This is a genomic window from Achromobacter sp. JUb104 (assembly GCF_024806975.1).
Taxonomy (GTDB): Bacteria; Pseudomonadota; Gammaproteobacteria; order Burkholderiales; family Burkholderiaceae_B; genus Achromobacter; species Achromobacter spanius.
In genome coordinates, this window is sequence record NZ_JANUEY010000002.1 from 396,321 (window position 1) to 510,085 (window position 113,765).

The window sequence follows — 113,765 nt, forward strand, 5'->3', positions numbered from 1 at the left end:
CTTTCTGCAACGTTGCCACGACGCCGGGCAACGGCGGCCCACGCCCCTGATCCTGCAATACGGCCCCGGCGACTACAACTGCCTGCATCAAGACCTGTACGGTGAACACGTGTTTCCCCTGCAAGTGGCGGTGCTGCTGTCGCGCCCGGGCGTGGATTTCACGGGCGGTGAATTCGTCATGCTGGAAACCGGCAGCCGCGAGCAGCGCGCCGAGGTGCTGCCGCTGCAACAAGGCGACGCGCTGATCTTCACCGTGAACCAGCGGCCCGTGCCGGGTACGCGCAGTTGGCGCAAAGTGGCGATGCGCCACGGCGTGAGCACGCTGCGCAGCGGCCGGCGCCATACGCTGGGCCTGATCTTTCACGACGCGCAGTAGCCGCAAAGCCATGACGCTGGATCTGTTCAACGACGAAGACACCACCCAGCACGGCCGCGAGCAGATCGGCCCGCAGTCTTTCGTGCTGCGCGGGTTTGCGCTGCCCTACAGCGACGCGCTGCTGCAAGGGGTGGACGCGGTGGCCGCGCGGTCACCGTTTCGCCACATGCACACGCCGGGCGGCTACACCATGTCGGTCGCGCTGACCAATTGCGGAACGCTGGGTTGGACGTCGGACGCGCACGGCTACCGCTACACGCGCATCGACCCGCTGTCCGGCCAGCCCTGGCCCGACCTGCCCGACGCCTTTCTGCGCCTGGCCCAGGCCGCCGCGGCCGATGCGGGTTTTCCAGGTTTTACCCCCGATGCCTGCCTGGTGAACCGCTACGAACCCGGCTCGCGCCTGTCGCTGCACCAGGACAAGAACGAACGCGATTACGACGCGCCCATCGTGTCGGTGTCGCTGGGCATGCCCGCCCTGTTCCTGTTCGGCGGCCACGCGCGCACGGACAAGGCCGCGCGGGTGCCGCTGTTGCATGGCGACGTCGTCGTCTGGGGCGGGGTGGACCGGCTGCGCTATCACGGGGTGCTGCCGATGAAGGACGCGCCTCACCCACGGCTGGGCAGCCAACGGGTCAATTTCACGCTGCGCAAGGCGGGTTGACCCCTAAGGCCACGCGTCCCAGGGCCCCGCCCGCAAGGCCAATTGAGGGCAAAGCGGCGCGGCCGGGTTAGCATAGCCGCACGCTTAACCTCAAAGAGAGTCCTGACATGCATTCGCTGGGCCGTCTCGTCCTTCTCGTGAACGACTACGACACCGCCATTTCCTTCTATCAAGACAAGCTGGGCATGGAGGTGTTCGCAGATATGCCCGTGGGCCAGCAGCGCTACGTGCACCTGCGCCTGCCGTCCCAGCCTGCCGTGGGCGTCTGGCTGTTGCAAGCCCTGACCCAGGCGCAGCGCGACCGCGTCGGCGACCAGACCGGCGGCCAGCCGGTTGGGGTGTTCTACACCGACGACGTCATGCGCGACCACAGCAACTTCACCGCGCGCGGGGTGCGCTTCACCAAGGAGCCCATCCATGACGACACCACCATTTATGCCCACTTCATTGACCTGTACGGCAATGAATTCATACTGGTGCAAATGAAGCGCCCCTAGCGCTCCTGGCGCCACGCAAGACCGCCATGACCCTGGCCAACCCGAAACAGGACTGGATTCTCCGCGCGGCCACCTCCGGCCACGTCGAGCGCATCGAAGCCTATTTCGGTGGTCATGGCTACGACATGCACCGCCACGACACCTACGCCATCGGGCGCACCCTGTCGGGCGTGCAAAGCTTCCATTACCGTCGAGACTTCCGGCACAGCCTGCCCGGCGGCACCATCGTGCTGCATCCCGATGAGCCGCACGACGGTCAGGCCGGCACCGAAGCCGGCTTCCACTACCGCATGATCTACGTCGAACCCGCGCTGATCCAGCAGATTCTGGGCGGCCGGCCGCTGCCGTTCATCGCGGGCGGCCTCTCTGGCGACGCCCGGCTGCACGCCGCCAGCGGCGCCTTGTTGCTGAACACGCAGGAAGCGCTGGACCCGCTGCGGGAAGACGACGCGCTGTATGACCTGGCCCACGCGCTCTGCGCCGCGGCGGGAGGGCCTGGCGGGCGGAAAGCGGGGCCACGAACGGGGCAACAAACGGGGCAACAAACGGGGCAACAGAGAGGACGACAGACGGGTCGGCGGTCCGCCGACTACGTGGCCGCCGAGCGCGCCCGGCACTACATCCATGACTCGCTGGACACGACCATCACCTTGGACGCATTGGCGGCGGCGGCCGGAAAAGACCGCTGGAGCCTGTCGCGCGATTTCCGCGCGCTGTTCGGCACCAGCCCTTACCGCTATGTGATGTTGCGCCGGTTGGACCTGGCGCGCCGGCTGATCGCCACCGGCATGCCCTTGGCGGATGCGGCGGCCCATGCCGGTTTCACCGACCAAAGCCACCTGACTCGCCGACATGTCCAAACCTACGGCATGCCCCCGGACCGGTGGCGGCGCATGCTGCACGCCTAGCCCGCGCCAGCTGACCAAGCCCGCCTGGGCATGAAGCCGCCTGATCCCTCCCCACCCCCGCCCAAACCTGCAAGAACGTACAAGACGCGACGCCCCGGTGCGCCCTAATCTGTACCTCTCTCTTCTTGTCCAGGTTCCACCATGCCCCCCATTTCCGCCATCAATATCGCCGGCAAGCTTGCGTTGTTTTCCGAGCACTGGCGCCCCAAGGTCATCGCGCAGATGAACGACTACCAGTTCAAGGTGGTCAAGGTGCAAGGCGATTTCGTCTGGCACAGCCATGCCGACACCGACGAAACCTTTATCGTGGTCAGCGGCCGATTGCGCATCGACCTGCGCGACGGCCACATCGACCTGGGGCCCGGCGAAATGACCGTCATCCCCAAGGGCGTGGAACACAAACCCTGTGCCGTCGAGGAAACGCATCTGATGCTGGTGGAACCCTGCGGCGTGCCCAATACCGGCGACCAGGGCGGCGAGCGCAGCGCGCCCAACGACGTCTGGATTTGAGCCCCTTGATTCTGCTACCGTGAATTCCCCCCAGGAGGACACCATGCCCAAAGTCATGCTCGTTACCGGCGGCAGCCGTGGCATCGGCGCCGCCGTCGCCAAGCTGGCCGCGCGCCGCGGCTACGCGGTCGGCATCAACTACCGCACCCACTCTGACGCCGCCGACGCCGTCGTGGCCCAGATCCAGCAGGCGGGCGGCACCGCGCTGGCCATCCAGGCCGACGTGTCGCAAGAGGACGATGTGCTGCACATGTTCCGCACGCTGGACGAGCGACTGGGCCGCATCGATGCCCTGGTCAACAATGCCGGCATCCTCGAAACGCAGATGCGCCTGGACCAGATGGAAGCCGACCGCCTGCTGCGCGTGCTGTCCACCAACGTCATCGGCGCTTTCCTGTGCGCGCGCGAAGCCGTGCGCCGGATGTCGACGCGCCATGGCGGCGTGGGCGGCGCCATCGTCAACGTGTCGTCCGCAGCGGCGCGCCTGGGTTCGCCCAATGAGTACGTGGACTACGCGGCCTCCAAGGGTGCGCTGGACACGATGACCATCGGCCTGTCCAAAGAGGTGGCGCCCGAAGGCATCCGCGTGAACGGCGTGCGCCCCGGCACCATCTACACCGACATGCACGCAAGCGGCGGCGAGCCGGGCCGGGTGGACCGCCTGAAAAGCGTGATCCCGCTGCGGCGCGGCGGCTCGGTGGAAGAAGTGGCCGGCGCCGTCATGTGGCTGTTTTCCGAGGAAGCCGGCTATACCAGCGGCTCGTTCATCGACGTGTCCGGCGGCAGTTGAACGGATCGCTGGAGGGGTAGCAGGAGGGGCTACCTGCCTGCCGAGGCTCAGCCGTTGCCGCGGGGTTTGTCGTCGGTGGCGATGACGCCCTTGTTCTCCGGGCCGTCGGAAATGCGCGCCTCGACGCGGCGCAGCACCGCAAGCACGAACAACGCCAACAAGGTGCTGACCAGCGCCGTGGCTTCGCGGCCCATGCCTGCCGCCACACCGATGGCGGCGGTCATCCAGATGCTGGCGGAAGTGGTCAGCCCGTGGATCTCGCGTTCATCGCTGAGCTTGATGATGGCGCCCGCGCCCAGAAAACCGATGCCGGCGATCACCCCCTGCAACACCCGGCTAAGGTCACCGACTTCCATGCCGCCCTGCAAAGGCACCAAGACAAAAATGGCCGCGCCCAGCGCCACCAGCATATGGGTACGCAAGCCCGCCGCCTTGCCGCTGCGCTCGCGCTCGAACCCCAGCATGCCGCCCAGGATCACCGCCATGCCCAGGCGAAGGACAATGCGCGTGGCTTCGCCAACATCCGGAATGTCCGCGAATTCGCTACGCACGGTGGACCAGATTTCAAACCAGACTTCCGCCATCTGTTGCATCCTGAAAGGCACGGGTTGAAGGGAGTGGGGTGAAGGCAACGAGGTCAACGTGATGAGGTGGGTCGAGCATAGCAGGCGCGGCCGCGCCCGCGCCATGTCCGCGCTGGCACCGGCCGCGCAACTGGTTTACAACCAATGCGTGCCCCGCGCGTGCGGGCGTGAAACCACAGGAGCCATACATGGACTTGCAGCTTGACGGAAAGCGCGTGCTGATCACAGGGGCATCCAAGGGCATCGGCCTGGCCTGCGCCGCGGCCTTCGCGCGCGAGGGCGCCGACCCGATTCTGGTGGCGCGCGACGATGCGGCGCTGCATCACGCCACGGCATCCATCCTTGAACAAAGCGGCCGCGCGGCGCATGCCATCACGCTGGACCTGGCCCTGCCTGGCGCGGCGGAAAAGCTGGCCAAGGAAACCGGGCCCATCGACATCCTGGTCAACAACGCGGGCGCGGTGCCGGGCGGCGCGCTGGATCAGGTGCAAGACGAGCGCTGGCGCGCGGGGTGGGAACTGAAGGTACACGGCTACATCAGCCTGGCGCGCTGCTACTACCCGCACATGCGCGAGGCGGGCGCGGGCGTCATCGCCAACATCATCGGCATGGCGGGCGCGGCGCCGCGCGCGGACTACATCTGCGGCGCGGCGGCCAATGCCTCATTGATTGCGTTTACCCGCGCGCTGGGCGGCGAAGCGCCCCGCCACGGCGTGCGCGTCTTTGGCGTCAACCCCTCACGCACACGAACTGACCGCGTGCTGACGCTCGCCCGGCAACGCGCCCAAGCGCGCTGGGGCGACGAGACGCGGTGGCAGGAAACGCTGTCGGACCTGCCCTTCAACCGCCTGATGGAACCCGACGAAGTGGCCGACATGATTGTGTTCGGCGCGTCGCCGCGCGCGGGTTACCTGAGCGGCACGGTGATTGACCTGGACGGCGGCGAGCAGTACGCAAAATAGTGCGGCGGCCGGCGCTTGGGCCGGCCAGATAACTCAGCGCGCGCCGGCTTGCCAGCCCGCCAGCAGTGCGGGTAGTTGCGTCATGTCGGTGAACACATGGGCCACGCCCACATTGCGCAGTGCCTCGGCGCCGCTGTGGCCGTTGGCGTCGGGGCTGTAGCCGAACACCGTGGCGCCCGCGGCCACCCCGGCGGTGGCGCCGGTGACCGTGTCTTCAACAATGGCGCAACGCTTGGGGTCAACACCCAGCGCTTGCGCGGCGGCCAGGTACACGTCCGGAAACGGCTTGCTGCGCGGCATCTCGTGACCGCTGAAGACACGCCCGTCAAAACACTCGGCAATGCCGACCTTGGCCAATTGCAGTTCCACCTTGTGGCGGTCGGCGCCGGACGCCACGGCGATGCGGCCGTCCAGCGCTCGGTGCAAGGCGCGCACCGCATCGGGCGCGCCGGGAATTTCCAGCAGGTCGCGATCCAGCGCGGCGTTGCGGCGCTGGCGGAATTCACCGAACCAGTCCGGCCCCAGCTTGGCGCCGGTACGCGCTTCGATCATCGGCAGCTCGTCCTTGACGGCCTTGCCCGTGAAGATGCGCATGGTTTCTTCGTGGGTGATGTCCCAGCCCAGTTCATTCAGCATCTGGGCCAGCACGTGGCTGGTGATGGGTTCGGAATCAACCAGCACGCCGTCACAATCGAACAACACGGCGTCAAAGGGGAAATCAGTCATGGGGCGGGCAGCGGAAGTCAGGTTCATGAAGCGGGTAAGCATACTGCATGGCATGGGGCCAGCCTGACGGCCCGCCCTGGCCGCAAGCTTCGGAGTGACGCGCGCGGCAGTGCGCGATTAAGCTGGGTGACCACGTAACTGAACGCCCCCGTATGCCATGACTTCCCCCTTCCCTGAAGCGTCGCACCTGCCGCAGGACCACTACGACTGGGTCCTGATCGGCCAACAGCTGGACGCCGACGGCTGGGCGCTGCTGCCGGGATTCTTTTCGCCGGAGGCCGCGCGCCGCCTCGCCCAGGCGGACAGCACCGCCACGCTTGAAGCGCTGCGGGCATCGTTGTACCGCCGCCTGCTGCCCATCGCCCGCGCCTGGGCGGACGCGCTGCAACAAGACGCGCCATACCCCGATGACTTCACCACCTGGATGCAACACAACCGCAACGCGGGCCAGGCCCGCCCCTTGTCCGCCATCCAGCACTTAGGGCAAGACGACTATCAGCCACTGACGCAGCATGCGGACGGTGATGTCGCGTTTCCGTTGCAGCTTGTCGCCCTATTGTCTGATCCGGACACCGCATTCACCGGCGGCGAATTCGTCATGACCGAACAACGCCCCCGCATGCAGTCGCGCCCCATGGTGCTGCCCTTGCGCTACGGCGACGCGGCGGTCATTGCGGTGTCGCACCGTCCGGTGCGAGGCGTCAATAGCGTCTATCGGGTGACCGCGCGGCATGCGATCAGCCGAGTGCGCGCCGGCCAGCGCGTGGGGCTGGAACTGCTGCTGCACGACGGGCCTTGATGGGCCGATGGGACGGTCGTTGGGTGGGCCGTTGGGTGGGTCGTGATGCCAAAGCGGAAATTGCCGTACGGGCACCGGTGCTTGATGGGTTACGCGCGTTCGGCGTTGGGGTTCTTGCCCTGGGTTTTGCGCGCTTCACCCATCCTACGTGCATGGGTCTGGAGTGGGATCGTAGGATGGGTGAAGCGCGAGGTGAACGATAGAAGAAGACCAAGCTCGAACGCGCGCAACCCATCGGACGGTCGTGATCCCATAGCCGAAATTGCCGTGCGGGCACCGGCGTTTGATGGGTTACGCGCGTTCGGCGTTGGGGTTCTTGCCTTGGCGTTTGCGCGCTTCACCCATCCTACGTGCATGGGTCTGGAGTGGGATCGTAGGATGGGTGAAGCGCGAGGTGAACGATAGAAGAAGACCAACCTCGAACGCGCGCAACCCATCGGACGGTCGTGATGCCATAACGGAAATTGCCGTACGGGCACCGGTGCTTGATGGGTTACGCGCGTTCGGCGTTGGGGTTCTTGCCTTGGCGGTTGCGCGCTTCACCCATCCTACGTGCATGGGTCTGGAGTGGGATCGTAGGATGGGTGAAGCGCGAGGTGAACGATAGAAGAAGACCACGCTCGAACGCGCGCAACCCATCGGACGGTCGTGATGCCATGGCGGAAATTGCCACACGGTGACCGGTGCTTGATGGGTTGCGCGCGTTCGGCGTTGGGGTTCTTGCCTTGGGTTTTGCGCGCTTCACCCATCCTACGTGTGTGCCCAACCTCGCGTCCCGTCAAAAATCCATCGACGCTGACAGCATCAGTGTGCGCGGCACGCCTTGCGAGATCGTGCCGTAGGATGCCACGCCGGACCAGTACGCGCGGTTGGTTACGTTGACGAGGTTGGCCCGCAAGGTCACGTCCTTGCCCTGGACCCGCGTGGCGTATCGCGCGCCCAGGTCGAAGGTGGTCCATGACGGCACCGATTGTGTGTTGGCCTGATTGATATATTCGCGCCCGGTGTAGACCATGCCGCCCGTCAACGTCAGGCCCGCCACCCACGGCGTGTCCCATTCGGCGCTGAGATTGGCCGAGAACTTGGGCACGCCCACCGGCTGGTTGCCCAGCGTGGCGGCGCTGTTGGTGCGCGTAAGTTCGGCGTCCAGCCAGGTCACGCCCCCCAACAGGCGCAGGCCGCGCAGCGGTTCGCCGGACAGGTTCATTTCCAGGCCGCGGTTGCGTTGTTCGCTGTCCGCGCCGTACACGCCGTTGGTCAACTGGCCGCTGGGCTTGGTGATTTCGAAGGCGCTCAGGCTCAGCATCGCGCTGTCGAACTCCACCTTCACGCCCACTTCCTTCTGCCTGGCCTTGTAGGGCTTGAACACCTGGCCGGCGTTGGACGCCGTGGCGGGCGCCACATCGCCTTTGCTCAGGCCTTCGACGTAGTTGGCGTACAGCGAGACATTGCTCCACGGTTTGACGACCAGGCCGGCGAGCGGCGTGGTGGCGCTTTCGTCATAGCTGACCGTACGCACGCCCGTCACCGCATTGAAATTGCGCGACTCAATACGCTGCTGACGCAGGCCCAGCGTCAGTTGCGCGCGTTCGTCCAGGATGCTCATCGTGTCGGCCAGCGCCAGGCCGGACAGGTCCGACGACGAGACCTTGGGCACGTTGCGCGGCGCGGGAATGTGCTGCTCGGGGCGGGTGATGGGGTGGTAGATGTTGGACGTAAGCGGCGTACCCGACACGCTGGCCTGCAAGTTGCGATCGCTGTACAAGCTGCCCATGAAGCTGATCGCGTGACGCACGGGACCCGTATCCAGCTTGGCGCGCAGGCCGGCGTTATACGTGCTGCGTTCAACCTTGAAGCGGAAGTTGTTCGGCGTCACGAGCGTGTCGCCCGCGCCGTTCACGATGGTGGGCGTCTGGTCCGACAGGCGCGACACATCGGTGTCTGACCCGCCCGCATCGGCGAACACGGTCAGGCGGTCGCTGATGTCGTATTCCACGCGCAGCAGCGCCGATTGGCCGTCGGACTTCCACCAGCCCCAGGGCTGCGTGGCGTTGCGGCGGCCATCGGCCGCGCGCGGCACATCAATGCCCGCAGCCACCAGGAACGGGCGCGTCGGCGCGTCCACTTTTTCGTGCTGCGTCAGCAGGTCCAGCGACGCGCGCAGGCGCTCGCCCTGATAGTCCAGCGACAAGGCGCCGATGTCGGTGCGCGAATACAGGTTGTCCAGCGGCGTGTCGCCCTGACGATGCATGCCGTTCACGCGCACGCCCCATTCGCCGTCGTTGCCGAAGCGCCGACTTAGGTCCACCCGACCGCCAAACTGCGAACTGCCCACGTAGTCGGCGGACAGCCGCGTCAGGTCTTGCGGCAGCGAACGCTTGGGCACCATGTTGATCACGCCGCCCACGCCGCTGTTGGGCGACATGCCATACAGCAAGGCGGCGGGGCCTTTCAACACTTCCACCCGTTCGATGTAGTCGGTGAAGACGTGATAGTTGGGCGCCACGCCATACACGCCGTCGAACGCGATCTCGCCCAGGTTGCCTTCGCCGATGGGAAAGCCGCGAATGTAGAACGAGTCGGTCACGCCACCGATCTGCCCGGTAAAGCGCACGGACGGCTCGGCGTTCAGCGCGTCGGCCAAGGTCACCGCCTGGCGGTTGGCCAGCAATTCCGAGGTGTAGCTGGTGAGGTTGAACGGCGTGTCCATGACGTCGCGGTTACCCAGGAAGCCCATGCGGCCGCCGCGCGCCACCTGCCCGCCCGCGAATTCCGGCGGCAAGGTGGACGCGCTGATGCCCGAGCCCGCCACCGTGATGCTGGGCAGCAGCGTGGCCACGCCGCCGTCTGCCTGGGGCAGCTTCTGCAAGGAATACGCGCCCGCGCCCTGTTCCGCCACCGCGTAGCCGGAACCCCCAAGCAATTGCGCGAACCCTTCGCGCACGGTGTACGAACCCGAAAGCCCTGCACTGCGCTGGCCCGCCAGCAAGGCCGGGTCGAACGACAGCGGCACGCCCGCCGCCGCCGCGAATTGCGCCAGCACATCGCCCAGCGGACCCGCGCCAATTGCGTAGGACTTGCGCGCATCGGCGGCCGCCGCGACGCCAGCGGCTTCGGCGGCACTGACCGACGCGGGCGCGCCCGACACGGCCAACAGCATCAAGCCCATGCCTGCGGACTGCATCATGGCTGCCACGGGCGACAGGGCGGCCATGCCACGGGGCAGGCGCTGCGAATGGGAATTTCGGGAAACCATGAAACGATCCTTCGTAGGGGACGGGGTGGCTCGCGTGTCGCGACGATTCACCCGGTACACCGGACGAGGCGCAGAAAAGGCTCAAACAAATGGCGATTAATTTGTAACGTCCGCGCGCGGCGCGACCGTGGTCCAGAACGGCGTCACGCGGCTTATCCGCACCGGCAGGGTTTTTTCCAGCAGGCGCAGGCTGCCGTCGATATCGGCCAACGGGAACGCACCCGAGACGCGCAGCCCGGCCACGGCCGGATCGCAACGCAGCACGCCCCGGCGATAACGGCCCAGTTCATCCACCAGATCGGCCAAGCGCCAATTGCGCACCGCCAACATGCCCTGCTCCCATGACGCGGACACGGCGTCCACCGCCGACAGGGGCGCCACCTGGCGCGCGGTGAATACCGTGTGCTGGCCAGCGGGAAGGATGACCGCCGCAACGCCCGCCTCTTGCGGCTGGATCTGGACGGCGCCTTCAAACACCGCCACGCGGATGCTGCCGCCGTCGTCGCGCACCATGAAGCGTGTGCCCAGCGCGCGTATCGTCCCTTGTGAGGTATGCACGATAAAGGGGCGATACACGGGCGACGGATCGTGGCCGGTGGTCAGCAGGATTTCGCCCGCGCGCAGCCACAACACGCGCGCGTCGGCGGTGTATTGGATATCGACCGCGCTGGCCGTGTTCAACACCAACCGCGTGCCGTCGGCCAGATCCATCTGACGCCGTTCGCCCGTGGCGGTGCGCGCATCCGCCGCCCATTCGCGCCAAGGCAACATGCGCCAGCCGGCCAGCGCCGCCGGCCCCAGCACCAGCAGCGCACCCAGTGCGCGCAGGGCTTGCCGGCGGCCGGCGCGGCGGGAATGCTGATCGGCCCGGCGCAAGGTGTCACGCACGATGTCGGGCGGCACCTGCCCAAAGCCGCGCAGCATGTCTTCCACCCGCGCCCAGGCCGCGCCATGCGCCGCGCTGCGGGTGCGCCAACGGTCGAAGGCTGTGCGGTCGGCGGCGGACAAGGTTTCGGATTGGAAGCGCACCAGCCAGCCGGCCGCCTGTTCCAGAATGGCGGGGTCGATGGCGGGATTGGTTGCCGCGTTGGATGCGGGATTGGTTGCAGGGTTAGAGGCGCCTGTCATGCCGCATGCACCTGATAGGCGATCAGGCACGCCGTCAGCGCGCGCTGCATGTGGCGCTTGACGGTGGCCAGCGACACCCGTTCCCGCACCGCGATGTCGGCATACGCCATGCCATCGAACTGCGACAACAGGAAGATGTTGCGCGTCTTCGCGGGCAGGGTCCGCAAGGTGGCGTCGATGGCGTGCAGGGTTTCAAGAATTTGCGCGCGCACTTCGGGCGACGGCGCCTCGCGCGCGGGCAGACATGCAATGGCAGCCAGATAAGCCTCTTCCAGCGCGCGGCGGCGCCAGTGGTCAACGACCAGGCCCTTGGCGATATGGGTCAGCAAGGCGCGCGGCTCGGGGCCCGCGTCGTGGCGGCGCGCGCTGATCAGGCGGACAAAGGTGTCGTGCGCCAGGTCGGCGGCGTCGAACGAGTTGCCCAGCTTCTTGCGCAACCACATCGACAGCCAGCCATGATGGTCACGATAGAGCTTCGTGACGGAATCGGCGGCGTGGGATTCAGAGGCAGACAAGATGCACCTGGCGCAATATTGCAAATGGGAACGATTTCTATTTTATCTGCTTTTTTTCCGCCACCCACGACCTGTTAAAAAACCTGCCGCCGCCTTGATATATGGCATGCTGAATTGCTTAACTTCATAGGGGCGGTCGGATAGAATCAAGCACCTATTCAAGCCTCCATTCGACCGTAGACGCCGCCATGCAGAACCAGACTTTCGAGCCTTCTTTTCTTGCAGGCGGCGGCGAGATGGGCAAACGGGTCGCGGCCTACGATTGGTCCGCCACGCCGCTCGGCCCGATTGCCGACTGGCCCCCGGCGCTGTGCGTGGCCGTCGGCATGGTGCTGTCGTCCCGCTTTCCGTGCTGCCTGGTCTGGGGCCGCGAACTCATCACTATCTACAACGACGCCTTCCGCCCCATCCTGGGCGCCAAGCCCGAAGCGCTGGGCCGCCCGTTCAGCGATGTCTGGAGCGAGGTCTGGTCCATGATCGGCCCCATCGCCGACCGCGCGTTCGCGGGCGAGGCCACCTTCATCGAAGACTATCCGCTGGTGCTCCAGCGCTTTGGCCAAGCCGAAGAAGCCACGTTCACGTTCTGCTACAGCCCGGTGCGCGACGAGCACGGGAACGTGGTCGGCATGATGGATACCGTCATCGAAACCACATCGCGGGTGCAAGCCGAACGCGCGCAGGCCGAAGCCTTGCGGCAGGCCGAAGACACCCTGCGCCAAAGCCAGAAGATGGAAGCCGTGGGCCAACTGGCGGGCGGGCTGGCGCACGATTTCAACAACTTGCTGATGGGCATCGCGGGTAGCCTGGAACTGATCAGCCTGCGTATTGCGCAGCAGCGCATGGGCGAACTGGAACGCCACATCGACGTGGCGCGGCGCGGCACCGAAAGGGCTGCCGCCCTGACCCATCGCCTGCTGGTGTTCTCGCGCAATCAACCACTGTCGCCGCAAGCGGTGGACATCAACCAACTCGTGCGCGGCATGGAAGACCTGGTGCGCCGCAGCGTCGGGCCGGGCATTGCGCTGGACCTGGCGTGCGAACCCCGGCTCTGGCCTGCCTGGGTGGACCCGCACCAGTTCGAAAACGCCCTGCTCAACCTTTGCCTGAACGCGCGCGACGCCATGGAAGGACAGGGCCGTCTTGGCATCGAGACAGCCAAGGTCACGCTGAACGCCCAGACGGCGCGCGAACGCGATCTGCCCGCCGGCGACTACCTGCGCCTGACCGTGACGGACACCGGCTGCGGCATGACGCCACAAATCGTGCAACGCATTTTCGAACCGTTCTACACCACCAAATCACCCGGCGAGGGTACCGGCCTGGGCCTGTCGATGATGTATGGCTTTGTGCGGCAGTCCGGCGGGCAGGTGCAGGTCATGTCACGGCCGGGCGAAGGCACGGCGATGAGCCTGTACTTTCCGCGATTCGACGGGGCGCCGACGCCGGTGGAATTGGCCGCGCGGCTGGAACCGCCGCGCGCCGCCGCGGGCGCGACCGTGCTGATCGCCGAAGACGATACGGCGGTACGCGCCGTCATGGTGGAAACGCTGGCCGAACTGGGCTATGCCGTGATCCAGGCCACCGACGGCGCGAGCGCCCTGCGCGCTTTGTCTGCCCCGGGTCAGATCGATCTGCTGATCTGCGATCTGGGCCTGCCGGGCCGCATGGACGGCCGCCAGGTGGTCGACGCGGGCCGCCTGTTGCGGCCCACGCTGAAGGTTCTGTTCATCACCGGTTCGGGCTCGCAGGCGCTGGCCGAAGCCGGCGCCCCCACCCTGCCCAAGCCTTTCGCGTTGGACGAACTGGCGCGCAAGGTGCATATGCTGATGAGCGCCTGACCTAGAGCTTGGGCGCGTAGCGGAACGTCAGCATGAAGTTGCGCGGTTGACCGTAGTAGTTGTTGCCGCCCAGCGTGTTGTAGGACGGCACGTAGTACTTCTTGTCGAACACGTTGTTGACGTTCAGGCCGATGCTGAGTTCCGGCGTGGCCTGATAGCCCACGCGCGCGTTCCAGACGGTGAAGCCGGCCAACTTGAATTCGCGGTCCGAGCTGACCGTGGCGGTTTGTGTGTTGACGCCCGCGCCCACGCTCAGGCGGTTCATCATGCCCGGCAGCTTGTAGTTGGCCCACAGGCGCAGCATGTGCTTGGGCGTCCAGGTGTTGAAGACCTGGCCCTTGTTGTCGGGGTCTTCCAGGTACTTGGTGGTGTTGTAGGTGTAGCCCGCATACAGCTCCAGGCCCTTCACCACTTCGCCCGACACTTCCGCTTCCACCCCCTGGCTGCGCACCTTGCCCGATGCGCGCGAGCAATACCAGCCGTCGCACGCGAAGCCGGCGTCGTAGTCATTGACGGCGCGGTTCTTGTGATCGTAGCGGAACAGCGCCAGCAGGGTGTTGACGCGGCCGTCGGCCAGTTCGCCCTTGATGCCCACTTCGTAGTTGTTGCCCTCGATGGGCTTGAGCAGGCTGCCGTCCAAGCTGCGTTGGGTTTGCGGTTCGAACACCGTGGTGTAGCTGGTGTAGGCCGACCAGTTGTCCGTCAGCGAATACACGATGCCGGCGTAGGGAATGAACTTGCCCGAGGTGTTGGACGTGGAGGTGCTGCCGGAGCCGGTGTAGGAATAGTCGAACCAGCCGACCCGGCCGCCGCCGATCAGCGCCAGGGACTCGGTGGGCTTCACGCGCCAGGTGCCGTAGATGCCCTTCTGGCGGATGTCGTAGGCGCTGCGCGAATCGTAGCCGCTGGCCTCGGCGATGGAATCGATGTCCTGCCACGGGCGATGGTGGTCGATGTCGAAGATGTTGCCGCCCGTTTCCCAGGCGCGCGTGAAGCGGTCCTGCGTGGTCAGCTTGGAGTAGTTGGCGCCCAGCACCACTTCCTGCTCCATGCCCAGCGCCGTGAAGTTGCCGTTGACCGACATGTCCAGCCCGCGTTGCTTGCTGGCGAAGTCCACGCCAAAGTTGCCGTAGGACAAGTCGCTGCCATCGGGCTGCACTTCGCCCGCCACGCGTTGGTGCACCGTCGTGTTCTTTTCGTTCATGGCCACGCCGGCCAGGCGGAAGCGCCAGGCGTCGTTGAAGCGATGCGTTACGTCGGCGTTGAAGATGGTCTGGTCGTTCTTGGCGCGGTTCCAGGTGGAGCCGGTAAAGGTGGAACGCGGCAGGTCGATGTCGCCGCCGTCGGCATAGCGCGGGTAGCCCACGATCATCGGGCGCGAACGGCTGTAGCGGTTGCTGATGCCGATGCCCACCGTGGTGTCTTCGGTCACGTCGAAGTCCAGCGCGGCGTACAGGTTGCGCGTCTTGTCCCACACGTAGTCGATGTACGAATGGCTTTGGTCTTCATCGACCACCACCCGGCCGCGCAGCGTGCCCGCATCGTTCAGCGGGCCGCCCGCGTCCAGCGTCAGGCCGTAGTGGTCCCACGAGCCGGCCTTGCCCGACAGCACCACCGATGGCTCGGCGCCGCCGCGCTTGCGCACCAGGTTGATGGCGCCGCCGGGGCTGCCCGCGCCTTGCAGCAGGCCGGCCGCGCCGCGAAGGATTTCCACGCGGTCGTAGAACACCAACGAGTCCTGTTCCCAGTTGCCCAGGCTGTAGCTGTTGCGCAGCAGGGCCACGCCGTCGTATTGCAGCTGGTCCACCGGAAAGCCGCGTGCATTGATCGCCACGCCCGGTCCCACGCCTTGCACGCCCACCATGCCGGCCGTGTTGTTGACGGCGTCGGGCAGGCTGGTCATGAGCTGGTCGTCCATCCGCTGGCGCGTCAGCACGGTGACCGATTGCGGAATGTCCTTGAGCGCCTGCGGGGTCTTGCCGATGGTGACGGCGGGCGACGTGTACGAGCCGGTGCCGTCCGTGGTGGGGTTGTAGCTGCCCGTCACGGTCACGGGCGCCAGCGTCGCGGCCTGGCTGGCGGCTGGCGCCTGCTGCAAGCGGTAGCCACCTTCGGCGCGGGCAACGGCCTGCAAGCCGGTGCCGGCCAGCAACTGGGCCAGCGCCGCGTCCACCGGGTACGTGCCGGACACGCCGCCGGTGCGAGCGCCCGCCGCCAGCGCCGGGTCGGACGCCACCATGACGCCGGCCTGCATGCCGAACGCGCCGAGGGCCGCGCCAAGCGGGCCGGGCGGAATGTCGAAGCGAACCGATTGGCGTAGCGGCGTTGTGGCTTGGGCTTGGGCTTGGGCTTGGGCTTGGGCTTGGGCCTGCACTACCGACGGCCACGGGGCGGCCAGCACGACAGCAGGCAACGCGACACGCAGGGCGAGGCTCAGGCGGGTGCGCGACGACAGACGCCAATGCGGCGAGGAAAGGTGGGCAAGTGACACGAGGGCTGCACGCGGGCGGACAAGCGACGGCAGGGCGAGCGAGCGGGCAAGTGACGGCTGGGCAAGCAGACGGGCAAGCGACGGGCGGGCAAGCCACTCTGCGCGGGCAGGACGAAAAGACATGTAGAGAATTCCTGGCTCATGAAGGAAGGACGCAGACTCGGCGGGGGGAGGCTTCCGGGCTGCTTTCCTTACATGACGCGCTGATGCGGGACTTACGCCGTTCCGGTTACAAATCAATCACGGACGGGCGAGCGAACGGGCGGGCGGGTGGACGGGGCGGCCGACTCAGGCCAGCCCCACCGTGACCCAGTAGCGGGTGTATTGCCGCACGCGCACGGGCAGCACCTCTTGCAGCATGGTCAGCACCTTGTCGCTGTCGGCCAAGGGGAACGCCCCCACCACGCGCAACGCGCCGGCCTCGTCCGAACAGCTCAGCCGACCGGGGCGATAGCGTGCCAGTTCTTGCAGGAAAGCGGCCAGCGGCATCTCGTTGGCAATCAACATGCCGTTGACCCAGGCGGAGGTGGCCGGTTGCAGCTCCTGCAACGCAAAGACGCCCGCCGCCGACACCTCGGCCTGTTCCCCCGCATGCACGCGTCGGGGCGGATCGGCCGGGTCCAGGCCGCGCACATCCACCGCGCCTTCCAGCACGGCAACGCGCACAACCGCCCTGCCTCCGTGGCCGTCGTCCAGATCGCGCACCAGAAACCGCGTGCCCACCGGCGTCAGGATGCCGCCGCGCGTGCGCACCGTGAACGGTCGGCCTTGCGGGTCTTGCGCGGTCGTTACCAGGATTTCGCCTTCCAGCAGCACCACTTCGCGTTGGCTGACGGTGTAGCGCAGATCCACGGCGCTGGCGGTGTTCAGTTCCAGCCGCGTGCCGTCCGGCAAGGTCAGCGCGCGCCGTTCGCCGGTGCCGGTACGCAGGTCGGCGGCCAGGCGAACAATGGCGCCGCGCTCACTCACCGCCCACGCGCCCAAGCCTAAGGCCGTGGCCGACACCATCCAGCGGATGGCGTTGCGGCGCGACTGGATCAGCGGCGCCTGCCGCAGCGTGCGGGCGGCGACGTCGTGGCCCGCTTCGGCCAAGCCCAGGTCCACATCGCGCGTCAAGGCCACCAGCCGCATCCAGGTCAATTCATGCGCGGGCTGGGCCTGCCGCCAATGTTCGAAGCGCAGGCGGTCGTCATCGCTTGCCCCCTCGCGCAGCCGAGCCCACCAATCAGCGGCCTGACGCACGATTCTCGGATCGATACGGCCCGCTTCGGGCGCATGCGGCCGCAGCAGCTTGGGGGAGTCCGGGGAGGCGGAGTTCATGCAAGGATTCAGCCCTTGGGTCACGGTGGATTCATCACTCGTTCATTGTTTGTTCGCCGCTTGCTCTGGGCTTGCTTAGCGTGATTGGCGTGATGGCGTGATTGGCTTGCTTGGCGTGATGGCGTGATGGTATTGCTCTTCGCTTTCACCCGTACACCGCCGTGTAGCAATGCACCAACGCGCGCGCCAGCGACTTCTGCACCGCGTTGGCCGTCAGGCCCAACTGCTGGCCGATATCGGCGTAAGACATGCCCTCCAGCTGCGCCATCAGGAAAATGCGGCGGCTGGTCATGGGCAGCGTGTCCAGCAATTCGCAGATTTGCTCCAGCGCTTCCAGGATCAAGGCGCGCGATTCCACCGACGGCTCCACCGCCACCGGCTGCAACGCCAGCGATTCCATGTAGGCCGTCTCGATCGCCGCGCGACGGGCGCGGCCGACCAACAGGCGCGTGGCGATGGTGCGCAAGTAGGCGCGCGGTTCGCTTAGCGGTTCCCGCACATTGGCGCGTATCAGCCGTTCAAAAGTGTCGTGCGCCACATCGGCCGCATCGGACGCATTGCCCAGCTTGCGCAGCAGCACGCCGCGCAACCATTGGTGGTGCGCCTGATAGACGGATTGCACTTCGGCATGAGGAGCGAAGGATGAGGATGGCATGGCGGCGCCCCGGCGTCACCGCCAGAATCCCAAACAAAATGAAAATGATTCGCAATTATAAATATCTTTGAATCGTTTTCAAGACGGAGAAATCCGGGCGTTGCGCGGAATCGTCGGGATGCGTGCGGCGAAATGATCGTGACGGCGCGCGACGTGTGCCGGAATGATCGTGCCGGTTCCCGACGTATGCCGGAATCACCGTGCCCATTCGCGACGTGCCGGAATGATCGTGCCTATTCGCGGCGTGCGCCGGGATGATCGTGCCCATTCGCGGCGTATGCCGGGATGATCGTGCCCATTCGCGACGTGTGCCGGGATGATCGTGCCCATTCGCGGCGTGTGCCGGAATGTAGGATGGGTGCAGCGCGGGTTGGCCTGGGCAAGAAGATTACGCCGATCGCGCGGAACCCATCATGCGCCTTGCGGCTGAACCCGTTAAGAATTCGGCGTTGCTTGATGGGTTTGCGCGTTGTGCGATCTCTTTCTTCTTTGAACAATCTCGCGCTACACCCATCCTACGATCGTGTCGGCACGCGGAATGTAGGATGGGTGCAGCGCGGGTTGGCCTGGGCAAGAAGATTGCGCCGATCGCGCGGAACCCATCATCCCGCCCCATCCCCCCGCCGCCCCATCGCCCCGCCACATCATCCTGCCCCATCGCCCCATCACCCCATCCCCCCATCCCCGCCTTGTCAGAACTTCGCCGTCAGGTTCACGAACACGCTTCTGGGTTCGCCGTAATACACCTGGCTCGCCACGCCGCCCAGGTAGTACTTCTTGTCGAACAAATTATTCACGTTCAACTGCGCCGACAGGGCCGAGCTGAAGTCATACCGCGCCATCAGGTTGTAAATCGCATAGGCCTTTTGCTTGGCGGTGACCGTATCGCTGCCCGCGCTGACCTGGCTATACGTTGAAATCTGCCAGTTGACGCCGCCGCCCACTGTCAGTTTGCTCCAGTCGCCGGGCAAGCGGTAGGTGGTGAACAGCTTGGCCATTGCTCTCGGGCGCTCGGTGTTCACGGACACGCCCTGGGCATCGCGGCTGGTGTAATACGTGCCGCCCGCGTAGGCGTTCCAGCCCGGCGCCAGCATGCCGCTTACCTCCAATTCCACGCCCTTGGTCGTGACGCCGTCGGCGGTGGTGTAGGCCTGTTCGAACGAGCCTGGCACCAGCGCGTCGCCGTCCAGCACCGCGACCTTGCTCTGCTTGACCTTGAACAGCGCAATCGACGTGTTCAATCTGCCGTCCAGGTATTCGCCCTTGACGCCCACTTCGTAGTTCTGGCCTTGCACCGGGTCCAGGTAATTGCCGTTGCGGTCGCGGTTCTCCTGCGGTTGGAAGATATCCGTGTAGCTGACGTAGGTGGAATACGTGTCGTTGATGTCGTAGACCACGCCCGCGTAGGGTATGAACTGCGAATCTTTCTGGTCGCGGGTGTCGGACTTGGATTCCCAGGTGGCGTAGCGCCCGCCCGTGATGGCGGTAAGGCTGTCGGTCAGCGACCAGCGGACGGCGGCATACGCGCCCTCTTGGTGCGTGACCGTGCCGCGCAGGGTCGCGTCCGTCCACGTGGGTTGGGCAAACGAGCCGTCCCATTGGTAGAAGTTGCCGGTGCTGGCGAGCGACGCGCTGTCGAAGCCGTAGCGGTAGAAGTCTTCACCATACCGGCTGCGCATGGCGCCCACCACCGCCTCATGCTTGCGGCCAAGCAGCGTGAACGGGCCCTTCGCCTGCACATCCAGCGAGGTCTGTTGCGCGTAGGAATTCCAGTAGCCCGGCAGCGCCCGCAGGCCCGTGCCCGTCTCGCGGTCCAGCGCGCCGTACAGGTACAGCAGCTTGGCGTCGTACTTGCTCTTGCGCTGCGACCAGTCCGCGCGCACTTCCCAGTCGCTGTCAAAACGGTGCGACAGCGTGGCGAACATGGTCTGGTTGGTGGTGTGCCAATACGTCCAGTCCGCCGCCGTGGTCTTGGACCGCCGCCAATCGGTGGCGGTGCCGTCGCTGAACACCACGGGCAGGCTGCCCCAGGTTGAACCGCGCGGACGCTTGTCCTGGTAGTCCGCGCCCACGCTCAAGGTGGTGTTGGGCGTGAGGTCGGCGTCGATCACGCCGTAGAACACCTTCTTGTTGGCCTGGTAGAGGTCGATATAGGAATCGCGGCCCTGGTACAGCGCGACCATGCGGGCGCGCACCGTGCCTGCCTCGTTCAGCGGCGTGGACATGTCCAGCGTGCCGCGATACTGGTTCCACGAGCCGAAGCCCGCGCTGACCGAGCCCGTGAAGGTCTTACTGTTGGCGTGCTTGCGCACCAGGTTGATCGACGCGCCGGGGTTGCCCGCGCCGGTCATCAGGCCCGTTGCGCCGCGCACCACTTCAATGCGGTCGTAGATGAAGGAATCGTTATCGGATTCGCCATACATGGACAGGCCGATGGTCGTGGGCACGCCGTCGTATTGCAGGCTGTCGATGTAGAAGCCGCGCGACCAGAAGTCGGTGCGGTCAGTGTCTTCGCTGACCACTTGCACGCCGACCACGTTGCCCATCACCTCGTCCAGCGAACGCAGGTTCTGGTCATCGATGCGCTGGCGCGTCACCACGCTGACGGACTGCGGCGTCTCGCGCAGCGACAGCGTCAGGCCGGTGGCCGCCGACGAGGCCGGCGTGGTGTAGGAACCCGTGCCCTCGGTCACTGCCGGATCCGAATTGCCCAGCACCGTCACGGGCGCCAGGCTGGCCACGCCGGCGTCACGCGCCAGGATGATGCTGTCGCCTTGCCAGCGGTACGTCACGCCCGTGCCTTGCAGCAGGCCGCGCAAGGCTTCTTCGGGCGCCAGGCTGCCGCGCAGCCCACGGGTGTTCAGGCCGGCGACCACGTCGGGCGCGTAGAACACGCGCACCTTGGTCTGGGCCGCCCATTGCAGCAGCGCGTCGCCCAAGGGCTGCGCGCCGATATTGATCGACACCGGCGCGTTCTGCGCCTGCGCGGCATCCGGTATCACGCCCAACCCCACCCCCAGCGCCAGGCTCAACGCCACCACCAGGGAAGAATGCATGAAGCGCGGGGCTGAGCCGGCGCGGCGCGGCGCCGCATGGGAATACCTGTGTGCAAAGAGAGTCACGACTACCTGCTGTTTCGGTTCAACGTTGGACGGGGGTGGCGGGGGCCGGGCAAAGAAGCTCGGCGCCCGCGCCTTCCTTCGTAGAACGAATCAAACGCGGATAAACCTGAATCTCATTCCCATTTATTTTGTAACCGTGGCGGCGTCGCCAGGACTGGCATGGGTATTGACGTAAATATCGATCGGCCCGCCGGGGCGCGGGGTCAGCCGCACCGGCGCCACCGCGGGCAAGGCGTCGACCAGCGCCTCGGGCCGGTCCAGCGTGAACGAGGCCGACACGCGCAGGCGCCCCGCCTTGTCGTCCGCCAGCCGGAGCGGCGTCGCCAAATAGCGGTTCATTTCCTGCACCACGTCGACAAGCGGCGCGTTCTTGAACACCACGCGGCCTTCGCGCCAAGCCGTGGCGGTCGGTACATCGGCGGGCGCGGGCACGCCGATCGCGCCGCTGCCCGGCACGCGGATGCCATGGCCCGCCCGCAGCACCGCGTGGCCCAGGTTCCACCAATGGCCGCCCGACACCTGCACCGTGCCGGACTCCACCAGCACCCGCACCTGATCGGCGTCGCGGCGCACGTCGAACACCGTGCCCGTCACGCGCACCACGCCGCTGCCGGCATCCACGGTAAACGGACGCGCCGCATCGGCGACAACCGTGAAATTGATTTCGCCTTGCTCCAGCACCACGTCGCGGCGTTCGGCATACAGCTTGACCTGGGCGCGTGTGTCGCCGTTGACCTCCAGCACGGAGCCGTCGGGCAAGCTCAGTTGGCGGCGTTCACCGCGGTCGGTGCTGACCAGCGTGGTGAACGTGGGCGCCTGCACCGGCATGCTCCACCACACGCCCAAGGCCACCACGGCCACGGCCGCACAGGCCAGCGCAATGCGCAAGGAGAACAGGCGTTGGGATGGCGCTTTCCGCCGCACCACGCCCGGCCGCGCCGGCACCGGTCCGCCAAGCAGGGATTCCACCTGGCTGCGCGACAGGCCTGCCGCCGCGCTTCCCAACTGCTGCATGCGGTCGAACTCGCGCGCCCCCTCGGGATGCTCGCGCCGCCACCGGGCAAACGCGCGCCGGTCGCGGCGCGTCAGCTCGCCCGAATGCCAGCGCGCGAACCACCACGCGGCGGTGGCGGGTTCGCGCGGTTCATCGCGATTGTTCATGAAAGACATCGTCATGGGGTGTGGTCACGCAGCCGGTCGCGCACATGCTCGATGGCGCGCATGACGTAGCGCTCGATCATATTCTTGGACAGGCCCATGTGCTGCGCCACTTCGGCCTGCGTCCAGCCTTCGATGGGGTTCAACACGAAAGCCTGGCGGCACTTGGGCGGCAATTCCGCGAGCACATTGGCCAGGTCGTCGGCCAGCCGCGATGCGCGCAAGGACGCCTCGGGGTCATCCACCCTCAGCTGATCGGCTTCGTCCAGTTCGTCCCACGGCACGTGTTCGGCGCGGTCCTGGCGCCGCCAGCGATCAATCAGCCGATGCCCCGCCGCCTGAAACAGATAGCCGCGCGCCTTGAGGGCCACGCTGGCGTCGGCCTTCAGCAGGCGTTCAATGGCGTCGTGCGCGGCGTCTTCGGCGTCGTGTCGGTTGCCCGTGCGGCGGCTCCATACGCCCACCAGCTCGTCGTAATAGGCGAGCCAGCCGGTGCGAGGGGAGGAAGAGCGGGACATGAGCCGGGCGGGGGCAGTCAAAAAAACAGGGTGGCGAATTTTACAAATAATTCTCATTATCGCAACCACTGATTTCAAGCGCCCGACGGTCCGGCTAGTAATCCATCGGGATATGGGCTTGCGCCGCGCGTATTTCCTGAATGTGGCGTTCGGCCTCTTCCCGCTCGGCCGCTGGCGGCAACGGCCGCCAACTCACCATGTTGCCGGGCGTCTTCACCGGCATCCAGCCCAGCACGCTGTATAGCGTGATGGCGGTGCGTCCCGTATCAAAGCGTGTTTCGTAGTAGCCCTGCCGGTCCGGCGCGGTATCGCCGGACGTCCAATCCAACTGCGACATCCACGTCTCCTTTGCTGAAGCGGTTAGGCAAGCGCGCCGGCCCCTTCATGGCCCGACGCCGCTTCATCGTAAAGCGTGCTTCGTGTGCCCATGAAGCCACCTTGCGCCCGCTTTGCAATTCTTGACAGAGGGATATCCCTAGGATTACGCCAGGTACACCTTTATTTAATGCCAATGAACGGCAGGGCCGAGCCGGGCACCTGCGTGGCCGGCAGCACGCCGTCCCACTTCTCAACGGCGTTCAGGCTCACCAGATTGGTGTTGGCGGCCAAGGCTTCGGCCTTGGCGCGAATCGACGCCGCCTCGGCGTCGCCGCGCATGCGGATGCCGTCGGCCTCTGCCGTGAATTGCTGGCGACGCGCGTCGGCCTCGGCACGCGCTTTGACCACCTGGATCTCGGCGTTGATCATGGCCGTTTCTTTCTGCTGGCGCGTAGTTTCGATCTGCACCTGGGCCAGCATGCGTTGTTCGATGGAATGCTCGTAAGCCTGCGAGAAACCCACTTCCTCGATCTGCACGCCCACCACCTGCACCGGCGCGCCGTCCATTGTCTTGAGCACGGCGGTGTTCACATCCAGGCCCAGCTTCTGGCGTTCCTGGATGGCGCGCACGGCGGTGTACTGGCCGAACACGTTCTTCACAGCATCGGGCGTCTTGCGTTCCAGCACGCGCATCTGCAGATTCTCGATGGTGCCGTATTCCGAATAGAGCTCGGCCACGTGCTCGGGCGGCACGCGGTAGGTGACGGACACGCGCAGTTGCGCCGGCTGCTGGTCGTAGCTATAGGCTTCCAGCTTCTCGAACACGAACGTGTGGTCGCGCACCGACACCATCATCACGTTGTCGATGAACGGCGTCTTGAAATCCAGCCCGGGTTCCGACACGCGCACCAGCTTGCCGTTGCGCAGCACCACGCCGCGCTCGCCCTGGTCCACCTGGAACCATGAACCGAAAGCAATGAAAAGGATCAGCAGAAAAAGCAGGCCGGTAATGATGGCGACCTTGATGTTGCGCGGCTTGACCGCGCCAATCGTCTTGACCATCTGAATATCTGTCGGCTTCACTTCGAGTCCTTTTCTGATTTTGTACGTTTACGGTCCGAGAGCACGGCCGCGATGCCTCGCGCGAGCAAATAAGCGACCACGGCCGCCCCTACCAAGATCAGGAAATACCTCATCGCGCGTCCCCCCCGGAAAAGAAGCACCGGATTCTAGTCCCTGAAAGGGACGGATTAAGCATCCAATGCGCCCGCAATGTTGCCAGACATTTCTAGACGTTGCGAGCCATCGAATGACGGTAATCGCATGGGTTCGACAGCGCCGCGCGCGCCCCCTCGCACGCTTGCTCGCATCAGGCCGCAGACTGTTACGCCATCCGCTTTGGGCCATCTGCTACCGTGAAGTTTCGCCCCGCCGGCAAGCGTCCGGCGCCAAAGATGGAGACCGAATGCCTCGTCCTTCCGAGTCCACCCCCTTGATTGGCGTGATACCCCCCTACGTGCTGGACCGCCTGGCGCAACACAGCGACGCGCGCGTCAGCATGCCCGCCGTCAAGACCCTGATCATCGACCAGCAGCAGCGGGGCTTGCGCGAAATGTCGGCGCAACCCTCGCGCGCCACGCCATCACCGTCCGCCTCGCGCTCGCCTCCCGGCGTGCCGGAACGCGCGGTACACGACGCGCAAAACACCACCACATTGCCCGGCACGCTGGTGCGCGCCGAAGGCCGCCCGGCCAGCGGCGACGTGGCGGTGGACGAGGCCTATGCGCACCTGGGCGCCACCTACAAACTGTTTTGGGACATCTACAAGCGCCATTCCATCGACGGCCACGGGCTGCCGCTGGTGGGCACCGTGCATTACGGCGAGGACTACGAAAACGCCTTCTGGAATGGCGCGCAGATGGTCTTTGGTGATGGCGACGGCGAGATCTTCAACCGCTTCACCGTGGCCGTCGACATCATCGGCCATGAACTCACGCACGGCGTGATCGACTCCGAAGCCGCCCTGCTCTACCAAGGCCAGTCCGGCGCCCTGAACGAATCGCTGTGCGACGTGTTCGGCGCGCTGGTCAAGCAGTACGCGCTGGGCCAGAACGCGCGGCAAGCGGATTGGCTGGTCGGCGCCGGGCTGTTCACCGAGAAGGTCAATGCGCGCGCGCTGCGATCCATGTCGGAACCCGGCAGCGCCTACGACGACCCGGCGCTGGGCAAAGACCCGCAGCCCGCCCACATGCGCGACTACGTTGATACCCCGCGCGACAACGGCGGCGTGCACATCAATTCCGGCATTCCGAACCGCGCGTTTTTCCTGGCGGCGACCTCACTGGACGGGCCGGCGTGGAAAGGCGCCGGGCGCGTCTGGTACGACACGCTGTGCGACAAGCGCCTGCGCCACGATGCCGACTTCAAGGCCTTCGCTACCCTGACGTCGACCGTGGCCGCCGAACGCCACGACGCAGACGTGCAAACCGCGGTGGCACAAGCCTGGGCCGCCGTAGGAGTCCTGCCATGATCGAACTGCCCCCCCTGGATCTGGTGCTGCTGGTACGGCTGACCCGCGAAGGTGGCGTGGCGTACCTGCCCGCCCTTACGCAACCGCGCAGTATCAACCTGGCCACCTGCGCCCCCGAGGTGCGCCAGGAGGTTGGCGACGCGCTGCAACGCGCGGCCCCGCGTGCGGTGCCGGACTGCGCGCAAGCGGGCGGCGACCAACGCTACTTTCATATCGAAATCGTGCTGGACCGCGACGAGCAAAGCGCCATCAGTTTCGACGTGCCCGAGGCCGACGCGCCCGACACGCTGATGCGGCTATGGAAGGCGCACGCCGCGCCCCTAAGCTGAGGGTTTGGTCACCACCTGGCGCGTTGCCTGCGGCAGCATGGCCACCTGCAGCACCGCCCCGTAGCATCCGCCGCCTAACGCGCCGTGGTGGACACCGGCTGCGGCGCCGACGCGCGCGGCCCGCCGATCTGGATGGCGCGGCCCGCGTACAGGCCGACGACGGCCATCGCCACGCACAAGGCCGCGCACAGCCCCAGAGCCACGCTCCATCCGCCCAGACGGTCATGCAGCGCGCCCATCAAGGCGGGGCCGCTGGCGGCGAACAGATAGCCAACGCACTGCGCCATGCCCGACAAGGCCGCCGCCTGCTGCGCGTGGCGCGCACGCAGGCCCACGAAAGCCAAGCCCAAAATGATGCCGCCGCCCGTGCCCAGCCCCAGCAGCACGATCCACGCCGTTGCCCAACCCGGCACGGCGATCAGGCCCACGAACGCCACCAAGGACGACGCGGCCGCGCAGAACGCCGCGCCGCGCTGGTCTTTCAGACGGCGCACCACCGGCGCCAGGAACAAGGCGGGGCCGGCGGACATGAGTTGCAGCAGCCCATGCAGCGAGCCGGCGCGCTCGGCCGAATAGCCGGCATCGCGCAAAATGGCCGGCAGCCAACTGACGCCCACATAGAACACGAAAGAGTTGATGCCCAGGTACAAGGTCACCTGCCAGGCCAGCGGCGAATGCCACAGGCGGCCGCCGTGCGGCGCGTGCGCGGTGGTGGAAGCCGGCGGCGTGTGATGCGTCAACTGCGGCAGCCACAACAGCATGCTGGCCACCGGCAAGACCAACAGGCACAGCGTGGAAAAGCGCCAACCATCCACGGCCAGCCCCCAGGACAAGCCCGCCAGCGGAATCGCAACGGCCGACGCCACGCCCGCCGCGATGCTCATCGTCAACACATAGGCCGAGGTCAGCCCGGCAACGCGCTGCGGAAAGTCGCGCTTGAGCAGGCTGGGCAACAGCACATTGCCGATGGCAATGCCAGACCCGATGATGGCCGTGCCCACATACAGCCCCGCAGCCGTGCCCTGCGTGCGTACCACGATGCCGACCGCAATCAGCACCATGGCGCCGAACAGCGTGCGCTCCAAGCCATGGCGGCGCGCCAGGCCCGCGGCGAATAGCGACACCACCGCAAACGCCAGCAAGGGCAAGGTGATCAGCATGCCGGCCGCCGTGGACGTCAGGCCCAGTTGTTCACGGATCATGCCGATCAGCGGCGGCACGCCCGTAATGGGCGCACGCAACGCCATGGCGATGCAAAGAATGCCCAGGATGAGCCACACCGGACGGCTGCCGGAACGAAGAGATGAGGGAAGTCGATTCATGCCGCAAGCTTACGCAGGCGCGCCTTTACCGAATTTCGAGACAATGACAAACTATCCCGGAATTCAGCCAACCAAGTCCGGCGCCCCCCTTTTCCCCCGCGCATGCATCCGTTCCCGCCCACGCCCTTCGACCCTGACTCCACCTCGCAGCCCGCCTTCGCGATGCCGGTGGACGGAGCGGACCGCGACAACGAATCCCCCACGCATCGCCACCACATGGGCCAGCTTGTGCTGGCGCTGCGCGGCGGCGTCACCTGCTCGGTGCCGCAAGGGCTATGGATGGTGCCGCCCCAATGCGGCGTGTGGATTCCCGGCGGCGTGCCGCACAGCAACCGCGTTACCGCCAATGGCCGCGTCTACTTCCTGTTCGTTCCATCCGACGCCTCGGGCCTGCCCGACGAATGCTGCACGCTGGCGATCACGCCCTTGGTACGCGAACTGATCGTGCACCTGGCCGCGTTGCCGGCGGCCGAGGTGCCCGCCGGCGCCAACCGGCAACTGGCGGACGTGCTGATCGAACAACTGCGCCGCATGCCCACTGAACGCCTGCATCTGCCGCTGTCCGACCACCCCCGGCTGCGTGAGATCGCCACCGCGCTGAATGCGGACCCCGCCGACCGCAGCACGGTGGCGCAATGGGGCAAGCGCGTTGCCATGAGCGAACGCACGCTGGCGCGACTGGTGCAGCAAGAGGTCGGCATGAGCTTCGGCCGCTGGCGCCAGCAACTGCACATCATCGTGGCCTTGCAGCGCTTGTCGGCAGGCGTGTCCGTGCAGCGCACCGCCGAAGACCTGGGCTATGAATCCGTCAGCGCCTTCATCACCATGTTCAAGAAGACACTGGGCAAAACCCCCGCCCGCTATTTTGCCGACAAGTCGCAGGACCCGGCGTCGCCCAGCGCGCCTAGTCGTGCTTCGGCCCGGCCACGATGAACAAGCGCGGGAACGGCAGCAACACCGTGCCATCCGCCAGCGCGGGATAGGCCTCGGCGATCAGCGCCTGATAGCGCGCCAGAAAGCTCGCCTGCTCGGCGGCGTCCAGCTTGTCCAGATACGGCCGCAGCGCCGTGCCCTTGAACCATTCCACCACCGCCGCCGCGCCGGCCAGCGGATGGTGATAGGTGGTGCGCCACACATCCAGCACGCCGCAATGCGGCTTCAGCAATTCGTAGTACCACGACGCGCTGTGGCGCGGCGGGTGCTTCACACTTCCCGTCTTCGCGGCCCACGGCGCCTCGCCAGCCACCTGGCGCGCCAGGCGGTGCGCGGGCTCTTCTATGTTGTCGGGCGTTTGCACGGCCAAGCTGCCGCCGGGCGCCAGCTTGCCCACCAGGCGCGGATACAGCGTGGCATGGTCGGGCACCCATTGCAGCGCGGCATTCGCCAGAATCACGTCGTACTGCCGGGGCGGGTTCCAGGTGGCAATGTGGGCCAATTCGAACTGCACGCCCTGCAGGCGCTTGCGCGCGGCTTCGATCATGTCCTGCGAGCTGTCCATGCCGGTGACCACGGCGTCGGGATAGCGCGCGGCCAGCACTTCGGTGGAATTGCCCGGCCCGCAGCCCAGGTCCACCGCCAGCCCGACGGCTTGATTCGGCAAGGCGGCGACCAGGTCGCGCACGGGCCGGGTGCGTTCGTTTTCAAAGGCGGAATATTGCTTGGCGGACCAACTGTTGTTGCTCGTGGTGTGACTCATGGCGGCTCCTTGCTGAAGGACGGATACGCCGGGACTCTACGCCTGGCCGTGTCATATTACAAATACGTAGCCACGCCATTTTTCATATCGAACACCTATGGCACAGCGCAAAGAAAAACCGCCGGACAAAGCCGGCGGGTGGGAATGAAAAACCGCCGGACCAGCCGGCGACCGAGAATGAAAAACCGCCGGACCAGCCGGCGGTTTGGGGACTGCGTAGATATCGCTTACTGCGTCGTCAACGTATCCGAGCGGGTTTTCCACAAGGAGAACAACACACCACCCAAGATCAGGCTGAACGTCACGCCCAGCGACACCGCCGCGGGTACCTTGCCGATGAAGCCGACCAGGAAGATCTTCGTACCGATGAACACCAGGACCAGAGCCAGCGCGTACTTCAGGTAGTGGAAGCGGTGGATCATGGCGGCCAGCGCGAAGTACAGCGCACGCAGGCCCAGGATGGCGAAGATGTTGCTGGTGTAGACAATGAACGGGTCCGTCGTGATGGCGAAGATGGCAGGCACCGAATCCACCGCGAACACCAGGTCAACAAACTCGATCAGCACCAGGGCCAGCAGCAGCGGGGTCGCAAAGCGCACCTTCTTGTTAGAGGCCGGGTCCGTTTCGGTGACCACGAACGCGTTGCCGCGCAGGCCTTCCGTCACACGCATATGGCGCTTCAGGAACTTCAGGATCGGGTTGGTGGCGATGTCCGGCGTCTGGTCGGCAATCATCCACATCTTGATGCCCGTGAACACCAGGAACGCACCGAACAGATACAGCAGCCAACCAAAGTTACTGACCAACGCGGCGCCCAGGCCAATCATGATGGCGCGCAGCACGATCACGCCCAGAATGCCCCAGAACAACACGCGGTGCTGGTACTGGCGGGGAATCGCGAAGAAGCTGAAGATCAGCGCGATCACGAAGACGTTGTCCATGGACAGCGATTTCTCGATCATGAAGCCCGTGTAATAGGCCATGCCGCTAGTCGCGCCCAACTGCCACCACACCCAGCCGCCGAACAGCAGCGCGGCGGTAATGTAGCCACCCGACAGCAACAGGCTTTCACGCACACCGATCTCGCGGTCTTCCTTGTGCAGCACGCCCAGGTCAAAGGCCAGCAGGCTGACGACAATGCTCACGAACAGGAGCCAGGCCCAGGTCGGTGTCCCTAAAAAGTCGTTGTTGAAGAATGTGATCAAAGTGTCCATGATTGCCCCGCTGTGTTCGAAGGTGCCCATGATCCGGATTTGATGCCAACCGAGAAATCAGCCTGAAAGTGAGTTAAGGTTCGAAAAAACCGAAGTAAAGAAGAACACATGCTGAACTACCGACACCTGTATTACTTCTGGATGGTTGCCAAGGAAGGCGGCTTTTCCCGGGCCGCCGAACGGCTGGACATGGCCATCCAGACCATCAGCGCCCAAGTGCGCGATCTGGAAAAAAACCTGGGCCACCAGTTGCTGAAACCGGCCGGGCGCGGCGTCGCTCTGACCGACGCCGGCAAGGCCGCATTCGCGCGGGCCGAAGAGATCTTCCAGATTGGCCATGTGCTGCCGCAGGAAGTGCGCGCGGCCGCCACCAAGCCCGTCATCCGGCTGTCCGTGGGCCTGTCCGACGGCATCTCGAAGCTGGCGGCGCACGCCTTGCTGGGCCCCGTGCTAAACACGCCCGACCTGCGCCTGACCTGTCATGAAGGCGAAGTGGAAGAGCTGCTGGGTGAACTGGCGCAACACCATCTGGACCTGGTGCTGGCCGGCCAGGGCGCGCCCGCCAACCCCAACCTGCGCCTGACCAGCGACCGCCTGGTGTCGTCGGCGGTGGACTGGTACGGCCCGGCGCGGCTAGTTCGCAAGGCCGATACGCAGGATTTCCCGCGCTGCCTGGAGCGGCTGCCCGTGCTGCTGCCCACCGGCCATTCCGTGCTGCGCCAGACGCTGGACCGCTGGTTCGGCGAACAGGGCGTGCTGCCCAATGTGGTGGGCGAATTCGAAGACAGCGCGCTGATGTCGGTGTTTGCCGCGCGCGGGCTGGGCGTATTCCCGCTCAGCCGGCTGGGTGGCGACGATATCGGCCTGCTGCGCGGCCTGCGCCCGCTGGCCCGCTGCGACGACGTGCATGAAGAAATCCACGCCATCCGCAACCGCCGTGGCCAGCACCATCCCTTGGTCCAGGCGGTGCTGGCGCACGCCAAGACTTCGGTTTTTTCTTAATGTTTGTCACACGTACTCTGGTTTTTTAGAAATAGAATTCGCTTTATCGTGGCCCCTCTTTTGAATCGGAGTACCACTGCAATGAAGAAAATCATCTGGCTCACCTTCGCCGTGCTTGCCGCGCTCTGGACGGGGTTGGTGGCGCTGACCCTGCAACTGACCGACTGGGTGCTGGCCACCATCTCTACCGCGCAGGTGCCGGGCAGCGCGCTGGACACGTCCCAATGGGTTGCGCCCGCGTGGGCCGCGGGCTGGGTGGACCCGGCCTGGCTGGCGTCGCTGCAAGGCGGCCTGGTGTGGGCCGCGCAGGGCCTGAACCAGATCTTGCCGGTGGCGGGCAGCCTGGGCACCTTGATCGCGGTGCTTGGCTGGATCTTCTGGGGCTTCATCATGGTTGGCCTGCTGGCGCTGGCCATGGTCTTGCACTGGCTGGCGGGCAAGCGCGAGCAGGCCAACGCTGCGCCTGGCCGCCAGGTGGTGTAAGCCACGCTGACCCAGCGGGGTGACCAAGTGGTGTAATACCGGCAGGCACCGCGCCGCCCGGTACGCTGCCCCTACACAGGAGCGCGCCTTGCCCACTCGAACTGTCCCCGCCCCGACTTTTGCCGCCATGTTGGCCGTGGCTTGCCTGCTACCCCTGGGCGCCTCGGCAGCCACGCCGGTGTCGCCCAGCAATACCGGCGTGGACGTCTGCACCGTTGCCGGCACGTCAGGGCAGTACAGCGTGCGGGTGCGCAATACGGGGGCCGCGCCGCTGGCGCGTGTCGACGTCACCGGCGTGCATCTGAACGCCGCCGGCCAAGCTACCGAGCCGGTCAACGTCAACCTGACGGACATTCCGCCCAATAAATACAAAACGGCCATCCTGGCGCGGCGCGGCGAATCCGCCGCCCTGGATCGCATCGTCACCTATACCCTGGTCGACGGAAAACCCGTGCCCCAACAAGAGCTTTTCGCGGGCAAGGTGGCGCACGTGTCGCCCGGCTCAGCGCTGCAATACACGCTGGCGCCGCTGGCCGTGCGCGGCTGGACGGTGGCGTATGGTTCGCCCAATGCCGCCAGGCTGGAGGCCGGCAGCGCCGTCATCCTGAGCTACCCGGTGCGCAGCGGCAAACAGCCCGCCACGCGGCCCGAGGCCGGTCGTACGCCGACGGCGGTAGCGCCGCTGGCGCCGTGCAATCAAGACTGATCAGGTGCCGGCAAGCAGGTCGCGCTCGTTCAAGAGCGCATAGACGATTTCAGGCTTGTTCTCGAACCCCCGGCGTATGGCGGCGGGCAGCGCGGTGCGCGTCTTGCGGCACAAGCCCGGCGCGTCTTCCAACTGAATCGCAATGCCGCGCGACGTGCGCACTTCGTTATCGCTGGGCGTGATCACGATCACGATGCCCAACTGGGCCTGGATGCGGCCCTGCATGGCGCGCAGGTCGTCCAGGCTGCTGATGTTTTCCAAACGCGCAACCAGCCGTTTTTCTTCTTCCTTGGTCAGCCGCAGGATGCGGATATCCGCGGCAGGGTCCGCCAACAGGGTGTCGCGGTCGCACATACAGGCGCCCGGCGGACATTCTTGGCGGATGGGAAAGGGAAAGTTCATGGCGAAAAAACGCGCGACGACGCACAAGGCCTGGACAACACCAGACCGTCAATTCTACTCAAGATGCCAAGCCGCCCGCCGCCGCGCGCTGCTCGTTTTCCCGCACGGCGCTGCGGTATATTGCCCCCCTTGATCGACGCTGGGAGAGGCGCGTGAAACGGATTTTTCTGGTGGCCGCATTGGCCGCGTGCGCGGGGCAGGTGCAGGCGCAGGTGCAAGCCGCCCCGCGCAAGGTTCCGTTTTCCATCAAGGCGGGCCTGCCGGGCGTGGTCACCGTCAGCAGCGGCGATACGCAGCAAGCCACCGTGCGTGTGGGCGATGGCCCCGAGCAGCCGCTGGGCAGCTTCGATGCCGATGCGGTCGACCAGATCCAAGCCGTGGACATCAACCATGACGGCTACCGCGACCTGATACTGGGACAAAGCGGCGGCAGCACGCAGCTTTTTGCACGGCTCTTCCTGTACCGGCCCGACCATGGGACTTTCCAGGAAATCGTGCACCCCGACCCATCCAGCCCTTGCCGAGGCTTCGTCAACCCGGTCATCGACGAAAAACAAGCCGTGATTCATGTGGCATGCCGCTATGGCGCCGCCAGCAACGGCTTCGAAGACTACGCGCTGGGATCCGACGGCACGGCGCGTGCCACGTCCTGGGGGACGCAGGCGCTGTTCGGCCTGGAAAGCGAGGCCGCCGAACTCAGCTACCGCTTTCGTGAAGACGGGTCGATTGACCGCATCGACATCGAAGGCGAAGGCTCGCCACTGGAGGGCGGCGCCGTGCCGGTCAGCAAGCTGGATCTGACCGACACCCCAGACGTCAACGCTACCCCCACCATGGCCGCCACCGAAGGCGAACACCTGGACGTCGTGGCCCTGCGCCCGCCCGACTGGCTGCAAGTGCGCTACGCCAGCAAGACGGCGGGCGTTGTGCTGAAGTGGGTGCGCTATGCGGATCTGCGCGTGGACAAGCACCGGCTGGTAGCGCCGTCGTCGCCTCGCCCACTGACGCTGGATCTTGCCGACACGCTGGCCGACTGGAATGGCGAGGACGGCGGCCAGTTCATCGTCAGCGTGGCCAACACCAGTGACGCGCCTGTCGCCTTGAATGCGCCGCGTGTCTGGCTGCTGCTGACCAACGCACAGGGCCACCGCATCGTGCACCCGCTTTACCAGCGCGACGCCGACACCCTGCTCCCCGCCAACCCGCTGGGCCTAGCCCGCGACCCGATCGTCTGGGCCGCCGGCGAAGACGGCAAGCCGGCCTACCTGCTGAACGACAACGGCTACAGCAACGTGCCGTTCCTGCCCGCGCTGGCGCCGGGCAAGTACCGAGCGGCCGTCGTACTGACCGACCCGGGCAATCTTGCCCAGCCCATCGTGTCCAACGAAATCAGCTTTGATTACCCCTTGCCGCAACGACCGCCCGCCTCGCAATAGGCGCGTTGTGATGTGCATCCACTAGCGTGCCGCCCATGCCGCCCAAGCCTCTTCGACCTGATCGCACCCGCTCAAGCCGAGTTTCAGCCCTCCGAGTTTCAAGCCCCCGCCTCGCCCCGCTGCTGTCGGCCGTCCTGATCGCGCTGACCCTGGCCGCCGCCGCCCTGGCTGCCACCGGCCTGCTTACCCGCGCGCGCCCCGCCGACGTGGCCATCGTGTTGGGCAACACCGTGCTGCCCAGCGGCGAAGCCTCGCCCCGCTTGGCCGCGCGGCTTGACCGCGCCTACGACTGCTACGCGGCGCGGCAATGCCGCATTCTTTTTGTCAGCGGCGGCATCGACCCGGCCGGCGCCGATGAAGCCGCCGTGATGCGCAACTACCTGCTGGCGCGCGGCGTGCCCGCCGACCACATCGTGATGGACAGCGCGGGCAATAATTCCTGGGCCACCGCACGCCACGCCAGCGCCTATATGCGCGAACACGGCTACACCAGCGCGTTGGCCGTCACGCAATACTTCCACCTGCCGCGCACCATGCTGGCCTTGCGCCGCCATGGCGTGGCGGACGTCAGTGGCGGGTATCCCCGGTTTTTTGAATGGCGCGATCTCTATTCCGTTTTTCGCGAACTACCCGCTGTAGCCTGGTACGGGTGGCGGTCGCTATAGTGACGTCCGTCATTCCGTATTAGTGACGTCCGTCATTCCTTATTCGTCGTCCGCCGCCCCATATTGCCCGCCCCTTCAAGGACCCACGCCGTGCTGATTTTCCACAACCCCGTCCATGACAAACACGCAGGCCGCCAGGAAATGTTTCGCGGCAAGCTCGTGCCCTGCCACGAAACGCCGGCGCGACTGGAATATGTGCTGGACGCGCTGCGCCAGCGCGGCATCGGCGAACTGCGCGCGCCCTCGGCACCCGACATGGACCTGATCAAGCGCGTGCACACGCCGCGCTACGTGGACTTTCTGGCCAGCGCCTGGCAGGACTGGGTGGCGCTGGACCCGGCCAACGCAGACCTGGACATCCTGCCGTCCGTCTGGCCGGTGCGCGGCTTTCGCCATGACATCGAACCCACCAACTTCGCCGCGCGCGTCGGGTTGTTCTCGTTTGACAGCGGCTGCCCGCTAACGGCCGGCACCTGGGAAGCGGCCACTGCCGGCGCCGCCTGCGCCATCGACGCGGCACGCGCCGTGATGGCGCCGGGCGGTCCGCGCACCGCCATGGCCCTGACCCGCCCGCCCGGCCACCATGCGGGCGCCGACTTCTTCGGCGGCTATTGTTTCTTGAACAACGCGGCGCTGGCCGCGCAAGCGCTGCGCGATACGGGCGCCGCGCGCGTGGCGATTCTTGACGTGGACTACCACCACGGCAATGGCACGCAGAGCATTTTCTATGAACGTGGCGACGTGCTGACGGTGTCGGTACACGGCGACCCCACCACGGAATATCCCTTCTTTCTGGGCTATGCCGACGAGGAAGGCGAAGGAGCGGGCTTTGGCGCCAACCTGAACCTGCCGCTCGCGGCCGGCACCGACTTCGCCACCTGGACGCAAGCCTTGCAGCAAGGGCTGTCCGCCATCCAGGCATTCAAGGCCGACGCGGTGGTGGTGGCGCTGGGCGTGGACACCTACGAAGGCGATCCCATCTCAAAGTTCAAGCTGAAAAGCGCGGACTACCTTGAAGTGGGCCGCATGCTGGCCGGCCTGGGCCTGCCCACCGTGTTCACGATGGAAGGCGGCTATGCCGTGGCGGAGGTGGGGATCAATGTGGCCAACGTGCTGGAGGGCGCCCTCTATTAATCCCGAGTTTCCAGCACCTTGTTGATGCGCAGCGCCACCAAGGTGCACGCGGCGCCCGACAGCAGATAGATGCTGACGGCTACCAGCCCGAACCGGGCCGACAGCCCCAACGCCACCACCGGCGCGAACGCCGCGCCGATCAGCCAGGCCATGTCGGACGTCAACGCGGCGCCGGTATAACGGAAGCGGCGCGTGAAGTTCGCGGTCACGGTGCCGGACGCCTGCCCATACGACAGGCCCAGCAACACAAAGCCCACCAGGATGAAGGTGTCCTGCGCAACCGGACCGCCGCCCAGCAGCCACGGCGTGAACAGCGCAAAGATGGCGATCGCCACCGCCAGCATGCCCAAGGTGGTGCGCCGGCCGATGCGGTCCGCCAGCCAACCCGAGGCCACCGTACCCAGAATGCCCAGGATGGCGCCGAAGATCTGCACGATCAGCACGTCTGTAATCTGCTGCGTGGCGCTGATGGCAATCCAGGACAGCGGAAACACGGTGACCAGGTGGAACAGCGCGTAGCTGGCCAAGGCGGCGAACGCGCCAATGAACAGGTTGTAGCCTTGTGAGCGCACCATCTCGGCAATGCTGATGGGTTCAAGCTCGCCCTCTTCAAGCAGTTGCGTGTATTCCTCGGTGACCACCAGGCGCAGCCGCGCGAACAGCGCCACCACGTTGATGGCGAACGCCACGAAGAACGGATAGCGCCAACCCCATTCGATGAAGTCCGCCTGGGTCAGCGTCACGTGCAAATACAGGAACAGCGCGCTGGCCACCAGGAACCCCACCGGTGCACCCAACTGCCCCATCATCGAATACCAGCCGCGCCGATGCGGCGGCGCATTCAGTGCCAGCAACGACGGCAGGCCATCCCACGAGCCGCCAAACGCCAGCCCTTGCAAACAACGAAATACCGCCAGCAATGTAATCGCGTGCGCGCCGATGGTTTCGTAGCTGGGCAAAAACGCCATGCCTACGGTGGCGGTACCCAACACGAACAAGGCCACCGTCAGTTTTGTGGCGCGGCCCCAACGCCGCTGTATCGCCATCGACAGCGCGGTGCCGATGGGTCGCATGATGAACGCGAACGAGAAGATGACAAACGCCCAAAGCGTGCCTTCCAGCGGCGCTTCAAAGGGGAAGAAGACTTTGGGAAAGACCAGCACGCAGGCGATGCCGAATACGAAGAAGTCAAAGTATTCAGAGGCGCGCCCCACGACCACGCCGACGGCGATTTCACCTGGAGCCACCTTGGCATGGCTCGCCCCGCCGGACGTTGCCCCCGGGCCGGGAACGGAAGGGGCATGACCGGGATACCGCGTGGAGGTCGACATGGATTTGCTCACTGTTGGAAGTTCGAAAGGACGTTCGAAACCGCCTTGTCTACGATCTTGCAACCTGCTTCGCGCGCGACGACGCCACCGCGCGCCAAGCCGCATCCACACAGGGATAGCGCCCTGCCGCGCGCACAATGCCGTGCACACTTTTGTTCTTTTACCCTAGATTTTTCGCGGCTTCCAGCGTAGTGTTGCGTTTACTTCCCACGGTTACGTTTCGGGGTATGGCCATGTCGTCCCTCCCAAGGCTCCGCGGATTGATCTTGATTGCCGCCCTGCCATTGCTCGCTGGATGCAATGCGGTGCTGCTCTCGCCGTCAGGCGACATAGCAGTGCAGCAACGCAATCTGATCATCATCTCAACCGGCTTGATGCTGCTGATCATCGTGCCGGTGATCTTCTTGACGTTCCTGTTTGCATGGCGCTATCGGGCCAGCAACAAGGACGCGCACTACGACCCGGAATGGAACCACTCCACGATGCTGGAGCTGCTGATCTGGGCCGCGCCGCTCTTGATCATCATTGCGCTGGGCGCGCTGACCTGGGTCAGCACCCATCAGCTTGATCCCTACCGACCGCTGGCCCGCTTGTCCGAAGGCCGCGAGGTGCCCGCGGGCACCAAGCCACTGGTGGTAGAAGTGGTGGCGCTGGACTGGAAATGGCTGTTCCTGTACCCCGAACAAGGCGTGGCCGCCGTCAACGAAATGGCCGCGCCGGTCGACCGCCCCATCCAGTTCAAGATCACCTCTTCATCGGTGATGAACTCTTTCTTCGTACCGGCCCTGGCCGGGCAGATCTACGCCATGCCCGGCATGCAGACTACCTTGCACGCCGTCATCAACCACCCCGGCGAATACGAAGGCCTGTCCGCCAACTTCAGCGGCCCGGGCTTCTCGGCCATGCGCTTCAAGTTCCACGGCGTGGACCAGCAAGGCTTTGACAAATGGGTGGCCGACGCCCGCGCCTCCAGCGCCACGCTCAGCCGCGATGCCTACCTGAAGCTCGAACAGCCCAGCGAACGCAACCCCGTGCAACGCTACGCCTCGGTGGCGCCGGGCCTGTTCGACGCCATCGTGAACCGCTGCGTGGAAGGCAACCGCATGTGCATGAAAGACGCCATGGCCATCGACTCGCAAGGGGGCATGGGCATACCCGGCGCGCTCAACATCACCACCCTGGACCCGGCCACGCGCGAGCGCCTGGGCCTGACCGGCACGCCGCCGCGCATGTATGTGGGTTCCATGTGCACGTCCACCGAAGGGCTGGTGTTGTAGCGCCGCGCGTCTGCCGCGATCCGAATCGGATGACGCAGGGGTTTCATGAAATCGTGGTCTTTACGCTGGAATCAAGATGCCTGATCAACCAGACCTCACCAAGCTGATCTTCGGTCGATTGACCTGGGACGCCATCCCCCTACACGACCCCATCCTGCTTGCCACCTTTTTCATGGTGGCCATCGGCGGCATCGTGGTGCTGGGCTCCATCACTTACTACAAGAAATGGGGCTATCTGTGGCATGAATGGTTCACCAGCATCGACCACAAGAAAATCGGGATCATGTATGTGATTCTGGGCATTGTGATGCTGCTGCGCGGCTTTGCCGACGCCATCATGATGCGCATGCAGCAGGCCGTGGCCTTTGGCGATTCCACCGGCTACCTGCCCCCGCACCACTACGACCAGATCTTCACCGCGCATGGCGTGATCATGATCTTCTTCGTGGCCATGCCGCTGGTCACGGGGCTGATGAACTACATCGTGCCGCTACAGATCGGCGCGCGCGACGTGGCTTTTCCTTTCCTGAACAATTTCAGTTTCTGGATGACGACCGGCGGCGTGATCCTGGTGATGATGTCGCTGTTCGTGGGCGAATTCGCGCGCACCGGCTGGCTGGCGTATCCACCACTGTCAGGCATATTGCACAGCCCCGACGTCGGGGTCGATTACTACATATGGGCCTTGCAGATCGCCGGGGTGGGAACCCTGCTATCCGGCGTCAACCTGCTGGTCACCATTGTGAAAATGCGCGCGCCCGGCATGAAGATGATGCGCATGCCCATCTTCACCTGGACGGCGCTGTGCACCAACGTGCTGATCGTGGCGGCCTTCCCGGTGTTGACCGCCGTGCTGGCGCTGCTGTCCATGGACCGCTATGTGGGCACCAACTTCTTCACGGCGGACTTCGGCGGCAACGCCATGATGTACGTGAACCTGATCTGGATCTGGGGCCACCCCGAGGTCTACATCCTGATCCTGCCCGCCTTCGGCATCTTCTCGGAAGTGGTTGCCACGTTCTGCCGCAAGCGCCTGTTCGGCTATGCGTCCATGGTGTACGCCACCGTGGTGATTACGGTGCTGTCATACCTGGTCTGGCTGCACCACTTCTTCACCATGGGGTCGGGGGCCAGCGTGAATTCGTTCTTCGGGATCACGACAATGATCATCTCGATCCCGACCGGCGCCAAGATCTTCAACTGGCTGTTCACCATGTACCGTGGCCGCATCCAGTTCGAAGTCCCCATGCTGTGGACGATGGGCTTCATGGTCACTTTCGTGATCGGCGGTATGACAGGCGTGCTACTGGCGGTACCGCCCGCCGACTTCGTCCTGCACAATAGCCTGTTCCTGGTGGCGCACTTTCACAACGTCATCATCGGCGGCGTGCTGTTCGGGCTGATGGCCGGCATCACCTACTGGTTCCCCAAGGCCTTCGGCTACAAGCTCGACCCGTTCTGGGGCAAGTGCTCGTTCTGGTTCTGGCTGGTGGGCTTCTACGTGGCCTTCATGCCGCTGTACGTGCTGGGCATGATGGGCGTGACCCGCCGCGTCAGCCACTTTGAAGACATGTCGTTGCAGATCTGGTTTCAGGTCGCGGCGTTTGGCGCGCTGCTGATCGCCTGCGGCATCGCCAGCTTCATCATCCAGTTGGTGGTCAGCTACCGCCGCCGCGACCAACTGCGCGACGACACCGGCGACCCCTGGGATGGCCGCACGCTGGAATGGTCCACGTCGTCGCCCCCGCCCAACTACAACTTTGCCTTCACTCCGCGCGTGCATGACCTGGACGCCTGGTGGCAGATGAAGCAGCACGGCTACGAGCGGCCGCAGCAGGGCTTCATTCCCATCCACATGCCGAAGAACACCTGGGCCGGCATCGTGCTGGCGGCCATCAGCGTGGTGATGGGCTTTGCGTTGATCTGGCACATGTGGCCGCTGGCCGTGCTGTCTTTCGTGGCGCTGATCCTGGTGTCCATCATTCATACCTTCAACTACAAGCGCGACTACTACGTGCCGACCGCCGAGGTCGTGCGCGAAGAAGACGCCCGCACGAGGTTGTTAGCGAAACATGTCTGATACCTTGGCCCCCACCCTGCAAGGCGGCGCCGCGCCGCCCTCCGAGCCCGTGTTCTACGTCCCGGGCGAACACCACCCCAAGAACGGCACCCTGCTGGGCTTCTGGGTCTACCTGATGAGCGACTGCCTCATCTTTGCCTGTCTGTTCGCCGTCTATGGCGTCCTGGGCCGCAGCTACGCGGCGGGCCCGTCCGGCGCCGACCTGTTCGACCTGCCTCTGGTGGCGGTGAACACATCGCTGCTGCTGCTGTCGTCCATCACCTACGGCTTCGCCATGCTGGAGATGCGGCGCAACCGCATCGGCGCCACGCAACTGTGGCTGGGCATCACCGGCATTCTGGGCCTGGGCTTCCTGTCGCTGGAAATCTATGAATTCGCGCACCTGATCCACCTGGGCGCGGGGCCGCAGCGCAGCGCCTTCCTGTCGGCCTTCTTCACCCTGGTCGGCACGCACGGGCTGCACGTCACCTTCGGCATCGTCTGGCTGGTGACGATGATGATCCAGGTGCGCATGCACGGCCTGATCCCCGAGAACCGCCGCCGCCTGATGTGCCTGTCGCTGTTCTGGCACTTCCTGGACCTGATCTGGGTGGGCGTGTTCACCTTCGTGTATCTGATGGGAGTGCTGCCATGAGCTCGCACATGGATAACCTGGCTGACCGCGGCCACCATGGCCACGGCCATGACCACCATGACGACCATGACGATGACGGCGCCAGCCACGGCACCATGAAGAGCTACGTCACGGGGTTCATCCTGGCGGCCATCCTGACCGCGATCCCCTTCTGGCTGGTCATGGACCGCGTGTTCGAGAGTTCACGCACGACCGCGCTGGTCATCCTGGCGTTCGCCATGGTGCAGATCGTGGTCCATCTGGTGTACTTCCTGCACATGGACACCAAGTCCGAAAGCGGCTGGAACATGTTGGCGTTAATATTCACGCTGGTGCTGGTCGTAATCACGCTCAGCGGATCAATCTGGATCATGTATCACTTGAACTCCAATATGATGCCCATGTCCATACACGACATGCGGAAAATGCCCTGATGGCAGCAGTAAAAGACTCCACACGCAGCGACTCCCCCCGTAAACCGCGCAGCAAAACCACCCTGGTCATCCTGGGTGTGGTTGCTGCCGTGCTCTTCGCGGGCTTGTGCGCCCTGGGTACCTGGCAGGTGCATCGCCTGGCCTGGAAGCAAGAGCTGATCTCGCAGGTGAAGCAGCGCGCGCATGCGCCCACCTCGCCGGCGCCGGGCAAGCCGGACTGGCGCGGCCTGAGCGCCGGCAACGCCGAATACCGCCACGTGACGGCAACGGGCACCTACCAGTACGACCGCCAGACGCTGGTGCAGGCGGCCACCGAACTGGGCAGCGGCTACTGGGTCATGACCCCCCTGCAACTGGCCGATGGCGGCGGCACGGTGCTGGTCAACCGGGGTTTCGTGCTGCCGCAATGGCGCAAGAATCAGGCGGCTTCCCCCCCGCCGCCCGCAGCCGAGGCCCGCGTCACCGGGCTGCTGCGCATGGGCGAGCCGGGCAGCGGCTTTCTGCGCAACAACGATCCGGCCGCCAACCTCTGGTATTCGCGTGACTTGCCGGGCATCGCCGCGGCGCGCGGCTTGACGGACGTGGCGCCCTACTTCATTGATGCCGACGCCGCGTCCAGCCCCAGCCGCGACCCGGCCCAAGCCCCCGTCGGCGGGCTGACCGTATTGACCTTCCCGAACAACCACCTGGTCTATGCCATTACCTGGTATGCCCTGGCGCTGATGATCATTGTTGGCGTGGTGATCTTCGTGCGCGAAGAAAAGCGCGGGCGCGGCAAGGCCTGACGCCAAGCCGGTAGAAAAAAGCCGCGCTGCCCTTCGTGGGCAGCGCGGCTTTTTTCATGGACGCCGCAGCGGTTCAGCGTTGCGATTCAGCGTTGCGGCCAGGCAATGCTGCCCGGCTCGGGGCAGACCCAGGATCCATGCAGCCGTGCGCGGATCTGCGCCAGGTTCTGCTCAACCAGCAATTGGCCATCGCGAAACACCGGCACCAGTGCACCGCCCGCCGCTTGCTCGGGCGTTTGCTGGTCGTGCAGCACATACCCCGTGGCGGTTTCTTCCACCCGCAACAAGCCCTTGGCCGAACGCTTCACGCCGGAGTCCGTCACCGGGTCCTTCACCAGTTCTTCCGGCTCGCCATTCACTTCGGCATACGTCGCCTTCAAGGCCCAGCCGAAACTGTCGCGCGTCAGGTACTGATAGGTGTAGGAACCGATGCCCAGCACCACGTTGCCCGACGCAAAGCCCTTTCTTTCCAGCCGGACCAGAATGTCGCGGCCACGCGCCAAGGTGATGGAATCGCCGTAGATCAGGCCGACGTGCGGGTCCAGCAGCTTGTAGCCGCGTTCCGTCACCACCCCGCCGAAGAGGTCCCACAGGCACTGCACGGCGCCCTTGACCTCGGCTTCGCGCAGCGTTTGCGTGGCGTGGGCCTTGTCGTCCAGCAACCAATACTGGCCGGTGCCGGCATCGCGCACGGCCTCGGCGCCGTCGCGTCGGGCAGTGGCCAAGGCGTCGCCATCGTCCACGCTGGACACGTCGGTGCAGAAGTAGCCCGTCAGGATCTTCACGGGGTCGCCGGAATCCGGGCGGAACACCACCTTGGCGTTGCCGAAGGCATCAGGCCGGCGCGCCAGGATTTCCGGCTTGAGCGCAGCGGCAAAATCCGTCACCACCTGCCAGAAGTCCCAGGTGTCCGACACCACCGACACGATGCCTGCCGGGTAAACCTGCGTGACCAGGCGGCGGATGGTTTCGATCTCGCCTTCCTTGCTGCCCAGGCACATGACCGAGTGCTCGGTGGCCGGCACCGAGCCGCCAACCAGCTCGCGGTCGGAGTCGGCGCCGTAGATGTCTTCCAGATAATCGATGGCGGGAATCGTGTCGGTGCCGGTGAATGACAGCAAGTGGCCCGCGCCGCTCTTGCGGGCGTCGTACAGGCCCGACATGCCGCGCATGGAAAAGTCGTGGCCCTGCCAGTTCACGAAGTCCATCGGGCTGCCCGTCAGGCGGGCGAAATACGTCAACAACTTGCGGTATTCGAAGGCGATGGTGGCCACCGTGGACGGCTTCCACGATTCGCAACTGAACAGGGTTTCGATATACGTCACCAGCCACGCGAAGTCGGGGTGCGTGTTGATGAAGGTGACGGGCGGCACACGGATATCGATACGCGCGCCTTCCGGCACCGACCGGATTTCCAGCGGCAGATAGCCCAGCTCGTACAGGGCCTGCAAGTGGTCCACGGTGACCGCGCCCTTGCCCAACGCGTTATCCACACGGCGCTGATACTGGCGCACGGCGGCGCCTGCCGGCTTGCCGAAGAACTCGCGATTGAACAGATCAATCAGGATTTCCTTGATGAAGCCTTGCAGGCCGAACCAGACGATCTTGTCGTCGAACAATTCGGGCAGCACCGGGGCCAGGCGGGCCGAACGCGGCGTGAAGTTGGCCAGGATCTTGTTCGTGCCCTTGGGATACTGGAACGGGTGGCCCGTCTTGTAGAAGTCCGCTTGCAGGAAGGGGTTGATGCCGTTCTTGACGGTGAGGGATTCGGGAGCATTCATGGCGCGGGTTCCTTCTGGACGTTCAGTTTTCGACGTTTCGGTTTTCAGCATTTCAGTCTTCAACTTTTCATTTTTCATCATTCACGAGCACCGGCGCGTTCGCGCCTTCGGTGTCCGTCCAGTCATACGCCGTGAAGACGCCGGCGTAGCGGGCGTTCAGTTCGGCCAGGCCCTTGCTGAAGATGCCGTGCGTGACATACAGGTACAGCGGTTGCCGGGTCTTGTCGCCCAGGGCGGCGGCCAGTTCCAGGAAGGTGCGGCCGCCGTCGCAGATGTCGTCCACCACCAGCACGGGCTGATCCGGAATATCGTCAGGCACCCGCGTTTCAGTGATGCGGCCGGTCTGCGTGTCGCGCACCTTTTCGGCGTAACGGACGTCCGCCACGCCCAGCGTCTTGGCCAGGGCCTGCACGCGCTTGCGGGCGCCGGCGTCCGGGGCCATCAGCGTGACGCCCTGGGCGAAGGCGGGCGCGGCCAGCGCGTTCTTCAGGAATGCCGCGGCGTCCACCACGCGCAAGCGCTGCAACAGCGCAGGCGTCACGTCGCTGTGCGGTTCCACCACGGTCACGGTGGCGTATTGCTGATCATTGATCAGCTTGCAGAACACGGCGGCGCCCAAGGCTTCGCCGGGGTTGCAGACGCGATCCTGGCGCGCGTACGGCACGTAGGGCATGTCCAGGTGCACCGGCACCGCCGGGTTCAGGCGGCGCAATGCGTCCGTCAGCATCAGCAATTGCATGACGTCGTTGGCCGACTTCAGCAAGGCGTGGATACGGAACGCGCTGGCGGCATCGGCTTGGGCCCGCAAGTTGGCCGGCACCGTAACCTGGCTTTCGCCGCCGGGAAATACAAACGCGGCCGGCGTGCCGGTGAGGCGTTGTCCTTCTACTACCGCAGTGATGGTGAACATGATCAGCCCTTAGTGGCATTTCAAAACTAAGTGAGGCAAGTATAAATCTACTTATTGTTTATTTGCAACTAAGTAGTGGATGGCAGTCGCCCGGTGCTATCCGACGCTACGGTCGAACAGGGTGAAGTCCTTCAGGCGATACAGGCGCGCGGGCCGCTGCGCCCCGCCCATTTGTTCGCCGGTGGCTTCCAGCACGCCCCACGCTTCCATCTTGCGGCGGAAGTTCGACTTTTCCAGCCGCGTCTGCAAGATCGCTTCGTAGGTGTGCTGAAGCTCCGTCAGCGTGAAGCGTTCGGGCAGCAGGAAAAACGGCAAGGTGGAATAGCTGGATTTGCCGCGCAGGCGGGCGACCGCGGCCGCGACGATATCGGCATGATCAAACGCCAGCGGCGGCAGCGCGTCCACGCTGACGAAACGGAAGTCGGCTTGCGTGGCGGCTTCCAATTCCGCCGCCGGCACCAGCGCCACGTACGACACCGACAGCGACCATTGGCGCGGGTCGCGGTCTTTGCCGGAGAACACCTGCAACTGTTCCAGGTAGCGCGGTTCAAAGCCGGTCTTTTCCCGCAGGACGCGGCGGATGCTGGCTTCGGTGTCGCCGTCTTCGTCCACATGCACCACACCACCCGGCAAGGCCATGGCGTTCTTGAAGGGCGCGCGGTCGCGCTGATGCAGGGCAATTTCCAGCACGCCTGCCCGCAAGGTAAGCAGGACGGCGTCGACTGTGACTAGAGGCAGTGGATAGTCCACGGGCAGGTTCCAGGTTTGAAGCTTCGGGGCAAGATGCCACTATGGCGTATGGCCGTCAAATGCCGTAAGAATGGCGCAGCGTCGGCTGAAATTCAGACGCCATGAATTAAGCGAAATAGCCGGAACATCCCAGGCAATAAACAGCAAATGACGCAGAAAGTAACGGGTTTGTTTTATACTTCCCGCCGGGAACACCGCTTGGCTCATTGCCGAACGTGCTGTTCCTTTTGTTTTTTCCCACCCTTTTCCCACCCAGTCCCAAGGAGTTTCCCGGATGAAAAAGACGCTGCTCGCCGCCGCGATGCTGACCGCTTTTACAGGCATTGCGCAGGCAGAACCGTCAGTCACCCTCTATGGTGTCATCGACACCGGTATCGGCTACAACAAAATCAAGGGCGACGGCTACAGCGGTAGCAAGCTCGGCATGATCAACGGTATCCAGGCCGGCTCCCGCTGGGGCCTGCGCGGATCCGAAGATCTGGGCGACGGCCTGCGCGCCGTCTTCAAGCTGGAAAGCGGCTTTGACTCCGCCAACGGTCAACGCGGCCAATCGGGCCGCCTGTTCGGCCGCCAAGCCACCATCGGCCTGGCCAACGACGCCTGGGGCCAACTGGACTTCGGCCGCCAAGCCACGATCGGCTCGAACTACCTGGCCGACATCGACCCCTTCTACACCAGCTACACCCAGTCGAACCTGGGCCTGGGTTTCAGCGCGGCCAACACCATGCGCTGGGACAACATGGTCATGTACCGCACGCCGTCGGTGAATGGCTTTGAATTCGGCATCGGCTACTCGTTCAACGCGGACGACACGACCGCCGACCAGACGGGCTTCCGCACCGCTGACAGCACGCGCGGCATCACCGCCGGCCTGCGCTACGTGCAAGGCCCGCTGAACGTGGCGCTGACGTACGACCAATTGAACGGCGCCAACCGCAGCGGCATCGACAACGACGCCACGCCGCGCCAATACGCGCTGGGCGTGTCCTACGACCTGGAAGTGGTGAAACTTGCCGCCGCCTACGGCCGCACCACCGACGGCTGGTTCGTTGGCCAGGACCTGCCGGCCGGTACGCCCTTCAGCGACGAATTCGGCACCAACCGCTTCGTGAACGGTTTCAAGGCCAACGCCTACATGCTGGGCGCGACCCTGCCGACCGGCGCGGCCGGCAGCCTGTTCGCCTCGTGGCAGCACGTGGCCCCGTCCAATGACAAGTTGACGGGCGGCGACGCCAACATGAACGTCTACAGCGTGGGCTACACCTACGACCTGTCCAAGCGCACCAACCTGTACGCCTACGGTTCGTACGGTACGGACTACGCGTTCATCGACGGCCTGAAGAGCACCGCCGCGGGCGTGGGCATCCGCCACCAGTTCTAAGCGGTTTGGCAAGCGGGGCCCGTCGTGCAAGCCTGCACGGCGGGCCCCGCTTGCGCTCAGCGCGCCTGCGCGCGTTCCAGCAGTTGCACGATCTCTGCCTGCCCGCGCAGCCGGGCGTGTTGCAAGGGAGTCCGGCCTTCGCGGTCGGCCAGATTCACATCGGCCCCGGCCGCGATCAACAGCGCAACAATGGCCTGATGCCGGGTGCCGCCGTCGCTCAGGATGATGGCCTCAAGCAGCCCCGTCCATCCCAGCCGGTTCACATGATTCGGGTCCACGCCCGCTTGCAGCAGCGTCCTGACCACATCCACATGCCCGCGCTCGCAGGCCGGAATCAGCGCCGTGCCGCCGTACCGGTTGGTACTGCGTAAATCAGCGCCATGGCGCAAGGTCAATTCAAGAATCTCGCGATACCCCTGGGCGCCAGCCAGCAGGTAGGCGCTATCCTGCAAGCGGTTCTGCGCGTTCACGTCCGCGCCCGCCTCGATCAGCACACGCGCCGTTTCCACCTGGTTGGCTTGCGTCGCGCGCAACAGGGCCGTGTTGCCCTCCCCATCGCGCCCATCCAGCGGCACACCCTGCGCCAACAATTCGCGCACGCGCGTGGCGTCGCCTTGCGCGGCGGCCTCTCTTAACTGTGCGGCCGGGTTCACGGCGGCGCCGGCTTGTGAGCCCAGGGCGCCCAGCATCAAAACGAAAACTACCCGCCAGTGTCTGAGGGTTGCCATTGCCCGTATCCTCCCGTTTGAATCGAGGCCTGATTATGGACAAGCCCTTGATCGATGGGAAATATGTCTGTCATCTTGGTCAATGCAATATGGGAGAAACACGATCCAGTCATGATTGGATACTTTTCCATCGCAACGTCACCCCTGCCCCATGACATCTCAACCCGCCCGCTTCCTGCCCCAACACCCTGTCGCGCGCCTGCTGGCCGCGCTATTTCTGCCGCTGGCGCTAGCCGCGTGCAATGGCGGCGGCAGCGATGATGACAACGACGACGCCGCCGTGCCGCCCGTCGTCGTTGCGCCGCCGGTTGAGCAACCCGCGCCGGAACCCGAAGCGCCAACGCGCAACACGGCCTACCTGAACACCAAGGCCGGCGACGTCATCCAGGTGCGCATCGAGGAATTGCGGCCCACGCAGGCGGCCATCGGCTACGACCAGATCTACTACAAGCTGGGCCGCTGGCAAGGCGACTTCAACCGTTCCTGGGCCGGCGACACCGCCCGGCAGTTGGATTATCTGGACGACACCGTCGGCAAGAAATTTGACGACTACTGCGAAGACATGGGCGGCACCGAACGCGCGGCAGCCTTCGCCGACCTGGCGGCTGCCCAAGCGGCGCGCCTGGATGACCCCAGCACGTTCACCTGCCTGGACGCGCCCGGCACGCACGCCGAAAACTTGAAAACGGTGGTGGTCGGCTGGGACGGCAACCTGTACCTGACCGACGGTCATCACACGTTCTCGTCGCTGCGCGAGATTTTCGATGGCGGCCCCAAGCTGCCCGTGTGGGTCAAGGTGGACGCCAACTACAGTGACCTGACGACCGCTGCCGCGTTCTGGCAACGCATGGTCGATGAGCGCCGCGCCTGGCTGCGAGACGGCCAGAACCAGCCCATCACCGTTGACCAGTTGCCCACCCGCTTAGGCTTGGCCAGCGCCGACGAAGCAGGCGGCATGCAGGAAGACCGATACCGTTCGCTGGTGTACTTCACGCGCGACATCGCCTACGAAAATGGCAACCTGCCGGAGTTTGCGGAATTCCTGTGGGGCGACTGGCTGCGCCGGCAAGCCGCGGGCGGCCAACTGCCCACGCTGGACCAGTACCACATGGCGGCGCCCGCCACGCCCGCGCAGATCCTGGCGGTCAGCACGCTCAATGCGTCGCTGGTGCCCGGTGGCGCAAACGACAGCTACGCCGCCGCCGTGCGCGATGCCTCGCTGAAAATGGGTGCGCTGGCCGACACCGACATCGTGTTCGACGATCGCCAAGCCGCCACCCTGGGGCGCATTCCGTTGGCGGCCAACGTAGCGGCGGGCGTGTCCATCAAGGATCAGCGCGAAGAACTGGAAGACTTGCCGCGCATTGACGTCAAGGCCGATGGCTCGCCCCGCAACGCCGGCAAGCTGTGGTTCGCCGTGCATTACCGCGCTTGCGGCAAGCCGGCGGCGGGTACCTGCTGGGGTTGGTAGGTATTTTTCGCGCGATTCGAGTATCTTGTGCGTCTTCAATGACCTTTTCCAAGACACCGCCATGCCCAACGAAACTTCCAGCGCCACCGCAAACCCCGCCCCTAGCGCGGACGCCTTTCTTCAGTTTTTGGTCAACCTGGTGAACAACGGCAGCCAGCTTGAAAGCATCGGCGTCACGTTGCAGATGGGCGGCATGCTGGTGTCAGGGTCGATTGTGTCGGGCGCGGAATATTTCGACCGCTTCGCCGCCAGCTTCACGGGTTCGCTCGACACTTTAGACGCCGATACGCGCGACGGTGTGCGTCGTTCGCTAGCTGAACTGGGCGATGTTTTCCGCGTGCCTCAGCCGGCGGATCCGTTGCCCAACTACATTCACCTGGCCGACGCCTTGTTCTTCATGGCCGACGGCACGCCGGTTTCCGGACAGCCGACGCTGTGGCGCGGCCGTACCAGTTCGGTGGATGGTTTCATTCTGGGCCGCCTGCAATCCGAGGCCGGCAGCTAGGTGTCTTCAACGCCGGCAAAGCGCGTGGTGGATGCATTGAACGACCGCCACGCGTTGCTGTCGGCTTGAAGCCAGATACCCAGGCATTCAGAACTGAGCGGCGCCGACAAGGCAGCGCCGCGAAACAGAAGATCGCTGTGCAACCGCATCCAGGCGAAATCCCGGATGTCTTCCACGCCGCCCGCCACCACGTGCAAGTTGGCGCTCCAGGCACGTTCCATCAAGGTAAAGAAGCGGCCTTGCAACGCGCGGTTTTCGGATAAGCCAAGCGGGACCTGTACATGCAGGCCGTCCGCACGCAAGGTGCCATGGCCGGTTGACTTGCTTCGACTGGCGCTGGGCAGCAGGCGCGCGCGCAGACGGGCCTGGAATTCCGGATAGCGCGCCAGCACTTCGGCGTGGTCCGACAGCCGGTCCGTCAACGGCAAGGTGAATGTGATGCGCTTGGCGGGGATGAGCAGCGGCGGCGCATCGTCGTAGCGCGCGTGCTTGTTGACCCACACCGAACTGTCCAGCAGACCAATGCCCAGCTCGCCGCACAGGCGTTCGGCCAGGTCGCCAGTTCCGCGCACATCCAGCGCGTGCTCGTACGACAGTTCGATGGGGGTTTTGAAGTGCTTGAAGAAGGCCACGCCGGCCAGCAAGCCCGCGCCCTGCCCAACTGGGTTCAAGCCGCTCCAGGGAGATGGCCGGGAACGCCCAATGACGGCGTATTCATGGACTTGACCCTGCGCCGTGAACACGGGCTGAAAGCGCAGCGTGATGGACTCTTCGGCCAGAGCCCAGGAGCGGGCGTCGTCTTTCATGGCGTGACCCGTAGGTTGAGGTGCGCAGGGGGGCGAATCCGGGTCAATATCATGCTGTTCTCGATTAACGTCTGGCCGCCGTGGCGACGCAAGCCGCCCGGCGTGTGAACCCGCCGCGCTGCAGCATCTTGGCGAATCCGGTATCTCACGAATAGTGCCCAACGCCGTCGGCCAAAAGAACAAGAAATTTCTTAATTCCCTTGCTCGGCCGCGCATGCACGGCACGGGTTCCCACGGCGCTTGCACGCGACAATCGGGGACGGCATTCACTCGTTTTTGCGCTACGCCCCACTTTGAGATTCTTCTTATTCTCTGGGTAAGCAGGTGTTTCTACCATGCGTCAAATGCTGGTAGAAGACCATGGCGCTCCCGCCCTAGAACCCCAAGCCGCGCCGCGCGCCGCCTCGCTATTGCTGCACTTTCTTGCAGTGGCGCTGCTCGTCTGCATCGCGGCGGGCGCTACCCTTTACCTGTATTGGGCGTTCAGCAACGTGGTGTCCAACTACCGGCGCCACATGAATGCCGCGGCCTACGAAGCGCAGCACTTCTTCGACCAGCGCGAATCCCTCTTGCGCTCCATCTCCGCCTCCGCGGTACGCAACACCAACCAAGATCCCATCAGCAAAACCCCCACCCATTTCGGCAAGACGGGCCAGGTGGAAGTGTTGCCGCTGCAAGAAGGCCCGGACGCCTACGACTGGGCGCTGGTGCTGACCCCGCGCGACTTGCGCCGCGTTGCTCAAGCAAACACCCGCATCGTCTACAGCGCGCTGCGCCACGCCAGTACCGTGCCGGTGGGCTCGCATGACCAGCCCGCCTCGCCGGGCATTCCCCCTTCCATTCAACAATGGCTCGCCCTGACCCTGGCCGACGTGCAGACCCGCGCGCCCACCAAGGGCCTGCCCCCCATCGTCTGGCTGCATCCGCCTAACGACAGCGTCAAGCGCCTGTTCCTGTTCACGCCCCTGGATGCCGTCCACCCGGAGGCTGCCTGGATCGGCCTGGAAGTCCATGGGGTGGAATCCGCCATCAGCGCACCGCGCTCGGGCGCGGGCGACTACGTGCTGTTCGACGAGATGAGCCGGCCGGTGCTGCGCAGCGCCGGCGCGGATACGGCCAACCAGGCCTTGCCGCACACCACCCGGGAAGATGCATTCGGCTTGCAGGGCCAGGGCTGGCTGCCCGACTACCTGGTACTGAGCAAGTCCGTCGGCGAAGACGGCTGGCGGCTGGTCTACTACGCGCCGATGGCGCACGTGTTACGCGACAACGCGCTGGCCTTCCAGACCGCCGCCATTGCGTCCTTGCTGCTGATCATCACGGTCATCTTGCGGGTGCGCTATATCCGCCGGCGCCTGGTATTGCCCGCGCTGCGCCAATACGAGGCGCTGGCCGACAGCGTGTCGCTGAACCGCAAGTTGATTGAAGTGGCGCCCGTGGGCCTGTGCCTGCTGCGGCGCTCGGACCGCGCGGTGGTGCTGTCCAACGACATGGCGCGCCGCTGGTTCCAGGGCACGCCGGGCTGGCGCACCGACATCCTGTCATCGCATGGCGACGAGGCCGGCCGCGAACACCGGCTCAACGATGGCCGCACCGCTTACCTGAGCTTCGCCCCCACCACTTACCGTGGCGAAGCCGTGGTGCTGTGCGGCATCAGCGACATTTCCGCGTTGAAACGGATCGAGCAATCCTTGTTGCAGGCCAAGCGCGACGCCGAAGCCGCCAACCAGGCCAAAACGGTATTTCTCACCACCATGAGCCACGAGATCCGCACGCCGCTCTACGGCATTCTCGGCACGCTTGAACTGTTCTCACTGACCCGCGTGAGCGGCCAGCAGGCGCAGTACCTTGAAACCATCCAGCAGTCGTCGGCGACGCTTTTGCGCACCATTAACGACACGCTGGACTTGTCCCGGATCGAGGCCGGTCACACCGTGCTCGAACGCGCGCCCTTTTCCCCCGTTGAACTCTTGAACAATGTCGTGGCCAGTTTCGCGGCGCGTGCACACGCCAAGGGCGTGCGCAGTTATGCCGTGGCCGACCCCGACACGCCTCCGGCCGTGATCGGCGACGCCACGCGCATCCGCCAGATCCTCGACAACCTGGCCAATAACGCCATCAAGTTCACCGATTCCGGGCAGATCGTATTGCGCCTGAAGGTCAACAGCCGCAACCGCGACAGCGTCGATCTGTGCTTCCAGATTGCCGACACCGGCGCGGGCATTGCGCCGGAGCATCAGGCCCGCCTGTTCGAGCCCTACTACCAGGTGGACGCCGACAACTGCGTGACGCTGCCCGGCACCGGCCTGGGCTTGTCGATCTGCCGAAGCCTGTCCGACATGATGAACGGCAGGCTCAATGCCGTCAGCGAACCCGGCCTGGGCACCAGCATTACCTTCGAAGTCCGCTTGCCGCTTGCGCCCGAAGCCCTGGACACCGCCCCCCCCGAGCTGGACGACACGGTTGTCTACGTTCAGGGCGCGGTGCCCGAAATCGTCCACAACCTGTGCGACTGGTTGCGGCGCTGGGGCGCGGTGGGGCTGCCCTACCCCGCCAACGGCGTCACGCCCTCCGAACCCGCGGTGCTGTTGCAGGCGTGGCCGCATGCGCAGAAGATCGCCAACTGGATCGGCCCGCAAGTCATCGTGCACCCGCCTGGCCTGCGCCCCCGGGTAGAAGATAGCCATCGCAACTGGTTCGCAAGCGCCTACAACCTGGCCGGCATCCACCATGCGGTGCGCCTGGCCCAGGGCGGCGCGGCGCGCAGCACGTCGTTCGATCCCAAGGCGGCGCCGGAAGTCCTGGGCCTGAAGATATTGGTCACGGAAGACAATCCCATCAGCCAATTGATCCTGCGTGAACAACTTGAGCACATGGGCTGCACCGTGGTCTTGGCCGGTAACGGCCAGGAAGCGTTGAACCTGCCCGACCTGATGCATTTCGACGCCGTGCTGACAGACCTGAACATGCCCTTGGTCGACGGCTACGAGCTCACGCGCATTCTGCGAAAGCGCGGCTACGATCGGCCCGTACTCGGGGTCACGGCCAACGCGTTTCCCGACGAGCAGCGGCGCGGCATGAGCGCCGGCATGACCAGCCTGCTGGTCAAGCCGCTGCCGCTGACCATCCTGCGTCAAACGCTGCAAACGGTTAAAGAACTCCGGAGTTGAAGATGCTTTCCGTGTACAAGGTCCTGGTCCTGGACGACCATGCGTTTCAATGCGCGCAAATGCACAGCCTGTTCCTGGAGGCCGGCTTCGAGCACGTCGACATGGCGCATTCGGCGCATGAGGCTCTGGAGATGGTTCGCCTGCATTCCTACCAGTTGGTGTTGATGGACCTCAACATGCCCGGCATGGACGGCGTGCAGTTCATCCATGAATTGGCGCGCTTGCAATGCAACCCGATGCTGGCCATCACCACGGCATGCTCGCGCCGCATCATGAACAGCGTCAGCCTGATGGCCAAGGAAAAGGGCCTGTCCGTGATCGCGACCTATACCAAGCCCGTCACGCGCGAACAGGCGCTGGCGCTGGCCCGACGGCTACGCAACGAAAAGCTGGATGGCGCCTTGCCGCAAACGCTGCCGTTGCCGTCCACGCCCCTGTTTGACCGCCACACGCTTGAAAAAGCCCTGGCCACCGGCCGCATCCAGGCGTGGTTCCAACCCAAGAAGGCGTTGGCGACGGGCCATATCGTTGGCGCGGAAGCGCTTGCCCGCTGGCATCACCTTGAATTCGGCTTCATGTTGCCGGCCTCGTTCCTGGGTGCGGTACGGCATCACGGGCTGGACCACGCCCTGCTCATCCGGATGCTGGGCGACGCCCTGGCCGCCTACCTTGATTGGCGCCGCCTGGGGTTCAGGATGCCCGTGTCGGTCAATCTGCCCACCCGCCTGCTGGATCAACCTGACTTGCCCGACCAGCTTTACAATCTGGTCGCGCAGCGCGGTGTTCCCTTCGAAGATGTCACTTTCGAACTGCTGGAAGACGACACCACGTCAGTGCCCGGGCACTACTATATGGGCGCAAGCCGGTTGCGCTTGAAAGGCTTCGGGTTGGCGCAGGACGATTTCGGCAAAGGATACAACTCGATGTACACCCTGATCTCCACGCCGTTCACCGAGTTGAAGATCGACCGCGCCTTTGTCAGCGGCGCCGCGGAAGACGGCGTACGCGCCGCCGCCTTGCTCTCTTCCGTGCAATTGGGCCGCCAGTTGGGGCTGCAAGTCACCGCCGAAGGGGTGGAAAACACAAAAGACCTGGAGTTTTTGCGCGAAATCGGCTGTGATTTCGCCCAAGGCTTCCTGATATCCGCTGCGGTCAATGCCCATGACTTCACCGATTTGCTGGCTGACGAACCCCGCCCGTACGCCACCCACCCGCTATAGGATCCTTACCCGCGTATGCAGGAAACGCCGTTTAGCAGGATTGCACGTACCTCGCGCCGGCTGAATATCGCGCTGTTCGGCATTCTGCCCGTCGCGCTCATCATGATCGGCGCCCTGCTCTGGGGCGCCCAGCGCATCATCAAGCAGGAAGAAGACCGCCTGTTGATGGACTTCGCCGTTCTTGTTGGATACATCCGCGAGCAAGAAGGCTTTCTGCTTCAGTTCCGCAAGGAAAACCAGCGCCTGGACGGGCGCGCGCCCATTGAGCACATCACGCTGTCCACGCCGCTGGATTCGACCCGGCCGGGCCTGCGCATCTATCGCGGGCAGCACGCGCTGGTGGCCATGCCGTTTTCGCTGTTCTGCAATTACCCGTCGGAATGCCCCGTGGCCAATAGCCCCGTGTCGGCCGCGGCGGGCTACTTCGCGGATTTCTACAGCACGTACTGGGCGAATTCGTACTTTCCGGCTGCCGCCGCTTTTCTGGTGAACCGCACGGACAGCCTGGGCATTGCGGTGCCGGCCATCAACGTCAAGCCGGGCTATGGCGAGCCGCTCAGTGAAGACACCCTGCTGCTGGTCAATGACGCCGTGCGCACGCAACTGGCCCCGGCAACGGCCGACGACGCCTCGACGATGCCCTCGTCGGGCATACCCGGCGTCGCCGCGGCCGGCGGGCAGATCCTGTGGGTTTCTCCGCCCGGGCTGCCCGATCGCATGATGGGGCTGCTACACGCCGGCTTTTCCGACGCGGCATGGACCAACCGCGGTGGCGGCGCACCGGATGTCTACGTTGCCACGCTGCTCAGCCGCGCGCGGATCAACATCTATGACCGCGCGCTGCCCTCGATCCAGTTCGACGGCTTCTGGCTGACCCATCGCGACATCGGCCTGATGCTTGGCGACGGCCCCCTGCCCACCACTGGCGAAAGCGGCCTGAGCGCCACGCGCGACGGCTTGATCCTGAAAGTATCGGACCCGTCCAGCATCTGGACCGCGTACTACCGCGTCAGCTATCGCAATTTTTTCGAAGACAACCTCTGGCTGCCGATCACGGCCGCGCTGCTGTTGCTGCTTGGCCTTGCCGGCGGCATCGGCTACCAGCGCTGGTACACCCGGCGCGTGATCGAGCCGGCGCAAAACGCGCACCGCGACATCGCCGAAAGCGAAGAATTCAACCGCACACTGATCCAGACCGCGCCCATCGCGCTGTGCGTGCTGGCGCGCGCAAATGGCGACGTGCTGTTCGCCAACAGCCTGGCGCTGGAATGGCTGGGCGCCGCCACGGGCCAGGGCTTGCGCGATTCCCCCGCCGCCCGGCCGCTGCTGGACCAGGTGCTGACGGCATCCGCGCCCGGCACCATTGAAACCTTCCACGCCGACGACGGCCGCCCCTTGTACGTGGCCTACTCGCCCACGCGCTACAAAAAGCAGGATGTGGTGCTGTGCGCGTTCGCGGACATCAGCGCACGGGCCGAAATCGAACGCGCACTGGCGCAGGCCAAGCGCGACGCCGACAAGGCCAGCGAAGCAAAGTCCACCTTCCTGGCCACCATGAGCCACGAGATCCGCACGCCGCTGTATGGCGTATTGGGCACGCTGGAGCTCATGGGCATGACCGAACTGAATGCCGAGCAGCGCCAGCACCTTGAGCGCATCCAGAATTCGTCGGTGATCCTGCTGCAATTGATCAGCGACATCCTCGACATCACCAAGATCGAATCCGGACAGCTGGCGCTGGAATCCAGCCAGTTCCGGCCGCGTGAACTGGTGGAAAGCTGCGCGCGTTCATTCGCCGCGCTGGCCCGGCAGAAAGGCCTGCTGCTGTTTGCCTGCGTGGACGGCTCGGTGGCGCCGTGGGTCACGGGGGACGCCGTGCGCATCCGGCAGATTCTCAGCAACCTGCTCAGCAACGCCATCAAGTTCACCGAGTCCGGCCATGTCATCGTGCGCCTGCATGGCGCGGACCGGCCCGATGGCACGCAGGTGCTGGCCTTGCAGGTGGTGGACACGGGCATCGGCATCGACAAGGAAGACCAGGCCCAGCTTTTCAGCCCCTTCTATCAGATCGACAGCGCCAGCCATACCGTGCGCGGCGCGGGCATCGGCCTGTCCATCTGCGCCCGGCTAGCCAAGCTGATGGACAGCCATATCCGCGTCACCAGCGAACTGGGGCTAGGCAGCAGCTTTTCACTGGAGCTGGCCTTGCAGCCGGCCGACGGCGCGCCCGTGGACGAGCCCGATCTGCACGGCATCCGCATCTACGTGCGCAGCCCGCACCGCGAACTGACCGACAACGTTTGTCAGTGGCTGACCCGCTGGGGCGCCGACGCCCAGCGCGCGCCCGAACCCCTGGGCCGGGGTGAACCCGACGACGTGTTGCTCGACATCCTGGGCCCCACCGATGCGGCGCCCGCCAACTGGACGGGCCACTTCCTGTCGGCGGGCGATCCGCGTGAAGCTGCCGTCGGCGCGCCGGAGCGAGTCGACGGGCATGACCTGGACAGCATCGGGTTCGGTATTTCGCGCCTGCTGCGCGGCGATCCGCCCGTGCCTGCCACGTCCGCCGCCAACGCCCCGATGGATCCGCTGGACTTGCGCGTGCTGGTGGCTGAGGACAACCCCATCAACCAGGCCACGCTGCGCCACCAACTGGAACAACTGGGCTGCACCGTCACAGTGGCCGGTAACGGCGCGGATGCGCTGTCGATGTGGAACATGGCCACTTACGACGTGCTGCTGACCGACGTCAACATGCCCAAGATGAACGGCTACGAACTCACGGGCGAACTGCGCTCGCGCGGCTACGCCCAACCCATCATCGGCGTGACCGCCAACGCCATGCGCGACGAGGAAGCACGCTGCATGGCCGCGGGCATGAACTCCTGGCTGGTCAAACCGATTGAACTGAGCGCCCTGCGCCACCACCTGGGCGGCATCACGCGCGTGCGCGCCGAGGCGTCCGAGGTGTCCGACGAGTCACCCCACATGGACGCGGCGCCCGCGCCCGTCGACGCCGCGCCCGAGCCGCTGGTGCCCGAAAAATACCGCCAACTGTTCCTGGACACCATGGATACCGACCTGGCGAATCTTGACCAGGCGGTCACCCGCCGCGACGTGCTGGTTGCGCTGCAAACCATGCATCGGATGCGGGGCGCCTTGGTCATGGTAAAGATGACAACCTTGTCATCGGACTTCCAGGCCGTTGAGGCCAAACTCAGGCGCGACGGCGGGGACGACGAGGGTTTTGAAGACGTGGTCAGGCTGACGCACGAGCTCAGGAACCTGCTGGCTCAAGTTTGAGTCTTGGTACAGAATGACCCCGACAACCACCACGATCACCCTCCGGCGCCCCCGAATGGAAAGACTCCGAATAGTCCTCGCCGACGACCACCCGCTGGTCCTCGCAGGCATGCGCGATTTGCTGGAAAAAGATCTCAGCGTTGAAGTCACGGCGCTGCTGGCCAGTCCCACGGCCTTGGTTGAACACTTGACCCACGACTTGCCGCACGTGGTCATCACCGACTACTCCATGCCCGGCGACGAAACCTATGGCGACGGCATCCGGCTGGTCAAGTTCCTGACGCGACGCTTCCCGAAGACGCAGGTGGTGGTGCTGACCATGGTGTCCAACCCCATGATCATTTCCGCCCTGTATGACGCGGGCGTGGCCGCCGTGGTGCTCAAGCGCGACAACCTGGCTGAAATCGTCACGGCCCTGCACACGCTGCAAGCCGGTCGCAAGTACTATCCTCCGGGATTCCAGCGCGATGGCACGGTGGATTCGCGCAGCAAGTTCATCGGCGAACGCATCAACAGCCTGTCGCCCAAGGAATTCGAGGTGCTGCGCCACTTCATCCGTGGCGAATCCATGATGCAGGTGGCCGAGACGCTCAAGCGCAGCGTCAAGACGGTCAGCGGTCAGAAGATATCCGCAATGCGCAAGCTGAACGTGCAGACCGACCAGGAACTGGTGGCGTTCTGTGTGGAAAGCGAAATTTTTCAATAGGTTTTCAGTAGGCAACCCCGAGACACCCGCATGACGCAAGACGTATTTGAAGCCATCACCGGCCAGGAAGTAGACCGCCAGGCCATGCTGGCCCTGATTGACAACGCGGCAGGCCAGGCGCTGTCGTTCCAGGACTGCGAGTTCCAGCACGCCGATTTTTCCCGCCTTGATCTGCGCGGCGCGCGCTTCACGGCCTGCGCCATTGCCGGCGCCTCGTTCCAGGGCGCCACGCTGGCCGACACCACCTGGCTGCGCTGCCGGGGCGGGCAGGCCAACTTCGCGTCGGCGGATGCCAGCGACGCCACCTTCCAGAACTGCGATTTGAACAACGCCAAGTGGCACCGCGCGCGGCTGGCCGGCGCCCGCCTTCAAGGCTGCAAACTGACCGGCTCTGATTTTGACGGCATCGCCTGCCTGGGCTGGACGGTTGAAGAATGCCTGCTGGTCGGCGCATTGCTGCGCGGCGTGTCCTTTCGCAAAACCAACATCATGCAGTTGGACTTTTCAGACGCCGACCTGGCCGGCAGCGATTTTCGCGATGCCGTCTTCCACGGCGGCAGCTTGCGCAACGCCAATCTGAAAAACGTGCGCTTTGAAGGCGCCGATCTGCGCGAAGTGGACTTGAGCGGCCTCGACTTGACCGCCGCCGCGCGCCTGGCCGGCGCCACCATTTCCAAGACCCAGGCGGCAACCTTGCTGGCCGAACTGCGCATCAGCGTGCTCTGACGCGCATTCGAATTCCGGATTCCGAGTTCCGGATTCCGAACTACGGATTCCGAACTACGGCCGGCGGCGCAGGAAGCGCTGCTCCACCACCACGCTGCCCCACTGCCGGCCTTCCGATTCGTCCGTCAGGACAAAGCCCGCGTCTTCGTACAGATGGCGCGCGGCGTCCAGCCCCTTGAAGGTCCACAGGTACGTCTCGCGGTAATGCGCATCGGCAAACGCCAGCGCGCGCGCCAGCAAGTGGCGGCCCACGCCCAGGCCACGCAAGGACTCGTCCACGATGAACCAGCGCAGATGCGCCTGGCCGATGGCGGGATCACCATCGATCACGATGGATGCCAGCGTGCGCCCATTCTCCGCATAAAGCCACATGCCCTTGCCGTGTTCCGGCAGCGCTTCGGCAAAGGCCGCCAGTTCCGTGGCGACCTTGCGTTCAAAGTACACGCCAAAGCCCGAGGCCTGCGCGTAGTAACGCGCGTGCAGGCCGGCAATATCGCCGATGCAGCCGGGTACATAGCCTTCGATGATCTGCTCGCTGATGGCGGCGGTGGAAGGCGTCAGGTTGGGGTTCTCGCGCGAGAGCGCGTCGGCGTACAACGACATGAAGCGGATCAGCGATTGCTGGTCGTCCGGCGTCATCCGGCGCAAGGCATGCGACACCTGATCGGTGGCGAACTGGTCGATGCGGTCGCGCAATGCCAGCCCGGCGTCGGTCAGGGTCAGGCGCGAAGACCGCGCGTCCTCGGGATCCACCTCGCGGGCCACCAGGCCGGCGGATTCCAGCTTGGCCAACTGGCGGCTGGTGTTGGATTTGTCCAGCCGCAGGATCACGGCCAGGTCGCGTGCCTGGATGCCCGGCTGCAGGCCCACTTCAATAATGGCGTGGACGGCGGACGGCGCCAGTTCACTGCCGGCCAACGAGGTCCGCATGAAGCCCAGTTCGCGCACCAGCTTGCGAGAAAACTCCCGCAGGTCGCGGATGGTCTGTTCACGGGATTGGGAGGGAAAGTCGATCAGGTCCATGGGCGCGCCTATCAGTTGCGGATCGCAACCAATGTAATTGCGAGTCGCAACTAAAGCAAGCGCCGCGACGTCCACGCCCTCAATCGGCTTTCTTGGACCGCTGAAACGTCACCTCGCCAGCCGGCGCCGGCGGTTTGCGGTGAAACGGCACCTTGCGCAAATACAGGCGCAGCGCCTGCCAGTGGATACGGAACACCACACCCAGCGTCATGAACGGCATGGCCGCCAACGCGCGCAAGAGCGCACCGGTGGCAAGCGGCACGCTCGCGCCGCGAATCTCGGTGTGCAGCAGCGGCTGCGCCTGTTCCGGGTCGTCAAAATAATCAATGCTGGCCACATGCGCACCGCCCACGCTTTTGACGCGAAACCGGTAGCGGCCCGTCACCAGGCAAAACGGCGACACGTGAAACGACTTGTCGCTATGCAGCGCCTGGCCGTCATGGATGACCCCACCGTCCGGCGCGCGCAGCACGTACTGATGGCGTTCGCCGAAAGTGTTGTTGACCTCGGCCACCAGCACGCGCAGATGGCCATCGGTGTCATGTACCTGCCAGAAGCTGACAGGGTTGAACACATGGCCGAACACGCGCGGAAAGCACTGCAACCACACCGCGCCCACGTCGATGTCCGCGCCCGCCATCTCCAGCCGCGACCGCAACCACGCCATGGGGTCGCCGCCGTCGCGCGCGCCATGATCCGAAAAATGAAACGCGACCGGGCGGCGGCGGTTGACCCCGAACAACCAGGACGCGCGGCCGTCGTAGCGTTCGGCCTGATCGATGCGCAGCCGCAGGCAGAACACCGGATACGTAAAGCGGTGCACCACCGGGCGGGTGCGCACATGCAGCACCCGCGCGCGCATCAGTTCGATCAGGCCGGCGTGGTGCAGTGGGCTATTCATGTCGCATCGCCCCACGGCGGGCTGACGCCGAAATCCGCCGCCACGCGAATGGCCGACGCCAGCCCATCCTCATGAAAGCCATACCCCGCCCACGCGCCGCAAAACCACACCCGCGCGCGGCCCTGGATATCGGGCAGTTGGCGCTGCGCCTCGACGGCGTCGGCATCCAGGATGGGGTGCTCGTACTCGTAGCGGCCCAGCACTTGATCCGGCGCGGGCGCGCGCTGCGGGTTCAGCGTCACGATCACGGGCTGCTTGAAGGGCAGCGGCTGCAACACATTGAGCAGGTAGCTGACCGACATGGGCGCATCCGCCGTGGGGCCGGCCAGGTAATTCCAGGCCGACCACACCGAGCGGCGGCGCGGCAGCAGCGCGGTGTCGGTATGCAGCACGGCCACGTTGGGCTGGTAGCGCACGCGCGACAGCACCTCGCGTTCGGCTTCGGTGGCATCAAGCATCGCCAACGACGTCGGCGCATGGCAGGCCAGCACCACGGCATCAAACCGATCAACGTGGCCGCTGGTGCGCACTTCCACGCCATCGGCCAGACGCTTGACGCTATGCACCGGGCTGGACACCCGCACCTGCGCGATGCGCGGCAACATCGCGTCGACATAACGGCGCGCGCCGCCCTGGACGGTTTTCCATTGCGGCCGCCCCGCCACCTGCAACAAGCGGTGGTTCAGGCAGAACGACAGAAAGCTGCGAGCCGGTTGCGCCAGCACCATGCTGGGCGGCGTGGACCAGATGGCGCCGGCCATGGGCAGCAGATACCAGTCGCGCATGGCCTGGCCATAGCCTTCGGCGTCCAGCAGATCGCCCAGCAACGCGTGCGGGCCGCTGCGCGCCAGGTAAGCGGCGGCGTTGCGGTTAAAGCGCAGGATGTCGCGCAGCATGCCCAGGAAGGCGGGGCGCAGCAGGTTGCGGCGTTGCGCGAACACCGTGCCCAAATTGGTGCCGGCCCACTCCAGGTCGGGCTGCGTCAGCGATACGCTGAACGTCATGTCGCTGGCGTGCACCGGAATCGCCAGATGCTTGAACAGTTGCACCAGGTGCGGATACGTCAGGTCGTTGTGCACCAAAAAGCCGGTGTCGACCGGGTGGCTGACGCCGCCCACCGTGGCGTCCACCGTATTGGTATGGCCGCCGACGCGCTTGTCCGCTTCGAACAAGGTGACCGAGAATTTTTCAGACAGCAGCCAAGCCGCGCCCAGGCCGGCGATGCCGCCGCCGATGACGGCGATGCGGCTGCCGGGGGGAACAGGGACAAAAGCGGGACGCGGCGGGACCGGCGCAAAAGCCGGCGTTGCATCGGAGGCGTTCGACATCGGGGTCATCACGGCCGCTGGAAGTTCGTGCGCGCGGCGTCGATCTTTGCGTGGCAGACGCAGCCGCTCATGTGGTCGTTGACCATGCCCACCGCCTGCATGAAAGCGTACATTGTCGTCGGCCCCACAAACGTCCAGCCGCGCGTCTTCAGGGCGCGCGACAGGCCGGCCGATGCCGCCGACGCCGGGTGGCCGTTCCAGTAAGCCAGGTCCACGGTGTGGGGCCGCTCGGTAGCGGCAGGCTCGTGCCGCCATAGCCACGCCGCCAGCGAACCCGTCTCGTCCGCCAACGCCACGGCGCGCCGCGCATTGTTGATGGTGGATACGATCTTGGCGCGGTTGCGCACGATGCCGGCATTGCCCATCAGTCGCTCCACGTCGTGCTCGGTATAACGCGCCACGCGCTCGAAATCGAAATCGTCGAAGGCTTCGCGAAAGGCCTCGCGCTTGCGCAGAATGGTGATCCACGCCATGCCCGCCTGGAAACCTTCCAGGCAGATCTTTTCGTACAGGCGGCGGTCGCTGCCCACGGGCCGGCCCCATTCGTGGTCGTGGTAGTCCGGCATGGACGGCTGCCAGAAGCAGCGCGGGTTGCCCTGCGCGTCCAGGATCAGGCCGGCGGATTCAAGGGCCGCTGCTTCCAGTGCCCCGGCATCTTGCCCCCTGGCTTGCACGCTCCCCTGAAGCGCCATCATTTTTCGCCGGGAACCGGGCAGCTCATGTCGCCTTCCTCGCACTTCAGGTAGGCGCGCAGTTCTTTGGTGCGCGCCTGCGTCAGGGTGTCCAGGCATTGGCTCAGCACCATGGGGTAAACGCTGCCGCCCGTGGTGCCGCTGGACGAGAAGGCACATTCCGCATCGCGAAAAAACAGCCAGGCTTTTTGTGCGCTTTGCAATTGCGTGGTCTTGGTGGCGTCGTCTTTCAGACGCTTCATGACCGTCCGGTAGGCCTGGTTCAGGTCAGCGTCCGACTTGCGGTAGGCCTGATCGGCGCACAGGTTCATGTCGGTCTGCGTGGCGGCGTTGCCGCAATTGATCGGCTGCAGCCGCGGCTGAGGCTGCGACTGCGCCTGCACGCTGGCCGCGAGCAGCACCGCGGTGGCGGCGGCCGTGGCGATCACGATACGCATGGGCGTTTCTCCTGGTGTCTGTGATGAGTTCGATGGGAAAGTGTCGCACGGATGGGGCCTTGCGCGCATGCCGCCCGAGCACGGGTGACCTAAGATAGCGTCCATGAAGATTCAATTGCTCTCCGACCTGCACCTGGAAACCGACCCGACCTTCCTGGCGCGCCCCACGCCCGGCGCCGACCTGTTGGTGCTGGCCGGCGATATCGGTTCGTACCGCCAGGGTTCCAAGCTGACCAGCAACGATTTCGGCCTGGGCAACTACGCCCCCCGCAACGGCTGGCCCACGCCCGTGGTGTTCGTACCCGGCAACCACGAATACGACAATCTGGATTTCGACGAAGCCCACGACCGCCTGCGCGAGCTTTGCCAGGCGCTGGATATCCAATGGCTGGAACGCGAAACCTGTGTCATCAACGGCGTGCGCCTGGTGGGCACCACGCTGTGGACGGATTTCGACGCGCTGGCCAGCAACAGTGACCCCATCGGCGTGGCCTTGGCCAAGCGCGCCAAGGCTTTTCGCGCCGCCGACTTCTATCTGGAAAAGGCGCAGATGCGCCGCCATGGCTCGCCCTTCATGGCCGAACAAATGCGCGAACAGGGTCTGGCCTGCCAGCAATGGCTACGCGACGCCCTGCGTATGCCGTTCGACGGCGCCACCCTTGCCATCACCCACTTTGCCCCCACGCTGGCCAGCGCCGACCCGCGCTACGGCGTCACACCGGGCACGGCGGGGTTCTGCAATGCGCTGGACGACCTGCTGCCGTTGGCCGACTGCTGGATGCACGGCCACCTGCATTGCGCGCACGACTACGTCAAGGACGGCTGCCGGGTGGTCGCCAACCCGCTGGGCTATGCCAAGAAAGGCGAACAGGCCGACTTCGAGCCTGATCGCCTGTGGGAAGTGCCCGTCAGAACTTAAGGCTGGCGCTTAAGCCGTAGGTGCGCGGGTCGCCCGCCTTGACGTAGTCCGACGACTGGAACAGCCAATAGCGCTTGTCCGCCAGGTTGTTGATGCCGGCGCGGAACGTGGTGTCGTAGCCATAGATGCGGGTGTCGTAGGTGGCGCCGATATTGACGATGGCGTAGTCATCCACCTTCACGTTGTTGGACGCGCCCAGCATCGTGTTGCCCGTGTATTTGACGTCGGCGCGCAGCTTCAGGCCCGGCACTTGCGGCACGGAGTACGACAATTGCGCCGCCGCCACCAGCTTGGGCGCGCCCGCCACGCGGTTGCCCGTGTAGGCGTTGCCTTTCTTGTATTCCGAATCCAGGAACATCAGGCTGCCGCCCACGTTCCAGTTCGTGGCCACGCGCGCCGACGCGCCGAGTTCCAAGCCTTGGTAGATGGACTTGCCGTCCTGCGTGAATTCGTTGTTCGCGTTCGCGTATTCCGCCTTTTTCTCGATGCGGAACAGCGCGGCGGTGGCGGCCCAATCATCTTGATTGGTCTTCACGCCCAACTCGTACTGCTTGCTCTTGAGCGGGTCGAGCAAGGCGCCGAAGTTGGCATAGGTGTTGCCCACCGATGAGCCCGGCTCCAGCGATTCGATATAGCTGGCGTAGGCCATGGTCTGCGGCGTGATCTGGTACATGAGCGCCACGGTTGGGGTCAGCACGCCGTTCTTGTCGTAGCTGGACGACTTGGCGCCCGTGGCGTCAAAGCCCGTCTGCTCGTAGTTGGTATAGCGCAGGCCACCCAGCAGCGACCAGCCGCCCGTCAGGTCGATCGTGTCGCTGGCGAACAGGGCCTTTTGCGTAATCTCGGCGGCGCGATACAGGTCCAGGCTGCCTTGGCTGTAATAGGTGTTGGTGTTCTGCGAGCGCAGGTTGCCCGTGCCCTGCAACTGATACACGCCGTTGACGCTGTAGTCGTTCTTCTGCTTCTGCCAGGACGCGCCGGCGACCACGTGGTGCTTGAGCGGGCCGGTAGCGAACTTGCCTTCGATCATGCCCTGCCACTGGTTGTAGGCGTAGGCTTCGCCGTAGTCCGAGCGATAGTCGTCGTAGTCGCCCGCCTGGTTTTGCAGGAACAGCACCGATTCGTTGCGGCGCGTGCGGGTCGAGCTGTAGCTGTAGTCGGTGCGGGCGCTCCAGTTGGACGACAACTGGTATTTCAGGCCGGTGGAGTAGTAGCGGAAATCATTGTCGGCATAGGGGCCTTCGCCCACCATCTTGCCGTTGTCATTGCGCACCGGCGACGGCAACCGGCTGCCCGCCAATTGACCCGCGTAAATGGTGGGTTCCTGCCCGATGGCCTTGCGGTCCTGGTAGATGGATTGGAAGTCCCAGGTCAGCTTGTCGGTCAGCCGCGCATCCAGCGCCAAGGACACCGAATCGCGATACAGCGAACCGCCGTTGTAGGTGTTGCCCTCTTCGTGCGTGGCGTTCAGGCGGTAGCCGAATGTGCCGCTTTCGCCGACGCGTCCGCCCAGATCCACGTGCTGGCGCAGCAGTCCCTTGGACACATAACCCAGTTCAATGCTGCGCACCGGTTCGTCGGTCGGCCTCTTGGTCACGTAGTTGACAATTCCGCCCGGCGAACCAAAGCCATACATGAAGCCCGACGCGCCCTTCAATAGGTCGATCTGTTCAAAATGCTCATACGGCAGCGTCGTCACATAGCTCAGGAAGGGCCTGCCGTCGATGCGGTAGGAATTCTGCCAATCCAGCGGCAGACCGCGCACGGTCAGGTAACTGGCCCAGGCGCCGTACGAGGCGCTGTTGTCGCTGACGGACGCATCCAGGGCGAACACGTCGCCCAGCTTGTTGACCTGCCGTTCCGCCATGTCGGCCGCCGTGACCACGGTGGTTGAAAACGGCGTTTCAAGCTGGCTGCGGTTACCCAGCGCGCCCGTGTTCACCGGTGCCGACAAATGTTCCAGCGTGTCGTCCACCGCCGTGGCCTGCACGGTCACCGTTGGCAGTTGCGCCACATTGGGCGCGTCGGCGGCGGATTGGGCGGATGCCGTCAGGGGGTAGGCCATGGCAATTGCCAAGGCCAGGGCGGCGGGCGGAACCACAGCAGGGTGAAAGGCAGCAGGACGGAAGGCAGCAGAACGGAAGGCAGCGCGCATGACGGCAGGCCGGGCAAGCGTGCGGGCACGGCTCTTCCGGGGGGAAGCAGAACGGACCAAAGCAGATTCTCCAGAGCGGGAGGTCAGAAAGACTGCTTTTTTATTACTAATGGGACTGATTCGCAATCATATTTACGAAATGCCCAGTTCGCCTCGCCCATGAAAAAACCCGCGTTGCGACAACGCGCAACGCGGGCGGGATATTGCTAGTGGCGCGATCAGGGCGCCGGATTCGGATAGCGCGTGTGGATCGCGTCGATCGCTTTCAACACGTCCGGCGACAGCGTCACGTCCACGCTGTCGATGTTTTCCTTCAACTGTTCCAGCGTCGTCGCGCCGATCAAATTGCTGGTGACAAACGGGCGCTGGTTCACCCAGGCCAGCGCCAGGTGCGTGGGCGACACGCCGTGCTCGCGCGCTAGCGCCACGTAGTCGGCGGTGGCGGCTTCGGCCTGCGGATTGCTGTAGCGCGTGAACCGCGTGTAGCGCGTCAGGCGGGCGCCTTCGGGGCGGGCGCCGTTCAGATACTTGCCGCAAAGCATGCCCATCGCCAGCGGCGAATACGCCAGCAGGCCCACCTGTTCGTGGTGGGTAAATTCAGACAGCCCAATTTCAAACACGCGGTTCAACAGGCTGTAGGCGTTCTGGATCGACACGACGCGCGGCAGATCCTGGGTGTCCGCATGACGCAGGAACTGCGACAGGCCCCACGGCGTTTCGTTGGACACGCCCACGTGGCGGACCTTGCCCGCGCGCACGAAATCCTGCAACACCGACAGGGTTTCTTCGATCGGCACGGTGTGCTCGTCTTCCACCCAGGGGTAGTTCAACTGGCCGAAGGTGGCGGTGGTGCGGTCGGGCCAGTGCAGCTGATACAGGTCCAGGTAATCCGTCTGCAAGCGCTTCAGGCTGGCGTCCAGCGCTTCGGTCAGGTTCTTGCGGTCCAGGAAGGTCTTGCCGTCGCGGATGTGGCCGGGGCGCTTGGGGTCGCGCACCGGGCCGGCCACCTTGCTGGCCAGCACGATGTCCTGGCGGCGCTTGCTGCGCGCCAGCCAGGTGCCGATATAGGTTTCGGTCAGCCCTTGCGTTTCGGGCTTGGGCGGCACGGGGTACATCTCGGCCACGTCGACCAGGTTGACGCCGCGCGACAGCGCGTAGTCCAGTTGCTGATGGGCTTCGGCCTCGGAATTCTGCTCACCCCAGGTCATGGTGCCCAATCCAATCAGGCTGACATCCAGGTCGGTACGGCCGAGTTTGCGGGTTTTCAAGTTCTGCTCCGTGCGGGTCTTCAGAGGGGAAAGCCGACACCTTACTCCAAGATGTTGGCGTTTCGCTGACAGCCATCGGGCATGTCAGATCTTGCCGCCGCCAGGCAATCCGCATACGCTGGCGACTGTCCGACGGGGAGCGCCATGCTCAGGAACTTCAACGAGTCTTATCTCTTCTTCATCGGCGTCATCGTTCTCCTGGGCGTCATCGAGCTCTGCTTCCGGCTGGGCCGCAAGCAGCGCAAGCCGGCCGACGAAGCGCACAAGACCCACATCACCGCACTGCAAACCGCCCTGCTCGGCCTGCTGGCCTTGCTGCTGGGCTTCACCTTCGCCATGTCCGTCACGCGGTTCGAGGCGCGCAAGAACCTGGTGCTGGAAGAGGCCAACGCCATCGGCAACGCTTACTGGCGGTCCCAGTTGATTGCCCCCGCCGCCCGCGAACAGGTGCCGCGCCTGCTGCTTGAATACATCAACGCCGCCCTGGAACTGCACGACGCCGAAAACGACACCGCGCGCTTCGACGCCGCCAACGTCACCACGCGCCGCATCGAACGCCAGATCCGCACCATCACGGCCGCCAACGCCGACAACCCGCCGGCCATCGCCACCATCATGTTCATCCAGGCCATCAACGAGATGGCGCAAGTCAACGAAAAGCGCCGCGTGGCGCTGGAAAACCACGTGCCCGAACCGGTGTTCTACCTGCTCTTCATCGTCAGCATCGGCTCGGTGGGTTTCATCGCCTACGGCACCGGCCTGCACGCCCGCAGGCGGCTGACATCAACCGGCCTGTTCGCCGCGTTGATCGCGCTGGTGCTGACCTTCATCGTCGACATCGACCAACCCGGAACGGGCGTCATCCAAGTCAGCCAGGAAAGCATGGAGCGCATGCAGAAGACGTTGGAAAGCGAGTTGTAGCGGGCGCGGCGAGCGAGGACGAATCGCTCAAAAAGAAAAAGGCCCCTGACGGGGGCCTAGTTCAACCTGCTAATCGGACCTCTTGATTATCGTCACGCTTGGGTGACAACCCAATGGGCGGGGGCAACGCACGGCTTTCGCCGCTCCGTTTACACGTTACCAGCGGCGATCATACCGGTGATCCCGCCCGCCATCAACCGCCCGCCAGCACCCGTTTCAGAAATGGCGCCGTGGCGCCCTTGCCGCTGCGGCTGACGTCCGCTGGCGCGCCTTCGGCCACGATGTGGCCGCCTTCTTCGCCCGCGCCGGGGCCGACGTCGATCATCCAGTCGCTGTTGGCGACCACGCGCAGGTCGTGTTCCACGACCACGACCGTGTTGCCCGCGTCGACCAGCCCATGCAATTGGGCCATCAGCTTATCCACATCGGCCGCGTGCAGGCCGGTGGTGGGTTCGTCCAGCACGTACAGGGTGTTGCCGCGCTGGCTGCGTTGCAGTTCGGTGGCCAGCTTGATGCGCTGGGCTTCGCCACCGGACAGTTCCGTGGCGGGTTGGCCCAGCCGCAGGTAGCCCAGGCCGATCTCATGCAACAGGGACAGCGGGCGTTGCACCACGGGTTCTTCGTTGAAGAACGCCAGCGCCTCGTCCACCGTCATCGCCAGCACCTGGGCGATGTTGCGGCCGTTCCATTCGATTTCCAGCGTCTTGGCGTTGTAGCGGCTGCCGTGGCACACCGGGCACGGCGCGTACACGCTGGGCATGAACAACAGTTCCACGTGCACGAAGCCTTCGCCTTCGCAGGTGTCGCAACGGCCTTGCGCCACGTTGAACGAAAAGCGGCCCGCGCCATAGCGCCGCGACTTGGCGGCGCGGGTGGCCGCGAACAGTTTGCGCACGTGGTCGAACAGCCCGGTGTAGGTGGCCAGGTTGGACCGGGGCGTGCGGCCAATGGGCTTCTGGTCCACGTTCACCAGGCGCTTGATGGCGTCGGCGCCCGAGTCGATACGACCGGTCGTGCGCGGCGGGCCATCGGCCTGCGGCAGATCTCCATCGGCTTCTTCCGCGACCGGTTCCTGCCCCAGATGTTCGCCGATCAGTTCAACCAGCGCCTGGCTGACCAGGCTGGACTTGCCCGAGCCCGACACGCCCGTCACCGCCGTGAACGCGCCCAACGGAAAGCGCGCGTCTATGCCGTGCAGGTTGTTGCGATGGATGCCGCGCAGCGACAGCCAGCCCGAGGGCTCGCGCACGGCTGCCCTGCCGGCCGGCGCCGGGTTGAACAGATAGCGCGCGGTCAGCGACGCCGGCACCTTCTTCAAGCCTTCCGGCGGGCCGCTGTACAGCACCTGCCCGCCATGCTGGCCCGCGCCCGGCCCCACGTCCACCAGCCAATCGGCGCGGCGCAGCGTGTCCAGGTCATGTTCGACCACGAACAGGGTATTGCCCGCGTCCTTCAGTTGGTCCAGCGCGCGGTGCAGCGCCTGTCCGTCGGCCGGGTGCAGGCCGGCCGAGGGCTCGTCCAGCACATACACGACGCCGAACAGATTGGATCGGATCTGCGTGGCCAGGCGCAGCCGTTGCAGCTCGCCCGGAGACAGCGTGGGCGTGGCGCGGTCCATCGCCAGATAGCCCAGGCCCAGCGCCTGCAAGGTACCAATGCGCTCGACCAGATCGTGCGCGATGCGTTGCGCAGCGATGCGTTTTTCCGGCGACAGGTCGGGCGTGCGGCGCACATCGGTGCTGCCCGTGTGCGCCAAGCCGCCGGCCGCCACGCGGCGCGCGTTGTCCTTGCGGGTGGTGGCGCGGCTGCGCGCGGCGTCCGTGGCGGGCGCATCGAACTGGCCGCGCGCGGCCGGGGTCAGCACCTCGGCGATCCGCGCCAAGGGCAGGCGCGACAGGCTGCCGATGTCCAGGCCGGCGAACGTCACCGACAAGGCCTCGGGCTTCAAGCGGCGGCCGTCGCATACTGGGCACGCCGTGCCCGTCATGAACCGCGCCACGCGCTTTTTCATCATCGCGCTTTGGGTCGTGGCGAAGGTGTGCATCACGTAGCGGCGCGCGCCGGTGTAGGTGCCCATGTAGCTGGGTTCCTGCTTGGCGCGCAAGGCGGCGCGCGTTTCGGCCGGCGTGAAACCCGCGTAGACGGGCACCGTGGGCTGCTCATCGGTGTACAGGATCCAGTCGCGGTCTTTCTTTTTCAGGTCGCGCCACGGAATGTCGACGTTGTAGCCCAGCGTGACCAGGATGTCGCGCAGGTTCTGGCCGTGCCAGGCGGGCGGCCAGGACGCAATGGCGCGCTCGCGGATGGTCTTCGATGGGTCGGGCACCATCGACGCCTCGGTCACGTCGTAGACGTAGCCCAGGCCGTGGCAATTGGGGCAGGCGCCCTGCGGGGTGTTGGGCGAGAAGTCTTCGGCGTACAGCATGGGCTGGTTGGCCGGATAGGTGCCGGCACGCGAATACAGCATGCGCAACATGCTGGACAAGGTGGTGACGCTACCCACCGTAGAGCGCACGTTGGGCGTGCCGCGCTGCTGTTGCAGCGCCACCGCCGGCGGCAGCCCTTCGATGGCGTCGACATCCGGCACGCCTACCTGATCGATCAGGCGTCGTGCATAGGGCGACAGCGATTCCAGATAGCGCCGCTGCGCTTCCGCGTACAACGTGCCGAACGCCAGCGATGATTTGCCCGATCCGGACACCCCCGAAAACACGACGAGCGCGTCTCTTGGAATATCCACATCGACGTTCTTCAGATTGTGTTCACGCGCGCCGCGAACGCGGATGCAGGCATCGGCGCGGGGTTTGGCGGGGCGTTTGGCGCGGGGCTTGGCGGGAGGCTGTCGTGGGCTCATCGAGCCATAGTAAAGGACACCCCCTGCCCCGATCCAGACCCGGGATCACCCCATCCGCAGGTCTGCGACCTGGCGCGCCAGGTCCAGGTATTTGCGACGCAGGATCTCTTCCGCCTGGTCTCGCGGGGCCATCGGGTCGTTCTCGGTTTCGTCCAGCTTCGCGGCCTGCACCAAAGACAGCAGGTTGCGCGAATTCGATTCGGACGACGGCGTGAAGGACTGGTCGACCTGCTTGCCCTTGATGAACCTGGACACCTGCGTGCTTTGCGTGCGCGATTCGTTCAGCGTTGCCGTCGCCAGCACGCCTTCCTGATAGCCCACGTCCGTCTTGCTGCTTGTGGTGTCATGAATCTGGAAGTACAGATAGTTCTGCGACTTCTCGTCCTGGGTCAGCGCCAACTGCACGTCCGGCGACAGCGACCGGTGATAGCTGGCGGTCAGCGCGGACTGCTGCGTTTGCGAGACCGCCAGATCCCAACCCGCCTTGCCCGACACCTGGCTGCTTTGCGAAGCCTGGAACGAAAAGCCGTCGAGCTCCTTGGGGCGCGCCGGGTTGCTGGCGTCTCGCACCTGCTCGATCGACGCCGAGAAATCCGCCAGGCCGGACAACAGGCTGCGATGCGCATCCGCGGCGGGCAAGCGGCGCATGCTGGTGTCCGCCGCCGGAACCTGCGCCGCGCCGTAGCTGGTGTGCATGGCCGCGAACACGTCCTTGAACGTGCCCATCAGCGCCTCGTCGCCCGAGCCCCGGCGCTGCGCGCGGTCAAACTGCTGCAAATATTTGGAGACGGCGGCCGACTGTTGCTCGGCCGAGCCCAGCGTAACCGGGCGGGTCAGGTCCAAATCCACCTTGACCACGCCCATGACGCTGGACACGGTCAGGCTCTTTTGCTTGGCGTCCGCCTGAAATTCGACGGTCTGCTCGGCGCCGTCCACCATGCGGGTTTGGTGCAGACTGATCGAGGACAGCAAGGGCGAACTGCCGTTGGCCAACTTCGTCAGCGACCAGCGCGGCGGCACTTCCGCCAGGCCGTCCAGCGCATCCTGGAACGCGCCCGACAACGCGGCGATGGCGCGGCGTTCGTCTTCGTTCAATTCCCCTTCGGCCACGTCGATCTGCACGGCCATGCCTTCCTTGCCGCTTTGCAGGGTGACTTGCACCTTGACGCCGCTGGCCGTGGCGATGCGCAGCGACACCGCGTTGTCCGGCTGAAGCTCGGCTTCCGACAGGGGGCCGGCGTCGGCGGCGGCTGACGCCGCGATGCGAGTGGCGGGCATCCACTGGGAATGGCTGCCGCCGTCGGTACGCAAACGGTTCAGCACCGCTGCGCCCACGTCGGCGAACGGGCTGACGCGGGTGCGCGCGTCCACGCTCTTGGACATCGCAATGGCCAGGGCATCCGGCACGGTCCCCGTTTCGTCGTACACCGAGCCGGCGGTGGTGGAAACGCCTTGGCCCAGCATCACGACCGACGATTTCGCGGAACCGGCCGCCTGGGCCGGATCGACAGCGGGGTTGACGATTTGCCCCGCGCGAATGACGGTAACGGGCGTGCTAAGCGGGGCGGCGCCGGTCGCGCCTGCCAACGAGCTGATGACGGTCATTGAGCATCCACATGGGGCAGCGTCTGCCCGGGTTTTGTCTGAATTCTTGTTAGAGCTTCTAACGTGTTAACGGCAGGCCCGAACAAAAATTAACCACGCCCGTGCATTGCCCGTGCATTGCCCTCCCGGCGTTGCCCCCGTATTGCTCACGAATCAGATCCGGCCCGGCGTCAGACCGCGTGGCGCGCCAAAAACTCCCGCACCGCCTCCAGCACCACCGCCTCGGTTTCCCGATGCGGTACATGGCCGCAGCCCGCCAGCGCCAGCATGCGCGTCGGCCCGGCCGCCAGCGCAGTCAGCTTTTCCGGATGGCGCATGGAGCCGTACTCGTCGTTTTCACCATGGATGGCCAGTAGCGGCTGGCTCACGCGCGGCAGCGTCGCGTCAAGGTTCCAGTCGGCGAATTCAGCCGACTGCCAGGTGTGCACCCAGGCATCCAGCACCCACTGCGCCTTGTCGCCGTGATAGCGCTTCAGGCGTTCAAGTTGGGCGGGATCCTGGAATTGTTCACCGGCTTCGCGGATGCCCGCCAGCGTGCGGTCTTCCACGAATTCCTGGGCGGATTCGGTGATGACGCCCACGCAGCGTTGCGGGAACGCCGCGGCAATCGCCACCGCCATGCCACCGCCCACGCTATGGCCGAATGCGATGAAGCGCGACAGTGAATAGTGGTCGGCCAGGGCGGCGAAGGCGTCTTCGGCCTCGGCGAAGACGAAGTCAGCGCTCAGCGTGCCGGGGTGAGGGTCCGACTGGCCAAAGCCCAGGCGGTCGTAGGCGATGACGGCGCGGCCCGTGGCCTGGGCCAGATGGGCCGGGAAGTCGCGCCACAGGCCGACGCTGCCCAGTGAATCATGCAAGAGCACGATGGGGGTGTCCGCGCCCGGCCAGCGGCGGGCGTAGATGCGGCCGTGGCGGGAGGGGATCATTGCGTCCTGGGGCGTTGCGGCGGCGGCGTCGGCCATCTTCATCCATCCTTGGTTCGATCTCGGTAGACGGATTCTGCTGCCAAGCGCGCCGCCGGGCAACTCCCCGGGGTGAGCCGAGCCGGCCCCGGGGGGCCGCTCTGGGGGTTGCTCTGGGGTTGCTCTGGGGTTGCTCTGGGGTTGCGCTGGGGTTGCTCCGAACGGCCGTGCTTATGCCGCGTGCCCTAACGCCAGCCGCTGGTTCCCCAGGCTTTGGTTGCCCATGCCTTGATTGCCCTGCCCCTGCACATCGCCACGCAGCTTGAACAGCCCCACCGTATCCGCCAGCACGCGCGCCTGGTCGCTCAGCATGGCCGAGGCCGCGGCGGATTCCTCCACCAGGGCCGCGTTCTGTTGCGTGGCCTGGTCCATGTCGGCCACACTGCGGTCGATCTGGCTGATGCCCACGCTTTGCTCCGTCATGGCCCCGTGGATTTCATTCACCAGGCGCTGCACACGGGCAATGCCGTCCACGATTTCGCTCATGGTCGAACCCGCCGCCTGCACCCGCTCGGTGCCGCTCTTCACGTTTTCCACCGAGGCCTGGATCAGCGTGCGGATCTCTTGCGCGGACGCCGCGCTGCGCTGCGCCAGCGTGCGCACTTCGCCCGCCACCACGGCAAAGCCACGGCCTTGTTCGCCCGCGCGCGCGGCTTCCACGGCGGCGTTGAGCGCCAGGATGTTGGTCTGGAACGCAATGCTGTCGATCACGCTGATGATCTCGGTGATGCGTTGCGACGACTGCGAAATCGCGCTCATTGTCGTCACCGCATCCGTCACCACCTTGCCGCCGCGCTCGGCCGCCACGCTGGCCTCCGAGGCCAGGCGCTTGGCGTGTTCAGCGGCTTCTTCCGTCTGGCGCACGCTGGAGGTCATCTGCGTCAGCGCCGACGAGGTCTCCTGCAAGGAGCCCGCCGACGTTTCCGTACGCTGGGACAGATCGCGGTTGCCCATGTCGATCTCGCGCGTGGCGGCCGACATCGAATGCACGCCCGCGCGCACGTCCAGCATCACCTTGCTGATTTTGTCGACAAAGGCGTTGAACGACGCCGAAATCTGCGCCACTTCGTCGTGGCCCACCACCGCCAGGCGGTGCGTCATGTCGCCGTCGCCCGAACCGATGGTGTCCATGGCGTCGCGCACGGCCGACAGGCGCTTGAAGGCGCGCGACGTCACCACGCTGGCGATGCCCACGGCCACCAGGGTCAGCACCACCAGCGAAATCAGCGTGGCGTTCAGCACTTGCGTCAGGCCGGCCGTGGCTTCGGCCTGGTCCAGCGCAATCACCAGCGACCAGTCGGTGCCGGGAATGTGGCGCGCCTTGATCAGCTTGGGTTCGCCGTCCAGGTTGACGGTGATGGGTTCGGCGCCGTCGCGCGCCATGGCCGTCAGCGCGGCGGCGGTCAATGCCGGGGCCACGTCGGTGGACGGCTTCAACGCCAGCTTGTCGTTCACGTGCGAGATGACCTGGCCGTCGGCCGCCACCACGAACGCCAGGCTGGACGGCGTGGGGCGAATGGCGCGGATGATGCTCTGGATGCCGTCCAGCGGCACGGCGCCGCTCAGCACGCCCGTCGTCTGCCCGCCACGGATCATCGGGGCGGTGAAGGCCACGTAGAGCTTGCCGGTGCCCGAGTCGCCATACGGCTTGGTGACGGTGAGCTTGCCCGCCGCCACCGCGCTCTTGTACCAGGGCCGCGCGGTGGGGTCGTAGTCAGCCGCGGTTTGCGTGGTTGAAAAAAATGTCTTGTCCGACCAGCCAATGGTCGAAATGGGAAAGCCGTTGGTCTCGCCCATCAGTTTGGTCAGGCCGCGCGGGTCGCCCTTTTCAACGACGGCGGCGGTGGCGGTCACGGCCTGGGCCTTGTCGTGCGACCAGCGCTCGATGGCGCTGGCGTTACCGGCCGCGATGGCGTCCAGGTTGCCCGAGATGGTCGCCATCATGTTGCTGCGCACGATCTGGTAGGTGGTGACGCCCGACAGCACCAGGGCGCCGACGACGGTAAAGCAGGTGATCAATAAGATGCGGTTGCGCAACGAGGTGATTTTCATTCTTGCCTTCTGACTGCCACGACCCATGCCGGACGGCACGGGGATGCGGCGCGCCAGGGAATGCGGGAAAGCGGCGGCCACGAAGGGCTTACGGCAGGGGCAGCCGAACCTTTAGCCAGGCGCGACGCAATCGGTCTTTGGTCGTGGATGGCGGGCGCCGCTTATTGATAAGCCGACGCGCCCGCAGAGGCGCCTATTCGCAGAGGCTCTTATTGTTGAGCCGGCACTTCCGCCGTCGCCGGCGCCGCATCGTCCTGCGCCACGGCCGCCACGGCGGGGCGCGACGCCAGTTCCTCCAGCAGATCCGCCGACGGCACGAAGAACAGCCCGCCCGTCACGGCGCGGCTGTAGTCCAGCAAGCGGTCGTAGTTGCCCGCCGGACGGCCCACGAACATGTTTTCCAGCATCTGCTCGATCGGCGCGGGCGAACGCGCGTAGCCGATGAAATACGTGCCGAATTCGCCCATGCCTGCCCGGCCGAATGGCATGTTGTCGCGCAGGATCTTGATTTCTTCGCCGTTTTCTTCCAGCGTGGTCAAGGCGCTGTGGGAAGACGCCGGCTTGATGTCGTCGTCCAGTTCCACGTTGGACAGCTTGTGCCGCCCGATGACGCCTTCCTGGCTTTCCACGGTCAACGCATTCCACGCGGCCATGTCGTGCAGGTACTTCTGCACCAGCACGTAGCTGCCGCCCGCGAACTCGGAGTCTTCATCGCCGATGACGGTGAAATGCACGGCTTCGCGCCCCTCGGGGTTTTCGGTGCCGTCGACAAAACCGATGATGGCGCGGCGATCGAAGTAGCGAAAGCCGTGCACTTCATCCACCACCGTCACCGCGTCGCCCAGGCCGTCCATCAACAAGGTTGCGACTTCAAAGCACAGGTCCATGGCGTCGGCGCGGATATGCAGCAGGATGTCGCCCGGGGTCGACACGGCCACGCGCTCGCCGTCGCCGAAGACGCGGAACGGGTGCAGGTTGGCCGGGCGCGGCTGCCCGAACAAGGCATCCCAGGCGTTGGAGCCGAACGCACACACACAGGACAGGTTTTCCAAGGGCGAGCGCGTGTTGACCGTACGCACACGGGCCGCCACGTCTTCGCACCAGGCCCGCACGGTGGCGGCGGCGTCGGCGCCGGGGTTGATCGTGGCCACGATAAAGATGGCGTGGCGCGTCGTGGGGCTGTGGACGGCTTGGGATTCGGGCGGAAAGTCGGGCATGGGAGGACTCAAGAAGGCGAGGGGAACACCGCCGAAATTGTATCCGGCTGCCCCTACGCCTTCTTGAATGATTGAACGCGCCGTTGAACGATGTATCGCTGCGCGGCCCGCTGTTTGCTTGCCCTTCGGCGCCCGCCCTAGAAGCGGTACATCACCCCCACCGAGCCGAACACGTTGGTCTTGCGCTCGGTCAGCGGGCTGTCGCGCGCGTCGCCCAGCAGCGTGTTGACGCCGATGGTGGACACCGTGCTCCAGCTTGGGTTGATGCGATAAGACCAGGTGGTGTACAGCGCCGCCGACTTGAAGCCGGACGACGGCGAGTACGTCGACAGGCCTTCGCGGCTGCGGGCGGCTTGCGACGAGGTCACGCCGAACCAGGTCTGCATGGCGTCATGGTTGGCCCATTCCGTGCTGACGCCCACCTGCACCGTATGCTGTTCGGTCTTGAGCGCCGCGTAGGACGCGCGCAGTTCCATCGTGCCGCCATAGCCGCTGCGCGCTGCCTGCTTGTAGCCCGCGCCCAGCGAGTAGCGGCCGGGCCGCCATTCTACATAGGCCCCGTAGGCGCCGTGGAACTTGATGTCGTCCAGGCCCTTGGTGCGATCGGCGTCGTCGGCCTTGCGCCCCAGGCTCAAGCCCACGAACACGCCGGCGTCAAGATCAGGCGCCAACGACGTCTTCAAGCCCATGGCGGGCAGGCCCATGCGGGGCGTGATGAAAAAATTGCCGGAATGGTAGTTGATGAGCGGCACGGGCAGCGCGCGATATTCGCTGGACCCTTCATAGACCGGAATGGCTCCGACCCCTAATCCTATGCCGTTCGTGGCCTGCGCCTGCGCGGCGCCGGCGCCGCCAAACACCGCGCCGGCCATCAGGCCTCTTGCTACTATACCCATCCGCATCAGGGCTTCCTTTCGTTCATGACAGTGGCCGTGGGCAAGCGCCCCGGGATTGGCCTGCATTGTCCTGATCAACTTTTAATATTTCTTTAAGACCCCGCCGCGCCGTGCCTGGCGGCGCTCTGGAGTGTGCGTGCGTATCCTGCTTGTCGAAGACGATCCCATGCTGGGCGATGCCTTGCGTGCGGGCCTGGCCGAAGACGGGGCCGACGTGAACTGGGCACGCACCTTGCCCGAGGCGCAACTGGCGTTGGTGGACCACGGCTATCACGCCGTGCTGCTGGACCTGGGCTTGCCCGCCGGCAGCGGGCTGACGCTGTTGAAGACGCTGCGCGGCCGGTTCGACACTACCCCCGTATTGATCATCACCGCGCGCGACCGACTCAGCGAACGCATTCAGGGGCTGGACGCGGGCGCCGACGATTACCTGGTCAAGCCCTTTCAACTGGACGAATTGCTGGCGCGCCTGCGCGCCGTGCTTCGGCGCAGCAGCAACAGCGTGGTGTCGGCGCTGCGTTGCCGCGACGTGGTGCTGGAACCCGCGGGGCGCGTCGTCAAGCGAGGTGGCCAGGAAGTCAGCCTGAGCGCGCATGAATATCACACGCTGTTGGCGCTGATGCAGCGCATGGGCCACACCGTCAGCCGCGACCAATTGGAATTGGCGGTCTATGGCAGCAGCGGCACCATCGAAAGCAACACCGTGGCGGTGTACATCCATCAATTGCGGCGCAAGCTGGGCGACGGGCTGATCGAAACGCAGCACGGCCTGGGCTACCGCATGGTGGCGGGCGCGACGCCATGACGACGCTGCGCCGACGGCTTGCCATCACCCTGCTGCTGGCCGTGCTGGCCACGTGGCTGATTGCGGTCTTGCTGGTCTATGTGCAGCAGACGCGCGCCGAAACCGGCATGCTGGACCAAAGCGTGCGCTACGGCGCGCAAAAGGTGCTGCTGTCCTTGCCCACCAGCCTGCTGCAAGCCGAGCCCTTGCACGAAGAAGACCGTTTTGAGTTGCCGGCGTCGTCCCGTTTCGACGGGGAAACCTCGAACTTCCAGGTCTGGTCCTTGGCCGACAAGCGGCTTATCGTGCGCTCGCCGACCGCGCCCGATGCCCCCATGGTGCCAAGCTTTCAAGACAGTTTCCAGGACGTCACGGTGCGCGGCGAATCCTGGCGCGTCTATGCCTTGTCGGATGCAGACGGGCTGGTGCAGGTGCAGTTCGCCAAGTCGATCGATCAAGTGCAGCACGACACCGTGACGCGCATGTGGAACGGGCTGTGGTTCTTCAGCGCGCTTTTCCTCACGCTGACGGGTCTGACGTGGCTGGTGATACGCCGCGCCTTCCGCCCCGTGGACCGTGCGCGAGACGCCATCGTGAACCGCACCGGCATGGACCTGACCCCGGTGCCCACCTCGGGCATGCCGGGCGAACTGCGGCCATTCATCGGCGCCATCAACGGCTTGCTGGAACGCCTGTCGGCATCGTTGGACCGGGAACGGCGCTTTCTGGCCGATGCGGCGCACGAACTGCGCACGCCGCTGGCGGCGCTAAGCGCCTATGCCGACCTGGCCTTGCGCAGCGACAGCGAGCAGGCGCGCGGCCAGGCGGTGGAACAACTGCGCAATGTGGCGTTGCGCACGTCGCGGCTGGCTGAACAGTTGCTGGAACAGGCGCGCATGCAAGCGCAGGGCGAAGGCGAGATCGAGCCCGTGCCGCTGGACCACCTGGTGGAAATGATTGCGCGCGACAGCGAAGTGCTGGCCACCACCAAGCAGCAACGCATCATCCTGGACACCCACGCCACCACTCTGCCCGGCAATGTCGACGCGCTGGGGGTGCTGGTGCGCAACCTGCTGGACAACGCCCTGCGCTACACACCCGAAGGCGGCTGCGTGAAAGTCGGCTGCGGCCCCCTGCCGCAAGGCGGCGCCCACCTGACCGTGGCGGACAACGGACCCGGCATTGCCGTCGCCGAACGCGAGCGCGTGTTCGACCGTTTCTACCGCATGCCCGGCGCCACCGAGCGTGGCAGCGGCATCGGGTTGTCGTTGGTGGCGCAGATTGCGGCGTGCCATGGCGCACGGGTGGAATGGGGCCCGGGACTGGACGGCCGCGGCGTCGGAATCACCATTCATTTCGCCCAGATTCACGCGCCCCTTCGGGTATAGTCTGGAACTCTTTGCCGCCCCCCAGGAAACCCGCGCCACCATGACCAGCGCCCGCGATCTTGTCTATGCGGAACTTCGCCGCCGGCTGATGTCGGGCGTGTTCCTGCCCGGCGAACGGCTGCGCGAAGAACACATCGCGGCCGAGCTTGCCGTCAGCCGCACACCGGTGCGCAGCGCCATCGAACGGCTGGTTGCCGATGGCCTGGTCAAGCGCGAAGGCCGGCGCGGCGCCGAAGTTTTAGGCTGGGTGGATCGCGACATCAACGAAGCGTTCGAACTGCGCTTGCTGCTGGAGCCCTACGCCGCGCGCAGCGCCGCCGAACGCGCCACGCCCGAACAGATCGACCAGCTTGAAGAGATCAACCAGCGCATGCTGGACGCGGTGCTGTCGGACGACGCCGACAAGGTGGCGCGGGTGCAGCACTGCAACAACCTTTTCCACCATGCGTTGCTGGACGCGGCGCAGTCCGCGCGCGTGCGCAACATGGTGGAGAACCTGCTGGACATGCCGATCATCATCGGCTCGTTCTACTTCTACACGCAGGACGATATGCTGCGCAGCGTGGAACACCACCGGCAGATCATCGCGGCCTTGCGCGCGCGGGACGCGGCTTGCGCCGAGATTGCCATGCGGTTTCACCTGACGGCCACGCACCTGCTGTTTCGCAGCCAGCGCAAGCCGCCGACGGACACTTAGTCGTGTCCACGTATTTCTCGTAGTTCACGTCTTCGTCTTCGTCTTCGTATTCCGCGCATTAAGCCAATTGCTTTGCGCCGACTCCTTTCCTGAAGTCCTCTATGTATTCGCCCCAGATTCTTGTTGCCCTGTTCGTGCTGCTGCTTGCCGTGGCCATTCCGCTTGTGACCATCGTGGTGCAGTTGTTCCGGCTGGCGCAGTGGGCGTCACAAGGCGACCCGACCACGCGCGGCGAGCCTCCGCGCTTCACGGGGCCGGTGCTAGCGCTGTTGTTCAGCGCGCTGGCCGCCAGCGATTTCACGGGGATTGAACCGCTGCGCAGCATTGCCGAACACAACCCGGTGCCGCTGGCCGCGCGCGCCTACTTCACGGTGGCCATGCTGGTGCTGGCGGTACTGTCGTGGGCTTACGGCGGCGCGGTGATGGACCGGCTGCTGCGCAGGTTGGGGCTGAAGCGGGACTGAAGCCCAGGCCTTCACCCGCTTATTGATCAGAGCCCAGCGCTTACGGCTTCCAGCCCTGCGCCTTCATCCGCGCGTCGATCCACGAGGTGTCCAACGTGCCGGCGGCAATCTGCGCCATCATCCGCGCCTCCACTTCCATCTTGGCCGTCGCCGCTGCATAGATCGCGTCCACCTGCTCATACGGCACGCACAGCAGGCCGTCTTCATCGCCCAGGATCAAGTCGCCCGGCGTGATCGTCATGCCGTCCAGCGCAATCACCGTATTGATCTCGCCCGGGCCGTCCTTGTAGGGGCCGCGATGCGTGACGCCCGCCGCGTACACCGGCAACGAACCCCGGCGAATGGCGCCGCAATCGCGGATGGCGCCGTTGATCACAATGCCTGCCAGGCCGCGCGTTTGCGCGTAGGTCGTCATGATTTCACCGATGATGGCGTTGGTGAGGTCACCGCCCGCATCCACCACCACCACGTCGCCCGGCTGGGCCAGTTCCAGCGCCTTGTGCACCAGCAGGTTGTCGCCGGGACGCGTGCGCACCGTCAGCGCGGGGCCGGCCAGCACAGTGCCGTCGTGCATGGGACGCAGACGCGCCCCGCCCGCCGTCATGCGCCACATGCAATCGCTGATATTGGCGACGGGAATGGGGCGGAATTCCTCTACCACTTCGCTGCTGACCGCACGCGCGCGCGGGTGGATGTCAAAGCCGATCATGGGGTGCTCCTGTTGCTGTCGATGTGGGGGGTCATTGCTTCGGAATGCCGGCTTCCTGCACGACCTTGCCGAACACGTCGTGGTCGGCGCGATGGCGCTTGGCCAGGTCGGCGGGCGTGCCGGCCATGACGCTGTAGCCGGCGTCTTCCAGCTTCTTCACCAGTTCCGGCTTGGCCTGCGATGCGTTCAGCGCCTTGTTCAGCGTGGCCACCACATCGTCGGGCGTCTTGCCCGGCGCCATCAGCCCCCACCAGATGGTCTGGTTGATGGACTTGAAGCCGCTTTCAGCAAAGGTGGGCACGTCGGGCAAGGCGGGCGAACGGGCGTCCGCCACCACGGCCAGCGCGCGCACCTTGCCGCCACGGATCTGCGGCAACAGCGACGCGACGGATCCCGTGTAGAGGTCGATGCGGCCGCTGGCCAGATCGGGAAACGCTTGCGACCAGCCGCGATACGGCACGTGCATCAGTTCCATGCCGGCCGCCTTGCGCCACAGATGGCCGATCAAATCACCGCTGCCGCCGATGCCGGGAATGCCCAGCGACACCTGGCCGGGGCGCGCCTTGGCGGCCTTCACCACGTCATCCAGCGTCTTGTACGGCGAATCGGGCACCACCACGAACACGCTGGGTGACGAGGCCACCAAGCCCACCGGCTTGAAGTCCTTGAAGGTGTCGTAGCTGAGCTTGTTGTAGAGCCACGGGTTCAGCACGATGTTGTCCGTCTGCGCCATGACCAGCGTGTGGCCGTCCGGCTTGGCGCGCGCGGTGGCGTCCAGCGCCAGGTTGCCACCCGCGCCCGGCTTGTTTTCCACCACGATGTTCCAGCCGGTGTCCTCTGCGATGGCCGTGCCGATCATGCGGGTCAGCGTGTCGGTGCCGCCGCCTGGGGGAAAGGGCGAGATCAGCGTGATCGGGGCCGAGCCCATGTCGGCGGCGCCGGCCGCGGCCGACGAAACGAGCAGCGTGGTGGCCACCAGCAGTTTTTTCAGGGACGTCATTGTCTTCCTCACTATTTTGTATGGATGGTTCGGGCGGCCCTCTTTGGGGCCGGTCCTTGAATCTTGGATCGATCGCGCCGCGTGGGCGGCGCGGGTTAAAAGCGCGGGTCAGGAGCGCGGGTCAAAAGCGCGAGTCAGAAGCGCGGGTCAGAAGCCCGGAACAGCAGCCCCGATCAGGACGTCCGCGCAAGCGGCGTCAGCCAGGCCAGCCGCGCTTCGACGGAATCCGGCACGTTGAACGTGCCGGCCTCGCGCGCCGCTTCGATGCCCTGGGTGGTGCGCGCGAAAAGGCGTTCCACGCCGTCCAGCACCAAGGGCTGCAAGCCCGCTTCCACCAGTTGTTCACGAGCCTCGCGCACCTCGGCCAGGCGGCGCGGCGCGTGCAGCACGTGCGAACGCACGAAGGAATCCACAAAGGTGGTGAGCGGCGTGCGGTCCATGTCGGACAACACCTCGTACAAGGAAGCCCGCAGGCCCATGCTTTCAGCGGCCACCATGCATTCAACGGCCAGGCTTTCCATGCCCTTGGTCATGATGCTGCGCAACAGCTTCAGCCGAACCGCGTCGCCCGCCTGCCCGGCGATGGCCTGGGCCGGCGCGCCGCATCCGGCGGTGAACGCCACGACCGCTTCGGCGCCCGTTCCGGCGCAGAGCAAGGGCGTGCGTGCGCCCAGCAGCGCGATGGCGCCCATGATGGCCACGTCGGTGAAAGGAATACCCGCCGACGCGGCAACGTCGGCCGCCGCGCGCATGTCCGCCGCGCTGGCGGTGGTGAAGTCGGCATAGGCTGCGTCCTGGCGCAGATGCGGCAGAGCCTGCCTGGCGACCTCAAGCGCGGCGTGCCCGAACACGGCCGAGACCACCATGTCCGCCTCTTGCAGCCAGGCGCCCGGTTCCGCGTACAGCGCGCTGCCGAACGACTGCGCGCGCGCCTGCATATGGGCGTCTTGCCGCAATTCGCAGATGCCCACGATCCGATGTCCGCCCGCCAGCCAGGCCTCGGCATAGCAACTGCCCACTTCCCCACAACCAATCAGCGCAATTTTCATCATCGTAAATACATTAAAAATACATAAAGCGTTATAGCGCAGGGAAAAGGCGGGAATATACCCCGGGCAAACCCTTGGTTTTGCCGCGAGTAGATACATTAAAAGTACAAAACGGGCGCCAGCACGGGGGTAGGCAATTGCTGGTAGTCTTGCCCCAGCCGCGCGGCTCCCTGCCGCGCCCGCCTTCCCTTATTCAAGCGAGACAATCCCCATGACCCACCCCCTGTACGACGCCTCCGTTCCCGTCATCAAGCAGATGCTGTCCGCCCTGTCCGACGTGCTGAAGAAGGCCGAAGCGCACGCCACCGCCAAGAACATCGACGCGGCCGCCTACCTGGGCGCGCGTCTGTACCCGGACATGTTCCCGCTGTCGCGCCAGGTGCAGATCGCCACCGACTTCGCCCGTGGCATCACGTCGCGCCTGACCAGCACCGAGGTGCCGTCCTGGCCCGAGGGCGAGGCCACGTTTGCCGACCTGCAAGCCTTGATCGCCAAGACGCTGGCGCACGTCGGCGCGTTCACGCCGGAACAATTCGCGCAAAGCGCCTCGCTGGAAATCGTGCTGCGTCCGGGCACGCCCAAGGAAAAGAAGCTGTCAGGCAGCGCCTACCTGCTGCACTACGGCCTGCCGCAGTTCTTCTTCCACGTCACCACGTCCTACGCGATCCTGCGCCACAACGGCATCGAAGTCGGCAAGCGCGACTACATGGGTACGTACTAAGTTGGTTTAACCGGTAAGCCCGCCCTCGCCCGTCAGGCGGGGGCCGACATCGTTGACGCTTTCCCTTGGCCTGCACTAATTTCGCGTGACGCAACGTTGCGTGATGCAGGCAGGCCCCGACAGGAGAGCCCGGATGATGGCGACAACCGTTCTGATAGTGGGTGCAGGCCCCGCCGGCCTGCTCACGGCCGCCGAGCTGCAACGGCGCGGCGTTGACTGCCTGCTGATCGACGCGCACGAACGCCCGCTGGATTGGGACCGCGCCACCGTGGTCCACCCTCGCTCTATCGAAATCCTGGACGCGCTCGGCCTCGCCGCGCCGCTGCTGGCGGCTGGCGTCAAGCAACGGCGCGCGCGCATCCATGCCGCCGGCCAAGTGTTGGGCGACATCGACCTGGCGCTTTGCGGCAGCCGCTACCCCTTCAATATCGGCATCTCGGAAGAAGTCACCGAGTCCCTCCTGACCGAGCATCTGCAGGCGCTGGGCGGCAGCGTCACGCGCGCCACCACGCTGGTCGGCTTGCAAGAGCGCCCCGACGGCGTGCTGGCCACGCTGGAACACGCCGGCATCCAGTCCGAGGTCGTCGCGCAGTGGGTGGTGGGCTGCGACGGGCATCACAGCACCGTGCGCGGCTTGATGGGAATTGGGCAAGACGGCCACGACATCCATCAGCCCTGGGCCGTGTTCGACGCCGCCATCAGCGGCTGGCCGGATTCGTTCGAGGCCAACTACGCCTATCTGGATCCCACGCCCGTGATACTTACCGCCCTGCCGGGGCGCCGCTGGCGGGTGTACCTGCGGCCCAGCTCGCCGCAATCGGACCTGGTGGCCGACGCGCTGGCCACCTTGCAGGGCTACCTGCCCGACGCACGCTTTGAAGACGTGACGCATCCCACGCGCTTTGACTGCCACACCAAGGTGGCGCAGCGCTTTCGCCATGGCCGCATCCTGCTGGCGGGCGACGCCGCGCACACGTGCAGCCCCGCGCAGGGCCACGGCATGAACAGCGGCCTGCAAGACGCCTACAACCTGGGCTGGAAGCTGGCGCTGGTCTGCCAGGGGCATTGCCCGGACGCCTTGCTCGACAGCTATCACGCCGAGCGGCGGCCGGTGGCGGACCACGTCATGGCCTCCGGCGATGCCGCCGAAAGCGCCCAGATGATGTCGGACCCCGCCGCCCGGCAGGAACGCGACGCCGCCATCCGCGGCGCCTTGGCCGACCCTGCCACGCGCCATCACGAAGCCGTGGCCGAAGCCGAGCTGGACATCGATTACGCCGATTCCCCCATCGTCATGGGCGAGCCCCGGCACGCCGTATGGCCCGGGCAGCGCCTACCCGACCATCTCTCCATCGAATACGCGACGGGCGGCGCGGGCAAGCTGCATGACTACGCCAAGCGCCTGGGCCACACCGCGCTGCTGATCGGGGGCAGCGCCACCCCGCAGGAAGAATTGGCGCAAACGCGGCGCGACATGGCGCCGCTGTCGGACGGCGCCATCATCGAAATCGTGGTTGCCTTGACGGCCAACGCCGAGGTGTCCGGCGTGGACGCCTACCTGGCGCCTGAAGCCGCCGAGCTGCTGGACGTGAACCGCATGGTGCTGCTGGTGGTGCGCGCGGACGGCCACGTCGGGCTGCGCGCCGACCACGCCCATGCAGAAGCCTTGTCGGCTTACGTGGACCGCTTGCGCAGCCCGGGTTTTCCCTGATCGAATCGATGTCGATTCTGGTGTCGTCTGTTCGTCGTATCAGTACGACCCACTCACTTCAAAGGCGAACACACCATGACTACCGGCACCGTAACTTTCCACCGCGTTCTGCGCGCCACCCCCGACCGCGTGTACCGCGCCTTCCTTGAGGCCGACGCCGTCGCCAAATGGCTGCCCCCCTACGGCTTTGTCTGCCAGGTCCATCAACTGGACGCCAAGGTGGGCGGCATCTACAAGATGTCATTCCGCAATTTCGGGTCGAACCAGATCCACGCCTTCGGCGGCGAATACCTGGAGCTGGTTCCCTCGGAAAAGCTGCGCTATTCCGACCGCTTCGACGACCCCAACATGCCCGGCGAAATGATCACCACGGTGACCTTGCGCAAGGTCAGTTGCGGCACCGAAATCGCCATCGAGCAAAGCGGCATCCCCGCCGCTATTCCCACCGAAATGTGCTACCTGGGCTGGCAGGAATCGCTGATGCAGTTGGCGACACTGGTGGAACCGGACGTGTCGGAGTAAGCCCCAAGACCCCGGAAGGGGAACCGCAACGCGCTATGACCCGCGGCCGCCCTGGAACACCATGGCCGGCCGTACCGCATCGCAGCCCCCTTCCCACTCTTTGCGCATCCGACCCAGGAAGTCGCCGTCGATACGATGTTTTTCGTCGTGCAGCACCTCTTGCATGGCGGTGGCGATTCGGTCGATGACGGCTTCCGGCTGCGCGACGCCGCACACCGTGCGGCCAAACTGCAGCAGCGCCTTACGGGTCGGATACTCCCGTTTCTTGTTCAGCTTCAGCGCCAAGGTGCGATCCGACAGGATGCGTCCGGATTGCGGGTCTTCAAAGTCGTACACGCTTGTGGTCACGACGTCGAACAACGGCGCCAAGGCAGCGGGCGCAGCGCCCGGGTGGCGATACAGCAGGCCGAAATTCTTCAAGTGCGCATCCCCATTGCGCACCAGGACCGATAGCGTCACGTAGTCGAAAAAGCGGGCAAGACTTTCGTTGCGGTTCGCGCCGCACAACAAGCCGATCAGTTGCGCAATCGTCTCGTAAGAGCTCAGGTACTTTTCGCGGGCGGTCTTGCGCAACAGTACCGCCATGTCTTCAAACCCCAGTTGCTGGCCGCCATCCAGGTCAAAGCGGCGCATCACAAATAGCGACCCGTCATCCGACAGCCAGAAGTCCGGCACCCGGATGCCCGCTTTTTTCGCGGCGCTCATACACAGGAACTCGTTCTGCGCCAGAAAGGCATAGTCTTCACCGGCGGCTTTCACGATGAGATCAGGCGTGAACGTGGTCGACTTGTCGATGATGGCCTGTCCCGCCACGCCCTCCGCATCCGGCATCAGGACTTTGGGCTGGAAGCCGGAGATTCCGGACGTGAGATAAGCGCTGACCAAATGGTCGAAGAGTTCAACGCTGGCCCCGCTGGCCAATAGCGTCGACAACCCGACCTCGGGGCGCAGCGGCGGCATCTCGCGCCCGGGTTCGCGGTATCGCAATCTGCCGATCTGGTTGCTGCCCGTCAGCGCCAGCAAGCGCATATCGTCCAGCGTGACCGCTTTGCCAAAGCGCTCCCAGAGCTTTTCGTACAGATAGCCCTCGGGGCGATTCATCGCAAAAATGGGCGGCAATGCGGTGTCGGCATAGCTTTCGGCGCGATGCGGCATGATCAACGACACCTCGCGGTCCTGCTCGGGGTGGGTGTAGTTGAAGACGAATCTGGATTCTTTTTCCAGCAAGCCCGACTCGCCTTGCGGGGTGCTGATCTCCAAACGCTTGATCTTGTCGGCCTTACTCATCGTCCAGGCGCTCCACGTCGTCGTAGTTGATGCCCGCAGTGTCGATGCGTAGCCCCATGTTCAGGGCAGCAAGCGCTCGCATGATGGCATGCAGGCCGACGTTTTCGCCTTTCTCGATCTGAATGATGAGTTGGCGCGGCACACCCGCGCGCTCGGCTAGCGCAGCCTGGCTGAGCTTGCGCTGCTTGCGTTCACGCTGAAAATTCGCGCCGAACTGCGCGGGGAAAACGGCGGTGGAAAAGTACGGCATAAGCGACATTCCTGGGCCGTAGCGGCCGGATGATGGCTATACCGTACACCTAGTGAGGGTAAAAATGTACGATAAAACAGACTTTTTGATGTTTTTTTAATTAAATGTCTGATATTTCGTACATATTTACCCGTTATGGCGGGCGACTACCCGCCCCTACTTCCGCCGCCCCGCCTCAACCTGGATCTTCAATTCCACTTCCGGCTTGAAGCCCATGTCCAGCCCGAAGTCCAGGCCGAAGTCCTTGCGGTTGAATTCCGTGGACACGTCCGCGCCGCAGACCTCGCGCTTTTCCATGGGGTGGTTGATGCACTTGAAGTCGTCGATGTCCAGCTTCACCCGGCGCGTGACGCCGCGCAGCGTCAGGTCACCGGTGGCTTCTTCGGGGCGGTCGCCGTCGAACTTGGTGAAGGTGCCCTTGAACGTGGCGGTGGGGTAGCGGGCGGCGTCGAAGATGTCGGGCGCGACCGCGTGCTTGTTCATTTCATCGTGGCCGAAGTCCACTGAATTAATGTCCACGGTGACTTCCACGGTGCCGGTGCGGGCCTGGCGGTCCAGCACCACCACGCCCTGCGACTTATTGAATTTGCCGCGCCACGTGGACACGCCGCCGAAGTGATCGGCTTCGAAGCTGGGATAGGTGTGCGAGGGGTCGATGTCGTAGGTGACCGGCGCGGCCGCGGCGGACAGCGACAGGGCCAGCGCGCTTGCGCCCAGCAGGGTCGGGATCAGCTTCATCAAGTCTCCTTGTGGTGAATACACCGGTGAACAAGCCCGTGCGCGGGTGGGGCCTTTGCACGGACTGCGAATCAGACAGACTATTCCGCGTAGCCAGGGTTCCGGCGGTCCAGCCGGCGCAGCAGGCCCGGCCAGGCCAGCGACGCCTTGTAGGCGCGGTCGGCGGGGGATTCGACGGCGGCGCGCGCCAGCACCTCGGGCGGAATGAAGACCAATTCGCCGCCCCCCGCCTGCGCCCGCACTTGCGCCATGCAGGCGGCTTCCAGGCGGTGCATGGCCTGGAACGCTTCGGCCATGGTCTGGCCGACGGTCAACAGGCCGTGGTTACGCAGGATCAGGTAGTTGTTGCTGCCCAGGTCGTGCACCAGGCGCGGTTGCTCTTCGGGGTTCAGCGCCAGGCCTTCGTAGTCGTGATAGCTCAGCGAACGCAGCGCAATGAAGGCGAACTGCGACAAGGGCAACAAGCCCGCCTTCTGCGCGGACACGGCCACGCCGTTTATGGAATGCGTGTGCAGCACGCACATCGCGTCCTTGCGGGCTGCATGGATACAGCTATGGATGGTGAAGCCGGCGGGGTTGATGTCGTATTCCGAATCCATCACCTTGTTGCCGTGCAGGTCGATCTTGACCAAGCTCGACGCGGTGATCTCGTCGAACATCATGCCGTAGGGGTTGATCAGGAAATGCTCGGTGCCGGGCACCTTGGCGGTGATGTGCGTGAAGATCAGGTCGTCCCACCCGAATAGCGCCACCAGCCGGTACAAGGCCGCCAGGTCGGTGCGCACCTGCCATTCCGTTGCGCTGACCTGTTCGCGCACGCTGGCGCCCACGCTGTTGCCTTGCTTGCTTACCGTATCCATCCCGTCTCCTGTTTTCATTGTGAGTCTTCGTGGCGATGTCGCCACGGGTCCGCTGAACACTGTATTAGTTTTGAATCGATTCGGCATCGGGGCCGAGGCGGCGTCGTCCGTCTGATGCAAACAATTTTCCTGGCTAGTGCCCACCATCCGCCCTGCCGCCGGGCTTTTCGCTTGCATAATAAAGGCCGCCCCCTCGCCCGGAGACCCGCCATGCCCCAAGGCCCCCACCGCCGCCTGCCGGCATTTTTCCAGTCGCACCTGGAATCGCTGTCTGGCGTAGGCCTGCTGCTGGGCACCCTGTTCTTCGCGGCCTCGCTCACCCCCACGCTGGTTCCCCGCACCCACCTGACTCAGGGCGTGCTGGCGGGCGCCTGCCTTGCGGCGGGTTATGGGCTGGGCGTGTTGTGGCATTGGCTGTGGGCGTATCTGGAACTGCCCGAACCCCGGGGCCGCGCGGCGCGCATCATCAACGCGGCGATCACGGTGGCTTGCCTGGCCGTGCTGGTGCTGTTCCTGTGGCGCGCGGCCCATTGGCAGAACACCATTCGCGCGCTGATGGACATGGAGCCCGTGACCAGCGCGCACCCCTTCAAAGTCAGCGCGATCGCCTTGCTGACCTTTGCCGTGCTGCTGGGGCTGGGCCGGCTATTCAAGCTGGTGACGCGCGCGCTGGCCGCGCAGGTGCGCCGCGTGGTGCCCCGGCGCGTGGCCAACGTGGCGGGCGCGGTCATTGCCATCGTGATCTTCTGGTCGCTGGCCAATAACGTGCTGTTTCGCGCGGCGCTGCACGTGCTGGATGCGTCGTTTCGTGAGTTTGACGCGCTGCTGGAACCCGATCGCCCCCAGCCCACCGCACCGGGCAAGACAGGCGGACCCGAGTCTCTGATCAGTTGGCAGCAACTGGGCCGGGCCGGCCGGGAATTCATCGCCTCGGGCCCCAGCGCTGACGAGATCCGCGCCCAGACCGGGCGTGACGCCCTGGAACCGATTCGCGTCTACGTGGGCCTGCCCGGCGCCGACTCGCCCGCGGCCCGCGCCAAGCTGGCGCTGGCGGAAATGAAACGGGTGGGCGCTTTCGAGCGATCCACGCTGGTGGTGGTGACGCCCACCGGCACGGGCTGGATCGACCCCGCCGCGATGGACTCGCTGGAATACCTGCTGCATGGCGACGTGGCCAGCGTGGCCTTGCAGTATTCCTACCTGTCCAGCCCGCTGTCGCTATTGGCCCAGCCCGAATACGGGTCGGAGGCGGCGCGCGCGCTGTTCGCCGAGGTCTACGGCTACTGGACCACCCTGCCCAAGGCCAGCCGGCCCAAGCTGTACCTGCATGGCTTGAGCCTGGGCGCCATGAATTCCGCGCGCTCGGCCGAGCTTTTCGAGATGATCGGCGACCCCATCCAGGGCGCGCTCTGGAGCGGTCCGCCCTTTGAAAGCCGCGTGTGGCGCCACATTACCGACGCCCGCAACCCCGGGTCGCCCGCCTGGCTGCCGGAATTTCGTGACGGCGCGTTCGTGCGCTTCATGAACCAGCACGGCTCGCCCGTACCGGCCGACACGCCTTGGGGACCGATGCGCATCGTGTTCCTGCAATACGCCAGCGACGCCATTACCTTCTTCGACTTCCGCGACCTGTACCGCCGCCCCGCCTGGATGTACCCGCCCTACGGCCCCGACGTGTCGCCTGAACTACGCTGGGTGCCGGTGGTGACCATGCTGCAACTGGCGCTGGACATGTCCGTCAGCACCGAGACGCCCATCGGCTTTGGCCACGTCTACGCGCCGCAGCACTATGTGGACGCCTGGCTGGCCGTGACGGGCGCGCCGGACTGGGCCCCGGACGCGCTGGCCAGCCTGAAGCGCCACCTGATTGCGCGCGCCCAAGCCGCCATGGACGACAGCGACGGCGGGCAAGCGGCGTACGAAAATCGCGGGGGATAAGGCAACCCGACATGCCCGACTTGTTGACTTCAATATTCCGCAGCGGCGCCGCGCTGCGCAGCCGCAGCGTCAGCGCGCGTGTGCTGACCGCCACCCTGGATGTGCCTGTTCCACCGCCACGGCTCGTGGCAGATTGGCAACGCGAGATCACGACCCGCCTGATGCTGGACGCGGGCGATGTCGAGCAGATGCCCCTGGCGCGCACGCAGGCGCGCTGGCCCGAGGCTGCCCGCTGCGTCCAGGCCATGCAGGACTGGACGCGCGCGCAGGGCTGGCAGGACGTGCTGGCGCACAGCGACATGGCCTTGATGGCCTGCCGGGGCGCGCGCTACCACCACGACGGCGGGCAATATGGCGGCGCGGCCTTCTGCAATCTTTTCCTGAGCGAAGACAAGGGGCTGGACGTGCATTTCCCTGGCACCGGCCATCGCATCCCTCTGGTGCGCGGCACCGCGCTGGTCTTCGACACCTGCCAGCCCCACGCCGTGGTCCCGCGCAATGGCAGCCGCTTTGATGAAGCCGATTTTCCGGCGGACCAGGACTTGTCGCTGTTGTTCCTGAGCTGGGAACTGCCCATCGACACCCCCGCCGTGGCGCAAACGCTGGGCATCACCTTCGACATCGCCCCGCAGGCCGCCGCGCGCTGCGATGACGAGCAGGTCTGGGTGAATGGCGCGCGCGCCGAGCTTGATCCGGCATGTGGGCAGTGGCGGGGGTAAGGGTCGTATTCGGTGACGCATGTGCGTGCCGGCAACGTCCCCTGTTTCCATTTCATGGTGATGCCACCGCCGTGGGCTACGTGTCAGCCGCCGCCGCTATACTTTTCCCCACCCGGTGTTTCCGCCCGGCTTTTCAAACCCCAAGTTATTTGCCGCGCAGCGCCCTCGCTGCGCCTTTTTATGCCCGCCTTGATGGACATGCTGCGCCCGCTATGCCGGGCGTTTTGCCGCACTGCCTCCCTCCGCACTGCCGCCCCCGCCGCCGCTCTTCTTGCCGCCTTGGCCATGGCCTTGGCGGGCGCCCCGGCACGGGCCGCCCCACCCACGCTGGCCCAATGCAACGGCATCAAGGACCTGGCTTTCGTCGCCCACCTGGACGATGACCTGCTGTTCATGAACCCCGACATTGCCTCCAACGTCGAGGCGGGCGGCTGCGTGCGCGTCATCTACCTGACCGCCAGCGACGCCGGCGAAGGCGAGCCCTACATGCTGGGCCGGGAACGCGGCGTGCGCGCGGCCTACGCCTACATGGCGCACAAGCCCGACGTCTGGAAAGCGGACACGGGCATTGCCGCCGGCCGCCAGATTGCGCGCTTTACCTTGCAGGACAATCCGCGCGTGCAGTTGTGGCACATGCGCCTGAAGGACCCGTGGCTGGGCAAGGGCTGGGGCAGCCTGACGCCGCTTAGCCGCACGGAATCCGAGCCCGGCCAGAACGTCGATACGCTGGGCCCCTATTCCGAGACTTACACGCGCGAACAGTTGGTCGACACCCTGGCCGAATTGATCCGCCAATATGCGCCCACCACCGTGCGCCACCTGGACGACACCATCGTCGTGCCCTATACCCAGTTGTGCTGGCGCTGCGCGGGCCATGGCCACCCGGACCACATCGCCAGCGCAAGGCTGGCGCGCGAGGCCATGCTGCGCGTGCCCGGCAACTACGCCGAAACCGGCTATATCGACTACCCCAGCCAGGAACGCGCCACCAACCTGACCGACTCCGAAATCGCCAGCAAGTCGGTGATCTTTCAGCACTACGCCTGGAACGACTACCACTATTGCGCCGGCCCCAGCGGCTGCAAGGAACCCGCCGGCCCGGCCGCCGCCTGGGTGCAACGCGCCTATTACGTGTCGCGCCAGGACATCGCGCCGCAGTTGTACCCGGATGGGCGCGGCGGGCTGGTGGTGTTTGCCGCGGGTGAAACCAATGCCGCCGTCAACCGCTGGGACTCCGGCCAACGCCGCTGGCAAAGCCTGGGCGGGCGCACCACCGGCCCGGTGGTCTCGTTCGCGCACGCCGACGGCACGGCCGGCCTGATGGCGCGCGACCCGCTGGGCGGCGTGTGGGCCAACAAGCAACGCCACGACGGCACCTGGCAGGGCTGGCAAGCGCTGGGCGGCCTGCGCGTGACGCAGATTCCGGCCGTTGCGCCGCGTGGCGAAGCCGCCGCCGTGGCGCTGGGCTATGACGGGCTGCTGCACTGGATTGCGCCGTCCGGCATCGACGGCAGTTGGGGCACCTGGCAGGCCCTGCCGGCGCTGGACGGCGCCACCGGGGCACCGGCCGCCGCGCGTGGGGCGGATGGCCGCTACGTGGTCTTCGCCAACACCGCCGAGGGCAAGCTTTTCTACACCCGCCAACTGCCGGCCGACCCCGGCAAGCAACCCGCCTGGCAGCCCTGGCGCCCCGTCACCGCGCCGGTCGCGGCAGGCGGCCTGGCCGCCATCCGCAACCAGGAAGACCGCGTTGAACTCTATTTCCGCGAGCGTGGCAGCAACCATCTGACCAAGCTGGTGGAAACCGGTGACACCACCGACCTGAACATGGACTGGAACGCCCCCACCGACCTGGGCCTGCCCTTCATCGGACGCCCCGCCATCCAGGCCGACGCGCGCGGCAACGTGATGCTGGCGCTCTTGGAACGCTCGGGCGGCCCGCTCTGGCTGGTCGAACGCGGCATCCCCATCAAGCTGGACGCCGACGCCGCCTCGCCCCCCGCGCTCAACATCATCGACGGCACGGTCTACGTCGTGGCCCGCAGCGCGGGCGGTCCGCAACGTTATCAAGTGCTGTCACGCCGCAACGGCGCCTGGGCGGAACGCCTGACGCTGGACGGTGTGCCGGGCAGCGGCGGCGGCCCCTTCGCCACGATGGCGGCCCGCCCGGCCGACCTGCCTAATCTGGGTGCGAATGCGGCAAACCAAACCGTCGTGGTCCGCCCATCGGGCAGCGACACCGGCACGCTGACGGTGGAACGCATGCCGACCCAGGCATCACGACCCGCCACGCCGACGGCGGGCGGCGCCATGTCGAAGGGCATGGCGGCAAGCGCCACCAAGCAGGGCGCCACTACCTCGGGCGCCCCTAAGCCGGGCGCCCCTCTGCCGGGCGCTTCAGCACGCACCGCCACGGTCACGCAGTAGTCACATACCGGTCACGCAGGGGTCTCGTCCCCTTGCGGCCCGCCCCCTGTACCGTCTTCCAACAGGTAACTGGCCAGCCCCTCCACTTCCCTGGCCACTTCCTGCCAAACCCAGCGGATCACGCCGATGGCCTGTTTCTCGGCCGGGTCGCACTCCGCGCAGCGCAAGGCGTCTTCAATGGCCTCGTCCAGCGCCTGTAGCGCCGTGTCCGGCAGCGGGCAGGGCCGCGCGTAGGCTTCGCTGCGCAGCGCGCTTGCCATGCAGCCGATGCGCTGGCGCAGGGCGTCAGCCACGTCGTGCAGCGCCGGCCCCAGTCGGTGGCAGGTGTGGGTGGACAAGGTAAAACTTCCCGCCCGTTCCATAAGCGGCGCCGTGCCCCACAGCCCCTCTACGTACTCATGCAGCCGGAAAACCGAGGCGCGCGAGATCACCAAGTCCAACGGAAACGAGCAGGCTTGCAAGGCCATGTCGCGGGCGCGCGAATGCGAGCGCGCCATGCCGGGCCATTCGTGCAACCGTGGACGCTGGCGCGCCTCGTTGAACGCCGCCGCCCAATCCATCAGCATGTCGCCATAGGCCTCGATGGACGCCGCCTGATTCAGGCGGGCGCTGCGCCGGGCCGACAGCGGCAGCACGGCCACCGCCGCCAGAATGCCCGAGGCCGAACCCACGCCGATGGCCAGCCCCTTGTCGATGGCTCCGCCCAGGATGTCGCCGTTGGGCGTGACGGTCAGTATGGTGACGGTAACCAAGCTGTAGCTCAGCATGGGCCAGCGAATCGACAGCACCGCGGCGGCGCCGACACCGGCCACGATGCTCCAGGTTTCGCTCACCCCCCATACGTCCGCCAGCAGCACCAGCGAGACGCCCAGCACCACGCCAAGCAGCGCCCCAAGCATGCGCGCCGATGCCTCGCCCACGGTGCCTTCCACGCTGGCGCGCACGACGAACAACGCAGAGAAAGCGCCCCACGAGATCTCCGGCATGCCGCGCCATCGCATCCATAAACAAGCGAGCAGCACGGCCGCCACGGTCTGCATGGGCAGCCGGAATGCGTCCTCTCCCATAAGGGCGCGGCAGCGGGCGGTAGTGGTCAGTAGTCGGGAAACCAGGGAGGGACGGTCGGCGTTGATCTGGGTGGGAACAGGGTGAGTCGGCACGGGAAAAATACAGGTCAGCGGATGCAGTTTTCATGTCTCAGCAAGCGCCGTGCCTTACGCGATCACATTGACATCCATCCCAAGTCCGTGAAATATCGACCACTCAATGGCACACGCCTTCTGCTGCTGTCGTTGATCTGCTTCATGTAGGCCCATTTGATCCGCCGGGTTAGGCAACACCGCAACACCCCGCGGTTGCTTCAACGATCTATCCACGGAGTGTTGAACATGGCGACACAGCAAGCTCTCTCATCCAGCCTGGCCGCGTTGCTCGTGGCGGCGGCGGCAGCGGTAAGCACTACCCCGGTCGCGGCGCAGGAAGCGCGTAAACCCAACATCATTCTTATCGTGTCCGACGACACCGGCTACGGCGACCTTGGCCCTTACGGCGGCGGCGCGGGCCGTGGCATGCCCACGCCCAACATCGACCGGCTGGCCAAGGAAGGCATGACCTTCTTTTCGTTTTACGCACAACCCAGTTGCACGCCGGGGCGCGCGGCCATGCAGACCGGCCGCATTCCCAACCGCAGCGGCATGACGACCGTTGCGTTCCAGGGCCAGGGCGGCGGCCTGCCGGCTGAGGAATGGACACTGGCCTCGGTGCTGAAAACCGGTGGCTACAAGACCTTCTTCACCGGCAAATGGCACTTGGGCGAAGCGGACTATTCGCTGCCCAACGCCCAGGGCTATGACGAAATGAAGTACGCGGGCCTGTATCACCTTAACGCCTACACCTATGCGGATCCCACCTGGTTCCCCGACATGGATCCAGAGCTGCGCGCCATGTTCCAGAAGGTCACGCGCGGCGCGCTGTCGGGCAACGCCGGCGAAAAGCCGCGCGAAGAATTCAAGGTCAATGGGCAGTATGTGGACACGCCCGTCATGAACGGCAAGGAAGGCGTGGTCGGCATTCCGTTCTTTGACCGCTACGTGGAAAAGGCCTCGCTGGACTACCTGGATCGCAACGCCAAGTCCGAACAGCCCTTCTTCATGAACATCAACTTCATGAAGGTCCACCAACCCAACATGCCGGACCCCGACTACATCGGCAAGTCGCTGTCGAAAAGCAAGTATGCCGATTCGGTCGTGGAACTGGATGCGCGCATCGGGCGCATCATGGACAAGGTGCGGGCGCTGGGCCTGGACAAGAACACGTTGGTCTTCTACACCACCGACAACGGTGCCTGGCAGGACGTATACCCCGACGCGGGCTACACCCCGTTTCGCGGTACCAAGGGCACCGTGCGCGAAGGCGGCAACCGCGTGCCGGCCATCGCGTGGATGCCCGGCAAGATTGAACCGGGCGCCAAAGATCACAGCATTGTGGGCGGGCTGGACCTGATGGCCACCTTCGCGGCCATGGCCGGCATCAAGCTGCCCGTCAACGACCGGGCCGACAAGCCCATCGTGTTCGACAGCTATGACATGTCGCCGGTGCTGTTCGGCACGGGCAAGTCAGCGCGCAAGGAGTGGTTCTATTTCACCGAAAACGAACTGTCGCCGGGCGCCATCCGGGTGCGCAACTACAAGGCCGTCTTCAATCTGCGGGGCGACAACGGCGTGAAAACGGGCGGCCTGGCGGTCGACACGAATCTGGGTTGGAAGGGGCCGGAGTCCTATGTGGCCGCCGTGCCGCAGGTGTTCGACTTGTGGGCCGACCCGCAGGAACGCTACGACATCTTCATGAGCAACGTCACCGAAAGAACGTGGACGCTGCCCACGATGAACGCGGCCGCGGCCGAACTCATGAAGACCTACGTGAAGTACCCGCCCCGCAAGGCGCAAAGCGAGGTCTATAACGGGCCGATCACGCTGTCGCAGTACGAGCGGTTCCAGTACATACGCGAGAGCCTGGCGCGCGACGGCTTTACCTTGCCGATGCCCTCGGGGAACTGATCGCACGCCGCGCAGCGGCGCCCGCGTTACGCCACGTGCGGCGCGGGCGCCAGGCGGCGCACGACTTGCAGCACATCGGCGGGCTCGGCCGGTTTGCGCAGGTAGGCCGCATGGCCTTCGCAAGCCGCGCACACCTCGTGTTCGGGCCGGCCGCTCAGCACCAGCACGGGCGTTTCGCTCAGGTAGGCGTTTTCGCGCATGGCGGTCAAGAGCGCGCCACCGTGCATGCCCGGCATGGAAAAGTCGGTGATCACCAAGTCCGGGCGCACCGCCAGCATTTGTTGCAACGCGGTCAGGCCGTCGGTGTGCGTCGTGACCTCGTAACCTTCGTCGCCAAGGAACTCGCTCAACAGCTCGATCAGCACGGGCTGATCGTCGACAACAAGAATTTTCGTCATGGTGTTCAATGCCACATGGCGCGGCGTTGGTATGTTTGGTCGCCCGGGGCCAGGTCGCCAGCGCCATCGTGGGGCGGCAGAACGGCAAGGGGCGGGAAAAGGCCTGCGTCGCTTCATGGGTTTCCGGCGCTTGCAAGCGTACGCGGAAAGCGCAGGACGGCGGGCGGTATAAGGCGGAATCCTAGGGCATGCGCGTCGTTCATGTAGGAAGGAATTGTATCGGGACGAAACGGCCTAGCCGACGCGCTGAAATCCCGTACCGGCTCATCAGGACACATCTATGGTTGGATCGCAGGTTCGAGTCACCCTGTCGTTGATCGCCCCGACGCTGGTGCTGATCTTCGGCATTACATTTGTTGGCATTTGGTGCGTCTACCGGCGTCGCACCTATCTCTTGCATCTGGCCACGGGCTGCGCGCTGTTCGCCGCGGGCGCGGTGAGCCAGATTCTGTATGTGCCGCGTGACTCGGGCGCCAATGCGCTGGTGTCCGGCATGCTGTACACGGTGGCCGTGTGCGCGGCCACACAAGGCATCTTGAACCGGGTAGGCCGGGGGTTGCCGTGGCGCGCCTATGCCGTGTTCTGCGCCGCCATCATGGTGGCGCTTTGGTACTTCTTCTACGTAGACCGCAACTTGCTGGTGCGCGTCTATGTGCTCAATATCGGCTTTGGCGGTTTGCTCTGCGTGGCCGCCTTGCGCATGCGGTCGGCGGCCACGGGCCGGCGGATCGACACCGCGCTGTTTGTCGTGCTACTGGCGTTCGGGCTGCATTTTTTTCCCCGCACCTTGTTGAGCATCGGCGCGCACGCGCCCAGCGGGCCGCTTGCTTTCGCCGATTCCCCGTTCTGGCAGTGGTTGCAGCTATCGCTTGCCGTGTTCAGCGTGGGGCTGGCGATTACGCTGTTGCTGGCGATTGCCGCAGACACCATCGAAGAGGTGCGGCATGAAGGCGAAAAAGACTGGTTGACCGGCTTGCTCAACCGCCGGGGCTTCGAAGCGCGCATGCGCCCCTACCAAAACGGCGGCCCAGACCCCGCCGCGCTGATCGTCTGCGACGTAGACCATTTCAAGCGCATCAATGATGTGTACGGGCATGACGGCGGCGACGCGGTGCTCAAGAACGTGGCGCGCGTGCTGGCGTTGTCCGTCCGCAAACGTGACCTGCTTGGCCGCATAGGCGGCGAGGAGTTCGCCGTTTATCTACCCGCCACCGACTTCCAGGAAGCCTTGCATTGCGCCGAACGATTGCGCGCCGCCGTGGCCGACACGGTGCGCGCCCCCGACCAGGCCACGCCGGTCACCATGAGCCTGGGCGTGGCCGCCGCCATCGGCACCGAAAACTGGGAATCCTTGTTCCGGCGCGCGGATGAAAACCTCTACGCCGCCAAGCGCGCGGGCCGCAACCAGGTCGCGGCTTGAGCCGCTACCCCCACGTGCGGATGGCGGCCCACGCCTAGCTCTGCGGCGCATCGCGGAACGAACGCTGGTGCGCCGTGCCGCCCGCCGCGCTCAGGTTGTAGGCGGTATTGACCAGGCCGATATGCGAAAACCCCTGCGGGAAATTACCCACCAGCCGTTTGCGCGCCACGTCGTACTCTTCGGCCAGCAGCCCCAGGTCATTGCGCAGCGACAGCAGGTGGTCGAAGAGGCGGTGCGCGTCGTCCAGCCGACCCTGCATGATGTAGGCATCGGCCAGCCAGAAGCTGCACGCCAGGAACGCGCCCTCATCGCCCGGCAGCCCGTCGTCGCTGTGTTGCGTGGAATAGCGCAGCAACAAGCCGTCGCGCAGCAGCTCACGTTCGATGGCCTGCACGGTGCCCGTCACGCGCGGGTCGTCCGCCGGCAAGAACCCCACTTGCGGAATCAGCAGCAGGCTGGCGTCCAGCGCCGTACCACCGTAGTACTGCACAAAGGTATTGCGTTCCGCGTCATAGCCGTTGGTGCAGATGTCGTGGCGGATCTCGTCGGCAAGGGCGCGCCAGCGGTCCACCGGCCCTTCCAGGCCAAAGCGCTCGCAGGACTTCACGGTACGGTCCAGCGCCACCCAGCACATTAGCCGGGAATGCGTGAAGGCGCGGGTCGGCCCCCGCATTTCCCAGATGCCGTGATCGGGCTGCCGCCATAGTTCTTCCAGCGGCGTCAGCAACACCTTCTGCATGCGCCACGCTTCGGCCAGCGGCGCCAGTTCCGCCACGCGGGCCGCGTGCAGCGTTTCGATCAGTTCGCCATAAACATCCAGCTGCATCTGCCCCGCCGCGGCGTTGCCCAGGCGTACCGGCTTGCTGTCTTCGTAGCCCGGCAACCACGGAATCTCGTGTTCCGGCAGCCAGCGCTCCCCCGCGATGCCATACATGATCTGCAATTGGTTAGGGTGCCCCGCCGCCGCGCGCAACAGCCACTGCCGCCAGGCCTCGGCCTCTTCGCGGTAGCCTGCGTTAAGCAACGCGTATAGCGTCAGCGCGGAGTCGCGCAGCCAGCAATGCCGATAGTCCCAATTGCGGCTGCCGCCCAGTTGCTCGGGCAGCGACGTGGTGGGTGCCGCCACGATGCCACCCGTGGGTTGAAACGTCAGCAGCTTCAGCGTGATCAGCGAGCGGACGACCGCGTCGCGCCGCTGCCCCGGCCCGTTTTTCCAATGGCAGCGCTTGGCCCATTCGTGCCACCAGGCCACCGTGCGGTCCATGCTTTCCTGCCGGTCCGGCACAAAGTGCGGCGTCTTGTGCGAGCGGTGATAAGACAAGGTGAACGGCACGCTTTCGCCTTGGCGCACCGTGAAGGCCGACTCTGTCTTCATGTCGTGCCCTGCCAGCGGAACACCCGTGTGCAGCTCGACGGCATCGGGCCCCGCGATGGCGCTAAGCCCGTAATCGCGGCGCCGCACCCAGGGCACCGCCTGCCCGTAGTTGAAGCGCAGGGTCAGCGCCATGCGCATGTCCACCTGGCCCGACTCGCCCTGCACGATACGCACCACGTCCACACGCTCTTCGTCGTCGCTAAGCGGCATGAAGTCGTAGACTCGCACCACCCCACCGGGCGTTTCATGGCGGGTTTCCAGCACGGCGGTATCGGGCAGATAGCGACGCGTGGTGGTGTGGCCCGCGCCGTCGGGCGCCAGCCGCCAGCAGCCGTGGCTGTCGTCGCCCAACAAGGCGGCAAAGCAGGCGGGGGAATCAAAGTGCGGCAGGCACAGCCAGTCGATCGAGCCGTCGCGCGCCACCAGCGCGGCCGACAACATATTGCCGATCAAGCCATAGTCTTCGATGGGTTTGGACATGGCTTAGCCCGCCCCACGAAATTCGGGGTACAGCGTCATGCCGCCATCAACGAACAAGGTGGACCCGGTGACGTAATCGGAATCGTCGCTGGCCAGCCATGCCACCGCGCGCGCCACGTCCTCGGGTTCGCCGATGCGTCCATACGGAATCAGCTTGAGCAATTCCTTCATGCTTTCCGGCGTGTTCCAGGCCGGCGCATTGATGGGCGTGCGAATGGCGCCCGGCGCCACGGAGTTAACGCGGATCTTCATCGGCGCCAGCTCTTGCGCCAGCGACTGCATCAACAATGACACGCCGCCCTTGGACGCCGCGTAGTTCGACTGAAACGCCCACGGAATGACTTCATGGACCGAGCTGATGAAGATGATTTTGCCGGCGGCCTCACCTGCCGACGGCGGTGGCGTCCGATTCAAGAACATCCGGGCCGCCGCGCGGGCGCACAAAAACTGACCGGTCAGGTTGGTGTCGATCACCTTCTGCCACTGCGCCAGCGTCATGTCCTGAATGGCAGCGGGCTGTTCGATGCCGGCGTTATTGACCAGGATGTCCAGCCCCTGAAAGTGATCGGACGCCGCGCGGAACAAGTGCTCGACATCGTCCTCGCGGCTGATGTCGGCCGGGGCCGCGACGGCCTCGCCGCCCGCGCTGACAATCTCTTGCACCACCTCGGCCCCGCGCCGCGCGGAGTCCTCATTGGGGCGATGGTTGACCACCACCTTCGCCCCCGCCGCCGCCAGCACCAGGGCAATGCCACGCCCAATGCCGGAATTCGCGCCCGTGACGATCGCCACGCGCCCAGACAGATCCACTGCATGCCGCATGTTGCTCTCCACTGTCGAAGACCAGGGGCCAGCTTAGTCCCGGAGCGGCATGCGTTTCAACCCACTTGCGTACGGTGCACGGCCGGATGCTAGGTTTCCATCTGGGGATAGGCATCGAACGTTTCCTTCACCAATTCCCGCAACCACACAATGGCCGGGTCCTGATGAAAACGCGGGTGCCAATGCTGGCGTAGCGCGAAAGACGGCAGCGGCATCGGCGGCTCCAGCACCCTGACGGACCCATAGCCGGCAAAGACATTGCCCAATTCCTGCGGCACGGTCGCGATCAAATCGGGATGCTGGTCTATCAGCAAGGGCACCACCAGAAAATGCGGCGTCGACAGGAAAATGTGGCGCGTGATGCCCTGCTCTTCAATCGCGCTGTCATAGGCCTCCGACGAGCGGCCTGCCAGCGTCACCACGATCTGCGGCATGCGCTGAAATTGCTCCAGCGTCATCACATCACCCACTTCGGTGTTTTTCACGCTGACCAGCGTCACAAATTTGTGCATGAACAACTGTTGCTGAAACAGCCCTGACGGCGCGGCGCGCAGCGACCCCAACACCAGATCCACCTCGCCGGACGCAAGCAGGGGTTCGATCTGCGGCAACGGAACCTGGCGCGATCGCAGCGTGCAATGCGGCGCCAGCTTGCGCAGCCGTTTGATCAGCGGCGGCAGGAACACCAGCTCGCCCATGTCCGTCATGCACAGCGTGAAGGCGCGCCGCGCAACGGCCGGGTCAAACTGTGCCTGGGATAACACCTGCGCCCGTATCGTGGCCATCAGGTCCAGCACCGCGGGCGCCAGACTTTCGGCCTTGGGCGTGGGCAACATGCCCTGGCCCGTCTTCACAAAAAGCGGATCGTCGAAGAACACACGCAGACGATTCACCGCATGGCTCATCGCGCTTTGCGACAGGTCCAGTTGCTCCGCCGCGCGCGTCACGCTGCGCTCGCGCAGCAAGCTGTCAAAAACAGCCAGCAGATTCAAGTCGAGCTTGGTGTTATGCATGACGTGCATTTCCAGTATTCGAGCAATGACATTGACGCATATTCCGCGCCTGCCTATCTTGATGTCAAGCGCCGCGCAGATCGGCGTTCCCCAACGAGGAGACAAACCTTGATATCCCATTCACGCCTCATATCCGGGGCGCTGTTGTCTTGCGCCTTGCTTGCCTGTCAACCCGCCATCGCCGAGATCAGCGTGGGCGTCGTACTGTCGCTGACCGGGCCGGCCGCGTCGTTGGGCGGTCCCGCCAAGAACGCCATCGACCTGCTGCCGCGCGAACTGGACGGCGAGCCCATCCGCTACACCATCCTGGACGATGCGTCCGACACGACCCAGGCGGCGCGCGCGTTCCGGCGGCTGGTCGATGAACACAAGGTTGACGTCATCCTGGGCACCTCTGTCACCCCGTCAACCTTGGCGCTGGTGCCCATCGCGCTGGAAAAGCAGGTGCCCCTGCTGAGCCTGGCCGCCAGCGTCAAAATCATCGAACCGATGGATGCGCAAAGGCGCTGGGTTTTCAAGGTGATCCAGAACGAAAACCTGATGGTTGCCACCACCCTTGCCCACATGCAGAAAAACGGTGTCAAGACGCTGGGCTACATCGGCTTTGCCGACGCCTATGGCGATAGCTGGCTGGCCGAGACGCGCAAGCAGGCCGAACAGGCCGGCATCAAATTGGTCGCCACCGAACGCTATGTGAAGACCGACACCAGCGTGACCGCACAAACATTGAAACTGCTGGGTGCGCGGCCGGATGCCGTTCTGGTGGCCGCGTCGGGCACGCCTGGCGCACTGCCGCAAAAAACCCTGCGTGAACGGGGCTATCAGGGCGGCATCTACCAAACCTACGGCATCGCCAACCGCGAATTCCTGCGCATCGCCGGCAAGGACGCCGAAGGCGCCCTGTTCGCCGTAGGGCCGGTGGTTGTGGCCAGCCAGTTGGATGCCGCCAATCCCATACGAGCCGTCGCCATGGACCTGACGCAACGCTACGAATCCACCTATGGCAAGGACTCCATGTCGGTATTCGCCGCCAACGCCTGGGACGCCAGCCTGGTGCTGCAACGCGCGTTGAAGACTGCGCTAGGCAACGCAAAGCCCGGCACCGCCGAATTTCGGTTGGCGTTGCGCGACGCGCTGGAGGGCACGCGCGACACCGTCACGTCGCAAGGCGTTTCCACGATGTCGCCCACCGATCACGTGGGGTACGACGCGCGCGCCGCCGTCATGGTGCAAATCAAGAATGGCGCTTGGCGCTACGTGCAATAGGAGTCACGCGATGTTCATCAAAAACACCTGGTATGTCGCCGCCTGGGACAAGGAAGTGACGGCGGACGGGCTGTTCGCCCGCACCCTCATCGGCGTTCCCGTGCTCATGTATCGCAACCGCGCGGGCGAGGTGGTGGCGTTGGAGGACCGATGCTGCCATCGCGGCGCGCCGCTTTCCGTCGGGCGGCGCGAAGGCGACTGCGTGCGCTGCATGTATCACGGCCTGAAATTCGACGCGACAGGCGCCTGTGTGGAAGCGCCCGCGCAAGCCCGCATTCCGCCCCAGGCGCGGGTACGGACGTTCCCGGTGGTCGAACAGCACCGTTGGATCTGGATCTGGATGGGTGACCCCGAGCGCGCGGACACCTCGCTGATTCCCGACACGCAATGGCTGGACCACCCGGACTGGCGCAGCCAGGACGGCTACATCCACTACGACGTCAACTACCTGCTGATCGCCGACAACCTGCTGGATTTCTCGCATCTGCCTTTCGTGCACCCCACCACCTTGGGCGGCGGCGAAGACTATGCCGCGGTGTCGCCCAAAGTGGAACGCCTGCAAGACGGCGTTCGCATCACGCGCTGGACGATCAACACCGAGGCGCCCGCCTTCGCCGCCAAGGTCAAGGATTGGCCCGGCCGCGTCGACCGTTGGAACATCTATAACTTCACCATTCCGGGCATTCTGGTCATGGACTCGGGCATGGCGCCCACGGGCACGGGCGCGCAAGAAGGCTGCCGTGTCGACGCCGCCGAGTTTCGCGGTTGCCAGGCCCTGACCCCGGAAACCGAATCGTCGACGCACTATTTCTTTGCGCACCCGCACAACTTCGCCATCGACCGCCCCGAAGTCACGGCGTCCATCCACCAAAGCGTGGTCACCGCCTTCGACGAAGACAGAGCCATCATCACCGCGCAGCAGCGGTCGCTGGCGCTGGCGCCCGACTTCAAGATGGTGCCCTTGTCGATCGACGCCGCGTTGTCGCAATTCCGCTGGGTGGTATCCCGTCGCGTGGAAGAAGAGCGCCAAGCAGTACCCGCCGTCATCCCCATCGCCACCGCCCAGGAAGTGGCCTGAGATGCGGCCCCTGATCGTCAACCGCATCACGCGCGAGGCGCAAGGCGTCGTCAGCCTGCTGCTGCGCAGTGAAGATGGCGCCAGCCTGCCCGCCTATGAGGCCGGCGCGCATATTGATGTGGACATGGGCAATGGGCTGGTTCGCCAATATTCGCTGTGCGGCGACCCCGCGCAGCGCGACCAGTACCGTCTGGGGGTGGGCCTGGCGGCCGAGTCCCGGGGCGGCTCTCGCCATATCCATGACACGCTGCGCGTGGGCGACATCCTGCGCGTCGGCGACCCCCGCCAACAGTTCGGGCTGCACGCGCAAGCGGCGGCGCATATATTCATTGCCGGCGGTATCGGCATTACCCCATTCCTGGGCATGATCCTCGCGTGCGAGCGCCGAGGGGAACCCTGGACGTTGCTGTACTGTGCGCGCAGCCGACAGCACGCAGCCTTCCTGCAAGATCTGGCGCCATACCCGGACCAAGTGCATCTGCACCTGGACGACGAGCAGGCCGGCGCGCGCTGTGATGTGGGCGCGTATCTGGAGCGAGTATCGCGCCCCGCGTCACACGTCTATTGCTGCGGGCCGGCCTCCTTGATGGACGCCGTGGGTCAAGCCTGTGACGATCGGCATGTGCCCCGGGCGCATTTTCATACCGAGCGATTTTCGGCGCCGGACCGGGCCGATCGCGCCATGTCCAACGGTGTCGCCAACACGGGCGAACCAGCGCCCCCCGGTGTCGGCGCCTTCACGATTGTGTTGGCGCGATCAGGCGGCCGCCACACGGTACCGGCCGATAAATCAGTACTTGAGGTGTTGGAAGACGCCGGCATAGCTTGGCCGCATGCGTGCCGCGAGGGACTATGCGGCAGTTGCGAAGCGGGAGTGCTGTCGGGCACCGTCGACCATCGCGACTACGTCCTCAGTGATGCGCAACGCGAAGGTGGCGCTTGCATGATGGTCTGCGTATCCCGGGCAAGCGGCGTCTTGGAACTGGATATCTAGAGGCAGGCGGGTGCCAGGCAGCGCTGCAAGTGGCCGCGCCGCGCTACAGTGATGCACACGCTTGCAGTGCCCCTGTCCCACCTGCCTTTGGAGATCCGGCCATGGAATTCGTGATACCCAGTACCGCCGATTTGACGCTGTTCATCAGTGCCGCCCTGGTCTTGCTGGCCATACCCGGCCCGGCCGTGCTCTACATCATTACCCAATCTGTCGAGCAAGGCCGCAAGGCGGGGCTGGTGTCGGACCTGGGCATCCACACGGCCACGCTGGTGCACGTGCTGGCGGCGGCGTTGGGCTTGTCCGCCCTGCTGGCGTCTTCGGCACTGGCGTTCAGCATCGTGAAATATGCGGGCGCGGCGTACCTGATCTGGCTGGGCCTGAAGAAAATTCTGACGCGCCCCGTTCCCGCCGCGCTGGACGCGCCGCCCAAGGCGCGCCGCTATGGCCGCATGTTCCGCGACGGCTTCATCGTCAACCTGCTCAACCCCAAGACGGCCTTGTTCTTCCTGGCCTTCCTGCCGCAGTTCGTTGACGTCAGCCGGGGGCACGTGGCTTCGCAGGTGCTGTTCCTGGGAATGGTGTTCGTCTTGCTGGGCCTGCTTAGCGACGCTTGCTATGCCATGGCGGCCAGCGCGGCGGGCCGCTGGCTGCGCCGCAGCCGTGCCTACCTGCACTTTGAACGCTATGTGGGCGGCGCCATGCTGATTGCGCTGGGCATCACGGCGGCGCTGGCGGGCAATAACAGCAAGAAGTAACGGGGCCGACGACCCTTACCGGGTCATGCCCCGGCCCCATGCAATAACGCTTATGGCGTCCTCAGGTTTATTCATTGGGCGCTCATGTCATCTCTGCCCATAATCCTCGTCGAGTTTCGTGGCGTCGTTTGCCGACGCCGGTTTCGAGGATGTTAGGGGAGTGATATGTTGAAAAAATTACTGGCGCGCGCCGGCGCCGCCGCCGGGCTTGCGTGCCTGCTTGTCACCGGCGCCAACGCGGCCTATCCGGATAAGCCGATCAAGCTGGTCGTGCCGCAGGCGGCGGGTGGCGGCACCGACGTCATCGGCCGCCTGTGGGCCGACTACATGTCGCGCCAGCTCAAGACGCCCGTGGTGGTCGAGAACCGGCCAGGCGCCAACGGCATCCTGGCATCCAGCTATGTCGCCAAGCAACCGGCCGACGGCTACACCGTGCTGGTCAGCGGCATTTCGTACCTGGCGTTCAACCCGCATATGTACAAAGACCTGCCCTATCAACCGGCGCGGGACTTCGAGGGTATCAGCCTGCTGGTCAACACGCCCTTCTTGCTGGTCACCAACCAACAGACCGGCGCGCGCTCGCTGGATGACCTGGCCAAGATGGCCCGCGCCCGTCCTGAGGACCTGAATTTTGCGTCGGCGGGCAAAGGCAATTCCACGCACCTCGTGGTCGAAATGCTGGCCAAGCGTTTGGACATCAAGCTGACCCACGTGCCCTACAACGGCGCGGCGGCCGGCCTGACCAGCGTGATGGCCAATCAGACCGAGCTGATGGCCGACGTGCTGAACACCGCCGCCGTGCAGGCCAACGCCGGCAAGGTCGTGCCCTTGGCCGTGGTGGGCGCCAGGCGCGCCGCCAGTGTGCCCAACGTGCCCACGCTGGCCGAACTTGGCCTGGCCGACTTCCCCCTGCCGGGCTGGTATGCCCTGGTTGCGCCCAAGGGCACCCCGCCCGCTGCCATTGAGCGGCTCAACGCTGAAACGCGACGCTTCTTCGATGACCCGGCCGTCAAGGCCCGTTTGCAGGAACTGCAACTGGAACCGCTGCCCTCCACGCCTCAAACCGTGGGGGAATGGACGCAGCGCGATAGCAATACCTGGGGGCCGCTGATCCGCCAGCTTGGCCTGAGCAACGAGTAACCCTCCATCACAAGGACACACCATGCCCAAACTTACCAAGGCTGTCTGGCAGTATCGACTGGACAAAATGACGGCGCTGATGGATGAGCTGGCGGTTGACGCCATCGTCTTCACGTCGGCCGACTTCTTCCAGTTTGCGACCAACTTCCACACGGACGTGCTGCCCTGGGAACGCCCGATCTTCGCCGTGGTGCCACGCAATGGCTCCCCCTTTCTGGTGATGAACGAACTGTCCACGCATCACATGCGGTTCTCGCAGGATCAGGGCAAGGTGTGGATTACCGACATCAGCTACTACGCCGAGCATCCGCGCGTTACCAACCGGCTGCCGCTGATTACGCAGCTGCCCGAGGTGCTGGCGTCGCGCTTGAAAGCGGCCGGCCTGGCCCGTTCGCGCATCGCGGTGGAAGGCGGCAGCCCGGTGCTGGCCGCCGTGGGCCGCATCCTGCCGGATCTGGTGTTGCGCGCCGCCACGCCCGAATGCCGGTCGCTGCGTTGGCAAAAGCACGAAGAAGAACTGGCGGTGATGGCGGCGGCGGCGTCCATATCCGATTGGATACAGGACCGGTACCGCGAGAACATCCGCCCCGGCCGGCTGGTGCAAGAGCTGGACTTCGCCATGGCGTCGCTGTTTGTGCAAGAGGCCGCCGAGCGCTTTCCTGGCGAGCACTTCGAGGTCATCCGCTGCTGGACGCTGAGCGGGCCGGCATCGGCGTCACCGCATGGTGACGGCGCCTCTTGTGGCGCGCGCATCAAGGAAGGCGACGTGCTGGTCAACATCGTCATCCCGCGCCTGAACGGCCTGACCATCGAGAACGAACGCACCTGGTTCTGCGGCACGCCCTCAGCCGAGCAGAGCCGGCTGTGGTCAGCCGCCAAAGCGGCCAACGAAGCCGCCATCGCCGCCGCCAAAACCGGCAACCCGGTCTGCATGATCGATGCCGCGGCACAAGCCGAAATCGAAAAAGCGGGCTACGCCGATTTCATCCGCCATCGCACCGGCCATGCCGTGGGCATCATCCACCACGAGTACCCGGAAGACATGGCGTTCTGCCAGCGCCCGCTGCTGGACAACGAGGTCTATTCCGCCGAACCGGGCATCTATGCCTATGGCATCGGCGGCTTCCGCCTGGATGACACGGTGGTGGTGGGCGATACCCCGCGCGTCCTGACCCATACGCCCAAGACGCTGGAGTACGCCACCGTCAAGTAGCGGCAGGGCCGGCGTTGCCGCTATCAAGCAGGCTTTGCGCTTCTACGCGCAGCGTGTCGCGCAAGGCCGGCAGCACGATGCTGGGCGAGTCCGCCGCCCACAACATGCCGATGGGACCGAACTCCAGCCGGGACGGCACGCGCACGATGCGGATGAGGTTGAGCTGTTCGTACATGTGAGCCACAGAGCTGGCCAAGGTCGCGATGTAGTCGCGGTCTTGCAGCATGGACAGTAGCGCCACCAGCGAACTGGTTTCGACGGCCGGCCGGGGCGGTGGCATGCCGGTATCAGCCACCGCCTGATCCAGCCGTGTCCGCGACAATATGCCGGGTGGGGGCAGGATCCAGGGATACGCGCTCGTGTCTTCCCAACTTGGCGCATCCATCTCGGCCAGCGGATGGCCGCGCCGCGCCACCACGCTGAAGGTGTCCGTCATCAGCCATTCCGTGCACAGACCCGAGCGGCTGGCGCGCACGTCCAAGGGACCGATGATCAGGTCGATCTCGCGGCGTTCGACGCGCTCGATCAGGGGCTCCAGCAGCCCCTCCACCAATTCGATCTGCACATTGGGTGAACGCTGGTGCAGCGCGGCAATGGCGCGCGGCAGCAAGACCGGCGCGGCGGACAGGATCGTGCCGATATGCAGATGGCCGGCCACGCCGCCCTTCACCGCTTCGATTTCTTCGCCCGTGCGCGCCGTGTCGCCCAGGACGCGGCAGGCGTAGCGCCACAGCGCGCGGCCGGCTTCCGTCAATTCCAGCTTGCGGCCACGCACGAACAACGGCGTGCCGACCAGGTCTTCCATATCGCTTAGCCAGTGCGACAACGCGGGCTGCGTCATGTGCATGGCCTTGGCCGCCGCCGTCACGCTGCCGGCGCTTTCCAATGCCGCCAGCACCTGCAGGTGACGGAGCTTCAGGCGGCGGGTCCAGGCAAGATCGGTCGGGGCGGTATCCATGCGGAAATGGTAATGGATATCTCAGCTTTATTCATTAGTGGGATATGCCCTTTGGCGGCCAAAATGGCGCTCACTGATCGATGGAAATAGCCCCGTGAGCCACGCAATAACCCAGCCGCCACCCATGCACGCATTAAGCACCATGACGCGCGCCCTGGCCAGCGCACCGCAGCCGCAAACCGGCCTGCACGGGCTGGCCAACGCGCTGTCGGAACGTATCGGCTACCGGCTGTTCACCGTCCTGGTGCTGGATCGCCAGGCGGGCTTGAGCCGCCGATATTTTTCCAGCCAGCCCGACACCTACCCGGCGGGCGGCGCCAAACCCATTCGCGAAGACAGCGAATTTTTCGCCCGGGTCGTACAGGAAGGACAGCCCAGGATCTGCGTCAATCGCGATGCCTGCGAAGCGGCCTTTCCCGACCACGAACTGATCCAGTCCCTGGGCTGCGAAAGCGCGGTCAACGTGCCGGTGCGCTGGAACGGCCAGACCATCGCATCGCTCAACCTGCTGCACCAGGCCGGCTGGTACGAGCCCGACATGCTGCCCGAGTTGGGCTGGTATGGCGCGCTTGCCATTCCGATCATCCACAACATCATCGACACCGTACGACAACAAGGGGAACAACCATGAAACGCCTGTGCACCTACCTTGCCGCGCTGCTGCTGCCTTGCGGCATGGCGCCGGCCCTCGCCGCCGATACCTATCCCGCCAAGGCCGTCACCATCGTCTATCCGTATGCGCCGGGATCCGCCTCGGACACCATGACGCGCCTGCTTGCCGACGCCATGGCAAAGCGGCTGGGGCAGCCCTTCATCGTGGAAAGCAAGCCGGGCGCGGGCGGGTCGATCGCCACCGAGCATGTCGTGCGGGCCGCGCCCGATGGCTATACGCTGCTGCTCAGCGCAAGCGGCACCATCGCGGTCAACCCGCACATCTACAAGCTGCGCTACAACCCGCTGGATGATCTGGCGCACATCTCCATTGCCGTTGAAGTGCCCTTTGTCTTCGTCGTCAACAAGGACTACCCGGCGCAGACCTACGCCGCCTTCAAGGCGCTGGACAAGTCCAAGCCCGGCGGCCTGACGTCCGCCAACGCGGGCCTGGGCACGCAGGCGCATTTGACCCAGGCGGCCTTTGCCAAGCGGGCGGGCCTGGACCTGAGCATCATCGGCTACAAAGGCGCGGCCCCCGCCGTCAACGACATCCTGGGCGGGCACGTGGATTCGATGATGGACAACGCCGCCTCGCAAATCCCGTATGTGACCAGCGGC

General features: G+C 65.3%; 102 protein-coding genes (2 of these 102 cut by a window edge). 53 read left to right on the plus strand and 49 right to left on the minus strand.

Annotated elements, in window-relative coordinates; all coding sequences use genetic code 11:
• The 6 genes from M2361_RS13790 to M2361_RS13815 all read left to right on the plus strand — a co-directional run.
• Window positions 1–376, plus strand: the 3' portion of a protein-coding gene (locus tag M2361_RS13790; protein WP_259249794.1) for a 2OG-Fe(II) oxygenase. It extends 335 nt beyond the left edge of the window; the window shows 376 of its 711 coding nt (coding positions 336–711); its start codon lies off the left edge, out of view; it ends in the stop codon at window positions 374–376.
• A gap of 10 nt (window positions 377–386) precedes the next feature.
• A complete protein-coding gene (alkB, locus tag M2361_RS13795) occupies window positions 387–1,040 on the plus strand; it encodes a DNA oxidative demethylase AlkB (RefSeq protein WP_259249796.1) in 654 nt (217 codons plus the stop codon).
• Between the two features lie 107 nt (window positions 1,041–1,147).
• The gene (locus tag M2361_RS13800) at window positions 1,148–1,537 is read left to right on the plus strand and encodes a VOC family protein (protein WP_100854704.1); all 390 of its coding nucleotides are present in this window, start codon (window positions 1,148–1,150) and stop codon (window positions 1,535–1,537) included.
• A 26-nt stretch (window positions 1,538–1,563) separates the two neighbouring features.
• Window positions 1,564–2,445, plus strand: coding sequence for an AraC family transcriptional regulator (locus tag M2361_RS13805; RefSeq protein WP_259249799.1), 882 nt, complete (start codon window positions 1,564–1,566; stop codon window positions 2,443–2,445).
• A gap of 141 nt (window positions 2,446–2,586) precedes the next feature.
• Window positions 2,587–2,955: a cupin domain-containing protein gene (locus M2361_RS13810; protein ID WP_259249800.1), complete on the plus strand. Its 369-nt coding sequence runs from the start codon at window positions 2,587–2,589 to the stop codon at window positions 2,953–2,955.
• 43 nt (window positions 2,956–2,998) lie between these two features.
• Complete coding sequence (locus M2361_RS13815) at window positions 2,999–3,745, plus strand: SDR family oxidoreductase (RefSeq protein ID WP_259249802.1); 747 nt, start codon at window positions 2,999–3,001, stop codon at window positions 3,743–3,745.
• 47 nt (window positions 3,746–3,792) lie between these two features.
• Here the strand turns inward: M2361_RS13815 and M2361_RS13820 are convergent, their stop codons facing one another.
• Window positions 3,793–4,329, minus strand: coding sequence for an MgtC/SapB family protein (locus M2361_RS13820; RefSeq protein WP_259249803.1), 537 nt, complete (start codon window positions 4,327–4,329; stop codon window positions 3,793–3,795).
• Window positions 4,330–4,517: 188 nt separating this feature from the next.
• On the opposite strand from M2361_RS13820, the gene M2361_RS13825 reads away from it, so the two are divergent.
• On the plus strand, window positions 4,518–5,291 hold the full coding sequence (locus tag M2361_RS13825; protein WP_259249805.1) for an SDR family oxidoreductase: 774 nt from the start codon (window positions 4,518–4,520) through the stop codon (window positions 5,289–5,291).
• Window positions 5,292–5,324: 33 nt separating this feature from the next.
• On the opposite strand, the gene M2361_RS13830 is transcribed toward M2361_RS13825, so the two are convergent.
• Window positions 5,325–6,017 carry an HAD family phosphatase gene (locus M2361_RS13830; RefSeq protein WP_259251480.1) on the minus strand — a complete coding sequence of 231 codons (693 nt, stop codon included), beginning with the start codon at window positions 6,015–6,017 and terminating at the stop codon, window positions 5,325–5,327.
• 157 nt (window positions 6,018–6,174) lie between these two features.
• Here M2361_RS13830 and M2361_RS13835 point away from each other — a divergent pair, with 157 nt between their 5' ends.
• Window positions 6,175–6,816 carry a 2OG-Fe(II) oxygenase gene (locus M2361_RS13835; protein ID WP_259249806.1) on the plus strand — a complete coding sequence of 214 codons (642 nt, stop codon included), beginning with the start codon at window positions 6,175–6,177 and terminating at the stop codon, window positions 6,814–6,816.
• Between the two features lie 778 nt (window positions 6,817–7,594).
• On the opposite strand, the gene M2361_RS13840 is transcribed toward M2361_RS13835, so the two are convergent.
• From M2361_RS13840 to M2361_RS13850, 3 genes are all read right to left on the minus strand, one after another.
• Complete coding sequence (locus tag M2361_RS13840) at window positions 7,595–10,072, minus strand: TonB-dependent receptor (RefSeq protein ID WP_259249808.1); 2,478 nt, start codon at window positions 10,070–10,072, stop codon at window positions 7,595–7,597.
• A gap of 96 nt (window positions 10,073–10,168) precedes the next feature.
• Window positions 10,169–11,200, minus strand: a complete 1,032-nt coding sequence (locus M2361_RS13845; RefSeq protein WP_259249810.1) for a FecR domain-containing protein — start codon at window positions 11,198–11,200, stop codon at window positions 10,169–10,171.
• Entirely contained in the window at window positions 11,197–11,715 is a 519-nt protein-coding gene (locus tag M2361_RS13850) for a sigma-70 family RNA polymerase sigma factor (RefSeq protein ID WP_259249812.1), read from the minus strand. Before M2361_RS13850 ends, M2361_RS13845 begins: the two co-directional genes overlap by 4 nt.
• A gap of 188 nt (window positions 11,716–11,903) precedes the next feature.
• Here M2361_RS13850 and M2361_RS13855 point away from each other — a divergent pair, with 188 nt between their 5' ends.
• On the plus strand, window positions 11,904–13,553 hold the full coding sequence (locus M2361_RS13855) for an ATP-binding protein (RefSeq protein ID WP_259249815.1): 1,650 nt from the start codon (window positions 11,904–11,906) through the stop codon (window positions 13,551–13,553).
• A 1-nt stretch (window position 13,554) separates the two neighbouring features.
• Here the strand turns inward: M2361_RS13855 and M2361_RS13860 are convergent, their stop codons facing one another.
• The 8 genes from M2361_RS13860 to M2361_RS13895 all read right to left on the minus strand — a co-directional run bounded on the left by M2361_RS13860 (window position 13,555) and on the right by M2361_RS13895 (window position 24,197).
• On the minus strand, window positions 13,555–16,044 hold the full coding sequence (locus M2361_RS13860; RefSeq protein ID WP_259249816.1) for a TonB-dependent siderophore receptor: 2,490 nt from the start codon (window positions 16,042–16,044) through the stop codon (window positions 13,555–13,557).
• Between the two features lie 288 nt (window positions 16,045–16,332).
• Complete coding sequence (locus M2361_RS13865; RefSeq protein WP_259249818.1) at window positions 16,333–17,364, minus strand: FecR domain-containing protein; 1,032 nt, start codon at window positions 17,362–17,364, stop codon at window positions 16,333–16,335.
• A gap of 145 nt (window positions 17,365–17,509) precedes the next feature.
• Complete coding sequence (locus M2361_RS13870; RefSeq protein WP_259249820.1) at window positions 17,510–18,019, minus strand: sigma-70 family RNA polymerase sigma factor; 510 nt, start codon at window positions 18,017–18,019, stop codon at window positions 17,510–17,512.
• Between the two features lie 692 nt (window positions 18,020–18,711).
• Window positions 18,712–21,075: a ferric-rhodotorulic acid/ferric-coprogen receptor FhuE gene (fhuE, locus tag M2361_RS13875; protein ID WP_259249822.1), complete on the minus strand. Its 2,364-nt coding sequence runs from the start codon at window positions 21,073–21,075 to the stop codon at window positions 18,712–18,714.
• A gap of 189 nt (window positions 21,076–21,264) precedes the next feature.
• Complete coding sequence (locus tag M2361_RS13880) at window positions 21,265–22,302, minus strand: FecR domain-containing protein (RefSeq protein ID WP_259249823.1); 1,038 nt, start codon at window positions 22,300–22,302, stop codon at window positions 21,265–21,267.
• Window positions 22,303–22,313: 11 nt separating this feature from the next.
• Window positions 22,314–22,817, minus strand: a complete 504-nt coding sequence (locus tag M2361_RS13885; RefSeq protein ID WP_259249825.1) for an RNA polymerase sigma factor — start codon at window positions 22,815–22,817, stop codon at window positions 22,314–22,316.
• A gap of 94 nt (window positions 22,818–22,911) precedes the next feature.
• A complete protein-coding gene (locus M2361_RS13890) occupies window positions 22,912–23,154 on the minus strand; it encodes a hypothetical protein (protein ID WP_050450109.1) in 243 nt (80 codons plus the stop codon).
• 161 nt (window positions 23,155–23,315) lie between these two features.
• Window positions 23,316–24,197: a prohibitin family protein gene (locus tag M2361_RS13895; protein ID WP_259251481.1), complete on the minus strand. Its 882-nt coding sequence runs from the start codon at window positions 24,195–24,197 to the stop codon at window positions 23,316–23,318.
• A gap of 403 nt (window positions 24,198–24,600) precedes the next feature.
• On the opposite strand from M2361_RS13895, the gene M2361_RS13900 reads away from it, so the two are divergent.
• Both M2361_RS13900 and M2361_RS13905 read left to right on the plus strand, forming a co-directional pair.
• Complete coding sequence (locus M2361_RS13900) at window positions 24,601–25,665, plus strand: M4 family metallopeptidase (protein ID WP_259249829.1); 1,065 nt, start codon at window positions 24,601–24,603, stop codon at window positions 25,663–25,665.
• A complete protein-coding gene (locus M2361_RS13905; RefSeq protein ID WP_259249831.1) occupies window positions 25,662–25,994 on the plus strand; it encodes a protealysin inhibitor emfourin in 333 nt (110 codons plus the stop codon). Before M2361_RS13900 ends, M2361_RS13905 begins: the two co-directional genes overlap by 4 nt.
• 74 nt (window positions 25,995–26,068) lie before the next feature.
• Here the strand turns inward: M2361_RS13905 and M2361_RS13910 are convergent, their stop codons facing one another.
• Window positions 26,069–27,316 (minus strand): MFS transporter, encoded by a 1,248-nt coding sequence (locus tag M2361_RS13910; RefSeq protein WP_259249833.1) that lies wholly within the window; start codon window positions 27,314–27,316, stop codon window positions 26,069–26,071.
• A gap of 102 nt (window positions 27,317–27,418) precedes the next feature.
• On the opposite strand from M2361_RS13910, the gene M2361_RS13915 reads away from it, so the two are divergent.
• Window positions 27,419–28,249: a helix-turn-helix domain-containing protein gene (locus tag M2361_RS13915; RefSeq protein ID WP_259249835.1), complete on the plus strand. Its 831-nt coding sequence runs from the start codon at window positions 27,419–27,421 to the stop codon at window positions 28,247–28,249.
• Here M2361_RS13915 and tam read toward each other — a convergent pair.
• Together tam and M2361_RS13925 are read right to left on the minus strand one after the other, a co-directional pair.
• The gene (tam, locus tag M2361_RS13920) at window positions 28,221–29,012 is read right to left on the minus strand and encodes a trans-aconitate 2-methyltransferase (protein WP_259249836.1); all 792 of its coding nucleotides are present in this window, start codon (window positions 29,010–29,012) and stop codon (window positions 28,221–28,223) included. The two genes, M2361_RS13915 and tam, sit on opposite strands and share 29 nt — an antisense overlap.
• A gap of 227 nt (window positions 29,013–29,239) precedes the next feature.
• Window positions 29,240–30,226, minus strand: a complete 987-nt coding sequence (locus M2361_RS13925) for a TerC family protein (RefSeq protein ID WP_259249838.1) — start codon at window positions 30,224–30,226, stop codon at window positions 29,240–29,242.
• A gap of 108 nt (window positions 30,227–30,334) precedes the next feature.
• Here M2361_RS13925 and M2361_RS13930 point away from each other — a divergent pair, with 108 nt between their 5' ends.
• The 3 genes from M2361_RS13930 to M2361_RS13940 all read left to right on the plus strand — a co-directional run bounded on the left by M2361_RS13930 (window position 30,335) and on the right by M2361_RS13940 (window position 32,417).
• Window positions 30,335–31,228 (plus strand): LysR family transcriptional regulator, encoded by an 894-nt coding sequence (locus tag M2361_RS13930; RefSeq protein WP_259249840.1) that lies wholly within the window; start codon window positions 30,335–30,337, stop codon window positions 31,226–31,228.
• An 81-nt stretch (window positions 31,229–31,309) separates the two neighbouring features.
• Window positions 31,310–31,711 carry a hypothetical protein gene (locus tag M2361_RS13935; RefSeq protein ID WP_259249842.1) on the plus strand — a complete coding sequence of 134 codons (402 nt, stop codon included), beginning with the start codon at window positions 31,310–31,312 and terminating at the stop codon, window positions 31,709–31,711.
• Window positions 31,712–31,799: 88 nt separating this feature from the next.
• Window positions 31,800–32,417 carry a hypothetical protein gene (locus M2361_RS13940; RefSeq protein WP_259249843.1) on the plus strand — a complete coding sequence of 206 codons (618 nt, stop codon included), beginning with the start codon at window positions 31,800–31,802 and terminating at the stop codon, window positions 32,415–32,417.
• Here M2361_RS13940 and M2361_RS13945 read toward each other — a convergent pair whose 3' ends face one another.
• Window positions 32,418–32,819: a hypothetical protein gene (locus M2361_RS13945; protein ID WP_259249845.1), complete on the minus strand. Its 402-nt coding sequence runs from the start codon at window positions 32,817–32,819 to the stop codon at window positions 32,418–32,420. It lies immediately after the preceding gene.
• A gap of 152 nt (window positions 32,820–32,971) precedes the next feature.
• Here M2361_RS13945 and M2361_RS13950 point away from each other — a divergent pair, with 152 nt between their 5' ends.
• From M2361_RS13950 to M2361_RS13960, 3 genes are all read left to right on the plus strand, one after another.
• Window positions 32,972–34,255 carry a DUF4141 domain-containing protein gene (locus tag M2361_RS13950; protein ID WP_259249847.1) on the plus strand — a complete coding sequence of 428 codons (1,284 nt, stop codon included), beginning with the start codon at window positions 32,972–32,974 and terminating at the stop codon, window positions 34,253–34,255.
• Window positions 34,256–34,290: 35 nt separating this feature from the next.
• Window positions 34,291–34,920: a YdcF family protein gene (locus M2361_RS13955; RefSeq protein ID WP_259249849.1), complete on the plus strand. Its 630-nt coding sequence runs from the start codon at window positions 34,291–34,293 to the stop codon at window positions 34,918–34,920.
• Window positions 34,921–35,010: 90 nt separating this feature from the next.
• The gene (locus M2361_RS13960) at window positions 35,011–36,054 is read left to right on the plus strand and encodes a histone deacetylase family protein (RefSeq protein WP_310508912.1); all 1,044 of its coding nucleotides are present in this window, start codon (window positions 35,011–35,013) and stop codon (window positions 36,052–36,054) included.
• Here the strand turns inward: M2361_RS13960 and M2361_RS13965 are convergent.
• On the minus strand, window positions 36,051–37,385 hold the full coding sequence (locus tag M2361_RS13965; protein WP_259249851.1) for an MFS transporter: 1,335 nt from the start codon (window positions 37,383–37,385) through the stop codon (window positions 36,051–36,053). The two genes, M2361_RS13960 and M2361_RS13965, sit on opposite strands and share 4 nt — an antisense overlap.
• Window positions 37,386–37,618: 233 nt before the next feature.
• On the opposite strand from M2361_RS13965, the gene cyoA reads away from it, so the two are divergent.
• The 5 genes from cyoA (at window position 37,619) to M2361_RS13990 (ending at window position 42,574) form a co-directional block, all read left to right on the plus strand.
• Window positions 37,619–38,662, plus strand: coding sequence for a ubiquinol oxidase subunit II (gene cyoA / locus M2361_RS13970; RefSeq protein WP_259249853.1), 1,044 nt, complete (start codon window positions 37,619–37,621; stop codon window positions 38,660–38,662).
• 76 nt (window positions 38,663–38,738) lie between these two features.
• A complete protein-coding gene (gene cyoB, locus M2361_RS13975; protein ID WP_259249854.1) occupies window positions 38,739–40,742 on the plus strand; it encodes a cytochrome o ubiquinol oxidase subunit I in 2,004 nt (667 codons plus the stop codon).
• Window positions 40,735–41,376, plus strand: coding sequence for a cytochrome o ubiquinol oxidase subunit III (cyoC, locus tag M2361_RS13980; protein WP_259249856.1), 642 nt, complete (start codon window positions 40,735–40,737; stop codon window positions 41,374–41,376). Before cyoB ends, cyoC begins: the two co-directional genes overlap by 8 nt.
• Entirely contained in the window at window positions 41,373–41,789 is a 417-nt protein-coding gene (cyoD, locus tag M2361_RS13985) for a cytochrome o ubiquinol oxidase subunit IV (protein ID WP_259249857.1), read from the plus strand. Before cyoC ends, cyoD begins: the two co-directional genes overlap by 4 nt.
• Window positions 41,789–42,574, plus strand: a complete 786-nt coding sequence (locus M2361_RS13990; protein WP_259249859.1) for an SURF1 family protein — start codon at window positions 41,789–41,791, stop codon at window positions 42,572–42,574. Before cyoD ends, M2361_RS13990 begins: the two co-directional genes overlap by 1 nt.
• Window positions 42,575–42,660: 86 nt before the next feature.
• Here the strand turns inward: M2361_RS13990 and M2361_RS13995 are convergent, their stop codons facing one another.
• The 3 genes from M2361_RS13995 to M2361_RS14005 all read right to left on the minus strand — a co-directional run bounded on the left by M2361_RS13995 (window position 42,661) and on the right by M2361_RS14005 (window position 46,015).
• A complete protein-coding gene (locus M2361_RS13995; RefSeq protein WP_259249861.1) occupies window positions 42,661–44,355 on the minus strand; it encodes a nicotinate phosphoribosyltransferase in 1,695 nt (564 codons plus the stop codon).
• 67 nt (window positions 44,356–44,422) lie between these two features.
• Window positions 44,423–45,265 (minus strand): ribose-phosphate diphosphokinase, encoded by an 843-nt coding sequence (gene prs / locus M2361_RS14000; protein ID WP_259249862.1) that lies wholly within the window; start codon window positions 45,263–45,265, stop codon window positions 44,423–44,425.
• Between the two features lie 96 nt (window positions 45,266–45,361).
• Window positions 45,362–46,015 carry an NUDIX hydrolase gene (locus tag M2361_RS14005; protein ID WP_259249864.1) on the minus strand — a complete coding sequence of 218 codons (654 nt, stop codon included), beginning with the start codon at window positions 46,013–46,015 and terminating at the stop codon, window positions 45,362–45,364.
• A 274-nt stretch (window positions 46,016–46,289) separates the two neighbouring features.
• Here M2361_RS14005 and M2361_RS14010 point away from each other — a divergent pair, with 274 nt between their 5' ends.
• Window positions 46,290–47,396: a porin gene (locus M2361_RS14010; RefSeq protein WP_259249866.1), complete on the plus strand. Its 1,107-nt coding sequence runs from the start codon at window positions 46,290–46,292 to the stop codon at window positions 47,394–47,396.
• A gap of 56 nt (window positions 47,397–47,452) precedes the next feature.
• Here the strand turns inward: M2361_RS14010 and M2361_RS14015 are convergent, their stop codons facing one another.
• Window positions 47,453–48,085 carry an ankyrin repeat domain-containing protein gene (locus M2361_RS14015; RefSeq protein WP_259251483.1) on the minus strand — a complete coding sequence of 211 codons (633 nt, stop codon included), beginning with the start codon at window positions 48,083–48,085 and terminating at the stop codon, window positions 47,453–47,455.
• Window positions 48,086–48,275: 190 nt separating this feature from the next.
• Here M2361_RS14015 and M2361_RS14020 point away from each other — a divergent pair, with 190 nt between their 5' ends.
• On the plus strand, window positions 48,276–49,595 hold the full coding sequence (locus M2361_RS14020; RefSeq protein ID WP_259249868.1) for a ParB/Srx family N-terminal domain-containing protein: 1,320 nt from the start codon (window positions 48,276–48,278) through the stop codon (window positions 49,593–49,595).
• A 61-nt stretch (window positions 49,596–49,656) separates the two neighbouring features.
• Window positions 49,657–50,100: a gas vesicle accessory protein GvpU gene (gene gvpU / locus M2361_RS14025; RefSeq protein WP_259249869.1), complete on the plus strand. Its 444-nt coding sequence runs from the start codon at window positions 49,657–49,659 to the stop codon at window positions 50,098–50,100.
• Here the strand turns inward: gvpU and M2361_RS14030 are convergent.
• Window positions 50,097–50,906: a hypothetical protein gene (locus tag M2361_RS14030; RefSeq protein ID WP_259249871.1), complete on the minus strand. Its 810-nt coding sequence runs from the start codon at window positions 50,904–50,906 to the stop codon at window positions 50,097–50,099. The two genes, gvpU and M2361_RS14030, sit on opposite strands and share 4 nt — an antisense overlap.
• A gap of 335 nt (window positions 50,907–51,241) precedes the next feature.
• On the opposite strand from M2361_RS14030, the gene M2361_RS14035 reads away from it, so the two are divergent.
• From M2361_RS14035 to M2361_RS14055, 5 genes are read left to right on the plus strand one after another with little or no spacing between them, the layout of a single operon-like run.
• The gene (locus M2361_RS14035) at window positions 51,242–54,076 is read left to right on the plus strand and encodes an ATP-binding protein (RefSeq protein WP_310508913.1); all 2,835 of its coding nucleotides are present in this window, start codon (window positions 51,242–51,244) and stop codon (window positions 54,074–54,076) included.
• 2 nt (window positions 54,077–54,078) lie between these two features.
• Entirely contained in the window at window positions 54,079–55,296 is a 1,218-nt protein-coding gene (locus tag M2361_RS14040) for an EAL domain-containing protein (RefSeq protein ID WP_259249873.1), read from the plus strand.
• Window positions 55,297–55,311: 15 nt separating this feature from the next.
• Window positions 55,312–58,599, plus strand: coding sequence for a hybrid sensor histidine kinase/response regulator (locus tag M2361_RS14045; RefSeq protein WP_259249875.1), 3,288 nt, complete (start codon window positions 55,312–55,314; stop codon window positions 58,597–58,599).
• Between the two features lie 55 nt (window positions 58,600–58,654).
• The gene (locus M2361_RS14050) at window positions 58,655–59,305 is read left to right on the plus strand and encodes a response regulator (protein ID WP_100854657.1); all 651 of its coding nucleotides are present in this window, start codon (window positions 58,655–58,657) and stop codon (window positions 59,303–59,305) included.
• A 30-nt stretch (window positions 59,306–59,335) separates the two neighbouring features.
• Window positions 59,336–60,031: a pentapeptide repeat-containing protein gene (locus tag M2361_RS14055; protein ID WP_259249877.1), complete on the plus strand. Its 696-nt coding sequence runs from the start codon at window positions 59,336–59,338 to the stop codon at window positions 60,029–60,031.
• 54 nt (window positions 60,032–60,085) lie between these two features.
• Here M2361_RS14055 and M2361_RS14060 read toward each other — a convergent pair whose 3' ends face one another.
• The 5 genes from M2361_RS14060 to M2361_RS14080 all read right to left on the minus strand — a co-directional run bounded on the left by M2361_RS14060 (window position 60,086) and on the right by M2361_RS14080 (window position 64,412).
• A complete protein-coding gene (locus M2361_RS14060; RefSeq protein ID WP_259249879.1) occupies window positions 60,086–61,054 on the minus strand; it encodes a helix-turn-helix domain-containing GNAT family N-acetyltransferase in 969 nt (322 codons plus the stop codon).
• 79 nt (window positions 61,055–61,133) lie between these two features.
• On the minus strand, window positions 61,134–61,955 hold the full coding sequence (locus M2361_RS14065) for a DUF1365 domain-containing protein (RefSeq protein WP_259249881.1): 822 nt from the start codon (window positions 61,953–61,955) through the stop codon (window positions 61,134–61,136).
• Window positions 61,952–63,283 carry an NAD(P)/FAD-dependent oxidoreductase gene (locus M2361_RS14070; protein ID WP_259249883.1) on the minus strand — a complete coding sequence of 444 codons (1,332 nt, stop codon included), beginning with the start codon at window positions 63,281–63,283 and terminating at the stop codon, window positions 61,952–61,954. Before M2361_RS14070 ends, M2361_RS14065 begins: the two co-directional genes overlap by 4 nt.
• A gap of 8 nt (window positions 63,284–63,291) precedes the next feature.
• On the minus strand, window positions 63,292–63,849 hold the full coding sequence (locus M2361_RS14075) for a DNA-3-methyladenine glycosylase I (RefSeq protein ID WP_259251485.1): 558 nt from the start codon (window positions 63,847–63,849) through the stop codon (window positions 63,292–63,294).
• Window positions 63,850–63,974: 125 nt separating this feature from the next.
• The gene (locus M2361_RS14080) at window positions 63,975–64,412 is read right to left on the minus strand and encodes a lysozyme inhibitor LprI family protein (protein WP_259249884.1); all 438 of its coding nucleotides are present in this window, start codon (window positions 64,410–64,412) and stop codon (window positions 63,975–63,977) included.
• A gap of 103 nt (window positions 64,413–64,515) precedes the next feature.
• Between M2361_RS14080 and M2361_RS14085 the strand changes: the two genes are divergently transcribed.
• A complete protein-coding gene (locus M2361_RS14085) occupies window positions 64,516–65,331 on the plus strand; it encodes a metallophosphoesterase (RefSeq protein ID WP_259249885.1) in 816 nt (271 codons plus the stop codon).
• On the opposite strand, the gene M2361_RS14090 is transcribed toward M2361_RS14085, so the two are convergent.
• Complete coding sequence (locus M2361_RS14090) at window positions 65,321–67,396, minus strand: TonB-dependent siderophore receptor (RefSeq protein ID WP_259249886.1); 2,076 nt, start codon at window positions 67,394–67,396, stop codon at window positions 65,321–65,323. The two genes, M2361_RS14085 and M2361_RS14090, sit on opposite strands and share 11 nt — an antisense overlap.
• A 308-nt stretch (window positions 67,397–67,704) precedes the next feature.
• Window positions 67,705–68,754 carry an NADP(H)-dependent aldo-keto reductase gene (locus tag M2361_RS14095; RefSeq protein ID WP_259249888.1) on the minus strand — a complete coding sequence of 350 codons (1,050 nt, stop codon included), beginning with the start codon at window positions 68,752–68,754 and terminating at the stop codon, window positions 67,705–67,707.
• A gap of 144 nt (window positions 68,755–68,898) precedes the next feature.
• On the opposite strand from M2361_RS14095, the gene M2361_RS14100 reads away from it, so the two are divergent.
• Window positions 68,899–69,675 carry a DUF4239 domain-containing protein gene (locus M2361_RS14100; RefSeq protein WP_100854650.1) on the plus strand — a complete coding sequence of 259 codons (777 nt, stop codon included), beginning with the start codon at window positions 68,899–68,901 and terminating at the stop codon, window positions 69,673–69,675.
• Between the two features lie 193 nt (window positions 69,676–69,868).
• On the opposite strand, the gene M2361_RS14105 is transcribed toward M2361_RS14100, so the two are convergent.
• The 6 genes from M2361_RS14105 to M2361_RS14130 all read right to left on the minus strand — a co-directional run bounded on the left by M2361_RS14105 (window position 69,869) and on the right by M2361_RS14130 (window position 79,267).
• Complete coding sequence (locus M2361_RS14105) at window positions 69,869–72,529, minus strand: excinuclease ABC subunit UvrA (protein ID WP_259249893.1); 2,661 nt, start codon at window positions 72,527–72,529, stop codon at window positions 69,869–69,871.
• Between the two features lie 45 nt (window positions 72,530–72,574).
• Window positions 72,575–74,134 (minus strand): hypothetical protein, encoded by a 1,560-nt coding sequence (locus M2361_RS14110; protein ID WP_259249895.1) that lies wholly within the window; start codon window positions 74,132–74,134, stop codon window positions 72,575–72,577.
• Between the two features lie 170 nt (window positions 74,135–74,304).
• Window positions 74,305–75,096, minus strand: a complete 792-nt coding sequence (locus tag M2361_RS14115; RefSeq protein ID WP_259249896.1) for an alpha/beta fold hydrolase — start codon at window positions 75,094–75,096, stop codon at window positions 74,305–74,307.
• 171 nt (window positions 75,097–75,267) lie between these two features.
• Window positions 75,268–77,148 carry a methyl-accepting chemotaxis protein gene (locus M2361_RS14120; RefSeq protein ID WP_259249898.1) on the minus strand — a complete coding sequence of 627 codons (1,881 nt, stop codon included), beginning with the start codon at window positions 77,146–77,148 and terminating at the stop codon, window positions 75,268–75,270.
• Window positions 77,149–77,357: 209 nt separating this feature from the next.
• Window positions 77,358–78,365: a Dyp-type peroxidase gene (locus M2361_RS14125; protein WP_259249899.1), complete on the minus strand. Its 1,008-nt coding sequence runs from the start codon at window positions 78,363–78,365 to the stop codon at window positions 77,358–77,360.
• A 137-nt stretch (window positions 78,366–78,502) separates the two neighbouring features.
• Window positions 78,503–79,267 (minus strand): MipA/OmpV family protein, encoded by a 765-nt coding sequence (locus M2361_RS14130; RefSeq protein ID WP_259249901.1) that lies wholly within the window; start codon window positions 79,265–79,267, stop codon window positions 78,503–78,505.
• Between the two features lie 130 nt (window positions 79,268–79,397).
• Here M2361_RS14130 and M2361_RS14135 point away from each other — a divergent pair, with 130 nt between their 5' ends.
• The 4 genes from M2361_RS14135 (at window position 79,398) to M2361_RS14150 (ending at window position 82,594) form a co-directional block, all read left to right on the plus strand.
• On the plus strand, window positions 79,398–80,066 hold the full coding sequence (locus M2361_RS14135) for a response regulator transcription factor (RefSeq protein ID WP_259249902.1): 669 nt from the start codon (window positions 79,398–79,400) through the stop codon (window positions 80,064–80,066).
• The gene (locus M2361_RS14140; protein WP_259249904.1) at window positions 80,063–81,433 is read left to right on the plus strand and encodes an ATP-binding protein; all 1,371 of its coding nucleotides are present in this window, start codon (window positions 80,063–80,065) and stop codon (window positions 81,431–81,433) included. The genes M2361_RS14135 and M2361_RS14140 overlap by 4 nt, the downstream gene beginning before the upstream one ends.
• Window positions 81,434–81,473: 40 nt before the next feature.
• A complete protein-coding gene (locus M2361_RS14145; RefSeq protein WP_259249905.1) occupies window positions 81,474–82,130 on the plus strand; it encodes a GntR family transcriptional regulator in 657 nt (218 codons plus the stop codon).
• 101 nt (window positions 82,131–82,231) lie between these two features.
• Window positions 82,232–82,594 (plus strand): hypothetical protein, encoded by a 363-nt coding sequence (locus tag M2361_RS14150; protein ID WP_100854642.1) that lies wholly within the window; start codon window positions 82,232–82,234, stop codon window positions 82,592–82,594.
• Window positions 82,595–82,634: 40 nt separating this feature from the next.
• On the opposite strand, the gene M2361_RS14155 is transcribed toward M2361_RS14150, so the two are convergent.
• The 3 genes from M2361_RS14155 to M2361_RS14165 all read right to left on the minus strand — a co-directional run bounded on the left by M2361_RS14155 (window position 82,635) and on the right by M2361_RS14165 (window position 85,355).
• Entirely contained in the window at window positions 82,635–83,303 is a 669-nt protein-coding gene (locus M2361_RS14155) for an RraA family protein (RefSeq protein WP_259249906.1), read from the minus strand.
• A gap of 31 nt (window positions 83,304–83,334) precedes the next feature.
• The gene (locus tag M2361_RS14160) at window positions 83,335–84,303 is read right to left on the minus strand and encodes a tripartite tricarboxylate transporter substrate binding protein (protein ID WP_259249907.1); all 969 of its coding nucleotides are present in this window, start codon (window positions 84,301–84,303) and stop codon (window positions 83,335–83,337) included.
• Between the two features lie 173 nt (window positions 84,304–84,476).
• On the minus strand, window positions 84,477–85,355 hold the full coding sequence (locus M2361_RS14165; protein ID WP_259249908.1) for an NAD(P)-dependent oxidoreductase: 879 nt from the start codon (window positions 85,353–85,355) through the stop codon (window positions 84,477–84,479).
• 208 nt (window positions 85,356–85,563) lie between these two features.
• On the opposite strand from M2361_RS14165, the gene M2361_RS14170 reads away from it, so the two are divergent.
• The 3 genes from M2361_RS14170 (at window position 85,564) to M2361_RS14180 (ending at window position 88,306) form a co-directional block, all read left to right on the plus strand.
• Window positions 85,564–86,073, plus strand: a complete 510-nt coding sequence (locus M2361_RS14170) for a DUF1993 family protein (protein ID WP_259249909.1) — start codon at window positions 85,564–85,566, stop codon at window positions 86,071–86,073.
• A gap of 136 nt (window positions 86,074–86,209) precedes the next feature.
• Window positions 86,210–87,784: an FAD-dependent monooxygenase gene (locus tag M2361_RS14175; RefSeq protein WP_259249910.1), complete on the plus strand. Its 1,575-nt coding sequence runs from the start codon at window positions 86,210–86,212 to the stop codon at window positions 87,782–87,784.
• A gap of 75 nt (window positions 87,785–87,859) precedes the next feature.
• Window positions 87,860–88,306, plus strand: a complete 447-nt coding sequence (locus tag M2361_RS14180) for an SRPBCC family protein (RefSeq protein WP_100854637.1) — start codon at window positions 87,860–87,862, stop codon at window positions 88,304–88,306.
• A 33-nt stretch (window positions 88,307–88,339) separates the two neighbouring features.
• On the opposite strand, the gene M2361_RS14185 is transcribed toward M2361_RS14180, so the two are convergent.
• The 4 genes from M2361_RS14185 to M2361_RS14200 form a co-directional block, all read right to left on the minus strand.
• On the minus strand, window positions 88,340–89,593 hold the full coding sequence (locus tag M2361_RS14185) for a type II toxin-antitoxin system HipA family toxin (protein WP_259249911.1): 1,254 nt from the start codon (window positions 89,591–89,593) through the stop codon (window positions 88,340–88,342).
• On the minus strand, window positions 89,586–89,843 hold the full coding sequence (locus M2361_RS14190) for a helix-turn-helix domain-containing protein (protein WP_050445445.1): 258 nt from the start codon (window positions 89,841–89,843) through the stop codon (window positions 89,586–89,588). Before M2361_RS14190 ends, M2361_RS14185 begins: the two co-directional genes overlap by 8 nt.
• Window positions 89,844–89,999: 156 nt before the next feature.
• Entirely contained in the window at window positions 90,000–90,581 is a 582-nt protein-coding gene (locus M2361_RS14195) for a YceI family protein (RefSeq protein ID WP_259249914.1), read from the minus strand.
• 80 nt (window positions 90,582–90,661) lie between these two features.
• Window positions 90,662–91,441: a class II aldolase/adducin family protein gene (locus M2361_RS14200; protein ID WP_259249917.1), complete on the minus strand. Its 780-nt coding sequence runs from the start codon at window positions 91,439–91,441 to the stop codon at window positions 90,662–90,664.
• Between the two features lie 210 nt (window positions 91,442–91,651).
• Between M2361_RS14200 and M2361_RS14205 the strand changes: the two genes are divergently transcribed.
• The 3 genes from M2361_RS14205 (at window position 91,652) to M2361_RS14215 (ending at window position 96,525) form a co-directional block, all read left to right on the plus strand.
• The gene (locus M2361_RS14205; RefSeq protein WP_259249919.1) at window positions 91,652–93,379 is read left to right on the plus strand and encodes an alpha/beta-hydrolase family protein; all 1,728 of its coding nucleotides are present in this window, start codon (window positions 91,652–91,654) and stop codon (window positions 93,377–93,379) included.
• Window positions 93,380–93,390: 11 nt separating this feature from the next.
• Complete coding sequence (locus M2361_RS14210) at window positions 93,391–94,098, plus strand: hypothetical protein (RefSeq protein ID WP_259249921.1); 708 nt, start codon at window positions 93,391–93,393, stop codon at window positions 94,096–94,098.
• Between the two features lie 180 nt (window positions 94,099–94,278).
• Entirely contained in the window at window positions 94,279–96,525 is a 2,247-nt protein-coding gene (locus M2361_RS14215) for a PIG-L family deacetylase (protein WP_404976366.1), read from the plus strand.
• 11 nt (window positions 96,526–96,536) lie between these two features.
• Here M2361_RS14215 and M2361_RS14220 read toward each other — a convergent pair whose 3' ends face one another.
• Window positions 96,537–97,592: an FUSC family protein gene (locus M2361_RS14220; RefSeq protein ID WP_259249922.1), complete on the minus strand. Its 1,056-nt coding sequence runs from the start codon at window positions 97,590–97,592 to the stop codon at window positions 96,537–96,539.
• A gap of 321 nt (window positions 97,593–97,913) precedes the next feature.
• Here M2361_RS14220 and M2361_RS14225 point away from each other — a divergent pair, with 321 nt between their 5' ends.
• Window positions 97,914–99,581: an arylsulfatase gene (locus tag M2361_RS14225; protein ID WP_259249924.1), complete on the plus strand. Its 1,668-nt coding sequence runs from the start codon at window positions 97,914–97,916 to the stop codon at window positions 99,579–99,581.
• 26 nt (window positions 99,582–99,607) lie between these two features.
• Here the strand turns inward: M2361_RS14225 and M2361_RS14230 are convergent, their stop codons facing one another.
• The gene (locus M2361_RS14230) at window positions 99,608–99,979 is read right to left on the minus strand and encodes a response regulator (RefSeq protein ID WP_259249926.1); all 372 of its coding nucleotides are present in this window, start codon (window positions 99,977–99,979) and stop codon (window positions 99,608–99,610) included.
• Window positions 99,980–100,259: 280 nt separating this feature from the next.
• Between M2361_RS14230 and M2361_RS14235 the strand changes: the two genes are divergently transcribed.
• On the plus strand, window positions 100,260–101,399 hold the full coding sequence (locus M2361_RS14235; RefSeq protein WP_259249928.1) for a diguanylate cyclase: 1,140 nt from the start codon (window positions 100,260–100,262) through the stop codon (window positions 101,397–101,399).
• A 34-nt stretch (window positions 101,400–101,433) separates the two neighbouring features.
• Here M2361_RS14235 and M2361_RS14240 read toward each other — a convergent pair whose 3' ends face one another.
• From M2361_RS14240 to M2361_RS14250, 3 genes are all read right to left on the minus strand, one after another.
• Window positions 101,434–103,254, minus strand: a complete 1,821-nt coding sequence (locus M2361_RS14240) for a glycoside hydrolase family 15 protein (RefSeq protein WP_259249929.1) — start codon at window positions 103,252–103,254, stop codon at window positions 101,434–101,436.
• A 3-nt stretch (window positions 103,255–103,257) separates the two neighbouring features.
• Window positions 103,258–104,076: an SDR family oxidoreductase gene (locus M2361_RS14245; protein ID WP_259249931.1), complete on the minus strand. Its 819-nt coding sequence runs from the start codon at window positions 104,074–104,076 to the stop codon at window positions 103,258–103,260.
• Between the two features lie 89 nt (window positions 104,077–104,165).
• Window positions 104,166–105,089: a LysR family transcriptional regulator gene (locus M2361_RS14250; protein ID WP_259249933.1), complete on the minus strand. Its 924-nt coding sequence runs from the start codon at window positions 105,087–105,089 to the stop codon at window positions 104,166–104,168.
• 108 nt (window positions 105,090–105,197) lie between these two features.
• Here M2361_RS14250 and M2361_RS14255 point away from each other — a divergent pair, with 108 nt between their 5' ends.
• The 6 genes from M2361_RS14255 (at window position 105,198) to M2361_RS14280 (ending at window position 111,535) form a co-directional block, all read left to right on the plus strand.
• Window positions 105,198–106,355 (plus strand): ABC transporter substrate-binding protein, encoded by a 1,158-nt coding sequence (locus tag M2361_RS14255; RefSeq protein ID WP_259249934.1) that lies wholly within the window; start codon window positions 105,198–105,200, stop codon window positions 106,353–106,355.
• A gap of 10 nt (window positions 106,356–106,365) precedes the next feature.
• Window positions 106,366–107,433, plus strand: a complete 1,068-nt coding sequence (locus M2361_RS14260; RefSeq protein ID WP_259249935.1) for an aromatic ring-hydroxylating dioxygenase subunit alpha — start codon at window positions 106,366–106,368, stop codon at window positions 107,431–107,433.
• Window position 107,434: 1 nt separating this feature from the next.
• The gene (locus M2361_RS14265) at window positions 107,435–108,427 is read left to right on the plus strand and encodes a PDR/VanB family oxidoreductase (protein WP_259249937.1); all 993 of its coding nucleotides are present in this window, start codon (window positions 107,435–107,437) and stop codon (window positions 108,425–108,427) included.
• Window positions 108,428–108,528: 101 nt separating this feature from the next.
• Window positions 108,529–109,182, plus strand: coding sequence for a LysE family translocator (locus M2361_RS14270; protein ID WP_259249939.1), 654 nt, complete (start codon window positions 108,529–108,531; stop codon window positions 109,180–109,182).
• Window positions 109,183–109,347: 165 nt separating this feature from the next.
• On the plus strand, window positions 109,348–110,322 hold the full coding sequence (locus M2361_RS14275) for a tripartite tricarboxylate transporter substrate binding protein (protein WP_259249941.1): 975 nt from the start codon (window positions 109,348–109,350) through the stop codon (window positions 110,320–110,322).
• Window positions 110,323–110,344: 22 nt separating this feature from the next.
• Entirely contained in the window at window positions 110,345–111,535 is a 1,191-nt protein-coding gene (locus tag M2361_RS14280) for a Xaa-Pro peptidase family protein (RefSeq protein WP_259249942.1), read from the plus strand.
• Here M2361_RS14280 and M2361_RS14285 read toward each other — a convergent pair.
• The gene (locus M2361_RS14285) at window positions 111,528–112,493 is read right to left on the minus strand and encodes a LysR family transcriptional regulator (RefSeq protein WP_259249944.1); all 966 of its coding nucleotides are present in this window, start codon (window positions 112,491–112,493) and stop codon (window positions 111,528–111,530) included. The genes M2361_RS14280 and M2361_RS14285 overlap by 8 nt on opposite strands.
• Before the next feature lie 94 nt (window positions 112,494–112,587).
• Between M2361_RS14285 and M2361_RS14290 the strand changes: the two genes are divergently transcribed.
• Both M2361_RS14290 and M2361_RS14295 read left to right on the plus strand, forming a co-directional pair.
• A complete protein-coding gene (locus M2361_RS14290; protein ID WP_259249948.1) occupies window positions 112,588–113,124 on the plus strand; it encodes a GAF domain-containing protein in 537 nt (178 codons plus the stop codon).
• On the plus strand, window positions 113,121–113,765 hold the 5' portion of the coding sequence (locus M2361_RS14295; protein ID WP_259249950.1) for a tripartite tricarboxylate transporter substrate binding protein. It continues 324 nt past the right edge of the window; 645 of the gene's 969 nt are visible here — the first part of the coding sequence; the start codon lies at window positions 113,121–113,123; the stop codon falls past the right edge of the window. The genes M2361_RS14290 and M2361_RS14295 overlap by 4 nt, the downstream gene beginning before the upstream one ends.

Excerpts from the sequence above, each read along its gene's own strand:
- M2361_RS14285 (WP_259249944.1), bottom strand. The coding sequence starts at position 112,493 with ATGGATACCGCCCCGACCGATCTTGCCTGGACCCGCCGCCTGAAGCTC.
- M2361_RS13915 (WP_259249835.1), top strand. The coding sequence starts at position 27,419 with ATGCATCCGTTCCCGCCCACGCCCTTCGACCCTGACTCCACCTCGCAG.
- M2361_RS14065 (WP_259249881.1), bottom strand. The coding sequence starts at position 61,955 with ATGAATAGCCCACTGCACCACGCCGGCCTGATCGAACTGATGCGCGCG.
- M2361_RS14130 (WP_259249901.1), bottom strand. The coding sequence starts at position 79,267 with ATGCGGATGGGTATAGTAGCAAGAGGCCTGATGGCCGGCGCGGTGTTT.
- M2361_RS14190 (WP_050445445.1), bottom strand. The coding sequence starts at position 89,843 with ATGCCGTACTTTTCCACCGCCGTTTTCCCCGCGCAGTTCGGCGCGAAT.
- M2361_RS14245 (WP_259249931.1), bottom strand. The coding sequence starts at position 104,076 with ATGCGGCATGCAGTGGATCTGTCTGGGCGCGTGGCGATCGTCACGGGC.
- M2361_RS13820 (WP_259249803.1), bottom strand. The coding sequence starts at position 4,329 with ATGGCGGAAGTCTGGTTTGAAATCTGGTCCACCGTGCGTAGCGAATTC.
- M2361_RS14150 (WP_100854642.1), top strand. The coding sequence starts at position 82,232 with ATGTATTCGCCCCAGATTCTTGTTGCCCTGTTCGTGCTGCTGCTTGCC.
- cyoA (WP_259249853.1), top strand. The coding sequence starts at position 37,619 with ATGTCGTCCCTCCCAAGGCTCCGCGGATTGATCTTGATTGCCGCCCTG.
- M2361_RS14225 (WP_259249924.1), top strand. The coding sequence starts at position 97,914 with ATGGCGACACAGCAAGCTCTCTCATCCAGCCTGGCCGCGTTGCTCGTG.
- M2361_RS14205 (WP_259249919.1), top strand. The coding sequence starts at position 91,652 with ATGCCCCAAGGCCCCCACCGCCGCCTGCCGGCATTTTTCCAGTCGCAC.
- M2361_RS14035 (WP_310508913.1), top strand. The coding sequence starts at position 51,242 with ATGCGTCAAATGCTGGTAGAAGACCATGGCGCTCCCGCCCTAGAACCC.
- M2361_RS13830 (WP_259251480.1), bottom strand. The coding sequence starts at position 6,017 with ATGACTGATTTCCCCTTTGACGCCGTGTTGTTCGATTGTGACGGCGTG.
- M2361_RS14045 (WP_259249875.1), top strand. The coding sequence starts at position 55,312 with ATGCAGGAAACGCCGTTTAGCAGGATTGCACGTACCTCGCGCCGGCTG.
- M2361_RS14275 (WP_259249941.1), top strand. The coding sequence starts at position 109,348 with ATGTTGAAAAAATTACTGGCGCGCGCCGGCGCCGCCGCCGGGCTTGCG.
- M2361_RS14185 (WP_259249911.1), bottom strand. The coding sequence starts at position 89,593 with ATGAGTAAGGCCGACAAGATCAAGCGTTTGGAGATCAGCACCCCGCAA.
- M2361_RS13910 (WP_259249833.1), bottom strand. The coding sequence starts at position 27,316 with ATGAATCGACTTCCCTCATCTCTTCGTTCCGGCAGCCGTCCGGTGTGG.
- M2361_RS14250 (WP_259249933.1), bottom strand. The coding sequence starts at position 105,089 with ATGCATAACACCAAGCTCGACTTGAATCTGCTGGCTGTTTTTGACAGC.
- M2361_RS13810 (WP_259249800.1), top strand. The coding sequence starts at position 2,587 with ATGCCCCCCATTTCCGCCATCAATATCGCCGGCAAGCTTGCGTTGTTT.
- M2361_RS13800 (WP_100854704.1), top strand. The coding sequence starts at position 1,148 with ATGCATTCGCTGGGCCGTCTCGTCCTTCTCGTGAACGACTACGACACC.
- cyoC (WP_259249856.1), top strand. The coding sequence starts at position 40,735 with ATGTCTGATACCTTGGCCCCCACCCTGCAAGGCGGCGCCGCGCCGCCC.
- M2361_RS14155 (WP_259249906.1), bottom strand. The coding sequence starts at position 83,303 with ATGATCGGCTTTGACATCCACCCGCGCGCGCGTGCGGTCAGCAGCGAA.
- M2361_RS14115 (WP_259249896.1), bottom strand. The coding sequence starts at position 75,096 with ATGGCCGACGCCGCCGCCGCAACGCCCCAGGACGCAATGATCCCCTCC.
- M2361_RS13990 (WP_259249859.1), top strand. The coding sequence starts at position 41,789 with ATGGCAGCAGTAAAAGACTCCACACGCAGCGACTCCCCCCGTAAACCG.
- M2361_RS13805 (WP_259249799.1), top strand. The coding sequence starts at position 1,564 with ATGACCCTGGCCAACCCGAAACAGGACTGGATTCTCCGCGCGGCCACC.
- M2361_RS14180 (WP_100854637.1), top strand. The coding sequence starts at position 87,860 with ATGACTACCGGCACCGTAACTTTCCACCGCGTTCTGCGCGCCACCCCC.
- M2361_RS14140 (WP_259249904.1), top strand. The coding sequence starts at position 80,063 with ATGACGACGCTGCGCCGACGGCTTGCCATCACCCTGCTGCTGGCCGTG.
- M2361_RS13845 (WP_259249810.1), bottom strand. The coding sequence starts at position 11,200 with ATGACAGGCGCCTCTAACCCTGCAACCAATCCCGCATCCAACGCGGCA.
- M2361_RS13885 (WP_259249825.1), bottom strand. The coding sequence starts at position 22,817 with ATGTCCCGCTCTTCCTCCCCTCGCACCGGCTGGCTCGCCTATTACGAC.
- M2361_RS13925 (WP_259249838.1), bottom strand. The coding sequence starts at position 30,226 with ATGGACACTTTGATCACATTCTTCAACAACGACTTTTTAGGGACACCG.
- M2361_RS13945 (WP_259249845.1), bottom strand. The coding sequence starts at position 32,819 with ATGAACTTTCCCTTTCCCATCCGCCAAGAATGTCCGCCGGGCGCCTGT.
- M2361_RS13895 (WP_259251481.1), bottom strand. The coding sequence starts at position 24,197 with ATGGTCAAGACGATTGGCGCGGTCAAGCCGCGCAACATCAAGGTCGCC.
- M2361_RS14030 (WP_259249871.1), bottom strand. The coding sequence starts at position 50,906 with ATGAAAGACGACGCCCGCTCCTGGGCTCTGGCCGAAGAGTCCATCACG.
- M2361_RS13900 (WP_259249829.1), top strand. The coding sequence starts at position 24,601 with ATGCCTCGTCCTTCCGAGTCCACCCCCTTGATTGGCGTGATACCCCCC.
- M2361_RS14210 (WP_259249921.1), top strand. The coding sequence starts at position 93,391 with ATGCCCGACTTGTTGACTTCAATATTCCGCAGCGGCGCCGCGCTGCGC.
- M2361_RS14020 (WP_259249868.1), top strand. The coding sequence starts at position 48,276 with ATGACATCTCAACCCGCCCGCTTCCTGCCCCAACACCCTGTCGCGCGC.
- M2361_RS14060 (WP_259249879.1), bottom strand. The coding sequence starts at position 61,054 with ATGGACCTGATCGACTTTCCCTCCCAATCCCGTGAACAGACCATCCGC.
- M2361_RS14075 (WP_259251485.1), bottom strand. The coding sequence starts at position 63,849 with ATGCCGGACTACCACGACCACGAATGGGGCCGGCCCGTGGGCAGCGAC.
- M2361_RS13930 (WP_259249840.1), top strand. The coding sequence starts at position 30,335 with ATGCTGAACTACCGACACCTGTATTACTTCTGGATGGTTGCCAAGGAA.
- M2361_RS13955 (WP_259249849.1), top strand. The coding sequence starts at position 34,291 with ATGCCGCCCAAGCCTCTTCGACCTGATCGCACCCGCTCAAGCCGAGTT.
- M2361_RS14220 (WP_259249922.1), bottom strand. The coding sequence starts at position 97,592 with ATGGGAGAGGACGCATTCCGGCTGCCCATGCAGACCGTGGCGGCCGTG.
- M2361_RS14215 (WP_404976366.1), top strand. The coding sequence starts at position 94,279 with ATGCCCGCCTTGATGGACATGCTGCGCCCGCTATGCCGGGCGTTTTGC.
- M2361_RS14270 (WP_259249939.1), top strand. The coding sequence starts at position 108,529 with ATGGAATTCGTGATACCCAGTACCGCCGATTTGACGCTGTTCATCAGT.
- M2361_RS14260 (WP_259249935.1), top strand. The coding sequence starts at position 106,366 with ATGTTCATCAAAAACACCTGGTATGTCGCCGCCTGGGACAAGGAAGTG.
- M2361_RS14100 (WP_100854650.1), top strand. The coding sequence starts at position 68,899 with ATGCTCAGGAACTTCAACGAGTCTTATCTCTTCTTCATCGGCGTCATC.
- M2361_RS14090 (WP_259249886.1), bottom strand. The coding sequence starts at position 67,396 with ATGGCCTACCCCCTGACGGCATCCGCCCAATCCGCCGCCGACGCGCCC.
- M2361_RS14160 (WP_259249907.1), bottom strand. The coding sequence starts at position 84,303 with ATGACGTCCCTGAAAAAACTGCTGGTGGCCACCACGCTGCTCGTTTCG.
- M2361_RS14010 (WP_259249866.1), top strand. The coding sequence starts at position 46,290 with ATGAAAAAGACGCTGCTCGCCGCCGCGATGCTGACCGCTTTTACAGGC.
- M2361_RS14125 (WP_259249899.1), bottom strand. The coding sequence starts at position 78,365 with ATGCCCGACTTTCCGCCCGAATCCCAAGCCGTCCACAGCCCCACGACG.
- M2361_RS14085 (WP_259249885.1), top strand. The coding sequence starts at position 64,516 with ATGAAGATTCAATTGCTCTCCGACCTGCACCTGGAAACCGACCCGACC.
- M2361_RS13835 (WP_259249806.1), top strand. The coding sequence starts at position 6,175 with ATGACTTCCCCCTTCCCTGAAGCGTCGCACCTGCCGCAGGACCACTAC.
- M2361_RS14110 (WP_259249895.1), bottom strand. The coding sequence starts at position 74,134 with ATGACCGTCATCAGCTCGTTGGCAGGCGCGACCGGCGCCGCCCCGCTT.
- M2361_RS14200 (WP_259249917.1), bottom strand. The coding sequence starts at position 91,441 with ATGGATACGGTAAGCAAGCAAGGCAACAGCGTGGGCGCCAGCGTGCGC.
- alkB (WP_259249796.1), top strand. The coding sequence starts at position 387 with ATGACGCTGGATCTGTTCAACGACGAAGACACCACCCAGCACGGCCGC.
- M2361_RS14280 (WP_259249942.1), top strand. The coding sequence starts at position 110,345 with ATGCCCAAACTTACCAAGGCTGTCTGGCAGTATCGACTGGACAAAATG.
- fhuE (WP_259249822.1), bottom strand. The coding sequence starts at position 21,075 with ATGCATTCTTCCCTGGTGGTGGCGTTGAGCCTGGCGCTGGGGGTGGGG.
- M2361_RS14265 (WP_259249937.1), top strand. The coding sequence starts at position 107,435 with ATGCGGCCCCTGATCGTCAACCGCATCACGCGCGAGGCGCAAGGCGTC.
- M2361_RS13965 (WP_259249851.1), bottom strand. The coding sequence starts at position 37,385 with ATGTCGACCTCCACGCGGTATCCCGGTCATGCCCCTTCCGTTCCCGGC.
- M2361_RS13995 (WP_259249861.1), bottom strand. The coding sequence starts at position 44,355 with ATGAATGCTCCCGAATCCCTCACCGTCAAGAACGGCATCAACCCCTTC.
- M2361_RS14195 (WP_259249914.1), bottom strand. The coding sequence starts at position 90,581 with ATGAAGCTGATCCCGACCCTGCTGGGCGCAAGCGCGCTGGCCCTGTCG.
- M2361_RS14145 (WP_259249905.1), top strand. The coding sequence starts at position 81,474 with ATGACCAGCGCCCGCGATCTTGTCTATGCGGAACTTCGCCGCCGGCTG.
- M2361_RS14230 (WP_259249926.1), bottom strand. The coding sequence starts at position 99,979 with ATGACGAAAATTCTTGTTGTCGACGATCAGCCCGTGCTGATCGAGCTG.
- M2361_RS14240 (WP_259249929.1), bottom strand. The coding sequence starts at position 103,254 with ATGTCCAAACCCATCGAAGACTATGGCTTGATCGGCAATATGTTGTCG.
- M2361_RS14170 (WP_259249909.1), top strand. The coding sequence starts at position 85,564 with ATGACCCACCCCCTGTACGACGCCTCCGTTCCCGTCATCAAGCAGATG.
- M2361_RS14070 (WP_259249883.1), bottom strand. The coding sequence starts at position 63,283 with ATGTCGAACGCCTCCGATGCAACGCCGGCTTTTGCGCCGGTCCCGCCG.
- M2361_RS13870 (WP_259249820.1), bottom strand. The coding sequence starts at position 18,019 with ATGCCATCCTCATCCTTCGCTCCTCATGCCGAAGTGCAATCCGTCTAT.
- M2361_RS14055 (WP_259249877.1), top strand. The coding sequence starts at position 59,336 with ATGACGCAAGACGTATTTGAAGCCATCACCGGCCAGGAAGTAGACCGC.
- tam (WP_259249836.1), bottom strand. The coding sequence starts at position 29,012 with ATGAGTCACACCACGAGCAACAACAGTTGGTCCGCCAAGCAATATTCC.
- M2361_RS13815 (WP_259249802.1), top strand. The coding sequence starts at position 2,999 with ATGCCCAAAGTCATGCTCGTTACCGGCGGCAGCCGTGGCATCGGCGCC.
- M2361_RS14175 (WP_259249910.1), top strand. The coding sequence starts at position 86,210 with ATGGCGACAACCGTTCTGATAGTGGGTGCAGGCCCCGCCGGCCTGCTC.
- gvpU (WP_259249869.1), top strand. The coding sequence starts at position 49,657 with ATGCCCAACGAAACTTCCAGCGCCACCGCAAACCCCGCCCCTAGCGCG.
- M2361_RS13935 (WP_259249842.1), top strand. The coding sequence starts at position 31,310 with ATGAAGAAAATCATCTGGCTCACCTTCGCCGTGCTTGCCGCGCTCTGG.
- M2361_RS13855 (WP_259249815.1), top strand. The coding sequence starts at position 11,904 with ATGCAGAACCAGACTTTCGAGCCTTCTTTTCTTGCAGGCGGCGGCGAG.
- M2361_RS13825 (WP_259249805.1), top strand. The coding sequence starts at position 4,518 with ATGGACTTGCAGCTTGACGGAAAGCGCGTGCTGATCACAGGGGCATCC.
- M2361_RS13905 (WP_259249831.1), top strand. The coding sequence starts at position 25,662 with ATGATCGAACTGCCCCCCCTGGATCTGGTGCTGCTGGTACGGCTGACC.
- M2361_RS14165 (WP_259249908.1), bottom strand. The coding sequence starts at position 85,355 with ATGATGAAAATTGCGCTGATTGGTTGTGGGGAAGTGGGCAGTTGCTAT.
- M2361_RS14050 (WP_100854657.1), top strand. The coding sequence starts at position 58,655 with ATGGAAAGACTCCGAATAGTCCTCGCCGACGACCACCCGCTGGTCCTC.
- M2361_RS14120 (WP_259249898.1), bottom strand. The coding sequence starts at position 77,148 with ATGAAAATCACCTCGTTGCGCAACCGCATCTTATTGATCACCTGCTTT.
- M2361_RS14105 (WP_259249893.1), bottom strand. The coding sequence starts at position 72,529 with ATGAGCCCACGACAGCCTCCCGCCAAGCCCCGCGCCAAACGCCCCGCC.
- M2361_RS14080 (WP_259249884.1), bottom strand. The coding sequence starts at position 64,412 with ATGCGTATCGTGATCGCCACGGCCGCCGCCACCGCGGTGCTGCTCGCG.
- M2361_RS13865 (WP_259249818.1), bottom strand. The coding sequence starts at position 17,364 with ATGAACTCCGCCTCCCCGGACTCCCCCAAGCTGCTGCGGCCGCATGCG.
- M2361_RS13840 (WP_259249808.1), bottom strand. The coding sequence starts at position 10,072 with ATGGTTTCCCGAAATTCCCATTCGCAGCGCCTGCCCCGTGGCATGGCC.
- M2361_RS14015 (WP_259251483.1), bottom strand. The coding sequence starts at position 48,085 with ATGCTGGGCGCCCTGGGCTCACAAGCCGGCGCCGCCGTGAACCCGGCC.
- cyoB (WP_259249854.1), top strand. The coding sequence starts at position 38,739 with ATGCCTGATCAACCAGACCTCACCAAGCTGATCTTCGGTCGATTGACC.
- M2361_RS14235 (WP_259249928.1), top strand. The coding sequence starts at position 100,260 with ATGGTTGGATCGCAGGTTCGAGTCACCCTGTCGTTGATCGCCCCGACG.
- M2361_RS13880 (WP_259249823.1), bottom strand. The coding sequence starts at position 22,302 with ATGAACAATCGCGATGAACCGCGCGAACCCGCCACCGCCGCGTGGTGG.
- M2361_RS13890 (WP_050450109.1), bottom strand. The coding sequence starts at position 23,154 with ATGTCGCAGTTGGATTGGACGTCCGGCGATACCGCGCCGGACCGGCAG.
- cyoD (WP_259249857.1), top strand. The coding sequence starts at position 41,373 with ATGAGCTCGCACATGGATAACCTGGCTGACCGCGGCCACCATGGCCAC.
- prs (WP_259249862.1), bottom strand. The coding sequence starts at position 45,265 with ATGTTCACCATCACTGCGGTAGTAGAAGGACAACGCCTCACCGGCACG.
- M2361_RS14040 (WP_259249873.1), top strand. The coding sequence starts at position 54,079 with ATGCTTTCCGTGTACAAGGTCCTGGTCCTGGACGACCATGCGTTTCAA.